Source organism: Rheinheimera aquimaris (genome assembly GCF_020531985.1).
Lineage (GTDB): Bacteria > Pseudomonadota > Gammaproteobacteria > Enterobacterales > Alteromonadaceae > Alishewanella > Alishewanella aquimaris.
On record NZ_JAJAVQ010000002.1, the window covers coordinates 346,029 to 461,371 of the forward strand.

Annotated in this window: 110 protein-coding genes and 1 tRNA gene (2 of these 111 cut by a window edge); 58 read left to right on the plus strand and 53 right to left on the minus strand. The window is 50.3% G+C overall.

Annotation, left to right across the window (positions count from 1 at the left end):
- Positions 1–55, plus strand: partial view of a GNAT family N-acetyltransferase gene (locus tag LHL18_RS06475; protein ID WP_226766277.1) — the 3' end only. It extends 401 nt beyond the left edge of the window; 55 of the gene's 456 nt are visible here — the last part of the coding sequence; its start codon lies beyond the left edge, outside the window; the stop codon is at positions 53–55.
- A 25-nt stretch (positions 56–80) separates the two neighbouring features.
- Here the strand turns inward: LHL18_RS06475 and LHL18_RS06480 are convergent, their stop codons facing one another.
- The 8 genes from LHL18_RS06480 to LHL18_RS06515 all read right to left on the minus strand — a co-directional run bounded on the left by LHL18_RS06480 (position 81) and on the right by LHL18_RS06515 (position 8,357).
- The gene (locus tag LHL18_RS06480; protein WP_226766278.1) at positions 81–2,420 is read right to left on the minus strand and encodes a TonB-dependent receptor domain-containing protein; all 2,340 of its coding nucleotides are present in this window, start codon (positions 2,418–2,420) and stop codon (positions 81–83) included.
- Between the two features lie 196 nt (positions 2,421–2,616).
- Positions 2,617–3,321 (minus strand): 2OG-Fe(II) oxygenase, encoded by a 705-nt coding sequence (locus tag LHL18_RS06485; protein WP_134053031.1) that lies wholly within the window; start codon positions 3,319–3,321, stop codon positions 2,617–2,619.
- Between the two features lie 92 nt (positions 3,322–3,413).
- Positions 3,414–4,802: a tetratricopeptide repeat protein gene (locus LHL18_RS06490; protein ID WP_226766279.1), complete on the minus strand. Its 1,389-nt coding sequence runs from the start codon at positions 4,800–4,802 to the stop codon at positions 3,414–3,416.
- 17 nt (positions 4,803–4,819) lie between these two features.
- Positions 4,820–5,452 carry an energy transducer TonB gene (locus tag LHL18_RS06495; protein WP_226766280.1) on the minus strand — a complete coding sequence of 211 codons (633 nt, stop codon included), beginning with the start codon at positions 5,450–5,452 and terminating at the stop codon, positions 4,820–4,822.
- Between the two features lies 1 nt (position 5,453).
- Complete coding sequence (locus LHL18_RS06500; protein ID WP_206109432.1) at positions 5,454–5,861, minus strand: ExbD/TolR family protein; 408 nt, start codon at positions 5,859–5,861, stop codon at positions 5,454–5,456.
- Positions 5,858–6,244 (minus strand): MotA/TolQ/ExbB proton channel family protein, encoded by a 387-nt coding sequence (locus tag LHL18_RS06505; protein ID WP_226766281.1) that lies wholly within the window; start codon positions 6,242–6,244, stop codon positions 5,858–5,860. The genes LHL18_RS06500 and LHL18_RS06505 overlap by 4 nt, the downstream gene beginning before the upstream one ends.
- A complete protein-coding gene (locus LHL18_RS06510; RefSeq protein WP_226766282.1) occupies positions 6,241–7,548 on the minus strand; it encodes a MotA/TolQ/ExbB proton channel family protein in 1,308 nt (435 codons plus the stop codon). The genes LHL18_RS06505 and LHL18_RS06510 overlap by 4 nt, the downstream gene beginning before the upstream one ends.
- Positions 7,545–8,357 (minus strand): DUF3450 family protein, encoded by an 813-nt coding sequence (locus tag LHL18_RS06515; RefSeq protein ID WP_226766283.1) that lies wholly within the window; start codon positions 8,355–8,357, stop codon positions 7,545–7,547. The genes LHL18_RS06510 and LHL18_RS06515 overlap by 4 nt, the downstream gene beginning before the upstream one ends.
- 208 nt (positions 8,358–8,565) lie before the next feature.
- Here LHL18_RS06515 and LHL18_RS06520 point away from each other — a divergent pair, with 208 nt between their 5' ends.
- The 5 genes from LHL18_RS06520 (at position 8,566) to LHL18_RS06540 (ending at position 14,906) form a co-directional block, all read left to right on the plus strand.
- A complete protein-coding gene (locus tag LHL18_RS06520; RefSeq protein WP_226766284.1) occupies positions 8,566–10,788 on the plus strand; it encodes a TonB-dependent receptor in 2,223 nt (740 codons plus the stop codon).
- A gap of 80 nt (positions 10,789–10,868) precedes the next feature.
- Positions 10,869–11,549 (plus strand): Fe2+-dependent dioxygenase, encoded by a 681-nt coding sequence (locus LHL18_RS06525; protein WP_226766285.1) that lies wholly within the window; start codon positions 10,869–10,871, stop codon positions 11,547–11,549.
- Between the two features lie 99 nt (positions 11,550–11,648).
- Positions 11,649–12,044 (plus strand): acyl-CoA thioesterase, encoded by a 396-nt coding sequence (locus LHL18_RS06530; protein WP_134053595.1) that lies wholly within the window; start codon positions 11,649–11,651, stop codon positions 12,042–12,044.
- Positions 12,045–12,171: 127 nt separating this feature from the next.
- Positions 12,172–13,896, plus strand: coding sequence for a gamma-glutamyltransferase (ggt, locus tag LHL18_RS06535; RefSeq protein ID WP_226766286.1), 1,725 nt, complete (start codon positions 12,172–12,174; stop codon positions 13,894–13,896).
- A gap of 2 nt (positions 13,897–13,898) precedes the next feature.
- Positions 13,899–14,906 carry a cupin-like domain-containing protein gene (locus LHL18_RS06540; RefSeq protein WP_226766287.1) on the plus strand — a complete coding sequence of 336 codons (1,008 nt, stop codon included), beginning with the start codon at positions 13,899–13,901 and terminating at the stop codon, positions 14,904–14,906.
- Positions 14,907–14,912: 6 nt separating this feature from the next.
- Here LHL18_RS06540 and LHL18_RS06545 read toward each other — a convergent pair whose 3' ends face one another.
- The 7 genes from LHL18_RS06545 to LHL18_RS06575 form a co-directional block, all read right to left on the minus strand.
- Positions 14,913–15,464, minus strand: coding sequence for an acyl-CoA thioesterase (locus LHL18_RS06545; RefSeq protein WP_226766288.1), 552 nt, complete (start codon positions 15,462–15,464; stop codon positions 14,913–14,915).
- A gap of 77 nt (positions 15,465–15,541) precedes the next feature.
- Entirely contained in the window at positions 15,542–15,895 is a 354-nt protein-coding gene (locus LHL18_RS06550; protein WP_134053009.1) for a DUF2288 domain-containing protein, read from the minus strand.
- 6 nt (positions 15,896–15,901) lie between these two features.
- Positions 15,902–17,251: a sigma 54-interacting transcriptional regulator gene (locus LHL18_RS06555; RefSeq protein WP_134053007.1), complete on the minus strand. Its 1,350-nt coding sequence runs from the start codon at positions 17,249–17,251 to the stop codon at positions 15,902–15,904.
- Positions 17,238–17,840: a hypothetical protein gene (locus LHL18_RS06560; RefSeq protein WP_134053005.1), complete on the minus strand. Its 603-nt coding sequence runs from the start codon at positions 17,838–17,840 to the stop codon at positions 17,238–17,240. Before LHL18_RS06560 ends, LHL18_RS06555 begins: the two co-directional genes overlap by 14 nt.
- On the minus strand, positions 17,837–19,282 hold the full coding sequence (locus LHL18_RS06565; protein ID WP_226766289.1) for a sensor histidine kinase: 1,446 nt from the start codon (positions 19,280–19,282) through the stop codon (positions 17,837–17,839). The genes LHL18_RS06560 and LHL18_RS06565 overlap by 4 nt, the downstream gene beginning before the upstream one ends.
- A 104-nt stretch (positions 19,283–19,386) precedes the next feature.
- Positions 19,387–19,596 carry a hypothetical protein gene (locus tag LHL18_RS06570; RefSeq protein WP_134053003.1) on the minus strand — a complete coding sequence of 70 codons (210 nt, stop codon included), beginning with the start codon at positions 19,594–19,596 and terminating at the stop codon, positions 19,387–19,389.
- Between the two features lie 335 nt (positions 19,597–19,931).
- Positions 19,932–21,158 carry an adenosine deaminase family protein gene (locus tag LHL18_RS06575; protein ID WP_226766290.1) on the minus strand — a complete coding sequence of 409 codons (1,227 nt, stop codon included), beginning with the start codon at positions 21,156–21,158 and terminating at the stop codon, positions 19,932–19,934.
- Positions 21,159–21,313: 155 nt separating this feature from the next.
- Here LHL18_RS06575 and LHL18_RS06580 point away from each other — a divergent pair, with 155 nt between their 5' ends.
- Positions 21,314–22,678, plus strand: coding sequence for a M24 family metallopeptidase (locus tag LHL18_RS06580; protein ID WP_226766291.1), 1,365 nt, complete (start codon positions 21,314–21,316; stop codon positions 22,676–22,678).
- A 19-nt stretch (positions 22,679–22,697) separates the two neighbouring features.
- On the opposite strand, the gene LHL18_RS06585 is transcribed toward LHL18_RS06580, so the two are convergent.
- Positions 22,698–23,609 carry a LysR family transcriptional regulator gene (locus LHL18_RS06585; RefSeq protein ID WP_226766292.1) on the minus strand — a complete coding sequence of 304 codons (912 nt, stop codon included), beginning with the start codon at positions 23,607–23,609 and terminating at the stop codon, positions 22,698–22,700.
- Between the two features lie 129 nt (positions 23,610–23,738).
- Here LHL18_RS06585 and LHL18_RS06590 point away from each other — a divergent pair, with 129 nt between their 5' ends.
- Together LHL18_RS06590 and LHL18_RS06595 are read left to right on the plus strand one after the other, a co-directional pair.
- Positions 23,739–24,584, plus strand: a complete 846-nt coding sequence (locus LHL18_RS06590) for a type 1 glutamine amidotransferase domain-containing protein (protein ID WP_226766293.1) — start codon at positions 23,739–23,741, stop codon at positions 24,582–24,584.
- Between the two features lie 29 nt (positions 24,585–24,613).
- Positions 24,614–25,768, plus strand: coding sequence for an iron-containing alcohol dehydrogenase (locus LHL18_RS06595; RefSeq protein WP_226766294.1), 1,155 nt, complete (start codon positions 24,614–24,616; stop codon positions 25,766–25,768).
- Positions 25,769–25,846: 78 nt separating this feature from the next.
- On the opposite strand, the gene LHL18_RS06600 is transcribed toward LHL18_RS06595, so the two are convergent.
- Positions 25,847–26,578: an SDR family oxidoreductase gene (locus tag LHL18_RS06600; RefSeq protein WP_226766295.1), complete on the minus strand. Its 732-nt coding sequence runs from the start codon at positions 26,576–26,578 to the stop codon at positions 25,847–25,849.
- A gap of 147 nt (positions 26,579–26,725) precedes the next feature.
- Between LHL18_RS06600 and LHL18_RS06605 the strand changes: the two genes are divergently transcribed.
- The gene (locus LHL18_RS06605) at positions 26,726–27,613 is read left to right on the plus strand and encodes an AraC family transcriptional regulator (protein ID WP_226766296.1); all 888 of its coding nucleotides are present in this window, start codon (positions 26,726–26,728) and stop codon (positions 27,611–27,613) included.
- 35 nt (positions 27,614–27,648) lie between these two features.
- On the opposite strand, the gene LHL18_RS06610 is transcribed toward LHL18_RS06605, so the two are convergent.
- Positions 27,649–27,735, minus strand: a tRNA-Leu gene (locus tag LHL18_RS06610).
- Positions 27,736–27,984: 249 nt separating this feature from the next.
- Here LHL18_RS06610 and LHL18_RS06615 point away from each other — a divergent pair.
- The 6 genes from LHL18_RS06615 (at position 27,985) to leuD (ending at position 35,756) form a co-directional block, all read left to right on the plus strand.
- Positions 27,985–29,919 (plus strand): methyl-accepting chemotaxis protein, encoded by a 1,935-nt coding sequence (locus LHL18_RS06615; protein ID WP_226766297.1) that lies wholly within the window; start codon positions 27,985–27,987, stop codon positions 29,917–29,919.
- Between the two features lie 3 nt (positions 29,920–29,922).
- A complete protein-coding gene (locus LHL18_RS06620; RefSeq protein ID WP_226766298.1) occupies positions 29,923–30,645 on the plus strand; it encodes an outer membrane protein OmpK in 723 nt (240 codons plus the stop codon).
- A gap of 425 nt (positions 30,646–31,070) precedes the next feature.
- Complete coding sequence (leuA, locus tag LHL18_RS06625; protein ID WP_226766299.1) at positions 31,071–32,654, plus strand: 2-isopropylmalate synthase; 1,584 nt, start codon at positions 31,071–31,073, stop codon at positions 32,652–32,654.
- Positions 32,651–33,727, plus strand: a complete 1,077-nt coding sequence (gene leuB, locus LHL18_RS06630; protein WP_226766300.1) for a 3-isopropylmalate dehydrogenase — start codon at positions 32,651–32,653, stop codon at positions 33,725–33,727. Before leuA ends, leuB begins: the two co-directional genes overlap by 4 nt.
- Positions 33,727–35,157, plus strand: coding sequence for a 3-isopropylmalate dehydratase large subunit (leuC, locus tag LHL18_RS06635; protein ID WP_226766301.1), 1,431 nt, complete (start codon positions 33,727–33,729; stop codon positions 35,155–35,157). Before leuB ends, leuC begins: the two co-directional genes overlap by 1 nt.
- Entirely contained in the window at positions 35,154–35,756 is a 603-nt protein-coding gene (gene leuD / locus LHL18_RS06640; protein WP_226766302.1) for a 3-isopropylmalate dehydratase small subunit, read from the plus strand. Before leuC ends, leuD begins: the two co-directional genes overlap by 4 nt.
- Before the next feature lie 128 nt (positions 35,757–35,884).
- On the opposite strand, the gene LHL18_RS06645 is transcribed toward leuD, so the two are convergent.
- Both LHL18_RS06645 and LHL18_RS19855 read right to left on the minus strand, forming a co-directional pair.
- Entirely contained in the window at positions 35,885–36,589 is a 705-nt protein-coding gene (locus tag LHL18_RS06645) for a hypothetical protein (RefSeq protein ID WP_226766303.1), read from the minus strand.
- Positions 36,590–36,686: 97 nt separating this feature from the next.
- Positions 36,687–36,860 (minus strand): phage integrase N-terminal SAM-like domain-containing protein, encoded by a 174-nt coding sequence (locus tag LHL18_RS19855; protein WP_226766304.1) that lies wholly within the window; start codon positions 36,858–36,860, stop codon positions 36,687–36,689.
- 313 nt (positions 36,861–37,173) lie between these two features.
- Between LHL18_RS19855 and LHL18_RS06655 the strand changes: the two genes are divergently transcribed.
- The 4 genes from LHL18_RS06655 (at position 37,174) to LHL18_RS06670 (ending at position 39,971) form a co-directional block, all read left to right on the plus strand.
- Positions 37,174–37,686: a hypothetical protein gene (locus LHL18_RS06655; protein WP_226766305.1), complete on the plus strand. Its 513-nt coding sequence runs from the start codon at positions 37,174–37,176 to the stop codon at positions 37,684–37,686.
- A 62-nt stretch (positions 37,687–37,748) separates the two neighbouring features.
- Positions 37,749–38,114 carry a cupin domain-containing protein gene (locus LHL18_RS06660; protein WP_226766306.1) on the plus strand — a complete coding sequence of 122 codons (366 nt, stop codon included), beginning with the start codon at positions 37,749–37,751 and terminating at the stop codon, positions 38,112–38,114.
- A gap of 36 nt (positions 38,115–38,150) precedes the next feature.
- Positions 38,151–38,354, plus strand: a complete 204-nt coding sequence (locus tag LHL18_RS06665; RefSeq protein ID WP_226766307.1) for a hypothetical protein — start codon at positions 38,151–38,153, stop codon at positions 38,352–38,354.
- Between the two features lie 234 nt (positions 38,355–38,588).
- Positions 38,589–39,971: an NAD-dependent succinate-semialdehyde dehydrogenase gene (locus LHL18_RS06670; protein WP_226766308.1), complete on the plus strand. Its 1,383-nt coding sequence runs from the start codon at positions 38,589–38,591 to the stop codon at positions 39,969–39,971.
- A 75-nt stretch (positions 39,972–40,046) separates the two neighbouring features.
- Here the strand turns inward: LHL18_RS06670 and LHL18_RS06675 are convergent, their stop codons facing one another.
- Positions 40,047–40,919, minus strand: a complete 873-nt coding sequence (locus tag LHL18_RS06675; protein WP_226766309.1) for an SDR family oxidoreductase — start codon at positions 40,917–40,919, stop codon at positions 40,047–40,049.
- Positions 40,920–41,022: 103 nt separating this feature from the next.
- On the opposite strand from LHL18_RS06675, the gene LHL18_RS06680 reads away from it, so the two are divergent.
- The 5 genes from LHL18_RS06680 to LHL18_RS06700 all read left to right on the plus strand — a co-directional run bounded on the left by LHL18_RS06680 (position 41,023) and on the right by LHL18_RS06700 (position 43,655).
- Positions 41,023–41,925, plus strand: coding sequence for a LysR family transcriptional regulator (locus LHL18_RS06680; protein ID WP_226766310.1), 903 nt, complete (start codon positions 41,023–41,025; stop codon positions 41,923–41,925).
- A 102-nt stretch (positions 41,926–42,027) separates the two neighbouring features.
- Complete coding sequence (locus tag LHL18_RS06685) at positions 42,028–42,360, plus strand: cupin domain-containing protein (protein WP_134052962.1); 333 nt, start codon at positions 42,028–42,030, stop codon at positions 42,358–42,360.
- Entirely contained in the window at positions 42,308–42,703 is a 396-nt protein-coding gene (locus LHL18_RS06690; RefSeq protein ID WP_226766311.1) for a hypothetical protein, read from the plus strand. Before LHL18_RS06685 ends, LHL18_RS06690 begins: the two co-directional genes overlap by 53 nt.
- A gap of 48 nt (positions 42,704–42,751) precedes the next feature.
- Positions 42,752–43,093: a gamma-glutamylcyclotransferase family protein gene (locus tag LHL18_RS06695; protein WP_226766312.1), complete on the plus strand. Its 342-nt coding sequence runs from the start codon at positions 42,752–42,754 to the stop codon at positions 43,091–43,093.
- Positions 43,071–43,655, plus strand: coding sequence for a uracil-DNA glycosylase family protein (locus tag LHL18_RS06700; protein ID WP_226766313.1), 585 nt, complete (start codon positions 43,071–43,073; stop codon positions 43,653–43,655). Before LHL18_RS06695 ends, LHL18_RS06700 begins: the two co-directional genes overlap by 23 nt.
- On the opposite strand, the gene LHL18_RS06705 is transcribed toward LHL18_RS06700, so the two are convergent.
- The 3 genes from LHL18_RS06705 to LHL18_RS06715 all read right to left on the minus strand — a co-directional run bounded on the left by LHL18_RS06705 (position 43,652) and on the right by LHL18_RS06715 (position 47,885).
- Positions 43,652–44,743, minus strand: coding sequence for a PepSY-associated TM helix domain-containing protein (locus LHL18_RS06705; RefSeq protein ID WP_226766314.1), 1,092 nt, complete (start codon positions 44,741–44,743; stop codon positions 43,652–43,654). The genes LHL18_RS06700 and LHL18_RS06705 overlap by 4 nt on opposite strands.
- Before the next feature lies 1 nt (position 44,744).
- Positions 44,745–46,814: a TonB-dependent receptor gene (locus tag LHL18_RS06710; protein WP_226766315.1), complete on the minus strand. Its 2,070-nt coding sequence runs from the start codon at positions 46,812–46,814 to the stop codon at positions 44,745–44,747.
- A gap of 120 nt (positions 46,815–46,934) precedes the next feature.
- The gene (locus tag LHL18_RS06715; protein ID WP_226766316.1) at positions 46,935–47,885 is read right to left on the minus strand and encodes a hypothetical protein; all 951 of its coding nucleotides are present in this window, start codon (positions 47,883–47,885) and stop codon (positions 46,935–46,937) included.
- Between the two features lie 159 nt (positions 47,886–48,044).
- On the opposite strand from LHL18_RS06715, the gene LHL18_RS06720 reads away from it, so the two are divergent.
- Genes LHL18_RS06720 through LHL18_RS06740 form a run of 5 tightly spaced genes read left to right on the plus strand, consistent with a single transcriptional unit; the run spans position 48,045 to position 54,056 of the window.
- Positions 48,045–48,677 (plus strand): trimeric intracellular cation channel family protein, encoded by a 633-nt coding sequence (locus tag LHL18_RS06720; RefSeq protein WP_226766317.1) that lies wholly within the window; start codon positions 48,045–48,047, stop codon positions 48,675–48,677.
- A gap of 43 nt (positions 48,678–48,720) precedes the next feature.
- The gene (locus LHL18_RS06725) at positions 48,721–49,347 is read left to right on the plus strand and encodes a YigZ family protein (protein ID WP_226766318.1); all 627 of its coding nucleotides are present in this window, start codon (positions 48,721–48,723) and stop codon (positions 49,345–49,347) included.
- 57 nt (positions 49,348–49,404) lie between these two features.
- A complete protein-coding gene (locus tag LHL18_RS06730) occupies positions 49,405–50,652 on the plus strand; it encodes a hypothetical protein (RefSeq protein WP_226766319.1) in 1,248 nt (415 codons plus the stop codon).
- A complete protein-coding gene (locus LHL18_RS06735) occupies positions 50,642–51,232 on the plus strand; it encodes a condensin complex protein MksE (RefSeq protein WP_226766320.1) in 591 nt (196 codons plus the stop codon). Before LHL18_RS06730 ends, LHL18_RS06735 begins: the two co-directional genes overlap by 11 nt.
- Positions 51,225–54,056, plus strand: coding sequence for an ATPase (locus LHL18_RS06740; RefSeq protein ID WP_226766321.1), 2,832 nt, complete (start codon positions 51,225–51,227; stop codon positions 54,054–54,056). Before LHL18_RS06735 ends, LHL18_RS06740 begins: the two co-directional genes overlap by 8 nt.
- Positions 54,057–54,084: 28 nt before the next feature.
- On the opposite strand, the gene LHL18_RS06745 is transcribed toward LHL18_RS06740, so the two are convergent.
- The 6 genes from LHL18_RS06745 to LHL18_RS06770 form a co-directional block, all read right to left on the minus strand.
- Positions 54,085–54,585 (minus strand): hypothetical protein, encoded by a 501-nt coding sequence (locus LHL18_RS06745; protein WP_226766322.1) that lies wholly within the window; start codon positions 54,583–54,585, stop codon positions 54,085–54,087.
- Between the two features lie 188 nt (positions 54,586–54,773).
- The gene (locus LHL18_RS06750) at positions 54,774–55,457 is read right to left on the minus strand and encodes a hypothetical protein (protein ID WP_226766323.1); all 684 of its coding nucleotides are present in this window, start codon (positions 55,455–55,457) and stop codon (positions 54,774–54,776) included.
- Positions 55,458–55,544: 87 nt separating this feature from the next.
- Positions 55,545–55,859: a nucleotidyltransferase family protein gene (locus LHL18_RS06755; RefSeq protein WP_226766324.1), complete on the minus strand. Its 315-nt coding sequence runs from the start codon at positions 55,857–55,859 to the stop codon at positions 55,545–55,547.
- Positions 55,852–56,262, minus strand: a complete 411-nt coding sequence (locus tag LHL18_RS06760; RefSeq protein ID WP_226766325.1) for a nucleotidyltransferase substrate binding protein — start codon at positions 56,260–56,262, stop codon at positions 55,852–55,854. Before LHL18_RS06760 ends, LHL18_RS06755 begins: the two co-directional genes overlap by 8 nt.
- A gap of 33 nt (positions 56,263–56,295) precedes the next feature.
- On the minus strand, positions 56,296–56,988 hold the full coding sequence (locus tag LHL18_RS06765; protein ID WP_226766326.1) for a hypothetical protein: 693 nt from the start codon (positions 56,986–56,988) through the stop codon (positions 56,296–56,298).
- A 73-nt stretch (positions 56,989–57,061) separates the two neighbouring features.
- A complete protein-coding gene (locus tag LHL18_RS06770; RefSeq protein ID WP_226766327.1) occupies positions 57,062–57,613 on the minus strand; it encodes a histidine phosphatase family protein in 552 nt (183 codons plus the stop codon).
- Positions 57,614–57,739: 126 nt separating this feature from the next.
- On the opposite strand from LHL18_RS06770, the gene LHL18_RS06775 reads away from it, so the two are divergent.
- Positions 57,740–58,450, plus strand: a complete 711-nt coding sequence (locus LHL18_RS06775; protein WP_226766328.1) for a polysaccharide deacetylase family protein — start codon at positions 57,740–57,742, stop codon at positions 58,448–58,450.
- Here LHL18_RS06775 and LHL18_RS06780 read toward each other — a convergent pair.
- Positions 58,416–59,633: an acyltransferase family protein gene (locus tag LHL18_RS06780; protein WP_226766329.1), complete on the minus strand. Its 1,218-nt coding sequence runs from the start codon at positions 59,631–59,633 to the stop codon at positions 58,416–58,418. The genes LHL18_RS06775 and LHL18_RS06780 overlap by 35 nt on opposite strands.
- A gap of 105 nt (positions 59,634–59,738) precedes the next feature.
- Between LHL18_RS06780 and LHL18_RS06785 the strand changes: the two genes are divergently transcribed.
- Together LHL18_RS06785 and LHL18_RS06790 are read left to right on the plus strand one after the other, a co-directional pair.
- Positions 59,739–60,629 (plus strand): LytR/AlgR family response regulator transcription factor, encoded by an 891-nt coding sequence (locus tag LHL18_RS06785; RefSeq protein ID WP_226766330.1) that lies wholly within the window; start codon positions 59,739–59,741, stop codon positions 60,627–60,629.
- 90 nt (positions 60,630–60,719) lie between these two features.
- Complete coding sequence (locus LHL18_RS06790; RefSeq protein WP_226766331.1) at positions 60,720–61,322, plus strand: hypothetical protein; 603 nt, start codon at positions 60,720–60,722, stop codon at positions 61,320–61,322.
- Positions 61,323–61,369: 47 nt separating this feature from the next.
- Here LHL18_RS06790 and LHL18_RS06795 read toward each other — a convergent pair whose 3' ends face one another.
- Entirely contained in the window at positions 61,370–62,038 is a 669-nt protein-coding gene (locus LHL18_RS06795; RefSeq protein ID WP_226766332.1) for a DUF4097 family beta strand repeat-containing protein, read from the minus strand.
- 390 nt (positions 62,039–62,428) lie between these two features.
- Here LHL18_RS06795 and LHL18_RS06800 point away from each other — a divergent pair, with 390 nt between their 5' ends.
- Entirely contained in the window at positions 62,429–62,854 is a 426-nt protein-coding gene (locus LHL18_RS06800) for a CBS domain-containing protein (protein ID WP_226766333.1), read from the plus strand.
- A gap of 27 nt (positions 62,855–62,881) precedes the next feature.
- On the plus strand, positions 62,882–63,211 hold the full coding sequence (locus LHL18_RS06805; protein ID WP_226766334.1) for a four-helix bundle copper-binding protein: 330 nt from the start codon (positions 62,882–62,884) through the stop codon (positions 63,209–63,211).
- Between the two features lie 44 nt (positions 63,212–63,255).
- Here the strand turns inward: LHL18_RS06805 and LHL18_RS06810 are convergent, their stop codons facing one another.
- The gene (locus tag LHL18_RS06810; protein WP_226766335.1) at positions 63,256–64,056 is read right to left on the minus strand and encodes a hypothetical protein; all 801 of its coding nucleotides are present in this window, start codon (positions 64,054–64,056) and stop codon (positions 63,256–63,258) included.
- A gap of 164 nt (positions 64,057–64,220) precedes the next feature.
- On the opposite strand from LHL18_RS06810, the gene LHL18_RS06815 reads away from it, so the two are divergent.
- Positions 64,221–65,288 (plus strand): hypothetical protein, encoded by a 1,068-nt coding sequence (locus LHL18_RS06815; RefSeq protein ID WP_226766336.1) that lies wholly within the window; start codon positions 64,221–64,223, stop codon positions 65,286–65,288.
- Here the strand turns inward: LHL18_RS06815 and LHL18_RS06820 are convergent.
- Together LHL18_RS06820 and LHL18_RS06825 are read right to left on the minus strand one after the other, a co-directional pair.
- Positions 65,251–65,646, minus strand: a complete 396-nt coding sequence (locus LHL18_RS06820; RefSeq protein WP_226766337.1) for an MAPEG family protein — start codon at positions 65,644–65,646, stop codon at positions 65,251–65,253. The two genes, LHL18_RS06815 and LHL18_RS06820, sit on opposite strands and share 38 nt — an antisense overlap.
- 78 nt (positions 65,647–65,724) lie before the next feature.
- Positions 65,725–67,620 carry an extracellular catalytic domain type 1 short-chain-length polyhydroxyalkanoate depolymerase gene (locus LHL18_RS06825; RefSeq protein ID WP_226766338.1) on the minus strand — a complete coding sequence of 632 codons (1,896 nt, stop codon included), beginning with the start codon at positions 67,618–67,620 and terminating at the stop codon, positions 65,725–65,727.
- A 257-nt stretch (positions 67,621–67,877) separates the two neighbouring features.
- Here LHL18_RS06825 and LHL18_RS06830 point away from each other — a divergent pair, with 257 nt between their 5' ends.
- Positions 67,878–69,506: an amidohydrolase family protein gene (locus tag LHL18_RS06830; RefSeq protein ID WP_134052910.1), complete on the plus strand. Its 1,629-nt coding sequence runs from the start codon at positions 67,878–67,880 to the stop codon at positions 69,504–69,506.
- Between the two features lie 28 nt (positions 69,507–69,534).
- Here LHL18_RS06830 and LHL18_RS06835 read toward each other — a convergent pair whose 3' ends face one another.
- Complete coding sequence (locus LHL18_RS06835) at positions 69,535–70,269, minus strand: dienelactone hydrolase family protein (protein ID WP_226766339.1); 735 nt, start codon at positions 70,267–70,269, stop codon at positions 69,535–69,537.
- A gap of 126 nt (positions 70,270–70,395) precedes the next feature.
- Between LHL18_RS06835 and LHL18_RS06840 the strand changes: the two genes are divergently transcribed.
- The 10 genes from LHL18_RS06840 (at position 70,396) to LHL18_RS06885 (ending at position 78,550) form a co-directional block, all read left to right on the plus strand.
- Positions 70,396–71,190 (plus strand): polysaccharide deacetylase family protein, encoded by a 795-nt coding sequence (locus tag LHL18_RS06840; protein ID WP_226766340.1) that lies wholly within the window; start codon positions 70,396–70,398, stop codon positions 71,188–71,190.
- Between the two features lie 144 nt (positions 71,191–71,334).
- A complete protein-coding gene (locus tag LHL18_RS06845; RefSeq protein ID WP_226766341.1) occupies positions 71,335–71,499 on the plus strand; it encodes a hypothetical protein in 165 nt (54 codons plus the stop codon).
- A 62-nt stretch (positions 71,500–71,561) separates the two neighbouring features.
- Positions 71,562–72,569 (plus strand): MvdC/MvdD family ATP grasp protein, encoded by a 1,008-nt coding sequence (locus tag LHL18_RS06850; RefSeq protein WP_226766342.1) that lies wholly within the window; start codon positions 71,562–71,564, stop codon positions 72,567–72,569.
- On the plus strand, positions 72,557–73,441 hold the full coding sequence (locus LHL18_RS06855; RefSeq protein ID WP_226766343.1) for an SDH family Clp fold serine proteinase: 885 nt from the start codon (positions 72,557–72,559) through the stop codon (positions 73,439–73,441). Before LHL18_RS06850 ends, LHL18_RS06855 begins: the two co-directional genes overlap by 13 nt.
- Positions 73,438–73,971, plus strand: coding sequence for a MauE/DoxX family redox-associated membrane protein (locus tag LHL18_RS06860; protein WP_226766344.1), 534 nt, complete (start codon positions 73,438–73,440; stop codon positions 73,969–73,971). Before LHL18_RS06855 ends, LHL18_RS06860 begins: the two co-directional genes overlap by 4 nt.
- A gap of 11 nt (positions 73,972–73,982) precedes the next feature.
- The gene (locus LHL18_RS06865) at positions 73,983–74,540 is read left to right on the plus strand and encodes a hypothetical protein (protein ID WP_319004166.1); all 558 of its coding nucleotides are present in this window, start codon (positions 73,983–73,985) and stop codon (positions 74,538–74,540) included.
- Positions 74,533–76,323, plus strand: coding sequence for an ABC transporter ATP-binding protein (locus LHL18_RS06870; RefSeq protein ID WP_226766345.1), 1,791 nt, complete (start codon positions 74,533–74,535; stop codon positions 76,321–76,323). The genes LHL18_RS06865 and LHL18_RS06870 overlap by 8 nt, the downstream gene beginning before the upstream one ends.
- A gap of 175 nt (positions 76,324–76,498) precedes the next feature.
- Complete coding sequence (locus LHL18_RS06875; protein ID WP_226766346.1) at positions 76,499–77,410, plus strand: sigma-70 family RNA polymerase sigma factor; 912 nt, start codon at positions 76,499–76,501, stop codon at positions 77,408–77,410.
- Positions 77,407–77,775, plus strand: a complete 369-nt coding sequence (locus LHL18_RS06880) for a hypothetical protein (protein WP_226766347.1) — start codon at positions 77,407–77,409, stop codon at positions 77,773–77,775. Before LHL18_RS06875 ends, LHL18_RS06880 begins: the two co-directional genes overlap by 4 nt.
- Positions 77,776–78,052: 277 nt before the next feature.
- Positions 78,053–78,550 (plus strand): pyridoxamine 5'-phosphate oxidase family protein, encoded by a 498-nt coding sequence (locus tag LHL18_RS06885; RefSeq protein ID WP_226766348.1) that lies wholly within the window; start codon positions 78,053–78,055, stop codon positions 78,548–78,550.
- Positions 78,551–78,566: 16 nt separating this feature from the next.
- On the opposite strand, the gene LHL18_RS19660 is transcribed toward LHL18_RS06885, so the two are convergent.
- The gene (locus tag LHL18_RS19660) at positions 78,567–78,689 is read right to left on the minus strand and encodes a hypothetical protein (RefSeq protein ID WP_264190100.1); all 123 of its coding nucleotides are present in this window, start codon (positions 78,687–78,689) and stop codon (positions 78,567–78,569) included.
- A gap of 83 nt (positions 78,690–78,772) precedes the next feature.
- Between LHL18_RS19660 and LHL18_RS06890 the strand changes: the two genes are divergently transcribed.
- The gene (locus tag LHL18_RS06890) at positions 78,773–83,740 is read left to right on the plus strand and encodes a hypothetical protein (RefSeq protein WP_226766349.1); all 4,968 of its coding nucleotides are present in this window, start codon (positions 78,773–78,775) and stop codon (positions 83,738–83,740) included.
- 43 nt (positions 83,741–83,783) lie between these two features.
- On the opposite strand, the gene LHL18_RS06895 is transcribed toward LHL18_RS06890, so the two are convergent.
- Positions 83,784–84,524 carry an endonuclease gene (locus LHL18_RS06895; RefSeq protein WP_226766350.1) on the minus strand — a complete coding sequence of 247 codons (741 nt, stop codon included), beginning with the start codon at positions 84,522–84,524 and terminating at the stop codon, positions 83,784–83,786.
- 178 nt (positions 84,525–84,702) lie between these two features.
- Positions 84,703–85,203, minus strand: coding sequence for an Mpo1 family 2-hydroxy fatty acid dioxygenase (locus tag LHL18_RS06900; protein WP_226766351.1), 501 nt, complete (start codon positions 85,201–85,203; stop codon positions 84,703–84,705).
- Positions 85,204–85,469: 266 nt separating this feature from the next.
- Here LHL18_RS06900 and LHL18_RS06905 point away from each other — a divergent pair, with 266 nt between their 5' ends.
- On the plus strand, positions 85,470–86,891 hold the full coding sequence (locus LHL18_RS06905) for an alpha-amylase family protein (protein ID WP_226766352.1): 1,422 nt from the start codon (positions 85,470–85,472) through the stop codon (positions 86,889–86,891).
- 6 nt (positions 86,892–86,897) lie between these two features.
- On the opposite strand, the gene LHL18_RS06910 is transcribed toward LHL18_RS06905, so the two are convergent.
- Positions 86,898–90,101, minus strand: a complete 3,204-nt coding sequence (locus LHL18_RS06910) for a DEAD/DEAH box helicase (protein WP_226766353.1) — start codon at positions 90,099–90,101, stop codon at positions 86,898–86,900.
- A gap of 91 nt (positions 90,102–90,192) precedes the next feature.
- A complete protein-coding gene (locus tag LHL18_RS06915; protein WP_226766354.1) occupies positions 90,193–90,945 on the minus strand; it encodes a DUF4097 family beta strand repeat-containing protein in 753 nt (250 codons plus the stop codon).
- A gap of 343 nt (positions 90,946–91,288) precedes the next feature.
- Between LHL18_RS06915 and LHL18_RS06920 the strand changes: the two genes are divergently transcribed.
- On the plus strand, positions 91,289–91,843 hold the full coding sequence (locus LHL18_RS06920; protein ID WP_226766355.1) for an SRPBCC family protein: 555 nt from the start codon (positions 91,289–91,291) through the stop codon (positions 91,841–91,843).
- A gap of 9 nt (positions 91,844–91,852) precedes the next feature.
- On the opposite strand, the gene LHL18_RS06925 is transcribed toward LHL18_RS06920, so the two are convergent.
- The 3 genes from LHL18_RS06925 to LHL18_RS06935 are packed head-to-tail and all read right to left on the minus strand — an operon-like array spanning position 91,853 to position 96,677.
- The gene (locus LHL18_RS06925) at positions 91,853–93,514 is read right to left on the minus strand and encodes a FimV/HubP family polar landmark protein (protein ID WP_226766356.1); all 1,662 of its coding nucleotides are present in this window, start codon (positions 93,512–93,514) and stop codon (positions 91,853–91,855) included.
- 18 nt (positions 93,515–93,532) lie between these two features.
- Complete coding sequence (locus tag LHL18_RS06930; protein WP_226766357.1) at positions 93,533–94,324, minus strand: outer membrane lipoprotein-sorting protein; 792 nt, start codon at positions 94,322–94,324, stop codon at positions 93,533–93,535.
- Complete coding sequence (locus tag LHL18_RS06935) at positions 94,317–96,677, minus strand: efflux RND transporter permease subunit (protein WP_226766358.1); 2,361 nt, start codon at positions 96,675–96,677, stop codon at positions 94,317–94,319. Before LHL18_RS06935 ends, LHL18_RS06930 begins: the two co-directional genes overlap by 8 nt.
- 123 nt (positions 96,678–96,800) lie before the next feature.
- On the opposite strand from LHL18_RS06935, the gene LHL18_RS06940 reads away from it, so the two are divergent.
- Complete coding sequence (locus LHL18_RS06940; protein ID WP_226766359.1) at positions 96,801–98,303, plus strand: YifB family Mg chelatase-like AAA ATPase; 1,503 nt, start codon at positions 96,801–96,803, stop codon at positions 98,301–98,303.
- 106 nt (positions 98,304–98,409) lie between these two features.
- A complete protein-coding gene (locus LHL18_RS06945) occupies positions 98,410–98,604 on the plus strand; it encodes a hypothetical protein (protein ID WP_134052878.1) in 195 nt (64 codons plus the stop codon).
- A gap of 27 nt (positions 98,605–98,631) precedes the next feature.
- Here LHL18_RS06945 and feoB read toward each other — a convergent pair whose 3' ends face one another.
- The 3 genes from feoB to pyrC all read right to left on the minus strand — a co-directional run bounded on the left by feoB (position 98,632) and on the right by pyrC (position 101,921).
- Entirely contained in the window at positions 98,632–100,455 is a 1,824-nt protein-coding gene (gene feoB / locus LHL18_RS06950; protein ID WP_226766360.1) for a ferrous iron transporter B, read from the minus strand.
- Between the two features lie 53 nt (positions 100,456–100,508).
- The gene (locus tag LHL18_RS06955; protein ID WP_134052873.1) at positions 100,509–100,742 is read right to left on the minus strand and encodes a FeoA family protein; all 234 of its coding nucleotides are present in this window, start codon (positions 100,740–100,742) and stop codon (positions 100,509–100,511) included.
- Positions 100,743–100,889: 147 nt separating this feature from the next.
- Positions 100,890–101,921, minus strand: coding sequence for a dihydroorotase (gene pyrC / locus LHL18_RS06960; RefSeq protein WP_226766361.1), 1,032 nt, complete (start codon positions 101,919–101,921; stop codon positions 100,890–100,892).
- 159 nt (positions 101,922–102,080) lie between these two features.
- Here pyrC and LHL18_RS06965 point away from each other — a divergent pair, with 159 nt between their 5' ends.
- Both LHL18_RS06965 and LHL18_RS06970 read left to right on the plus strand, forming a co-directional pair.
- Complete coding sequence (locus tag LHL18_RS06965; protein WP_226766362.1) at positions 102,081–103,925, plus strand: SLC13 family permease; 1,845 nt, start codon at positions 102,081–102,083, stop codon at positions 103,923–103,925.
- A gap of 91 nt (positions 103,926–104,016) precedes the next feature.
- Positions 104,017–104,169 (plus strand): hypothetical protein, encoded by a 153-nt coding sequence (locus tag LHL18_RS06970; RefSeq protein ID WP_166670394.1) that lies wholly within the window; start codon positions 104,017–104,019, stop codon positions 104,167–104,169.
- Here LHL18_RS06970 and LHL18_RS06975 read toward each other — a convergent pair.
- A complete protein-coding gene (locus LHL18_RS06975; RefSeq protein ID WP_226766363.1) occupies positions 104,166–105,359 on the minus strand; it encodes a multidrug effflux MFS transporter in 1,194 nt (397 codons plus the stop codon). The genes LHL18_RS06970 and LHL18_RS06975 overlap by 4 nt on opposite strands.
- 172 nt (positions 105,360–105,531) lie before the next feature.
- Between LHL18_RS06975 and LHL18_RS06980 the strand changes: the two genes are divergently transcribed.
- Entirely contained in the window at positions 105,532–106,272 is a 741-nt protein-coding gene (locus tag LHL18_RS06980; protein ID WP_226766364.1) for a substrate-binding periplasmic protein, read from the plus strand.
- A gap of 56 nt (positions 106,273–106,328) precedes the next feature.
- On the plus strand, positions 106,329–107,003 hold the full coding sequence (locus LHL18_RS06985; protein ID WP_134052863.1) for a DUF3334 family protein: 675 nt from the start codon (positions 106,329–106,331) through the stop codon (positions 107,001–107,003).
- 12 nt (positions 107,004–107,015) lie between these two features.
- Here LHL18_RS06985 and LHL18_RS06990 read toward each other — a convergent pair whose 3' ends face one another.
- From LHL18_RS06990 to LHL18_RS07005, 4 genes are read right to left on the minus strand one after another with little or no spacing between them, the layout of a single operon-like run.
- A complete protein-coding gene (locus tag LHL18_RS06990) occupies positions 107,016–108,233 on the minus strand; it encodes an ATP-binding protein (RefSeq protein ID WP_226766365.1) in 1,218 nt (405 codons plus the stop codon).
- Positions 108,234–108,241: 8 nt separating this feature from the next.
- The gene (locus tag LHL18_RS06995; protein ID WP_134052859.1) at positions 108,242–108,934 is read right to left on the minus strand and encodes a response regulator transcription factor; all 693 of its coding nucleotides are present in this window, start codon (positions 108,932–108,934) and stop codon (positions 108,242–108,244) included.
- Positions 108,934–109,314, minus strand: coding sequence for a DUF3019 domain-containing protein (locus tag LHL18_RS07000; protein ID WP_134052857.1), 381 nt, complete (start codon positions 109,312–109,314; stop codon positions 108,934–108,936). The genes LHL18_RS06995 and LHL18_RS07000 overlap by 1 nt, the downstream gene beginning before the upstream one ends.
- Positions 109,314–110,174, minus strand: coding sequence for a MipA/OmpV family protein (locus LHL18_RS07005; RefSeq protein WP_226766366.1), 861 nt, complete (start codon positions 110,172–110,174; stop codon positions 109,314–109,316). Before LHL18_RS07005 ends, LHL18_RS07000 begins: the two co-directional genes overlap by 1 nt.
- 253 nt (positions 110,175–110,427) lie before the next feature.
- Here LHL18_RS07005 and LHL18_RS07010 point away from each other — a divergent pair, with 253 nt between their 5' ends.
- Positions 110,428–111,462 (plus strand): LacI family DNA-binding transcriptional regulator, encoded by a 1,035-nt coding sequence (locus tag LHL18_RS07010; protein WP_226766367.1) that lies wholly within the window; start codon positions 110,428–110,430, stop codon positions 111,460–111,462.
- Between the two features lie 121 nt (positions 111,463–111,583).
- On the plus strand, positions 111,584–113,887 hold the full coding sequence (locus tag LHL18_RS07015) for a toxin-antitoxin system YwqK family antitoxin (protein ID WP_226766368.1): 2,304 nt from the start codon (positions 111,584–111,586) through the stop codon (positions 113,885–113,887).
- Here the strand turns inward: LHL18_RS07015 and dauA are convergent.
- Positions 113,884–115,343, minus strand: partial view of a C4-dicarboxylic acid transporter DauA gene (gene dauA, locus LHL18_RS07020; RefSeq protein WP_226766369.1) — the 3' portion only. 286 nt of this gene lie beyond the right edge of the window; the window shows 1,460 of its 1,746 coding nt (coding positions 287–1,746); its start codon lies off the right edge, out of view; the stop codon is at positions 113,884–113,886. The genes LHL18_RS07015 and dauA overlap by 4 nt on opposite strands.

Below are 115,343 nucleotides of genomic sequence, written 5' to 3' on the forward strand. Positions count from 1 at the left end.
GCCTTACCTGGAAGATGATATTCCGCATTTAAAAATGATAAAACCGGTTAACTAACCGGTTTTATCTGTTGTCTGAGCTGTCAGAACTTATAACTTAGTGACAACCACAGGCTGCGGGCTTTTTCTGTAGTGTTGTAGTCTGAGGTACAGTTATAGGTGTCTTCAGTATCTGCCAGCAGGCAGGTACGGCTGGATAAGTCTTCATCCAGCAGATTGTTTATCCGGGCACTGAAGCTTAACTGATCAGAATACTGATAACGGGCGCCCAGATGCAGCAGTTCGTAAGCTTTGTAGTATTGCTTGATTGTTTCCGGGCCGGTAGGGCCACTGATATTAGCAGTACCGCGAAAACGCTCACTGCGCACTTCAGCAATCAGTTGCAGGCTTAATTGCTGCAGCAGCTGCCAGTTCAGCGTGGCATTAAACATATTCTTCGGCGTACTTACCAGCGGCAAACCGGCATCACGGCCGCTTTTTACTTCACTGTCGGTATAGGTGTAGTTGGCGCTGAGGCTGATATTGTCGGTGAAGGCATACTTACCGGCCAGCTCTACGCCACGGGTTTCTGATTTATCAACATTGGCGGCCTGGGTAAAACTGTTATAGCCTAGCTCAGCCCAGCCGGGGCCGATATCAACACAAGGTGTGCCGGCTGTGGTTGTTTCACAGTTTGGCAGGTTGTCCTGATTGATAATTTTGTCTTTAAAATCATTGTAGAACAGCGTGATATTGCCACTAAAGGCGTCACCGCTGTAATAGGCGGCAACTTCATAGTTTACGCTGGTTTCTGGTTGTAAATCCGGCGTACCGACAAAGGGGCTGACGCCCTGGCCACCAAAACCGGTAATACCCGGAAACAGCTGGTTTGGTTTAGGTGCTTTATAACCGGTGCTAACACCGCCTTTAATGGTCCACTGTTCTGTTGGGCGGTAGTTCAGGTAGAAGCGCGGGCTGAACTCGCCACCAAAAATATTGTGATCATCAAAACGGGCGCCGGCCGTGGCGGTAAACTGCGGATGGAACTCCCAGCTGTCTTCGGCAAATACTGCCCACTGGCGGTGAGTCTGGCTGGTGCCATCGCGAAAGCCGTCACCGTACATACCGAATACACCATCTTCCATGTCAGCGTTTAAATACTGACCACCAATGACAAAGTAATGATCCTGATACTGCGATTCCAGCTTGGTATCCAGGATCAGGTTGTCGATTTTCAGCGTGCGGGTTGGGCGCGGTAAAAACTGTGCCTGCAACTGCGCTGATAACGCATCGGTCAGTTGCGGTTTGTTGCTGGCCTGATCGATTACTGCCTGGTCCCAGATCTGCTGCAGCTCGCTACGTTCTTGCACTGTTAGTGGCAACGAGCGGCCAAAGTTTTCGCTGCGACTTGTTGTGATACTGCTGGTTAGCGTACCAATTTCAAAACGACCAACATGTGCCAGTACGAATTGTTCACGCTCAACACGCTGATACGGGGTATAACCGACACGGGGTTGAATAACACCGGCGCCACTGGCACGCCACAGGCTGACCGGGCTGTCCAGTGTACCGGTTTGGCCTTCAGTATTATCGTAACGCTGTTTGGCAATATCGTATTCCAGGCTGACAAACTGCTGCTCACTGATGGCGTAATTTAATGTAGCACCCAGATTCCAGTTTTTTGCGGCGACAATTTTTTTATCACCAAAGCTGCCTTCATCTACCCAGGTAGACCCATCTGGCAAAGGCAGATTTTCGCTGTAAGTCGGTTCGCTTTCATCGCGGTCATAAATGCTGCCACGCACCGCGTAGGTAAGTCCACGCGCACCGGTTGGCCCGGTCAGATAAAAGTCGGCTTTTTTATCATCGCCGTACTGGCTGTCCTGCTGCAGATTGCTGCTCAGCGTAATGCTGCCATGCGTGGTGTCGAGTTCTTTACGGGTAATAATATTAATGACACCGCCAATTGCATCAGCCCCATACAGCGTCGACATTGGCCCGCGCACCACTTCAATCCGCTCAATCGCTTCCAGTGGTGGCATATACATAAACTGGCTGTTGCCAAAGTTATTCGGCCCGATATCGCCGATATCACTCTGCCGGCGACCATCAATTAACACCAGAGTGTAGTCTGATGGCAGGCCGCGCATGGTAATGCTGATATTACCGTTCTTATCCTGGCCACTGCCGACGTCTATACCTTCGATATCGCGCAGTGCATCTGCCAGGCTGGTAAAGGGCTTGCTTTGCAAATCTTTCCGCGTTACCACCGAAACACTGGCTGGCGCATCGACCAGTTTTTGTTCAAAGCCGGATGCCGTTACAACAATGACTTCCATATCGTAATCAGCAGCTGTGGTGGCAGCGGCCATTTCAGCATGGGCTGATGGCAGTGCAAACACAGCGGCAACGGCGCAGGCCAAAGCGGTGGGACGAAAAGACATGATTAACTCCTGTAGGAACAACTAAAGCGGTTGGGCAACTGCTATCTGTTAAGTTAGGTAAATTTAATAGCGAATGATAATTATTCTTGTTAATAAGATCAATTGAAAAATGGGTAAAGCCTGACTTAAATCAACGGCGGTTCAGATAATTAGTGGAAGTTTCAGAGTGAGGCTGTGCTGACACAGCGCTAGAACATTAGCGCTGAGGCGGGCCGTAGATTTGCTCGGCGGTGTTAAACAGGATCCAGCTGGTTAAAATGTATTTGTCGTTTGATACCGGAATACAGCCGCGGTGGGTATGGGTAAAGTAGGCCGGTGCTATCACCATCCTGCCGGTTTTGGGCGTAATGCTTTTGTTCTGATAATAAAACTCGGTCTGGCCACCTTCTGCAACGTCATTTAAATAGAACATAAACAGCAGCGCCCGGTGTAATGGCTCTGTGCTGCCCTGCTGCGGATAAACTTCACTGTGCCAATAGCCATAATTACCCACGCCAGCCTGGTATTTCTGCGCCTGTATATTACCCAGGCGAAACAACACCCGCATAAAATCCATGGTTTTGGCTTTGCCAAGTTGCTCATAATTGTCGTTGGTAATGGCAACCGGCTGGCCGGTTTGCGGGTGCGCAATCGTCAGGCCAACCGGGCCTATCAGTGCAAAATGGTATTTCTTAAAGTACTCGCAGGCATAGTGAGTGGTCGCCTGCCAGATCTGCTGCAGCAACGGCTGATACTCGGCATGCTGAAACAGGTATAAATCGGTACTGATTTTCTTACTCGGGTCGACACCACCACCGGTGCGTCCTGGCACAGTATGTGGGCTGGCATCAAAGGTGTTGATCAGCTGCTGGCAGAATTCTGCGCTCAATGCATTGTCGTAAATTTCAATAAAATCGGTCATAGGGTTCAAGCTACTTTTCGGCGTGCTAAATGTTGTAATCAGGTTAACACCATACTGTATTGCGCAGCAGCAGAAAAGGGCAAAACCCGCCGTTAAGCCCCACCGGAACGTTGCTGCCTGACCAGTTGCTGCAGACTGCGGATATTGTCAGCTATGTCTTGCCGCTGCGGTGCAACCTGCAACACCTGCTGTAGCAACCGCAGTGCACTCTGATACTGTTGGCGGTTAATTTCCAGCTGAGCCTGGGCCTGCAGCGCCGGGATCTGAACCTCTTTAATCGTTGCTGCCCGGCTGTAACTGATGCTGGCCAGTTCGATATTGCCGCGGTTTTCATACCACTGCGCCAATGTCAGTAAGGCTTCGCCTGACAGCGGGTCCAGCGCCACGGCTTGCTGCAGTTCGGTCAACGCCTGTTTTGGCTGGTTGTCCGCACTGGCCAATTGTGCCCTGACCAGTGCCAGTTGTGCCTGTTGCTTTACCGGCAATTGTTGTGTCGGCAAGGCACCTTGCTTCAGCAGGCTTCTAAGTGCTGGCCATTGTTGCTGATAGGCCAGATAACTTGCCGCCTGAAGCAGCGGGGTATGCCAGTGCTGACTGTCCGGTTTTGCCTTAACAGCTTGTTGCAGCAGGCTGGCACCGCGTTCGGCACTGCCACTGTTAAAGTGCAGCTGCGCTGCCAGCAGCAGGTTATCTGCAGCGTGTTCGCCAAGACGCAGTGCAACTTCGATACTGCTAAGTGCCTGCGTGCTGTTACCCTGACTCAACGCCAGCTGGCTGCGCTGCAGCCACAGGGCTTTATTGTCCGGTTGCTGCTGCAACAGTTGCTCCAGCATTGCTTGTGCCTGCGACCAGGCCTGGCTTTGGATCAATGCATATAGCAAACCCTGCTGCCACTGACTGTTGTCGGGTTCGAGCAACAGTGCTTGCTGATAACCGGCGACTGCACTGGCTGGTTGCGCGGTTTTCAGGTTGATATAAGCCAGCTGCCCATAGACCTGAGCGTCGGCGACGCCAAGATTAATGGCGGCGACTAAATGAGGCCTGGCTAGTGCATATTGCTGTTGCTGCATCCTGACCAAGCTCAGTGCTTGATGTGCCAGCGCCAGATCAGGCTGTTTGCCAAGTGCAGCCTGCAATGCTTTGGCGGCTTCATCATAGCGGTTCAGTGACAACAACACCTGACCACGCAGCACCTGCAATGCGGTGCTGTCGTCGGCAAGCGGGCGCTGACGGAACAGCTCGGCAATCGCCTGATAGTTTTTCTGCTGCAGTAATGGCTGTAGCTGCCGGGCAAAACTTTGTTCGTTTGGCAAAATGGCTGCGGTGCGCTGCGCAATAGCGTTGTTATTCAGCATCACCTGCCATACCGGGTCATCCAGCGTCACCTGCAAAGTGCCAGCCGGGTTGTTACTGGCGGATGCCGCTGCACTTAGCAGCGATAGCGCTGCACTCACCAAAGCTGTTTTTAAAAAAGAAGTCATCACTGTACCATTTTGCATCAGGGTTTAAACTCGACTGGCCAGATAAAGCGTGCACTGACGGCTTCTGTGCCTTTGGTTGGCACACTGAAGCGGCTGCTGCGCACTATCCGTTCTATTTCTGGCCGCAGTTCCGGGTATGGGTTTTCTATAACATTCAGCAGCGTCAGCCGGCCTTGTTCATCAATCAGTATATCCAGTTTCACCAGGGCCTTTTTTATTCCCTGGCGGCTCAGACTACGCGGAAACACCGCATTCAGCGGTGTCTGCAGCACCGGCAGGGTATCGAGCTGATCCAGGCTGAAAGCACTGATTTCTATCTGTAATGGTTGCCATTGCACTTGTTGCAGTTGAGGCTGCGGCGCACTGAGTTCCAGTTTGGGTTTAACCAGCTGAATATCGGGTGCGGCGATCTGCACTGCACTGCTATTGCTTACCTGCAAGTCCAGCGTCGGTGTCGTGTTAACCGGTTGCGGCGGACTGGGCGGTGGTGGCGGTGGCGGAGTGAGCAGCGCGGCTAAATCCAGTGGTCGCAACAGCAGTTTTTGCTCTGACGGGGGCTGAAACTGCCGCGCATACCACATCAATAGCAATGCGCTGCTGAGCAACGTGACACTTAAGCCAAACGCCAGTAAGCGGATACGGGCCTGCATGTTACTGTGCTACCGTCGCCAGGCTTACCTGTGGTGCACCGGCCAGTTTGGCGCCGTCCAGCACCTTCACCAGCAAGTCGGCCGGCACATTTTTATCAACCTGCAGCACTACAGGGCGGGCACGCTCACGTAGCAGTTGCTCCAATGTTGGCCTTACCCCTTCGACACCGATATTGCTGCCATCGTAATAAACACCGCCGTTATCGGTAATGGCTACCAGTATAACAAGTTGCTGCAACTGGCTGGCAGATACTGCTTGCGGCTTGTCTACTTCAACCCCGGTTTCGCGCACAAAAACAGTCGTGACAATAAAAAATATCAGCAGAATAAACACCACATCTAACAGTGGCGACATATCGATGCCCTGATGCTGTTGTTCCAGCCGCTGGCCTAAACGCTGCTGCATCATGCCACCTGTGTGTGCTGGTGGGTGACACGGGCGCGCGCCAGTTTGGCATTCACCAGAGACTGCAACAGCCAGGCCGGAATAGCACAACTTAAACCCAGCTGGGTAGTGAATAACGCGTCGCCAATACCTGAGCTGAGTTCTGCTGCGCCGCTGTCACCAGAGGCCAGGCCAGCGAATACGCTGAGCAGACCGACAATAGTGCCAAGCAAGCCGCACAGCGGCATACTGGCGATTAATACCGTGTTAAATTGTTGCCATTGGCCACACTGCTGCCAATTGCCGCTGCGCAGCAGTAACCATTCCTGCAGCAGCAATTGGTAACTGCCAAGAGCAGCAGCCAATATCAGCCAGCACACCAGATTATCGGTTAACATGCTTATCATGCAGCCTGCTCCTGTGTTGTGGCAGTATGACGTCCTGGCTGCTGCGAAATATGCAGTGCCAGCGCTTCAAGCTGATGGTAATAATTGCGCGCTTTACGTGATAACAGCGCATGCAGCACCAGCGCCGGAATAGCGACGACCAACCCCAGCTCTGTGGTGATCAGTGCCTGAGCTATACCGCCGGAAACAACCTGCGGATCGCCGGAGCCAAATAAGGTCATCATGTTAAAGGTTTCAATCATGCCGCTTACGGTACCGAGTAACCCCAGCAGCGGTGCTACTGCAGCGGTTACTGCAATAGCACCCAGGCGGGCGTCCAGTGTCAGCCGGCTATGTTGCAACACGGCAAATAACGCATCGTCACGTTGCTGACCAAGCGGATATTGTTTAGCACAGTCGCCCAGTTGTCTGGCAAAACCTGTACTGTGTTGTAGCTGTGCTGAAGGCAGCGCAGCAACCTGTACTGCAGGCAGACGCCACAGTTGCCAGGCTTTGTGCAGGGCAATGATCAATGCCACCAGTGCAAAAGCCAGTATTGGCAATGCCCAGATGCCACCTTTACTAACATGACTCAGTGCAGATTCATGCTGATTTGAACGCAGCAGGGCTTTATTCAGGCTGGGATCAAATAACACCTTGGCGCGCTGTTGCTGCTGCAGCTGTTGTAAGGCAGAGGCGTCGTTGAATGGCAATGCCACACTCAGGTTGCCGGCTTTGTCGCTGCTGTGTTGCAATAAACCGCCCTGTTGCTGTTCATCCTGCCAATACCAACTGACCGGCCCTACCTGCAGTACCCTGGCGTTTACCAGCTCACCGCTGGGTAAAATGATGTCGTGGTTGTGCCAGGCCGGGTAAAGGCTTTGCTGTAATGCACCGGCAAAATTACTGGCTGCCTGCAACTGGCTGATAAGAGAGGCATCGACAGTGACTAACTGTTGTTGCCGGATAAAGCTGGCCAGCTGATTCTGCTGGTACTGTTGCTGATCCTGCCAGCTTTTCAGCCGCTCGGTTAATTGGTTAAGGCCCAGTGTACTTTCATCTTCAGCACGGCGCGCAACAGCGGTTTTATCACGCAGTTGCTGTACCTGCTGTTGCAATGTTTGGTACTGGCTTACCAGCTGTTGTTGCTGACGGCTGATTTGTTGCTCGGTATTACTCAGGTTTTGCTGTGCTTGTTTGATATCTGCCAGCACTGAGCTGCTAATATCTGCCGCGGCGGCAGGATGACTGAGAGCAACAAAGGATAACAGCGCTGCGCACAGAGATTGTCTGATGATTTGTGCTAAAACGTTGCTGCTGTTCATGGCGTGGTTTCCTTGCGGGCTGACGGCGCAGCCTCTGCAGATAACTGCATTGGCAGGCTAATCAGCTCTGCCTGAGCGCGTTTTTCCAGTATTGCAATGGCTTGTAACACTTCGCTACCGTCAACGCTGCTGTCAAATTGCCAGCTCCAGCCAGTACTGCCGGGGTAACCCAGGCCGCTATAGCTGCCATCAGCACTGCTAAACCAGGCCTGGCTTGCGCCCAGATACAGTTGTTTTACCCGCACCGGCTTACCGTCAGCCGTTTCCAGTGTCATTTCATCCAGGCTCAGGCGCTGTTGAAACTCGGCCAGTTTGGTCAGTAAAAACAAGCTGCGTTGCAACTGAACTGAGGCATCAGCATTGTCTGGCAGGCTAGCCAGTTCCTGTTGCCAGATGTGCTGCAGTGGTGGCGGCAGTTGCGGTTGCATCACACGTACCTGTTGCAGTAAGGCGCTGATCTGGCGCCCGCCCTGTTGTTGTTGTAGCTCCAGCTGTTGCTGCTGGGCCAGCAGTGCTGCCCGCTTTTCGTCTACTGCATCATGCTGTTTGCTATTACGTTCCAGTACCTGTTGCAGCTGCTTTTGTTCGGCCTGTAACAAGCTGATGCCTTGCTGCAGGCTTTGCTTACGCAGCTGCCAGTCTTGTTGTAGCTGATGCTGCTGCTGCTCCAGCGCCAGCCACTGTTGCACCAGTGCATCAAGCTGAGTAACCGCAGTAGTTTGCGCCAGTACCTGGCTGGGTGTGAAAAAAAGTAATGCTAAACATAGAGTTAACATTGAAGTCGATGAGAGTTTGTTCAATCTGTTCATGAATTGCCGCTGTCTGGCTGTCATTTACAACGTTAGCTGGTAACGCATTATGTCAAAATGGTAGATCAAACACAACTGATAATCTTTCTCATTTACATTTTTTTAAGCGGGTGCTAGCATGCCGCCGGCTGACTGAAAACCCGGCGTGCAGCAAGCTACCTAAAGCGTGCTGATACAGCGCCGGCCCGATAAAAATTTGGAGCAGGAAATGACACAAGTTGCCGGAGCCGCGCTTAGCGGTACCCATTTTAATAAAGCCCCGCTGGCCGCTGCCGTGGCGCTGGCATGCACAGTATTAAGTACTCAGGCCGCTGCGATGCAGACCGAACAGGTGCAGGAGCTTGCTGTGGCACAGGCCAAAGCCACCACAGAGGACGACGTTAAAGTTGAGCAGTCGTCTAACATTAAATTTACCCGGCCACTGCTGGATACCGCCAAAACCATTACGGTTATTCCGCAGGCAGTCATGAAAGACCGCTCAGTTGATAGTCTGCGCGATGCACTGCGTAATGTATCAGGTATCTCGCTGGCTGCCGGTGAAGGTGGCGCGCCAAGCGGTGACAGCATGTCAATTCGCGGTTTTAGCGCAACAACCGATATTTTTGTTGATGGCATCCGTGATATCGCCGGTTACAGCCGTGATACCTACAATCTGGAGAGTATTGAAGTCGCCAAAGGCCCGGGCTCGGCGGTATCTGGCCGGGGAGCTACCGGCGGCAGCATTAATCTGCAATCAAAAACCGCCCGGCTTGACCAGTTCTCTGATGTCAGCCTGCGTCTGGGTAGCGAGTCGGATTACCGTGCCACGCTCGACAGCAATATCACACTGGGTGACACCACGGCACTGCGACTGAACCTGCTGACTGATGACGTCGATGTGGCGGGCCGTAACGAAGTTAACAACAGCAAAGATGCGGCGGCGCTGTCGCTGGCAACCGGAATAGGTTCTGCACAACGTTTTAGCCTGAATGCCGAGTACCAGAATCAGGACAATATGCCTGATTACGGCCTGCCATGGGTGTCTGATCCGGCTGCAGTGCCGCAGCTGGCTGATTATGTAAACGAAGCGCCACCGGTAAGTTTTGATAATTTTTACGGCAACGTTTTTCGCGATTATGAAGAGATTAAAGCACAGTCGCTGACTGGCCGCTTTGAGCAGGATCTCAGTGCAACCACCATGCTGCGCGTGCAGGCCCGTGTTGGCTCCGTTGAGCGTGAAGGTGTGGTGACCGCACCGCGCTTTATCGATCAGAAAACCAGTACAAATGTACGGCAGAGCGATGAAAAAACCCGTGACACGAAAAACTCACTGGCCGCTGTGCAGCTTGACCTGGTGGCTGAGTACCAAACCGGCAGCATCAAGCATAACCTGGTAACGGGTGTTGAATGGGCACAGGAAACGTTCAAGCGCTGGAATATGGTGGATCTGGTGGATGACAATCTGGACAGCACGCCATCACTGGTCGATTTGTATAACCCGGATCCACGGGTACCGTTTACCGGCCGTTATGGCCGTGATGGCAACAGCATTGAGGCGGAAGGCGATAATATTGCACTCTATGTGTTTGATACTCTGACACTGAACCCGCAATGGGAGCTGACACTGGGTGCACGTTGGGACAGCTTTGAGACCGATTATCAGTACAGCTACACCGATCCAACGCTGGTAGTAGATACCAAAGACACTATGCTGAGCTGGAATGCCGGGCTGGTGTATAAACCTGCCACTAATGGCAGCATTTACTTTGCCGTGGGTAATTCATTTAACCCATCAGCTGAAGGTCTTACCGTATCGACCAATAGCAACAGCAATCTGATTGATTTAGAGCCGGAAGAAACGCTAAGTTACGAGCTTGGTACCAAATGGGACTTACTGGATGGCCGCTTGCTGACCAGCGCTGCCCTGTTCCGTACCGAGAAAAAGCATGCCCGCACTGATGACCCCGACTTTACCGATGGCCAGAGCAGCTTTGATACGCTGAACGGCCAGCAAAGAGTGCAGGGTATCGAATTGAGTGCGGTTGGCTACTTACAGCCTAACTGGACATTGATTGCCGCCTACACCTATCAGGACAGCGAAATTACCCACGCTGAAGGCGATGATGCCAGCCAGATTGGTATGCCGCTGTCAGGTACGCCGGAGCACTCAGCCAGTGTCTGGAGCCGCTACGACTACAACGATAAACTGGCTTTCGGTGCCGGAGCACAGTATGTTGGTGAACGTTTTAATAACTCGTCTGCTAATCGTAAAACGGCACCGGGTTACACCACTTACGATGTCATGCTGTCTTATCAGGCCACCGACAAACTGGGTTTACAGTTAAACGGTGTTAACCTGTCGGACAAGCGCTACATTGAGCAACTCGGCGGTGGTCACTTTATTCCTGGTGAAGGGCGCCATGTCAGTATTACTGCCAGCTACAGTTTCTAAGCGGTAATAGTTAAACTAAAGCCCCGCCAGCTTGATGCCAGCGGGGCTTTGCTGTCTCTGAGCAGATAACAGGAGCGGGTATGCTGTTAAAAATTCCACAGTTGTTAACAAAAGCGCAGGTTGCCAGCTGCAAGCAGGTGTTGCTGGATGCAGACTGGGCCGATGGCAATATCACCGCAGGTTATCAATCGGCACAAGCCAAGCATAACCTGCAGTTGCCGGAAAATAGCCCTGCTGCACGCCAGTTGGGTGATCTGGTATTACAGGCATTGGCACAGAACAAATTATTTATGTCTGCGGCACTGCCGCTAAAAATTTTCCCACCACTATTTAATTGTTATCAGGGCGGGCAGTCTTTCGGTGTGCATGTAGACAATGCTATCCGCCAAGTACCGGGAACACCGGTGAAAGTGCGTACCGACTTATCTATGACACTGTTTTTCTCGGAACCGGAAGAATACGAGGGTGGCGAGTTGGTGATTGAAGACACCTATGGCGCACACAGTGTGAAACTGGCCGCCGGTGATATGGTGCTATATCCGTCGACCAGCCTGCATAAAGTCACGCCGGTAACCCGAGGGCGGCGGCTGGCATCGTTTTTCTGGCTGCAAAGCATGGTGGCCAGCGATGAAAAGCGTAGCCTGCTGTTTGATATGGACATGGCCATTCAGTCGCTGCGGCAACAGCTGGCGGATAGCCGGGAAATAGTGCAGCTGACAGGGGTGTATCACAACCTGCTCCGGCAATGGGCGCAAACCTGACCGCTACTGTTGTTTCAGTACTTGTACTTGTGTCAATAGCAGTGCTGACGCATTATGTTGCGCTTAACAATTACCGGCTTTAGCGTTACAGGGGATGCTATGTTCAGTGAAATTATTCAGCCGCGCTTTTCCGACACCGATGCCTTGGGTCATATCAACAATACAGTGTTTGCGGTCTGGTTCGAAGGTGCCCGCCAGGGCGTGTTTAAGATTTTTACGCCAAATCTGAACTTACAGCAGTGGCCCTTGATTATCGCCAGTATCAAACTGGATTATCATGCCCAGACTCACTTTGGTGCGGAAGTTGAAATACGCACTTACATCAGCCGTATCGGCGGCAGCTCATTCGATGTGTATCAGGAAGCCTGGCAGCAAGGTGTTAAAACCGTATCCGGCACTGCGGTAATGGTACAGTTTGACTACAACAGCAATAAAGCCACTGCTATTACCGCTGAGCAGAAACAGCAATTGATGCAGCACACACTACCGGCCTAACCATTATCACCCGCCGAATATTGTCCGGCGATAATTATCGCAGTCAGCCTTGGTCTGGTCGTAAAGCACTGGTATGGTAAAGCACGGCTGGTTATCGTCGAAGCAGAATAATAATCCGGAGTGTGTTATGAAAAGCGTGTTTATTGGCCTTACTGTGGGCATCAGTCTGGTGCTGGCAGGCACGGCACAGGGGTACGACCGTATTACCGGAGCACCTTTTGCCAGCCGGTCAGAAGTCATAGCACCATCAGCCATGGCCGCTACCAGTCAGCCGCTGGCCACCCAAATTGCACTGGATGTGATGAAACAGGGTGGTAATGCTATCGACGCCGCTATTGCTGCCAACGCTGCTCTGGGTTTGATGGAACCGACCGGCAATGGTATCGGTGGTGACTTATACGCCATCGTCTGGGACGCCAAAAGCCAGAAACTGCACGGCTTAAATGCGTCCGGTCGCTCACCACTGAGTTTAAGTTATGAAATGCTGGCGCACGAGCTGAAAAAGCTGAATCGCACCAGCTTGCCGCCGCACGGCATGTTGCCTATCAGTGTGCCAGGCGCCGTCGATGGCTGGTTTGAGTTGCATAAAAAATTTGGTAGCCTGCCGATGCAACAAATTTTGCAGCCTGCTATCGACTATGCCGAGAAAGGCTTTCCGGTCAGCGAATTAATTGCTTACTACTGGGATCGCAGTGTGCCAGTGCTGAGCAAACAGCCGGGCGATTTTAGCGGTACCTTTACTATTAATGGCAAAGCACCGGCGAAAGGCCAGATGTTTAAAAACCCGGCACTGGCTAACACCCTGAAAAAAGTTGCAAAAGACGGCCGTGATGCGTTTTACAAAGGTGATATCGCAGTAGAAATTGACCGCTTTATGCGTGCCAATGGCGGCTATCTGCGCTATGCAGACTTTGTAAACCACCGTTCTGACTGGGTAGAACCTGTCGGTGTCGATTACAAAGGCTATACACTATGGGAGTTGCCACCCAATGGCCAGGGCATCGCCGCGCTGCAAATGTTGCAGATCCTGAAAAACTTCGATTTAAAAGCCGCCGGCTTTAATACGCCGCAGAGCCTGCACCTGCTGATTGAAGCGAAGAAACTGGCATTTGAAGACCGGGCCAAGTTTTATGCTGATCAGGACTTTAATAAAGCGCCGATTAAGGGGCTGATTTCTGAAGAATATGGCCGCGAGCGCGCCAAATTAATTGGTGACAAAGCCGCCAAGCGGGTTGATGCCGGTAACCCGGCGCTGTACCAGGGCGATACCATCTATATGACCACCGCCGACAAAGACGGCAATATGGTGTCATTAATTCAGAGTAACTACCGTGGAATGGGCTCAGGTGTGGTGGTGCCGGGGTTGGGTTTTGTGTTTCAGGACCGCGGCGAGCTGTTCTCGATGGATAAAAAACACGTTAACGCTTATCAGCCGGGAAAACGGCCATTTCAGACCATTATTCCGGCCTTTGTTACCAAAGATAATAAACCCCTGATCAGCTTCGGTGTGATGGGCGGTGCCATGCAGCCACAAGGCCATGTGCAAATTCTGGTCAATATGGCCGATTATGGTATGAACCTGCAGGAAGCCGGTGATGCAGCGCGCTGGCAGCACCTTGGCAGCACAGAGCCTACCGATGGCAGCGACATGTATCTGGAAAACGGTGGCTATGTCGAAATGGAAACCGGTGTGCCGTACGAGACAGTGCGTGAGCTGATGAAAAAAGGCCATGATGTGCGCTACGGCTTAGGCGGCTATGGCGGTTATCAGGCTATTATGCGTGACCACGAAAACGGCGTTTGGGTGGGCGCGTCTGAATCACGTAAAGACGGCCAGGCTGCGGGTTACTAATTTTGACATTAGATTTGACGCAGCTTCCTGCTCCGGAAGAAATAACGGGCGTTAGCGCGGATAACTTCAAGGCCAGGGTAACCGATATTTATCGGCCAGCTGTCTTGCGCGGTTTTGCCCGTCACTGGCCGTTAGTGCAGGCTGCGGCGCAATCAGAAATAGCCGCTGCGCGTTTTTTGCAGCAACATAGCAAAGATCTGCCACAGGTACTGCTTAAATTGCCGGCAAAGGTAAAAGGCCGGCTGTTTTATAACGAAACCGTAACCGGCATGAATTTCGGTGGCAGCCAGATGCGGATGAATGCGGCGATTGAACAGATGCTGCAAAACGACGCTGCCGGTGATCGCTACTGCGTGCAGTGTGTGCCGGTACAGCAGAATTTTGATACGTTACAGCTGGATAACCCGCTGCTGCCAGCAGATACCAAGGCTTTTATCTGGCTAGGTAACAACGTTACGGTGCCGGCTCATTTTGATGAGGCCAGTAATATTGCCGTGGTTGTGGCTGGTAAGCGCCGTTTCACTTTGTTTCCACCAGAACAAGTCGCTAACCTGTATATCGGGCCTTTGGATTTAACACCTGCTGGCCAGCCGGTAAGTATGGTTAACATGCTGCAGCCAGATCTGGTTGCTCACCCGAATTATCCTCAAGCTTATGCTGCTGCATTGTCGGTTGAGCTGGAGCCGGGTGATGCTATCTATATTCCTACACCCTGGTGGCATCATGTACAGTCGTTATCGCATTTCAATGTATTGGTTAACTACTGGTGGAGTGACACTTACGTTGGCGCGGCATTGCCATTTCCAATGCTACTGCATGCGCTGCTCAGCTTTAAGCATATGTCAGAGGGGCAGCAACATGCTTGGCAACAGTTGCTGAAGCACTACCTGTTTGCTGAAAATGGCGACCCGGCGGCACATCTGCCCGCTCAGGCCAAAGGCATACTTGGAGATATGAAACCACAGCTGGCGCAGGGCATACACCAGTGGCTGGCGAATCAACTTAAATAGCGATACTCAGCTTAATTGTACCTGCACCTGGTGATGAGTGGTGATTTGCTCTATTGCCTGTTGCATATCACCATCAAAGTCAGCACACAGCTCGGCGTAACTGTGACGCAGCTTCAGGCGCTGGGTAGTTTTAACAAAGCGCAGTACTTCTTCTTTGCTGGTTAAAATAAGCCGGGGTACCCGCACGTTGTTACCCTGCTCATCTTTAGCAATCATCGTGAAATAGGACGAGTTACAGTGCTTGATCTTACCGGTTTGAATATTCTGCGCTTCTACTCTGATGCCGACCACCATAGAGCTGTTGCCAACAAATATTACCGACGCTTTTAATGTAACCAGCTCGCCGACTTCAATCGGGTTTAAAAAGTCTACCCTGTCTACCGAGGCGGTGACGCAGTATTTACCGCTGAATTTAGAGCCGCTGGCGAAGGCTATCTGATCCATCAGTGACAGCAGATAGCCACCATGAATTTTTCCGCTGAAATTAGAGTGGGATGGTAGCATTAGCTGCGACAGGGTGACGCGTGAACTGCTGCCTTTTTTAAATTCTTCGCTCATAACGGCTTCTATTTACTGACAAGGGTGTAGCCAAGTGTAGCAAAGCAATAGCGAACCACTGCTCTGCTGTGTCTGGCCTAATTCAGGCCGTGAGTCGGTTTGTGCTGCACCAGTACCCAGGGCGAAATAACCACGGCCCACAACTCGGCTTTCTCGTCAAACCACAGCTGTGCCTGCTGTTCGCTTGTGCGGCCAACAGTACCTGCCGCCAGCCAGTCGGCAACGCGGGTTTTGTCATCGCGGCTAAAGGCAAACGCTACGTCAACCAAATCCAACGCCGCTGATACAGTAATGACGGCACCGGCCGCGTAAAATTTTTGCAGCTCCAGCCAGTTGATACGGGCTGTCTCACTGATAATTTTGGCTTTGATTAGCTCAGGGTTATGTTCATCATCGATCAGATGCGCATCTGGTGGTGTGATTGCAGTCATAACAGTTTACTCGGTTTCATCGCCTTGCTCGGCTACCTGGGCGGCGCTGAGTTCGTGCTTTTTCAGTAATTTATAAAAGTCAGTGCGGTTGCGGCCGGCCAGTTCAGCGGCGCGGGTAACATTGCCTTCAGTCATTTGTAATACGCGGATCAGGTACTGACGCTCAAACTGATCGCGCGCTTCTGTCAGTGGTGGCCAGTAGCTGCTGTCTTGCGATAATGCCTGCTCCACCTGAGCTGCGCCTATTACCGGGCTATGGGTTAACGCCACGCATTGCTCCACCACGTTGACCAGCTGGCGCACATTGCCGGGCCATTTGGCGGTGGCCAGTAGCTGCATGGCATCATCTGAAAAACGCGTTACATCAACCTGATGCCGTTCTACACTTTGCTGCAGCACATGGCGTGCCAGCAAAGGGATATCTTCGGGTCGCTGCTCAAGGCTTGGCAATTGCAGGTTAACCACATTCAGCCGGTAGTATAAATCTTCACGGAAGCTGCCGTCCTGCATAGCTTGCTGCAGGTCGCGGTGTGTTGCCGATAGCACCCTGACGTTAATGGGTACCGTTTTGGCGCTGCCAACCGGGCGTATCTGCCGCTCCTGCAGTGCTCGCAGCAGTTTAACCTGCAGCGCAACCGGCATGTCGCCAATCTCATCCAAAAACAAAGTGCCGCCATCGGCTTCCCGGAACAGGCCGCCATGCTCGGTGACTGCGCCGGTAAAGGCGCCTTTGGTATGGCCAAACAGCTCAGATTCCAGCAGATGTTCCGGCAAGGCGCCGCAGTTTATCGCCACAAAGGCTTTTGATGCACGTGGGCTGGCTTTGTGTATCGCTTTAGCCAGCAGTTCTTTACCTGTACCACTGGCGCCGGTGATCAACACGCTGACATCGCGCTGCGCTACACGGTAACTTTGCTCCAGGACATCTTCCATCAGGCGCGAGCGGGTAATAATATCTTCGCGCCATTCAGCCTGTTCCGGCACTGATTGATGCACAGCATTTTGTAAAATATCGCGCAGCTCACTGGTATTCAATGGTTTGGTCAGAAAGCCGAACACGCCGCGCTGGGTAGCAGCAACGGCTTCCGGGATCGAGCCGTGAGCTGTCATCAGCACCACCGGCAAACCCGGGTAGCGTTTGGCAATTTCATCAAACAGGCTCATACCGTCAAGGCCTGGCATCCGCAAATCGCTCAGCACGACGTCAATACTGTTTTTGGCCAGTAAAGGCAAAGCTGCCTCGGCGCTGTCCGCACTGATTACCTGATAGCCTTCGCCTTCCAAACGCAGGGTTAACAGCCGCAGCAGGCTTGGGTCATCGTCAACAAGCAATAAACGGGGCTTAGCGCTGGCCATTATTATCCTCTTGCACCTTAGGTTGATTCAGCTGGGCCTCTATCTGGGTCAGCGCATCTATTTTCTTTTGCAATTCGCGGTTGGTTTTTTGCAGCCGTTCTATGTTGTCATGTTGCTGCGCGTTTAAACGCGTCAGTGCGCTGACTGCGGATTCGGCTTCCAGCAACTTCTGGTTAAACGTCAAATCCCAGCTCAGCAAAGCCGCCAACTGCGGTGGCAGGCTGGCCAGCTGATCGGCCAGTTGCATCTGGATCCGCAGCCGCGTCAGGTATGGGGTGTCGGGATGCAGTTGCAAAATAGTACGCTTGAGCATCCAGACATCGTTCTGTGTGGTATCGCTGTTAAGCAGTTCGCGCTCTTCATTTACCCGGTTTAGCATAGCGGCGCGGTAGTTGACCCAGGCTTGTAACGCATCGGCATCGTCGCTGATCTTTAGTGCGGGCGCAGCCGGTTCCGGTTGTTCGGCGAAATCGACTAACGGCTCTGTCTGTGGCAACGGCTCTGGCACTGGCGCTATAGGCTCAGGTGCCGGCGTCATCTGGCAGCCAGCCAGAGTCAGGCTAAAAAGGATGATTAATCCGCTTTTCATGCTGGTTTGTCCTCTAACAGCGGTAGCCGCACCCTAATACAGACGTCGGCATAAATAACATCAACAATGTCGGCATGGCCGCCCAGCAGGCGCGCGCAGTCGGCAACGATAGATAACCCCAGGCCGGAGCCTTGTACTGCATCAAACCTTGGTGTAGTGCCACGCTGAAAGGGTTCAAATAACTTCTCGCGCAGTGCAGTAGGAATAGGATTACCATTGTTTGCGACATCCAGAAACAACTGATGTTCCTGCTGGTACAATTTTACCCATACCGGGCTGTTCTGGCTGCCATAGGCCTGAGCATTGTTAATCAGGTTATCCAGTATACGCCGGAATAGCGTAGCGTCGGTATAAATCGCGCTGAGCTGACAACTCAGGTCGATACTCTGACCGCGTTGTTGTAACGACAGCGCATGGTCGTTAAAGCAATCGGTCAGCAGTTGTTGCGGCGAATGCCAGTCTGGTTCGGGCTTAGCCTGTTGCAGCAAGCGGTTGTAATCCAGCAGCTGTTCAGTTAATACGCTGAGCCGGTCGGCGCTGCCATTTAGCAAGCCTACTACCTCCAGCTGCTGAGGGTTTAACGGGCCTACCAGCTGTTCACTGAGTAATGAACACCCTTCACGAATGCTGGACAGCGGCGTCTTTAACTCGTGCGATGCGTGGCGCAGTAAAATCAGCCTGAGTGCTTCCAGCTGTTGCAGGCGCGAACTTAACCAGCGCAGCTGTTCACCCAGTTCAGTCAGTTCACGCGGGCCAGTCATTTTTTCTTCCGGAAACTGATGCTGCTGCCCGATAGCGCGGATCATTCTGTCCAGCTTACGCACCGGTGCCGTAATGCGGCCAGAAGCCCACAGCACCAACAGCAGGGTCAGCAACACCAGCGCGACCGTTTGCCAGGCCAGTTGTTGTTGGCTCTCAACCACAAAATGCTGCTGTTGTTGCAGGTTTTTTTCCAGTAGCAACCAGATTTGCTGCGTCAGTTGTTGTTGCTGTAAACGAAACTGCTGCATTACCGGCTCCAGTTCGCTGCTGCTAAGCGCAGTGAAATTGTCCAGAATGATTTGCAGCTGATACTGCTGTTGCTGGCATAACTGCGGCTGGCCGACATTGTCACACACCTGTTGTAGCAGGGCCTGATAATTATCCAGATGGGTTTGGGCTACCCGTGCTAACGCTTCGGTTTTTACTACGGCATGCTGGCGTACTGCCCGTTCTATATCGACCACCAGGTTCTGCATGTTCTCGGCGCGGCGCACACTGGCAATCGAAGATTCAGCTTCTGCGACAGCGTTTTGGCTTACGCCATTAAGTGCCCTGTGGCTTTGCCACATCAATACCGCCACCGGGATCAGGGCGAGAAAAAAGCTCAATAACACCAGTTGCCGCAAAGAAGCAGTTTGCAAAGAAAAGCGCATAGTCGTTTGTCGTAATCGCAGGGCCATTAAGCATACCCTATTTTAACGGCAAAAAAAAAAGGCCAGTGGGGTTCTGGCCTTACAAAAATTCAGCGAAACCGCTGAACTCATGGGATAGTGGCGCAGGCGGCTTAAGCCGCCTCGGCCAGGTAAGATGGCTGGTAAGCCGTTGCAGCAGGTAATGCCGGTGCTGCAACAGGTTGTGTTGGGGTAGCGGCCATTTGAGCCTGTTCCCAAGCCAACACGCTGTCGTTGTTCAGATTTACACGGCGCAGCATGCTGATCACTACAGCTACATTAGCCAGTAAGAACAACATTGTACCCATCAGAAATAAGTCCATAACAACCTCCGTTAAATGCAGCCTTACATCAGTGTGCTGCGTTCAGTCAGTTCGAAGGAGAATGTGGCAAAGGCACTTGGAAACCTGCACTTGCGACATTCTCCTGTAACGTCGCTTGCCAGAACTAATACAAGGGTCGTGCCAGGTTTGGAATTTATTTTTATACTGTTTTAAATCAATAGTTTATCGTTGGTGTGCTGGCGGTGGGGGCATGGTGTGTAGATTAACTGTCGCAGTTCGGCGACAGTTAATCTGGGTGGAATTAGATATTGTTATTTATCAACAGTTTACAGTGTATGCTTTTGGCGACACATTGTGTAAGTTGTTGAATTTAATTATATAAACTCATATTTTTTGGCTACGCGATCAAAATATTCCAGACACTGCTTGGCATACTCGCGTTTTTCAACATAAGTGCCGGGAAAAAAGCTCTTCTTGAAGCCATATGCCACCATATCTTTTAACCGTTTCAGCGGAATATCAAAGTTATCCAGGGCCAGCTGATACTCTTTGCTGACAGTGGTGTTCGATACTAAGCGGTTATCGGTGCAAATTACGGTGGCAATGCGGCTTTCCAGCATGTCTTTAAATTTGTGCTGCTTAATATCGGTGATCGCCGGATTGGTTTGCAGGTTGCTGGTTAAGCAGACTTCAATCGCAATGCGTTTATCGGCAATATAGGATGCCAGATTACGAATATAAGCCGCTTTGTCGTGAATGTCGTTGTCGCTAATCATTTCCGGAATAAACATGGAGTAGCCATGGCCGATGCGGTCGGCATAACATTCGGTAATGGCCTCAAATACGCTCTCTGCACCATAAGCTTCACCGGCATGTAAAGTTTTCAGTAAAAAATGCTGGTGGGCGTATTCGTATACCTCTTTAAACTTGCTGGCCGGATAGCCGCTTTCCTGACCTGCCAGATCCAGGCCGACAATCGGCATACCTTCGTCATCGCGCAGCCGCACACTGGCCCGCACCAGCTCCATCGCTGCCAGTTTAATCACATCCATCGGTGCAAAATCACGCATCAGCTGAAACAGGTTGGTGTAATAAGGCGAGAAGCCTTTGTCGCCAAACATGCGCATGGCGCAGTTAATAATGCCATAGGCAAAAGGCGGCTTAGCGCCGCTAAGCACAGGTTCTGAGCGGTTGTACTCCTGCATTGCGCGTTTTAAACCATTATTAACGGCATGCATGACGCGGTCGAAATCGATGCCATTGGGTAAGTCGATAAGCAGTTGCGGGGCAAAACGCACTTCGATGTAGTTTACGCCTTCCAGTTGGTTATCAATGGCCAGCTCATAGGCAGCTCGCTCCAGGTTCTCCATATCACGCAGTACGGCACAGGTGTACTGAAAGCAGTGTAAATATTCGCCCAGATTGTGGTATTTATCTTTAAATACCAGCTGTTTAAGCCCTTCTACGGTATCGGCAGGCAGTTTAGTACCGGTACGTTTGGCCATTTCAATCAGGCTTTCGAGCCGCAAGCTGCCATCCAGATGCAAGTGGAGGTCGGATTTAGGCATCTCTTTGATAAATTCAGCAGAATAACGCGGCATAACAACTCCTTGGCAGTTCACTGCCGTTAAGTGTATCGCAAATTCAGTGCTATTCGTGGCTTTACTGTCATATTCACCCTCTGTTTGCTTGCTTAAGCGGTTTAACTGGCTTAAAACAAAGCAATAATCAGAACAACAATGCTAAAGGAACTGCAATGAAATCCTTCCCCACCTTGCTGGCTATAGCCTGTGCATTTTTGACCAGCAACCTGCTAGCCAAAACCGATACTTTTGCTCAGGGGCGTCAGCTTCTTTCTGCCAGCGAGTTTCAGGTGCTGAGCCCCCGCCAGCGGGTCGCGCCGGAAAATCAAATGTTAACTGAGCGGCTCGAGCAGTTGCTGCCGCAGTTGATGGCAGAAGCGGGCTTGGATATGTGGCTGGTGGTTAACCGTGAGTACGCCGAAGATCCGGTGTACTTTACGCTGGTACCTCAGCCGACGTTTGCCGCCAGGCGCACCACTATGTTGCTGTTTAGCCGCAAAGCCGATGGCAGCCTGGAGAAGTTATCGGTCAACCGTTATCCGCTTGGGGCGCCCTATGAGTCTGCCTGGTCTGGTGGCGATTTAGCGGCGCAGTGGCAGGCACTGGCAGCAGAAATTGTAAAGCGCTCGCCTAAGCAAATTGGTATTAACGTATCTGAGCACTGGCCGGTAGCGGATGGCTTAACTTCAGGTTTGCATCAGCAGCTGCTTAAGGTATTGCCAGCTGAGTATCAGCCGCGGCTGGTCAGCGCCGAGAAATTAGTGATCCGCTGGTTCGAGCAGCGCACTGCCAGTGAGTTGCAGCTATATCCGCAGGTGGTGGGGCTGGCCAGAGGCGTAATCGCCGAAGCGTTCAGTAATAAGGTGATCACGCCCGGGGTAACAACCACTGACGATGTGGTTTGGTATATCCGCGAGCGCTTTGAGCAGCTGGATTTGCCGGTATGGTTTACGCCCTCGGTCAGTTTACAGCGTGCAGGCACAAGTTGTCAGGCCGACAGCCCGTTTTGCGGCAGCAGTGGCATTATTCAGCGTGGCGATGCGCTGCATACCGACGTCGGAATTTGTTATCTGAAACTCTGTACTGATACCCAGGAAATGGCCTATGTATTGAAAAATGGTGAGTCTGATGTGCCTGCAGGGTTAAAACAAGCACTGGCCACCGGCAACCGCTGGCAGGATCTGTTAACCAACGAATTCCGGGCTGGCCGCACTGGCAACGAGGTGCTGGCTGCGACCCATAAAGCTGCGGCGAAAGCGAAGATTAACCACAGCACCTACACCCATGCGTTGGGTTTTGTCGGTCATGCACCGGGGCCAACCATAGGCATGTGGGATAATCAGGGCCCGACAGCGGTGCAGGGTGACTGGCCGGTATATGCCAACACCGCTTATGCCATTGAAGGCAATATTAAGCAGGTGGTGCCAGAGTGGCAAAACCAGCTGATACAGATAAAGCTGGAGCAAAGCGCTTACTTTGATGGCAAACAGGTGATCTATCTGGCGGGCCGGCAAACACAGTGGCATCTGATTCGTTAGTAAAGCGCTGTGGTGAGGCTCAGCCAGCCGTATCGGCGGCATATTTATTGATATTGGCAAAGGCCATCAGAATATCTTTGGCGTAGCTGACACGGGGGTGTTTCAGTGCCCCTTTACGCCAGACCAGGTAAATCACGTTTTCCGGGCCGGCTGCGCCTAAACGTACCAGTTCGCCGCTTTTAATACCATCGCGGCACAGGTAATCCGGCAATACGCTGTAGCCAACACCGGCTTTAACAATACCGGCAATCGCCCTGATGTCGGGGCAGATGGCCGCGATCGGTGACTGGCAGCTTTGATTAAACACGGCATTAAAATATTGCCGGATAAGCGGTAGCGTGCTGTCGTAGCTGACGACCGGATACAGCGCCAGTTGCTCGGCGCTAACAGGCAACTGCTGCAGCTGTGTACCGGTAAAGCGGTTTGCCACCAGCATCAGCCGTTCACTATCAATAATCTGATAGTCAAATGCTTCAGGATCGGGTGTTGAGGCAGTAATAGCCAGCTCTGCAGTGCCTTCGGTCAGCAGCTGATAAATCCGCTCTTTGTTGCCAATATGCACCACCAGATTCACTTCGCCGGCCTGCAGCAAGTTGGCAAACTGTGCCCCGGCAATATGGCTGATGTACTCTGCCGGCCCGGCGATGTTTAATGTGCCGTATACAGCTTTACTGCGGTTACGCACTGATGCCAGCTTTTGTTCTACCGCATCCAGATGTGTTGACACCTGCAGTGCTAAATCGTGCGCAGCCGCTGTGGGCTCAACACCACGTGCCTTGCGCTCAAACAGCTCCACCCCTATCAGCGATTCAATACTTTGAATATGGGCCGTAGCAGCGGGTTGGGATAGCCCCAAATTGGCAGCAGCTTTGGTGATAGTGCGGCAGCGGTAAACTTCGACAAAAGTGCGGAGCTGAACAAAGTATGACATTACAATAAGCCATCAGAAATATGATGGCTGATCATAAAAGCGCTGAATTCTCATCGCAAGCGAAACCGCCTAAGCTTGTGTCATCTGATGCTGCAACGGGCAGCTTAACAACAGACAAGTGAGGATAGGATGTTTAAGCAAACACTTTTAGCGGTGGCAGTATTAAGCAGCCTGGGTCAGGTTGCTCAGGCCGAAACCAGTAAAGGTCAGATCCTGGTACTGTTATCCAGCGAAAGCCAGATGCAGCTGCAGGACGGCAAAACGCTAAGTACCGGTTACTACCTGAATGAATTTGGCGTGCCGGCGGATGCGTTTTTGCAGGCAGGTTATGAACTGGTACTGGCCACACCCAAAGGTAATGCGCCTGCAGTGGATGAGAAATCTGTCACAGCGCAGTATTTCGGTGGCAGTGAAGCAGAAATGCAACGTATTCAGCAGGTGATAGCGGAGCTTCCTGGTATCGACGACACTTTGTCATTGCAGGAGGTGATCGACGGTGGCCTGGCACAATATGAAGCGGTATTTATCCCCGGTGGCCATGCGCCGCTGATTGATTTAGCCAATAACCCGCAGGTTGGTACTATACTGACGCATTTTAATGCACAGGCTAAACCCACGGCGGCGATTTGCCATGGCCCGATAGCGCTGCTGTCTGCCCAGCAGAATCCGCAGCAATACCAGCAGGCACTGGTACAGCAAAAAACACCTGTGGCCAGCAAGTGGATTTACCAAGGCTACAAAATGACCATTTTCTCAGATGTAGAAGAAACGGTATTTGAGACATCGTTAAAGGGTGACAAGTTGCAGTATTACCCTGGCAAAGCCATGCAACAGGCCGGTGGCAATATGCAATACAGTGAAGCCTGGACACCGAATGTGGTGGTAGATCGTGAACTGATTACCGGGCAAAACCCGTTCTCCGATAAAGCCCTGGCTGCTGCGATGTTAGATAAACTGGCAACTGCCACCGAATAATGCTGTGAACCGATACGATAGGAGTTGTTATGCTGAACTTTACCTTTAAAAACCAAACCGAAATTCTGTTTGGTAAAGGCCAGATTAAAGAGGCCAAAAGCCGTTTACCGCAAGACGCCCAGGTATTACTGTTGTACGGCGGCGGTTCGATTAAACGTAACGGCGTGTACGATGATGTGCTGACGCTGTTAAATGGCATCCAGTACGAAGAGTTTTCCGGCGTAGAACCTAACCCAACACTGGAAACCCTGATGCAGGCAGTAGAGCTGGTGCGCAGTAAACAGCTGAATTTTATTCTGGCTGTGGGTGGTGGTAGCGTGATTGATGGTGCCAAGTTTATTGCTGCAGCGGCAAACTTTGATGGCGAACCGTGGGATATTCTGGCTAAAGGCGCTGCTTTTACTTCGGCGCTGCCAATAGGTGCAGTACTGACGTTGCCGGCTACCGGTTCTGAAAGCAATGGCAACTCTGTGGTGACCAACAAAGCAACCGCGCAAAAACGCGCCTTTGGTTCCGACCTGGTGCAACCGGTATTTGCGGTACTGGACCCGGTATACACTTACTCGCTGCCAGTAAAGCAGGTCGGCAACGGCGTAGTGGATGCATTTGTGCATGTGATTGAGCAGTACCTGACCTATCCGGTAAACGCACCACTGCAAGACCGCTTTGCTGAAGGTATTTTGCAAACCCTGATTAGCGAAGGGCCAAAAGCGCTTGCTACGCCGCAAGACTATGATGTACGCGCCAATGTGATGTGGGCCGCTACCATGGCACTTAACGGGTTAATTGGCAAAGGCGTACCGCAGGACTGGGCCACCCATATGATTGGCCACGAGCTGACAGCACTGTTTGGTCTGGATCATGCGCAGACACTGGCAATAGTGTTACCAGCGCTGATGTATGCGCAGCGTGAGCAAAAACGACAGAAGCTGCTACAGTTTGGCCAGCGTGTTTTTGCCATAAACAGTGGCAACGCCGACGATGTGATCGATAAAACCATTAAAGCCACGCAGGACTTTTTCGAGCATATGGGTGTGAAAACCCGGCTGTCAGATTACAACTTGGGCGCAGCCGATATCGATAAACTTATCGCTAACCTGGAGCGTAATGGTATGACGGCGTTAGGTGAACACGGTGATATCGATTTAGCTAAAGCAAGGCAGATACTGGAGCTGGCGCTGTAAAACTACTACAGCAACTCGTGACGAAAACCCCGGTGCGCATGACGCGGCCGGGGTTTTAATCTGGCTTAAACGGCGCTCTTAATAGGCCGATTGTGTAGGCTGGATAATCATTTCATCGACATTTACATCGTCCGGTTGTGCTATCGCGTAGGCAATGGCATTTGCTATCGCGTCAGGCTTCAGCGCTACCTGACGAAAATCTTCCAGCCAGGCCTTGGTTGCGCTGTCGGTAGTGGTATGCGCCAACTCGCTTTCTACTACGCCCGGCGAAATAGTGGTAACCCTTACCTTCTTTGTCTCCATACGCAGGCCATTAGAAATTGCACGCACTGCGAACTTGGTACCGCAGTACACTGCAGCGGTCGGAAATACAGTGTGTGCAACTATAGAGGCAGTATTGATTATATGGCCGCCACGTTGCTCCATCACGCTGAGCACAGATTCAATGCCGTTCAGAACACCTTTAATGTTGACGTCTATCATCCGGTCCCACTCATCGGCTTTCAGCGCCGCCATCGGTGACAGCGGCATCAAGCCGGCGTTGTTCACCAAAACATCCACCGGGCCGAACTCTTCGCTGGCAGCCGCTACTACCGCCTTAAAGTTTTCGCGTGATGTGACATCAAGCGTATAGGCTTTCGCTTTACCACCAGATTGCTTAATTCTCTGGGTTAATGTTTCAAGCCGGTCGGTGCGTCGTGCCGCCACCAGTACAGTGTGCCCGGCTTTAGCCAGCACTTCGGCAGTGGTCTCGCCAATACCGCTGCTGGCGCCGGTGATCAGAACAACTTTAGATTTAGTCATGGTCATAACAAAACTCCTTCGTAGATACAGGAAATACTGCTGCTTTAATACGGGCTAACCCGATGCCTGTTATGTTAAAAGGATGAAGGACTGTTATGGATACCCAAAGATACGCTATGATTGCCTGATTATCCAACTTGAGTGGTAAGCCAGATGAATGAAGGTTTATTGAAACAGCAATTGTTGCAGCTGGTGCAGCAGGTGGCTGTTAATGAAGGCTTAAACATCACCGCCATCCCCAACGTATTTTGCTATAAGGTTAGCCGCACCCAGATCACGATGCCGGCAGTGTATGAGCCTTGTCTGTGTATTATTGTGCAGGGCCGCAAAAACGTATTGCTTGGCGCCGATATGCTAAGTTACGGCGAACTGGAGTTTCTGGTGGCCTCGGTCGACTTACCTATTCTTGGTACCGTGGTAGAGGCATCAGAGCCGCAGCCGTATTATGTTATCCAGATTAATATTGATGTCAGGCTACTGTCAGAATTACTGCTGCAGATGGAACATTTGGCCGTGGCAAACCGTAAAGCTGAAAGTGGTTTGTTTATCGGCCAGGTTGACCCACAAATGGGCGATAGCCTGATGCGTTTATTAACATTAATGCAAGTGCCAGACGATATTCCGGTACTGGGCGAAAGCCTGGTCCGCGAGATGCACTATCGTATGCTGCGTAGCAACTACGGCAAAGAAATCGCACAGATCTCATTAAAAGGCACGCCAACTCAGCGCATCTCGGTTGCTATTCAGAAATTACGCCGTGACTACGATCAAACCGTTACCATAGAGGAACTGGCGGCGATGGCCGGAATGAGCGTGTCGTCTTTTCATGCCCATTTTAAAGCGGTAACCAATATGAGCCCGTTGCAGTTTCAGAAGTCAGTGCGGTTGGTCGAAGCGCGTAGTTTGATGATTGCGCAGCATCTGGATGCGGCCAGCACAGCATATGAGGTTGGCTACGAAAGCCCGTCGCAATTCAGCCGCGAATATGCGCGCATGTTTGGCAGCCCGCCAGCACGTGATATTGCCAGAATCAGGTTATAGCCAGGCATTACGGAAAATAAATCAGACAGGTAAAATGGTGCCCGGGGCCGGACTTGAACCGGCACGGGGTTTCCCCCGAGGGATTTTAAATCCCTTGTGTCTACCGATTTCACCACCCGGGCAGAGTCGTTGGCGCGAACGCGCTTGGTAAGACGGCGCGCATCTTAAGTAACCCTGCAACTTTATGCAAGCTATTTTCTGCTTTCGGTAGCACTGTTAACCAAAATCACACCATTTTTGTTACTTATATTTCAAAGCTTTATTGAACTGCGCTGCTATGCTTATTTTTGCACACCGTATTTAAGTGTTTACTGAATAACGTCGCTTTACTGTTCCGGCTTGTATCTCAGCACGCATATCACGGAGACAATATGCAAAGATTTAAACTGCGCACTGTATTTATCGCTTTTGTCGCACTGGCGCTGGCACTGCTAACGCTGGTCGCCACGCTGATTAATATTAATCAGTTTTCCGGTTTGTATTATGGCCAGACAGAAAGCGAATATCTGCCCAATACTGTAGGCCGTATCAGTGAGCAGGTGCGGTCTGAGCTGATGTACCCTATTACCTTGTCAGAAAATCTGGCAGCGAACAGCTTGCTGCACGATTGGATGCGAGCCGGCGAAACGGCAGCGCCTAATCATGAACAGGTGCTGGCATATTTTAAAAAACAGCAGCAGAACGCCGGTGCCTCAACCTTATTCTGGGTGTCGGATTTCAGTAAAACCTACTACACCGAAGCAGGGGTATTTAAAACCATTTCGGCAGCTGAACCACGCGACAGCTGGTTTTTTACCTTTCTTAACAGCAATGCAAAGCGCGAGCTGGCGATAGATGCAGATGAGCGCAGCGGTAAGCTGACGCTGTTTGTTAATGCGGCGGTGACTGTTGATGGCAAGCGCGCTGGCGTTGCCGGGCTGGGTTATGATGTGTCGGCTATTGCCAGCCTGGTGTCGGGCTATAAGCTGGGGCAGAATGGCTTTCTGTTTCTGGTTGATGCCAATGGCATGATAGTGGTGCACCGCGATTTGTCACTGGCGCGGAAAAACATTCAGCAACTACCGCAGTACCAGGCCGTGGCGCAACAAATTACGCAGCACAACACCGGTTTTAGCCTGCAACAGGTGCAATTATATGACGAGCAGGTTTATGTCGGCGTGCAGGATATCCGTGATACCGGGCTGAAACTGGTGGCAGTGTTACCCTCAGCTGAAATCAGCAGCGCCATTAACAGCGTGATCTCGTTCTCGGTCATTGCCAGTATCGTATTGGCTGCCGTGTTTATTGCGCTGACAGTGCTGTTTGCCAATTCACTGAGTAACTCTATCCGCCAGGTTGGCGAAAATTTGCTGCAAATGTCGGGCGATGGCGGTGACTTAACCAAGCGGCTTGATGACAGCTATGACAATGAGCTGGGGCATCTGGCAAAAGGCTTTAATGCCATTATTGGTAAAATCCGTGAACTGGTAGCCGAAATTCAGCAAACCGAAACCGCGATGAAAACCGGTATCGAGCAGTTAGCGCAACTGGCAAACGACACCTTTCACTCGACTGAATTGCAACGCGCGCAAACCGACCAGGTTGCTACAGCAATAACCGAAATGGGCCAGACGATCTCGGAGGTATCCGGCATAGCCCACCATACCGCGCAAGACACCGAAGCCGCGGTGCAGGACACGCATAAAACCAACGACAATATGGCCCTGACGTCACGTACCATGCAGCAGCTCAATAGTGTAATGGGCGATATTGAAAAAACCATTGTCGATTTTGCTCAGCAGGCGTCGCAAATTAACTCGGTAGTGGAAGTGATTAACGCGATTTCTGAACAAACCAACCTACTGGCGCTGAATGCTGCTATTGAGGCGGCCCGTGCCGGTGAGCAGGGCCGGGGGTTCGCGGTTGTCGCCGATGAAGTGCGTAATCTGGCCAAACGCACGCAGGAGTCCACACTGGAAATACGTGATCAGATAGCCCAGTTGCAACAAACGGCGCAGCAATCTACTGCGGCGATTCGCGAAGGTACAGTAAGCAGCCAACAGGTGGCAGAGAACACCGAGCACTCTGTTGCCGCCCTTATCAATATTAAGCAGAAGTTTGAAGCGATAAGCAGTGGTAACCATCAGGTTGCTGCGGCAACAGAAGAGCAGGGCACAGTGGTCGAGCATATTAATGAGTCGGCGCATTTAATTTCCGACAGTGCCGCCAGCATTCACCACAATGCCGAACAGCAGCTTAAAGCGATCAGTTTATTGCAGCAGCGCGCCGAGCAACTACGGGCACTGGTTACCCAGTTTAAGGTGTAAAAGATGAAAGCATTGATTTTAGCTGGCCTGTGCGCCGGATGCAGCCTGCCACTGCAGGCCGAAGTGCTGTGGCAGGATGTCAGCGTCACGTATTTAAATGGTAGCAACTACCGGGTAGACGGGCCGGATAAACAGGTGCTGACATTTGAGCATGCGGCAGGTACCAGCTGGGGAGATAGCTTTTTCTTCTTCGATCACCTGCGCGCTGATAATGGCGGGCGCAGCAATTATGCCGAGTGGTCGCCAAGGCTTAGCCTGGGTAAGCTAAGTAATACTGAACTGAAATATGGCATCGTTAAAGATGTGCTGTTTACCAGCACGATAGAGATGTCATCGCTGCAAACCAATTTTCTCTATGGTGTGGCGACCGACTTAAGCGTGCCGGGGTTTAATTACTTTAACCTTAACTTCTACCGGCGTAATAACGACGGCGTTGCCGACAACTGGCAGCTGACCACCACCTGGGCCATCCCGTTCAGCCTGGGCGAACTGCAGTTTTTGTATGATGGCTTTCTGGACTGGAGCAGTGCCACTGCAGATCAAAGTGCCAGTATGAATATGACCTCGCAGTTAAAATGGGCGCTGCATCCGCTGCTGAATATGAAAAGCAAACTCTATGTCGGCGTAGAGTATGTGTACTGGCGCAACAAATATGGCATAGCCGACAGCCCAGCGTTTCGCACCGATGAGTCAAACGTAAACTTATTGGTAAAAGCGCATTTCTAACTATTTGGAACACGTAAGCCGGTTTACCCTAAGCCCACCGTTGAAGCCCTGGATGGGCGGAAACGAGCCTACAGGGATGTATTTACGGCGTGTGGGTGTGGGTAAACCGGCTGAAGCATTTGTGAAGTCAGCAAAAGTTTTTTGCCATTTAGCCATCTATACTGTTGCAGATAAAAAATAACCATGCTATTACTATTGGCGTTTTGCTAACCAAGTAACCAAACCGAGCAATCAATGAATTTTAACCGTCGCGTTTCTACAATTAGCCTCCTCGTGCTCCTCACCGGCGCGCGGGGTGCTGCTTATTGGTAAAAACGTAACGAACCGATAACGCTAAAACCCCGTGCCACTGGCCGGGGTTTTTTGCATTTTACGCCCCGCCAAAAGTTGCCACCTAAACCGAACAACGGAACAGGAAACACAAAATGAGCGGTGATAATAAAATCTGGATCTTCGACACCACCTTACGCGACGGCGAGCAGGCACTGCGTGCTAGCTTAAGCCAGAAACAAAAAATTCAGCTGGCGCATGCGATAGCGCGGCTGAATGTCGATGTGATGGAAGTCGGCTTTCCGGTATCCAGCCCCGGCGATTTTGACTCAGTGCAGCGTATCGCGCGTGAGGTAAAAGGCCCTATTATCTGCGGCCTGGCCCGCGCTGTCAGCGCCGATATCGAAGCCTGTGGCGAAGCGTTAAAAGACGCAGAGCGCCGCCGTATTCATACCTTTATTGCCACTTCACCGCTGCACTTACAATACAAACTGCGTAAAACGCTGGCGCAGGCCAGTGAGCAGGCCGTTGCCGCCATTAAACTGGCCAGCCGCTATACCGACGACATCGAGTTTTCCTGTGAAGATGCCGGCCGCACACCAATTGATGATTTATGCTGGATTGTCGAGCGCGCCATTGCCGCCGGTGCCACCACCATTAATATTCCGGACACTGTCGGTTATACCATTCCGAACGAGTTTGCGGCCATTATCAGCACCTTACGCAACAAGGTGCCGAATATCGATAAAGCCCGCTTAAGCGTGCACTGCCATAACGATTTGGGGTTAGCGGTCGCCAATAGCATCAGCGCGATACAGGCCGGTGCCCGGCAAATTGAATGTACCGTCAACGGTATAGGTGAGCGTGCCGGTAACTGCTCGCTGGAAGAGGTGGCGATGATTATCAACACCCGCAAAGATGTATTAGCGCCGCTATATAGCGATATCAAAACCACCGAGATCTACCGTAGCTCTCACTTGGTTAGCCAAATCTGCAATATGCCGATCCAACCGAACAAAGCCATTGTCGGTGAAAACGCCTTTGCGCATAGCTCCGGCATTCATCAGGACGGAGTATTAAAAGCGCAAAACACTTACGAAATTATGGCGCCGGAGCAAGTCGGCATCCGGCAGAATGAACTGAACTTGACCTCGCGCTCGGGCCGGCATGTTATTCAGCACCGCTTAGCCGAGCTGGGTTACACCAACGGTGACTATGACTTAGAAGCGGTATACAAAAGCTTCGTTGCGCTGGCTGACCAAAAAGGCCGCGTGTTTGATTATGACTTAGAAGCTCTGGTGTTTTTTGAAAACATGCAGGAGCAAAACGATTATTACGCACTGGAGTTTTTAAGCTCATCTACCCATACCGGCCATGTAGCAAGTGCCACTGTTGGCCTGCGCTGCGGCGATAAGGTCTTTACCGAAGCCGCTACCGGCAATGGTCCGGTTGAAGCGGCATTCAGTGCCATTGCCCGCATCAGCAAGCTGGATATCAAGATGGTCGATTTTAACTTACAGGCCAAAGGTAGCGGCGAAGATGCGCTGGGCCAGGTCGATATTATTGCCGAGCATGAAGGCCGCCGTTTCCATGGTGCCGGTTTGGCCACCGACATAGTGCGCAGCTCAGTACTGGCCTATGTGCATGTGCTGAATATGATCCAACGCGCGCAAACCATTGACGCCCATAAACACGCACGGCAAACCACAACAAAAATAGCAGCAGGTGAACAGCAATGATAAAGCAGTATAAGGTAGCAGTACTGGCCGGCGATGGTATCGGCCCGGAAGTGATGGCCGAGGCGGAAAAAGTGCTGCAGGTTGTGGCCGATAAGTTCGGTTTTGGCCTGACATTAACTCCGGCTTTAGTTGGCGGTGCGGCGTTGGATGCCACCGGCGAGCCGTTGCCCGCCAGCACCTTAGAGCTGTGTAAAAAAAGCGATGCTATTTTATTCGGCTCGGTCGGTGGGCCCAAATGGACCGGCTTGCCACCGGATAAACAGCCCGAACGCGGCTCGTTACTGCCGCTTAGAAAAACCTTCGATTTATTCTGCAACCTGCGCCCGGGTCAGATCTACCCGGCCTTTGCCGATTTATCGCCGCTACATCCGCGTGTCAGCAGCCTGGGTATGGACGTATTGTGTGTGCGCGAGCTGACCGGCGGTATTTATTTTGGTGAAAAAGGCCGTAACGACAACGACGCTTTTGATACTCAGCGCTACAGCGTGCCAGAGGTGACCCGTATTGCCAGGGTGGCGTTTGAAGCAGCGCAAAAGCGCGGCAAGAAAGTCACCTCTATCGATAAAGCCAATGTGTTGCAAACCAGTATCTTGTGGCGGCAGACGGTTGAGCAGGTAGCAAAAGACTACCCTGATGTGGCGCTGGAGCATATGTATATAGATAACGCCGCGATGCAGCTGATCCGCAGTCCGCAGCAGTTTGATGTGCTGCTGTGTGACAACCTGTTTGGCGATATTTTATCGGACGAAATCGCTGCCATTGCCGGTAGCTTGGGTCTGCTGCCGTCAGCCAGTTTAAATGGCAGCGGTTTTGGCCTGTATGAGCCAGCCGGTGGCAGTGCACCGGATATCGCAGGTCAGGGCATTGCCAACCCGATAGCACAAATTTTAAGTGCAGCGCTGATGCTGCGCTACAGCTTTGGCGAAGAACAGGCCGCCTGCGCCATTGAGCGGGCAGTACAGCACTGCTTAGAGCAGCACATTGTTACACGCGACATTAACCCCAAATCGACTTACGGCACGGCAGCGGTTGGCGCTGCTATTGTTGCCACTTTGCGGCAGGAGACTCATTAATGAGCCAGGCTACTTCACAAACCTTATTTCAGAAAATTTATGCCAGCCATGTGGTGGGTAAATTAAACCCCAGCACCGATCTGTTGTATGTCGACCGGCATTTAATTCACGAAGTAACCTCGCCGCAGGCATTCTCTGGTTTAAAACTGGCCAACCGCAAGGTACGCCGGCCAGATTTAACCTTCGCGACGATGGATCACAACGTGTCTACCCAGCGCCGCAGCCTGGACGCTGCCGGCGAGACATCGCGCAAGCAGTTAGAAGCGTTAGCGGCAAACTGTGCCGAAAACCGCATTCCACTGCTGGATTTAACCCACCCGGATCAGGGCATAGTGCACGTTATCGGCCCGGAGCAGGGCTTAACCCAGCCGGGTATGATTATCGTGTGTGGTGACTCGCATACCTCTACCCACGGCGCCTTTGGTGCGCTGGCCTTTGGTATCGGTACTTCAGAGGTGGAGCATGTACTGGCCACACAAACGCTGCCGCAGCAGCAGGCGAAAACGTTAAAAGTTGAGATCAATGGCGAGCTGAGTGCTCATGTCACGCCAAAAGACGTGATTTTGGCCGTAATTGGCAAGTTAGGTACCGCCGGTGGTAATGGCTATGTGGCCGAATTTTGTGGTAGTGCCATTCGTGCGATGAGCATGGAAGGGCGCATGACACTGTGCAACATGAGCATTGAAATGGGCGCCAAAGCCGGCCTGATTGCACCAGACCAAATCACCTTTGATTACATCAAAGGTAAAGCGCATGCGCCGGCGGCAGAGCATTGGGATGCTGCAGTGCAGTACTGGCAAAGCCTTTACTCAGATGCTGATGCGGTGTTTGACAAGGTGGTAGAAATTGATGCTGCCAGCATTACGCCGCAAATTACCTGGGGTACCAACCCGGAGCAGGTTATTGCAGTAGATCAGGCGGTGCCGGCACCAGACAGTTTCAGTGATGCAACTAAGCGCGACGCCGCCGAGCGGGCGCTGGCTTATATGGGGCTGCAGCCGGGGCAAAAGCTGACCGACTGTAAAGTTGATGTGGTGTTTATAGGCAGCTGCACCAACAGCCGGATTGAAGACTTACGCGCCGCAGCAAGTGTTGTGCAGGGCAAAAAAGTCGCAGCAGGTGTGCGCGCCCTGGTGGTGCCGGGCTCGGGCGTGGTAAAACGCCAGGCCGAAGCCGAAGGTTTAGCCGGTATTTTTAAAGACGCCGGTTTTGAGTGGCGTGAGCCAGGCTGCAGTATGTGCCTGGGCATGAACGACGACAGAGTAGACGCCGGCCAGCGCTGTGCTTCTACCAGTAACCGTAATTTTGAAGGCCGCCAAGGCCGAGGTGCACGCACCCACCTGGTTAGCCCGGCCATGGCCGCTGCTGCCGCTATCGCCGGTAAGTTTGTTAACATTGCCGCAGTGAATGAAAAAGGAGACCGGGCATGAGCCAGATTTTTGCACAGGGCTTAGTCTGCCCGCTGGATAAAAACAACGTTGATACTGATCAGATCATCCCGAAGCAATTTTTAACCAGCGTCAGCCGGGATGGTTTTGCGCAGGCGATGTTTTACGACTGGCGTTATTTAGCTGACGGTACGCCTAACCCCGACTTTGTTGTAAACAAACCGGAGTATCAGAGCGCAAGCATTTTATTAACCCGCGCCAACTTTGGCTGCGGCTCCAGCCGCGAGCACGCGCCCTGGGCTATTAAGCAATACGGTTTTAATGTCATTATCGCAGAAAGCTTCGCCGATATTTTCTTTAACAACAGCGTCAATAACGGCATGTTGTTAATTCAGCTAAGTAAAACCAATATCGAGCTGCTGTTTAACCGCTGCGCGCAAGGCCCGCAGCAGTGGCAAATCGACTTACAAAGCCAGGAAATACTGTTCGGTAACAACGCCGCTATGGGCTTTAATATCGACGCTGATATTAAACAACGCCTGTTATCGGGCTTGGATTTTATCGGCTCAAGCGAGCTGCTAAACCCGCAAATTGCCGATTACGAGCGAAGCCGCAAAGCCAGTCAGCCTTGGTTGGGCTAAACCGCATATCAGCTTAACTTTAACAGGCTGACCGCTAATAAAAACACCTCAGCATTTCACTGCGCTGAGGTGTTTTTATATTACTCGATATACATATTGGTAGGACTTATCATTTTTAACGCACAAAACTAAACTGGCACAGGGTCGTCTCCACCACCACTACATACCGGCACATTGACAGTAAGGCGATAAGTTGAGCCGCTGTCGATTTTTATTGAGATTGTTTTAACGCCAAAGCTGCTGAAATTGACTGAAATCCAAGAGTTAACCGGACCAGAATATAGAACAGAATTTGAATTTCCAGTTACATCTTTGACGACCACCGACGAGCCATTAGATATTCCGCCGACATGAAGATGTCCAGTTCTTATACCTATGTCACCCTGAAAGCCACAGTTTGCATATTCATATGAAGCAAACGTTGGGAAGGGTTGAATCGGATGGTATTCCACGCGTGTACCTACAACTTTATTCTCTATAAAAGTTGGAGCTAAATCTGCGACGCCAGTACATTGATAATTGTAATTAGGAACATTCATTGGAAATCCATTTTGGCTATATTCTGCCAAATCCTGAACAATTAGCACTGGGCGTGGAGTAATACTGTCGGAAACTATTCTTGTTAAGTGTTTCTCTGCAGTGTAGTAGCCGTAATAGCCGGGGTTATTTATATCATAGCCATATCTAAACTGATCGTATTTACAAGTATACGAGCCCCCAAAATGTTGGACTGCTTCTGTAACATTTACAATTTTCTTCTCCCAATCATCATAAATAGAATTCGCATAACTAAAAGTAGAAAAAAAGGCTGATGCAATTAACAATATTCTCATTTTTGTCCCCATTTTTTGATTTAGTCACCGTTTTCTAACCTTTGGTTTATTATTTGTCAATTATTTTTTATGTCATTGGCAGCATTACACTGATTAGCTAGCCAGCTTGAAGGCTTTTTATATCAGCAGCATGCAGACCGTTAGGCTGCTTTCTACTGTTAAATTGAACAAAGTGATATATCCAATGCAAATGAGTTTGCTCCGTATGCAGGCTGTAACCACGTAAACGAATATTCTCCCGATCGGTCCCTAAGATGCAGCTTTTTGACATGGTTGAAGCTCGAGATGTGTGTTTATATACAGTACTGTTTGGGTTTTTAGACAGTCAAGGTCAGACATCCTATTAACATTGTGCATAAGCTAATTGCGACTTTTGTTTACATGCTATAAGTTAGGTACTTACGTACGTTGGATATAAGGGATATAGCGCACAGCTTTGGAATTATAACGCATGCTCGTTTTTCCGGAATCGGAAATTTCAGCGCTGAAAATTGTTGTTACTACAAAAAGGAATGCTAGATGTTGTTTCCTTTTTGGGAAATTAGAAAACGAGTATGCACAATAATTAAATGTTAAAGGTTAGGATGGATACGTCTGAACACTGCAAAGAAGTCTACGCATACTTTGGCCTCGCAATGTATCGAGCGCAATGTGTTGAGCAATCGATAATTCAGTTACTTATTTTCTATGATTTTTTTAAGAAGAACGTGCCTAAGTTTGAAAGTCGTGAGAAATGGGAAGCAGATTTCGACCGATTTGATGACGCATTGTCGAAGAAAACTATGGGCCGGCTACTGGGTGCAATGAGAGAAATTGGTATGCTCGATAGCGATATTGAAAATACACTCTCACTAGCGTTGCAAAAAAGAAACTGGTTAGCTCATGCCTATTTCGTTGATCGTGCTTTAGACTTTGTAAACGAAGCAGGCAGAAACAAGATGATAAATGAACTTGAAGACGTTATTGAGTTATTTAATTCAGTTGAAGACATTTTGAATCCGATTTCTAAATCTGCTGCAGTTAAGTACGGTTTAACTGACGAGGCTTTAGAAAAGCTGAAAAATGAAATGTATGAGTCTGTGAAAGGTGACCTTTAGCACTGGCCAGCATCGTCCTTCTGGCTGGGCGTACGCTATACATGAATGTACGGATTAAAAAAATGAAGTTTAACCCTATAAATTTTAAAGATAAGTTTTCTAAATTTTCTGATTACTGGTCTCCTCGTGTTATCGCAGAAATGAACGACTATCAATTTAAGCTGGTAAAAGTCGAGGGCGAATTTGTTTGGCATGATCACCCGGATACCGATGAAGTGTTTATTGTTATTGAAGGCACGCTAAATATTGAATTTCGGCACGGTGTTGTTAGCCTGAATTCCGGTGAAATGTTTGTGATACCCAAAGGGGTAGAGCACAAGCCTGTTGCCGCCAGTGAATGCAAAATTATGCTTGTAGAGCCTAAAGGTGTTGTCAATACAGGTGACTCGGGTGGTGAGCTTACAGCAGAAAATGACGTTTGGGTGTAATCTACTGCTAAACAGTATCCTCGCAGGTAGTTAGTCATGAAGTTATTCAGCGCCAAAGTGGCGTTAGTCGCTTTCGTATTAGTGTTAACGTCTTGCGCCAGTATCAAAGAGGCTGGCCGCACCGTTGGCCACACCACCAGAGACGTGACCAAAGCAGTGGGACACGCCTCGCGCGATGCAGCCAAAGAAATAGGGCACGCCACCAGGGACGTGGTTAAAGATATTAAAGACGGCGGTTAATGCCCTGCAGTGGCGGCCATATAGCAGCCAAGCCATACCAGCGGCCTTGTAAAACAGGGGCCGCTGAGTGCAAATCTTTCATACAGCTTTGCTGAAATGCTGACCGCGGCAAAGTGATGCTGCATTAAAAACCAGTATAATCATCTTGTTAGAATTATATCTGCCATAACGCCAGACTTGGCGCCGCCTTTGCACCCTTTTAGTTTCATTTGCATAAACGGAGGGGGCAGCACCATGGCTGACACTGTTACTACTATTAACCCTTACACCGAACATCCGATTAAAGAGTATCGCCTACTGGATGAAAAAGCCGCTCAGCAGGCGGTGGACAACGCCGATAAATGCTTCCAGAGCTGGAAGCTTGTCAGTATTAAAGAGCGGGCAGCGTTAGCGCTGAACCTGGCTAAGGTGCTGGAAAGCCAGCAACAGCAGCTGGCGCAGTTAATGACTGATGAAATGGGCAAGGTTAAAGCGCAGGGGCTACAGGAAGTGCAGCTTTGCGCCGAAATTTGTCGTTACACCGCTAAGCAAGCGGCAGAGGTATTGGCGGACGAGCAGCGCGACACTGAAAACGGCCGTGCCATCATTAGCTACCAACCAATAGGCGTGATTCTGGGCATACAGCCGTGGAATTTTCCGTTGTATCAGGTGATCCGCTACAGCATTGTTAACCTGGTGGCCGGCAATACCACAGTGTTAAAACATGCGTCCAACGTGTTTGGCATGGCAGAAAAAATTGCCGCAATGTTTCTTGAAGCCGGTTTTCCGACGCATTGTTATCAGTCCTTGCTGATTGATGGCGATACCGCTACCGGCTTAATCAGTCACCCTAAGGTGCGCGGCGTTAGCTTTACCGGCAGTGACGAAGTCGGTAAGTCGGTTGCCGCAGCGGCCGCGAAGCTGGCGAAGAAAACTGTACTGGAACTGGGTAGCAACGATGCCTACTTAATCCTGGACGACGCCGATATTGAATTAGCGGTGAAAACTTGTGTTGAAGGCCGTATGGTGAATAACGGCGAAACCTGTGTGGCGGCAAAACGCTTTATTGTGACAGAGAAAAACTACGCCGATTTTAAACATGCTTTTGCCACGGCGATGGCGCATTTAAAAATGGGTGACCCTAATGCTGAAGATACTGATATTGGTCCGCTGGCAAGAGCTGACTTGCGCGATAAACTGCATCAGCAAGTGACAGAATCAATAGAGGCTGGCGCGACTGTGGTATGTGGTTGTGAAATTCCTGATCAGAGAGGTTTTTTCTATCCACCGTCGATTCTGGAAAATGTCAGCCCGCAGATGCCGGCCTATGATGATGAACTGTTCGGCCCGGTGGCCTCCCTGATCCGGGCAAAAGACGATGCTCAGGCAATGCAGATAGCCAATGACTCACGCTATGGTTTGGGTGGCGGTATCTTTTCTGCCAATGTTGAGCATGCCATTGCACTGGCAAAGCAGCATTTTGATACCGGTATGGTAAACATAAATGGCTATGGGCTGGCACAGCCTAACCTGCCGTTTGGTGGTGTAAAAGACAGTGGCTACGGCCGCGAACATGGCGGCTTTGGCCTACGCGAGTTTGTTAATGTGAAGCTGATTATGGTGGCGAATAAAGACTAATCGGCACCAGCAAAACGGCAGGGTGTTGCTTAACTGACATGCAACATCCTGCGGTGTGGTCGAAGTGCTTTGTCCTCAGAGTGTTTGTGCACGCAAAGTACGTGCAAATTCGCGATAGCTGTGCAGTGGGCGGCCCAGGATTTGGGTTAGCCGCGTCACATCACCGGTTTTAGCGATCATGCCGTGGCTGACATAGCGTTCAGCCATCAGGCGCATCTCGTAAGCTGTCCATTTGGGCATAAATGACGCCATATTCTGTTCAAAACCACTGGGATCATCACCACCATAGGTAACGGTATGGCCCAGTGTTTCTGACCAGATTGCCGCAATTTCTTCACCTGTCAGGTTGTCGGGCCCGACTAAATTAATGGTTTCAACCGGCAATTTATCTGGCGCGTTATCGCGACGCAGTAACTCAATAGCGGCGACTTCAGCGATATCCCGCACGTCCACCATTGCAATACCTTTGCTGCCAACCGGCATCGGGTAAATGTGGTGGTTTAAGATCACGTCTTTAATCATCAGCTCATTGTCGATAAAGTACGCCGGGCGCAGGATAGTGGCGCTAAAGCCCATCTGCTCCAGCATACGTTCTGCACCATATTTGACGGCAAAGTGCGGCACATTAACCGCCTGATCGGCATCAAATACCGACAGATAAACTACCCGTTCGACACCCGCTTCGCGGGCAATATTCAGCGTGATAAGCGCTTGGGTAAATTCGTCGCCGGTTACTGCGTTTAGCAAAAATAAGCTGCGTACCCCTTTGAATGCCTGCCGCAGCGAGTCGATATCCAACAGGTCGCCTTGCGCTATCTCTACTGCGTTATCAAAGTTAACTTTTGCCGGGGTTCGTGTCAGAACGCGTACTTTAGCATCGCGTTTAACCAGTTGTGTTACAAGGTGTTGGCCAACCCGGCCGGTCGCGCCAGTTACAAGAATAGTCATAGTTCACTCCGATTCAGTTAGGTTATTGTCTGCTGACGATTCACATTCTAGGTGTTTCATATTCGCGCCGATAGGTGCTAAAGTTGGACTTACTGTCTTACATATGGAACACTTTGTGGACTTAGCCGCTATTGCCGATTTCAACCTGGTTGCCAAGCATGGTGGCTTTGGCCGTGCCGCCCGGCAGAGTGGGCGGCCTAAGGCCACGCTGTCCCGACGGATAGCTGAACTGGAGAACAGCCTGCAGCTGCGGCTGTTCGAACGCGGTGCGCGCAGGCTGGTATTGACCGAAGAGGGAGAGGCACTTTATCAGCGCACCGCGACATTGTTGACGGAATTGGATGAAACCGTGCTGGCTATTTCGTCCGGCGTCGCCCGGCCTCGGGGCCGCTTACGTATCAGCGCGCCTTTGTTGTTCTGCCAGCTGGCGATGGGCAGACTGGCGGCAGAGTTCGCTATTAAATATCCGGATGTACAACTGGACGTGATATCAGACGATCAGCCGGTCGATATGGTCGACCAGGGCTATGATCTGGTGATCAGAGTTAACCCTGCACCGGATGAGAACCTGTACGGTCGGCCGATTTTACACGACCGTCTGGTGGTGGTGGCCCACCCTGATCTGCAGCGGCCTTCCGGCGATGTACTCGTGCCTGTGGTGGTGCGCGGGTTTGAAAAACCGACCACTGTCTGGCAGTTAACGTCCGAAAACGTAACGTTCAGTATTGCTGTGACACCCGTTCTTGCGCTTTCTTCAATGATAATGCTGCGCGATGCGGTGCGCGCTGGCGCCGGTGCTGGCTTGTTGCCCGTCTCTTTAGTTAACCAGGATATTCAATCCGGAAAACTGGTCTGTTGGGGTGAAGCAGACGCTGCTCCAATCGAGTTATGGGCACTTTATCCATCCCGCCGTTTACTCAATGCCCGGGTTTCAGCTTTTCTTGAACATTTAAAAGCCGCTTTTCCAACCGGCGAGCCAGAGGAACTTGCGGCCTATATCCAGTGACAGGCATGCCGGAAACTGCCGAGCAATCGGCAACACCTGATTGCATTTACTACCCGCTTTGCAGCAGAATCTGGCTGAACCCGTCAGCTCAGTGGAGGACAGATGCCAGGCAGTTACCCGGATAAAATTAAGGCCTTGCCGTTGTACGATGGCCGTTTCGATGCATACCGCTTAGCGGCGGATAACAGTGATGTGTTGTTTGCTTCCTATCCTGCAGGTACACAGATCCCGGCTCATACCCATGATACGGATAACTATGGTGTGATTACCAAAGGTGAGTTGATCCTGACGATAAATGGTGAAACGCAACGTATTGGCGTTGGCCAGTGGTACAGTGTGCCCGCGCAGGTAGAGCATGCAGCGCGGTTTGAGGTAGAAACAGATGAAATTGAGTTCTGGTTCAGGCGAAGTGATGATGACACAGTACCGCGTTAAGTTTGATTTTGTCGTGTATTTTACCAATGGCGGCAGTTTATCGGCACAGGATTTCCGGCTGGATATTGCGCAAAGTGATATCAGTGATGATGCCCTGGCAGCTTATCTGATCCAGGATATGCGGCTGCTGATGGCTGGCAGGGTAGATATCAGTAATAAGCACATTCTGCAGGAGCCGCATAAACGTTCTGCTATCGACAGTGACAGTTTGCCACAAGCGACTGTTGAACTGGGGCAGCAGCAACTGTCGGCGGCAGAGCTGGTTACGCTGGCCCGGCATAACCCGGTGCGTATTGTTGCAGCAGATGGTGAAAGTTACACTCTGGCCAGGTTGGTGCGCTAACCGGGTCAGCCCCTTAAGCCTTACCGGACAAGATATCGCGGAGACGCTATGCCCAAACTGTTTTCTTATGGCACCTTGCAGCAAAAAAACGTGCAGCTGGCTAACTTTGGCCGTGAGCTAAGCGGCAGTAAAGATACGCTGCAGGGTTATGTGGTGGGTGAAGTGGAAATTACCGATGAGCGCGTACTGCGTGAAAGCGGTAAGGCATTTCATCCTATTCTGCGCTACACCGGTAACCTTGCCGATGAAGTGGCCGGCACGGTGTTTGAGCTGACCGATGCTGAACTGACGCAGGCTGACGATTACGAAGTCGATGCCTATCAGCGGGTCAGTGCCCGCCTGAAATCAGGTACCGAGTGCTGGATTTATGCCGCCGCACAACCTCGCTGATACGGTACGTGACTGCAGCTTATGCGCAGCGCATTTGCCGCAGCCTCCCAGGCCGATTTTGCAGTGGCACCCCGCTGCACGGATTTTAATTGCTGGCCAGGCACCGGGCCAAAAAGCACATGATGCAGCAAAGCCTTTTGCTGATGCCAGCGGTGATCGCTTGCGGCAATGGCTGGGGTTAACTACAGAACAATTTTATAACCCTAAGCTGATAGCAATACTGCCGATGGGCTTTTGTTTTCCCGGCCGTGGTAAAAGTGGTGACCTGCCACCACGGCCAGAGTGCGCGCCAAGCTGGCGGCCAGCATTGCTGCACGGGCTTAAGCATTTAAAGCTAACGCTGGTGATTGGGCAGTATGCCAAGGACTGGCATCTGCCAGATGCTCAAGATTCGTTAACTGACACCGTTGCGGGCTGGCAGCAGTACTGGCCGGATATTATCCCGCTGCCACACCCCAGCCCACGCAACAATATCTGGTTAACACGTAACCCCTGGTTTGCCCGGCAACTGCTGCCCGCACTGCAACAGCGGGTGCAGCAAGTGCTGGCTGGCGCTGATTAGCTGTTGCTTTCTGGTTTAAGTGACGAAGCGGCGGCTGAAGTTCGGGTGCCGGGGCGGGTAACCCAGGTGTACAACAGGCCGGTTAGCAGTAATAACAGCGGTAGCAAGCCGCTTATTGCCAGCGCCCAGAAGTAAATTTTGCCGCCGATTGCGGCAGTGTGCAGCGGATACAGGCTGTTGGCGATAGCGCCGGTAGTACCAAAAGCGCTGGCGGGCGTGGCATAAATAACCTTATTGCTAAGTGCATCTATCTGCACCACGCTGCGGCCATTTTGATGCCATTCGCCTGCCATACGAGCGCGAAAACTAATAGGTTGATCGGCAGCGGTACGCAGGCTGCTTAGCCTTAGCTGGGCATCTGACCATTGTGCCTGCGCCTGCCTGAGTGCGGCAGTCCAGTCAGTTGTCGCCAGTGGTTGATAACCTGCTGTTTTGAGTGGTGGCGCCGGCTGTGGTGCAGTAGAAAATACACTCAGGGTGCTACGAAATTCTGCGTTAAAAACCATCAGGCTGCCGGTTACTGTTGTCAGTAGCAGCAAGGGCGCAAAGCTTAACGCCAGCAGGCTGTGCCATTGGCGCAGTGTGCGGGCATTCAGAGCCGGTTTCGGCAGTGCCAGTAGCCGGCGGCTAAAACGCTTGGGCCACCACTGCACTATGCCCGCCAATAGCAGCACCAGACAAATCAGGCCGATTACACCTAGCACTGTATGCCCGGTTTTGCCGCCCAATAAATGCAGGTGAAAATCGTACAGCCAGTCTATCCAGTCTCCTCGCGGCACGCGTGTCAGCAGTAAGGTGTGGCTGGCATTGTAGTAGTGGCGTTGATTGCTGTGGCTGACGGCTTCCAGCCAGTGCGCATCCTGATCCGGATACTTTACATAACGGAAGTCGGGTTGCTGCTGCAGCTGATTGAGCAAGGGCCCCCATTGACTGATGTCTGACGGCAGCGCCAGGTTTTGCAGCTGCGGGTACTGCCAGCGCAGCAAATCGTTTTTAAACAGCAGCACAGCACCGCTTAAGCTTATTAGCAGCAACCAGATGCCAATCAGCCAGCCCAGATAGCGGTGCAGCGTGCGTGCGGTTGGCATATCAGAACGCGTGCGACCAGCTCAGGTTTAATGTACGGCCGATACCGGCAAAGTAGCGTGCTGCTGCAGGTGTACTTTGTGCATAGTAGGTAAAGTACTGTTTATCAGCCAGGTTTTCGATACCCAGCGTCCAGCGGCCATAGGCTGTGTCATAGCTGCTGCTGAAATCCAGCGTGGTGTAGCCGTCAAACTGTTCACCGGTATTCAGCGTATGGCTAAACAGGATATTAGCCTGCAACCGGCTGCTAAGTTGTGGCAACCACAGCTGCTGCCAATACAGGTTTAACCGCTCCGGCGCGATATTCACGCCGCCTAAATCGGTTTCGACTTTGCCATCGTCGTCATTATCAAACTGACCATTGGTGCGGGCATAGCTAAAACCTATCTGGCTATCAGTGTTGAAGTAATACTGGCCTTCGGCTTCAATACCGTCTATTTCGGTTTTCTCGCGTCTTACACTGTAAATGCCATCGGCATCGGCTTGTAAACGCATACCCAGATCTGAATCTGAGCGGTAAGCGCTGGCGCGCAGTTGCCAGTTGTCAAAGCTGAATTCAATGCCCAGCTCCAGATTGTCTGACAGTACCGGCTGTAGCGTTAAAAAACTGTCTACCGATAAGCCAGGCGTGCTGATATCGCGCAATACCCGGCCTACATCCGGCATGCTGAAACCTTCGCTGTAGCTGCCGTATAAGCGCACGTTCGGGTGGAATTGCCATACCACACCGGCGTTGGTCAGCAGTTCATTAAAATCCGGTTCACCACCGGCAACAAAGGTGCTGTCGTAGGCGGCCAGCGTGGTAAAGTCGTCGACTTTCAGCTTGCCATATTCATAGCGGCCACCAAGGCTAAAGGTAAAGTTCTGCAGTGCGCTGTAACGCAGCTGGGCAAAAGGGGCCAGGTTGGTAAACTCGGCTTCCGGTACCCAGTTACGACCACTCAGCGCCAATTCCTGGTAGGTTTCGTCCTGCAGCCAGTCGGCACCGGTACTTAAATCCAGCCCGGTCAATGCCAGATTAGGTTTAAACCAGGTTAAGCGGCTGCCGTATTTGGTCGATTTATTCTGCGACTGATCATAAAAGTTGGCGCCCAGTGCCGGGTCCTGAAAGGCAGCAAAACGCCCACCGCCGTATAGTGCGGCGAAGTCCTGCAGAAACAGCTGCCAGCTTAAGCTGCCGCCAAATACTGCTGTATTGCTGTAATCGAGTGTTGCAGTGGTCACTTTGTTTTGCGGTGCCATGCCCTCTGTTTCACCACGCTCAGATTTGGCTGGAATACCTGTTGTGACATCACCGGCAACTTGAATATAGTCACCGTTACCGCGTAATTTGTAGTGGTTTACCATCAGCTGCAGGCTTTCATGCTCACTCAGTTGCTGGCGCGCTTTGACAAACACATCAATGCTGCGCGAGTCCATCGTATCGCCCTGGGTACCATCGACGCCGATTAAATCGCCATTACCATCACGGTACATGCCGGTATCACTGGCCGACACACCGGCCACCACGGCAAAGCCTTGCTGCTGGTAGCTATGCAGATAACTGGCTTTGTAGCTTTGGCTGTCGCTACCGCCGGTAGTTGGCGTAGTAAAACCAGCACTGATTTGATGGCGGTTATCGCCGGCAGATTTGGTAATGATATTAATAATACCGCCGCTGGCGCCCATACCCTGAATGGCATTAGCACCACGGATCACTTCAATCCGCTCTATCATTGCCGGGTCAATGGTTTTGCCATCGCGCGAGCCGTTACGCAGCGGGTTAGATTGTGGCACGCCATCAATCATATACAGAGGTTCACGGCCGCGCAGTGTTTCACCGGCTGAAGTCAGCTTTTGCCGGCTGGGTGAAAAGCCCGGTAACAGGTTGCCGAGAATAGCCGAGATATCCTGCGTAAACGCCAGCTGGCTGGCAATTTGTTCCTGGCTGATAACGGTAATCGTGGCCGGCACCGTGCTGACCGGCGCATTACTGCGGCTGGTACTCACGGTAATATGCTCAATATCCTGCTGAGCAGCAACAAACGAAGAGGAAACAAGTAAAGCGACAGGTAGCGCAGATAACGGCTTCATAGAGTACCAGATAGCATAAATGTAAATGGTTCGCATTTATACTTGTACTGTTAACAAATGTCAAGGTAAGCCGCTGGCCCGGACAAAACAAAACCCGCCGTAGCGGGTTTGGTCTGCAGTTTAGTTGGCCTTAAGTTGCAAATTAGCAAATTCAATAATGGCTTCGGGCGAGCCCAGTTCTGGCATCAGTTCGCCGCTTTGTACTTTGGCAAATTGCAGTGGTTCAGCAAAATTGAAGCTTAGCTGCAGCTTTTCCGGCTGGTTTACAAACTGTGCCAGTGCATCTTTCATATTTTGTGGCAGCGGCTCCAGCATCGAAATATTCAGCAGCGCCATACCTTTAATGGTTTCTAAATCCGGCGTTTGCCCTTGCTCTGCCGTCATGGCGATAGCGCGCTCGATAAAACCGTTATTTTCAATACTGACAGCACCATTACTCAGCGCGCCGGTCAGCAGTTTTTCGACGATTTGCTCGGCATACGCTTCAGAGCCAACCAGTTGCTGTTGCTGATCTGGTGCCAGGGCGCTGATCTCTTTGGCGTATTGCCAGAACTGCTGCATTTGCGCCAGGGTGAAGTTGTAACTGAGGCTGAATTCGTCATTAATGCGGGTTTGCTGGTTAAATAACAGCTGACCGTCATTTTGGTACTGATAGCTGTAGTCGCCATGTAACGCCAGGCTTTGTACAAAAGCACTGGTTTGTGGCGGCAGCATTTGCAGTATTGCCGGCGCGGCTTTTGCGCCAACCAGATGCACGCTGCCTGAATCTGCCAGTTCACGCGGTTTCACGCCTTTGGCAGTGATCTGTTCTACGGTAGCAACAGTGCCGAGCTCCGCCATGCTGACTTCCAGCCCGGCTATGCTGTAACTTGACGTCAGCACATTGGCTGATACGTCTTTGTATGTCAGTGAAATAAGCGGCATATCGCCGTTGGCGGCTAACTGACGATAGCTCTGGTTCGCCTGTTCAACCTGCTGCTTCACCACATCTTCTGCATACTTATTGGCAAAATACACACCGCCACCTGCTGCAGCTGCAAGCACGACCAGCGCAATCACTGACTTCTTCATACTAATCCTTTACTGATTTATGTTAATAAAACGCTGAAATGTTAACACAGTGCTGTTGGTGCGAACAGGCTTATAGTGCCGTATTTTTAGCAGCTTATAGCTGTTTACGCTGGGTAGAAAGCCTGCTAAGTTGCAGCCAGATGAGAGCGGGGTGACGGTATGGAACAGTATTTTCACTGGATAGATTTACTCGGCATAGCAGTGTTTGCTATCTCTGGCACACTGGCCGCCTGGCGTAACCAGATGGATGGCTTTGGCGTAATTGTACTTGCCAGCGTTACGGCTATTGGTGGCGGCACCCTGCGCGACCTTATCCTGGATGCTCCGGTGATCTGGATTAACAACAACAGCTATTTTTACGCCATTTTTATCGCTGCAATAGGCACCATACTGGCAGTGCGTAACCGGCTGACTATCCCGCATAATACGCTGCAGCTGTTTGATGCATTGGGGCTGGCATTCTTTGTTATTATGGGCACACAAAAGGCGCTGGATAACGGTACTTCCGCGATGGTGGCAATAATGCTCGGTACCATGAGCGGGGTCTGTGGTGGTATGATCCGCGACGTGCTGTGCCGCGAAGTGCCGATGGTGTTTCGCGGCGAGTTATATGCGGTTACCTGTATTTTTGGCGGTGTGGTTTACACTGTGCTGATTTCTGTCGGCGTCAATACCGCAGTGGCTATGACAGTGGGCATGCTGGCACTGCTGTTGCTGCGTTTAGCGGCGATGAAATGGCAGATCACTATACCGGTGTTTGCTAAACACCATGCCGAACTCAACGAACCCTGATAAGCGCTGCTGATCAGCATCTACTGGATATGTTGCAACGCCAATGAGCCGATATACTGTTCTTGCCGCTGATACTGAACATTTGCTCACCGAGAAAAACAGCGATTTTCTTACTTTTTTGCACCCGGTAAACAACCGGGAACAGGCCATGCAGTGGGTTGAGCAGTATCGGGCGCGTTACCCCGATGCTAACCATGTCTGCTGGGCCTATATCATCGGTAATACCCGCCAGCCCCAGACACAGGCCTTTAGTGACGACGGCGAGCCGGGTGGAACGGCCGGCAAACCTATGCTGCATGTACTAACCGAGCGCGAGTTGGGCAACTGCCTAGCAGTGGTGGTGCGCTATTTCGGCGGCGTAAAGCTCGGTGCCGGTGGGCTGGTGCGGGCGTATTCTAATGCGGTATCACAGGCGGCGGCGACAGCCGGGTTATGCGAAGTCAGTCCGAGTATTGCGCTTAGTATCAGTGTCAGCTTTGCCTTTGAAGCACGCTTACGGCAGTTATTACAGCAGTGCAAGGCGACACTGGATGAGGTCAGCTACAGTGATAAGGTGACGGTTAGTATCACTTTGCCGCAGGATGCTGAGCAGGCGCTGTGCGATCAGCTTATTAATGAAACAGCCGGTGCAGCGGACATTCGTCAGGCCGGGTCACACTCTGGTGTTTAGCGCTGATCCGTGGATAATAGCCTTTTTATTGCATCAAGCAGGAACGCTTAGCAACGCATGATATCTCCGCGTAAAATCTTAAAATGCCTGGATGAACACTGGCAGGTTATTGAGGCCTTGATTGGCCGCAGTAACATGGGCAGCTTCAGCTTTCAGGATGTACAGGCGCTGATTAAACGCTTTAACCCCGGTTATTCCAGCGAGCAAGTCTTTAAAGAAGCGCAGCGCTTGCTGCAGGCTGAAGTGTTTATTCCGCTGGCCAAGTCCAGCCAGCTGGAGCTGAACCGTGCCGTGCTGGAATTTGCCGAGTATTTGCTGCAGGAACATAACCTGGGTATGGCCGAGGATATTCAAAGCCGTATCCATGAGCTAAACCGGCTGGCGCGTAAGCTGGAGCTGGCGGCAAAAGGCCGTGATGCCAGCGAATTAAAGCGCTTTATCTGGCAGATGGATGAGCGCATCCGCGAAGTGGTAAAACACTTTGCGAAAAACGAAACCGCCATTTTAAATCTGGTCGACAAAGCCAAAGCCGACGAGCGTAATTTATCCTTAGCACGGCGTTACAGCGCGGTAATGGAAGCCTTTGACGACTATATTGAGCCGATGCTGCAGCTAATTGATATCAACGGCCCGTTTCAGGCCACCATCGCTGGCCTTGAAGCGCTGCTGAGCGAACAAATCAGTGCGCTGGAAATCAGTGGTGGCCTAAGCCACGAGAAAGAATTATTACTGCAGCTGCGTACCCGCTTGCTGGATATGAACCAGATTGGCCGTGAAAGCTTAAGCCGCAGTGCCGATGCCTTAATGCCGCTACGCGAAGAGCTGCGTAAAAACACCTTGTTATCACGTAACGCCAGTGCCGTGCTGGGCTTAATGCGCAAGAAAGGCATTGATCTCACGCTAAGCCAGCTGCCGGTGGTAATCGCCTCGGATTCGCAGCGCTTCTCGCTCGGCAGTGCGAATCAGCTTACCAGCTATATGGCGGAGCTGGCTGATTATCAGCAAGCCGAATACCAGTTACCGACACAACAAGACGAGCGCGTGGCGCCGAATTTACAATTGCCGGATTACGACAGTGTGCTTAACAAAGCGCGAAGTAGCGGCACTATTAGCAATCTGGCGCGTTGGCTGGATGAAAGCTACCCGAATTTAGCGCTGGATGAGCTGCTGTATCTGTATCAGGCGTTAAGCCGTGAAGACGGTTTAGCGCTTAACCACAACAATCAGTCAGTTGAACTGACGTTACAACAGCATAAGTTAACCCTTTACCCGTTTTCGCAGGAGGCCAAGGCCGATGCATCTTGATTTACAAGAGCTGACCCAGCTGGCTGAGATCTATAAAAAGCTCAGCGGCGGTTACCATATCAGCGAGCAGGACTTAGCCCTGTGGCAAGAGCTGGACGCGCAGGAGCTAAGCTACAGCGCGTTATTCTCGGGCCTGGGCCATACACTAAAACGCGATAGCCGCGGCTTTTTCTATTTTGATGTCGATGATGCCAGTGCCAATATGGGTAAAATTTCCCGCTTATTTGCGCTGACTATCTATGCGCTGGTGGAATATTTCGCCGATCAGGGCCGTGACCCGCTACAAGCGCTGTTTGATAGCGAGCTGGACCATGAGGTGTTCGCCGCCATCGTGCAAAAGCAATATCACCTGTTTGAACAACTGGATATCTTCAGTGCCACCGATGTAAAACGTGAAGTGGCCAACCGCATGCTGCGTTTGGGCTTAGCCCGTGCCAGTGGTGACAATATCAAGTTGCTTGCGCCGGTACACCGTTATTTAGACGCCTTGCTGCAATTGGATGACGGCGCACCGCAAGGCTCCAGCGATACGGTGTTATTGGTTGATACCCCGGATACTGAGGAGATGAGCGATGTCTGAGCAGCTGTATGGCCTGACGAAGCTGGCGCTGTTAAACACCGCCGGTTATGCCAAATGCGTGATCCCGCTGGATCATGCCGCCTCGATATGTGCGCCGAACAACACCGGTAAAAGCTCGGTGATTAATGCACTGCAGTTCCCATTGATTAACGATTTACGCTTAACCGAGTGGGACGGCCACGACCTGGATGAAACGCGTAAGTTCTACTTTGGCTCGGATCAAAGCTATATCCTGCTGGAAGCGAATCTGCCCGATGGCAAAGTCGTGATCGGTGTAGCGGGGCTGGGTAAAATTGCCGGCTACAAATACCAGTATTTTTGTTATCAGGGCGCACTGGATTTAGACCACTTTATCGCCGGCAACAGCATAGTGAAATACAACAAGCTCGATCATGTATTGCGCGAAAAAGGCCTGGACCCGATTGAGCTGAAACCGTCCGAGCTAAACGCCATGCTGACCGGCGGCGCCACGCCTTATGACAGCCGGATTAATTTGCGCATGATCCCGCTAAATAACGTGTCAGATGCACCGGTGTATAAAGATATTTTCCGTCGTATTCTCAATCTGCACAAGCTGACGGCGCAGGATGTAAAACGCTTGCTGCTGCCGGTATTCGCCCGCCACTTAGGTGACCCGAAAGTCGATTTTTATGCCGTTTGGCATGGCGCCTTTGAAAAGGTTAACCGCGACCGGCGCGAGCTAAAAGCACTGCAAAGCCAGCAAGAAGGCGTGACCGCACTGGAGCACATGCTGGATGCGCGCTCAGTTTATAAAGGCAAACTGGCCGCCTTTGCGCCAAAGCTTGATATCGCCTTAAACGACTACCAGCAGCACTTTGACGATCAAACCAGCGAGCTTAGCGTACAGCTGGAAGATTTACTCAGCGAAAAGCAGCAGTTGGAAGAGCGTCAGCGCTTATTCGTCGGCCAGATTAAAGATTTAGGCAACCGCCAGCTCGAGCTTAGCCAATGGTTTAACCAATATGATGCGCTGCATAGCCGCTTTGAACTCGCCAGCAGCGAGCAGCTGGCGACTAACCTAGGCAATATCCGTAGTGACTACGAGCGCTTAAGCCACAGTTTACAAGGCGCAAGTTCGGTGAATCTGGCAACCTTACAGCACCAGCTAAGCCAAACACAGAAGCAGCATAAAAGCGCCAAGCTGCAGCTGAAAAACCTCGAGTACAATTTGTATTCACGGCTGCGTGAAGATTTAAGCCTGCCAGAAGTACAGCAGATCACTAAGCTGCTAAACCCGGATTTATTGTCTCTGTCTACCGCTAAAGGTGGTGAGGTCGAGATCACCGACGACAGTGTCTTTAGCAACCTGCTGGAGCAACTGGCCGATTGTATTAAAGGCGGCAAAGCGCATTTGCCGGGCGCCGTTATCGATTTAGCACCGCTGCACAGTGCGCCGGATATGACCAGTGCCGAAGATAAGCTGCAAATTAAGCAGCAAATCGACGCCTTAGAGCAAAGCTTGCATACGCTGACGCAGCAAATTGAAGTGGCGGCCGACTTAGCCGGTAAAACCCGCGAAAAAGAGCGGCTGTATCAGGATATGCTGCAGGCCGAGCAGGACGTAAAAGATTTCAGCCGCTACCAGCAAATGCAGCAGCTGCTGGATGATCAGCAACAATTACAGGCGGCGCTGGAAGAGGAAGAAGCCAGTGTGCAAAGCCAGTTGGATGAGGTGCAGCATAAGCTGGCCAGCCAGTCTGACCGGCGTAATTTGCTGAACAATAAGCTGGAGCAGTTAAAGCGACAAAAAGAGCGCATTGATCAGGAAAAACGCGAGCGCCGTGACCACGAGCTGGAGCTGTACAGCGGCCGTGTTACACCTTATATGATTGATATCATGCTGGATTTCGATAATTTAGCCGACAGTATCCGCAGTTTTAACAAAGACTGTCAGGAACTGCGCCTGACCGAGATGAATATCGCCAACACTTATCAGTTTATCTACAACGCCGGTATTACCAAGTTTGAGACCGAAAGCGATACTGAGCTGAAGTACCAGAAACTGATTGAGGCCTTCCATCATCTGGATAAAGAGCGCGATGCGATAGAGCGCCGTGCCCGGGTGGCATTAACCGAAGTGGCTTCGACGTTAAAAGGCCTGCGTAACGACTTAAACCGGCTGCACCGCGAGCTGAATAGCTTTAACCGCGGTATCTGGCGCCAGCAAATCTCTAACTTAAAAGACTTTAAGATAGAGATAGTCGATCGCAAGTTACTCGTGGGCCATATCGATACCATTTTAAGCACCTCAGAAGCCTACGAGCAGGGCGATACCTTCGACTTGCTGGCTGGCAATACCATGGCCGAGCGCGATATTAACGCTGCCCGCGATTACCTGGTGCAGGCTGCCAGCGAGAAAGGCGGCCTAACGCTGTCGGATTTATTCGACATCCGCTTTAAAGTGGTCAACCGCGCCGGTGGAGAAGAATACTTCGACAAGATAGATTCGGCCGGCTCTAACGGTACCCGTATTACCATTAAGCTGCTGTGCGGTATGTTGTTTATCCGCCAGTTACTGGCCGAACGTGAGCGCGGTAAATACCGTATCCCGATTTATATCGACGAAGCGGCCGATATCGACCCGCATAACCAGCAGGCGATTATCGAAACCGCACTCAGTTTTGGCTTCGTGCCCATTTTTGCCTCGGTGAAACCGCAAACCAGCTGCCGCTACATCGTGCCTATCCGCACCGTCGCCGGCGGCGCACAAAACTGGGTCGATGAAAAAGACTGGATAATCTGCCAGCCGGTGCAGCCGGAATTGCAGCCGGAAGAGGTAGAAACTGAAGTAGAACCAGCTTAATTAAAAAACGCCGCGAAAGCGGCGTTTTTTATGGCACTAAGAGCCACTGCAAAGCAGGCATAACAGCACCAAAACAGAAAGACAAACCAAAACAGGTTTTAGTTACTCCAGTGAAATTAATTAAGTCTGATGTAGGCAATAACTTCTTTTCAATAGTGATATTTAGGGCTTTATTATCTTTAAGCCAGTTATCCAGTGGTGTTTGATTGCCGGTATGTTTCAAATTGATGAAAAACTGACGACAGCTTGTATTAATAAACAAACTAATGGCTATTGGCGTTGAGCGGCGGAATATCGGGATTTTTCTCATATCCCATATGTTTGCTTTTATGCATTCTATATCCGCAGTGTCGATTTTCAGTGACTGGCGTGGTTTGAACTGAACGTTACTTTCCAAAGTCCATGGCGGGAAAAGTAAAAAATCTTCATCCAGAATGATGGGTCTGCTTAATCTTTTAATTAGTAAGACAGCCGCGATAACATCGATAAATGCATAAAGGATCAAAGATGCCAAGCTAGCAAGCATCATAAGAGCGCTTTGCGGAATGGCTGGAGCTAGAAAATACGTTGCTGTTTCGAAAAACGTAATAAGCCCTGCCGTGTGCAGCAAAATTATAAATACGGCCGTCTTTGGGCCTCAGGCATAAGCAAACGTTGGATATACCTTCATTGCTTTTTTAGACACAGCATCCGATTGAGTTGAGTTGGGATTCATCGTTACCACAATATCAGTAGCAGCAAGCTGCCAAACATTAAAATAAACATCAGGATGATCAAAATCGTATAGGTAGAGCCCCAGCGGCCTTGAGCAACAGTGTGAAGCAGTCGCGCATCACCAAAATTTGCCTTGTTTTCAAACACCATGTCGCAGGGCAATGACTTTAAGGCTTGTAGTAGTTTGTTTTTATCAGTTATTACGCCTTCAAACATGAGTTTTTTAGCATCAAGGTAAATATGTTGATGATAAAACTGCAGGCAAATCGTGTTTATAGCATCAAACTCACTATGTTTTGACTTTAGTGTATAGCTGTAAATGACAATCCTAAGTAGGTCTTTAACATCAATTATGCTGTCTTGTGCTAGTTGATTATCTTCACTGTGTATAAGCCATTTGGGAATAAATAGCTGTGATGCCGTGATCTTCAATGGCTTTACCGTGCCTGGCATCAGATAACGAGATAGCAAATAATCCATAGCCACAACAACGCAGTACGCAAGTCCGGGGCTAAATACAAGCAACATATACTTAACTTGAGGCACCCTGCCGTAATCAAAAAACAGCGGTAAAAAGCTAATCAGCAAGAACAGGCTGATTAACTGTAGCTGCGATCTTCTACTGCAATGTCGGATATATGAAGGATAAAAAATGTATTCGTTGAGTCTGTATGATGTCAAAGCCATCCATGCCCTGGAAGTAGTAAGAAAACGACGCGCAGAAGATACATTGTATTTACAAGTTTTTCCAGCTACTGCAAATCACTTTGTAGCCTAGCGGGCAGTTAAGATCAGCTTTTGTTCTGCAATAACCTGCCGAAACCGCTGTGAGGTTGTCGCCCAGTCAACTAAATCCACTTTCCAGGGCAGGTCTGATTCGCTAAAGGCTTCAGCTACTTCGGCCAGCAGCGCTAACGGCAGAGGTGTATCACTGATAATGGCTAAATCTAAATCCGAATAGGGTTTGGCATTGCCTTTTACCCGTGAGCCAAAGGCCCAAACTTCGTTATTTGGCAGGTAGCGCTGCAAAATGGCGTTAACTTGCTGCCATTCATTGTCACTAAGTTGTAAGCCTGCAGGTTTAGCCACGGGCCAGACGCTCGGTTAATTGTGTGGCCAGAAACTGCGCTTCAGTAATAAAAGCAGGTATGCCTGCGACAACCTGCAAGGCGATATCTTCATCATAGGTATGACTGGTTTTGCTACGCATATCGCGATACCCGCGCCAGGCTGGCCAGTCGCCTTGTAGCAGGCCTTGCTCATTGGCGGTGCGGATCAAGTCAGCAAAGGGCATCACATCAAACTGATCCGGCGAAGCGGAGCTTTGTTCAAGATAACGTTTCAGCATTTTGTGGCTGATTTCATAAGTAAATTCAAAGCGCTGCACCAGCCCATCGCGGATTTGAATGTCGCTGATATCCTGCTGATAACGTGCCCAGCCTTCTTGCAGGCGGGCAAGGGCGTTGAGTAACGGGCTAATATCTAAAGACATATCATTCCAGCTTCGCATCGATAGTAATGCTGTTTAGCTTACCCCAGCATGGTTGCCCTTGCCAGCACTGCAGCGCAACAGGCTGATACCCAGCCAGATAAACCAGATAAGCTGCGTTAGGCCGAAAGCATCTTTTAGATACGGCACGGTGTGCAGAACGGTGAGAATACCTAGGCCACCTACGACCAACCCTAATAGATGCAGCACTATACTAAAGCGCTGTTGCTGTAAACCGCTAATGCTGAGCAGTAACACCCACAGCCCGCCAACTAATTCAATGCCTCCGCCTAAGGCTTCGGTTAGCAAATTGCGGGTGTTATACAGTGCCAATGCTTGCTGCGGATCGCTCTCCATTAAGCGAAATACCATTTGCAGGCCAATTAGCGCCACCATGCCAGATGCCAGCATCAGCACCAGCCAGACATTACCAAAACGCTCGGCCAGCCGGAAAAGTGCAGACGGCCTGTTGGCAAAAACCTGTTGCAGAGTCTGCAGCAGTATCGCCAGCAGTACACCAAACAGCAGATAGCCAATACCATAGCCGCTGGCGACCAGCAGATGGTGCTGCTGCAAATACTGAATTTTTCCAGCAGTATCCAGCCCTTGCGGCATCGACAACATGCCAAAGAAAATAACTGCCATGGCCACATAGCAAAGTGCCATGCCAATAGCTGCAATGCCCCCTGAGCGTAAAAGTGTGGTGTTGTTTGATATTAGGTTTGTCATCAGCTGCATCTGCGGTATTAAAAATTGGCTATAGCATAGCGTGTAGCCTATGTACTGGGTATGTCGACTTGTATCAGGGTGTGTTTATCCGCGCCAGCACAGTAGCAGGTTGTGTCAAAGGCAAGGCGATGATGGCGGCTTCGCCTGAGCGCGGGAAGATACCAGTTAAGGCGGTGAAGTTAACCTGATGGGTTACCAGTACCGTTGGTTGTGCTGTCTGAGTGATCGAGAACTGCTGCAACAGTGCTTGAGTTTGTTTATCACCATCGCCGCGGCCAGCGAAAAAAGAGTTTAGCACCGGCAATGGCTTGGGTGGTGTTAAACCCATCAGTTGGGCGGTGTCGAGACAGCGGCACCACTGGCTGCTATAAAGCGTGATATCGCCGCTGTGCTGCTGGCGTAACAGCGCACCCCAGCGTTGGGCCTGTTGTTGCCCTTCGCTGCTAAGGTTGCGCTGGGTATTGCAATCCTGCAGCACAAAACCCGCCGGATCGCCGGTGCCCGGCGCCAGGGTATGGCGCATCAGCAATAGCGCTTTGCTCTCACGCCATGCCTGCCAGGCGGAATTGTCAGCATAGCCGGCAACTGGCAGTAACAACATTAATACAAGATATAAAGCTCTCATCTTATCAACGTCTGTTTGCAGGTTATATTTGCTACGTACTAAAGCCAGGATCAGTTTAGTGCGCTGCTCAGCATTAATTCATATAGCGCTGATAGCATGTTGACTGGTTATCATGGAGGATGAAAAATGCGGAAAATTCTGGTCATCGCTGCGGCATTTGTTGCTGCTGTGTATGGTTTATGGCAACTCTCATCTGCCCGCAGTTTTCAGCTGTTTGGTGAGCTGATACAGCGGGTTGAAACGGATGACAAGGTAGTTGCGTTAACCATTGACGATGGCCCGTCAAAGCGCTACACCAATGAGATAGTGGCGTTACTGGCACAGCAGCAAGTTAAGGCAACGTTTTTTATTACCGGTAAAGAAGCAGAACAAAACCCTGACGAGGTGCGGTTAATTTATCAGGCTGGGCATCAGTTGGGTAACCATAGTTACAGCCATCCTCGTATGCTGTTTATGTCGCCCTCGGCCGTGGTCAGCGAGATTGAACGCACCGATGCGGCTATCCGTGCTGCCGGTTATCAGGGCGAGATTTTGTTTAGGCCGCCCTATGGTAAAAAGCTGCTTGTATTGCCCTGGTATCTGGCACAGCAGCAGCGTAAAACCATCATGTGGGATCTGGAACCCGAAACTGACCCGACGCTGGCTGCTGATGCGCAGGCGATGGCGAATTACGTCATTGAACACACCCGCCCCGGCAGCATAGTGCTAATGCATTTGATGTATCAAAGCCGGCAAAGCTCACGTGAAGCTTTGCCGCTTGTCATCAAAGGCTTAAAACAACGGGGCTACCGCTTTGTTATCGTCAGCGAATTACTTGCGATGCCGTTGCAGACTTAAATGCTGGCAGTGCTACTTTCAAACCAAACAACCAGCGACTAAGCCAAAAGCGCTTCACTACTTCATAGCCAGCCCAACAACCCAAACAGGTTAGCAGCACCAACAATACGGCTTCAACGCCAACCGGCAGCGCCAGCGGTTTTAGCCAGACTGCGAACACTACTATCAGTGTCTGATGCAACATATACCAGGGCAGAATGGCATTGTTGGCGTAGTGTAGTAGTTTTCCGTCTTTATCTGCGGGGTTGGTGCGCTGGTTTAGGTAGCGTCCGGCATAGCCTATCAGTGCCAGGACCCATCCCCAGTGATTTAGCGCCAGTACAGCACCGACCAGCAAACGGCCGCTAACTGACTCGCCAAAGCTGGTCGGCAGGCTGTCAAAAGCACCATTGCGGTCGGCAATGATCAGGCTGTAACACACCAGCGCTGCCAACAAAAACCAGCGGCGACATAGGATAACCTTCTGCCACCAGTTGCCTTGCAAGGCAAACAAATAACCGGCAATAAAGACGCTGAAGTATTTAGCATGGTTATACCAGTCATTTATCAGAGCATGGCTTGAAGGATAAGCCTGCCGCAGTGTAAACCAGGCAGAGATCAGGCTGGCCATCACCAACAGCAAAGCCATGCTGCCCGGCAGGGGTTGCAGGTATTTCGCCAGTGTATTAAGTAACGGCGCGATAATCAGCACTAATACGCTGTAGCACCACAGGTAAGGCAAAAACCACAGGTGGTTCCAGGTTAACAGGCCAATAGGGCTGTGATGATCACGTAATAACTCCGTATTCGGGTTGATGTACTGCCACCAGAAACTGAAATAACCCGGTTCGATCAGCTGTTGTGATAAGGCTTCATAATAAACCTGCGGCACCACAACGATAAACATGCCGCATAGCAGCGGGATTAACAATCGGGAGCTGCGCAGGGCAATCAGCGTGAGTTTGGCGGTGTGCTGTTGTGCCAATGCCAGCGCCATAGCGCTGATAAAAAACAACAGCGACATGCGCCAGGGGTTGGTTAAGATCATCAGGTTTTGCAGTGTTTCGCTGGTGATGTCACTTTTTACATGCCAGCCCCAATCGGCGACATAATACATACCGATGTGATATAGGATCAGCAAGCCAAAGGCCAGTGCGCGCAGCCAGTCCAGATCGTAACGGCGTTGAGAGAAATGTGATGCCATAACAAAGCTCCGTGGTAATAGTTGCCTCATTGTGCGCTGTTGCACTAGCATGCAACACAGACAAATGGCGCTGCGGTGGGCTTTAGGGATAACAGGTGGCTGAGTGTGACAAGCGGTAAAGCAAAAAGTATGTTCGAGCGTTTTGACCAAAGGCCAAAGCTGTATAGTTATCTGTTGCTGGTGCTGTATTTCTTTATCAATGCGGCTATAAATGCCAGTTCGGTATGGATGGAACACAGCCGTGATCCGGCAAATAGTTTATCGGTATGGGAGCCGATAGTGTGGGAATACAGCAGTGCCATCAGCACCTTGCTGCTTTGCCCGTTGTTGTTTTACTGGTTTAGACGTTACCCGCTGCAAATAACTAACGTAAAACGTCAGCTGCTGGCTCACCTGCTGGGTAGCTTGCTGTTCTCTTTATTGCATGTTGGATTGATGGTGGCGTTGCGAGAGCTAATTTATCACTGGCACGGCAGTAACTATAACTTCGGCCCGCTGCTACGCGAGTTTTTCTATGAATACCGTAAAGATGTATGGGGTTATATCTGGTTTTTGCTCAGTTATCAGCTGCTGATGTTTGGTTACAGCCGATTAAAAGGTGAAGCACATCAGCTGGATATGGCTGAAGACAGTGTGGAACAGACTACAGAGCAAAAAAGCCAGAAAGCGCCGGAGCATTTTCTGGTTAAAAAGCTGGATAAAGAGTTTTTGATCCGCACCGATGAGATTGAATGGCTCGAAGCCAGTGGTAACTACGTCAACCTGCACAGTAAAGGCCGGATTTATCCGCTACGGGCTACGCTTGGCAATACGCTAGAGCTGTTAAGCAGCAAAGGTTTTAGCCGGGTGCACCGTAGCTTAGCCGTAAACCATAGCGCTATCGAAAGTATTAGTTACGATAGCAGTGGTGATGGTGATATTTACCTCAAATGTGGCAAGCAGTTGTCGTTGTCACGCCGATACAAAGAAGCCTTTAGGTCAGAGCTTAATCATTGATGCCGGTGGCTGGTTATATTTTTAAAATGCATTACAGTATGCTTGCAAGTGAATTACGATAAAACATACAAAAATGTAACGGGGTGCATAATGAAACTATTGCCTATATTGCTGCTGTTGACCACGGCGGCGTTAGCTGACACTGAGCCTGTAGATCCGTTGCTGGCGGAGCTGGAAGCGCTGACAGAACGTATTGGCGAGCGTGAGCCAACTGCCGCCGAACAGCGGCAAATGGACGACATTATTGAGCGGATGCAGCAGCGCGGTGTGGCAGAGATGCAGCAACTGGTTGATGGCATGATAGATGCCAGTCAGGGCACAGGCGGCAGTATCAGTTTGCCGGTGTATCCACAGGCGCAATTGCTTATACACATTCCGGCTAGCGGCTCAATGACGTTAGGCGATGAGCAATATGCTACCTTGCCCGGGGTGTCTTTTGTGACGGCGGACACACCTCAGCAGGTGTTGGCGTTTTACCGCCAGCAACTACCCGGTTATAAATTACACAGACCATCATTACTTGTTGATACTGACGTAGCACTGATGCAGCAACTGCCTGCTGGTTTTGACTATGCACGGCATACTGGCAGAGCAATGAGTATTCCACATGTTTATATTCAGCCTGCGTCTGATAATGAAAGGCGCAAGCTGGCAGGCGCTAAAACCTTGTTCTTTGTTTACTATCCGCAGTAAAAAAGCATAAACCGGTGCGGCGTTATACCGCACCGCAATACCCTGACTTAGCGGCCATCGTTAATGTCGTACACCACTTTATCTTGCATTGCCGGATTATCCAGCTTCAGCTCTACTTCCTGTTGCAGCAAAATGCGGCCTTCTACTACCACATCTGCACCAATATGCAGACTAGGTTTGCTATCATTACGCCAGCCAAAGAAAGATTTCTTCTTACCGCGCGGTTTATAAATAACATCGCCTTTTACCACAGTGTTGCCGGTCAGCGTGATATCGCCGTTTACCGTGCTGATATCCTGCTCCACTTCACCGCTATCCAGAGTAATGTCGCCATTTACCGTATCAATATTGCCACCGATCTGCGCTTTGCTGCCAAGACGAATTTTACCGTTCACCGTCTCCAGATTTGTCGCTACCTGTAAGCCGCTACCGGTTTCAATACTACCGTTTACTGTTGAACCACTGTTGATGCTGACGTTATCGCGTATGTCGACGCTACCGTTGACTACTGATACATCGTTGGCACTGCTGTTACTGGCCATCTGTACGCTGCCATTGACCAGTGAAATGTCGCCATAATGCTGATTACTGCCCACTACTGCTGAGCCCAGCACTTTATCGATAGTGGTTGGGTTACCGTCAGCAAAAGCCGGGCTGACAATACAGCCAGCAGAAATAGCCAGAGTAACAGCAGCAACTAAGGTAGAAAGTTTCATATTGGTGTCCTTTTTATTGTTAGGTTGCCTTAAGCTTTGCAAAGGCTTTGCCAATTGTAACTTTATGAAAAGAATGAACTTATAGTTTTCTGCTGCTTTTGTACTGTTAAGTTTTGGCTATTTTGTAGCGAAATTGACTAACGTTGGGTGCCCTCTCAACTCAGGCTGCCAGTTAGTTAGGATGCCGGGTAATATTTACCTGTCACGGTAAATATTACTGCAGGCAGTGCCGATCTCCATTCGCTGTTACGCGCTGCAAGGGCAAATATCTGTGCTGCAGCGCCGTTTTTGCCTGCGTCAGACTGGCATGATGTTCGCTTTGATATCACTGCACCGCTTGTGGCTATCTGCAGCAAGCACATACCGCCCTTACAACAAAAGGAGTCCAGTATGAATATCAAAGACATTATGACAACCAATCCTGTGCTGATTAAACCATCAACCACTATTAAAGAGGCCGCTGCCTGCATGGCCAGGGAGGGAATAGGCTTTTTACTGGCCGGCGAAGATGACGAGCTAAAAGGTACACTTACAGACCGCGACATAGTGTTGCGGGCAGTCTCAGCCGGTAAAGATATTGAAAGCACTACAGTTGAAGACATCCTGACCGATGATTTGCTTTACTGCAAAGAAGGACAGGATATAGAAGAAGTGGCCCGTAATATGGGTGAGAAACAGGTACGGCGTCTGCCCGTGGTAAATGCACAGAAAAAACTGGTTGGCGTGGTTAGCCTGGGTGATCTGGCAAAGTACTTGAAGCCGGAAACAGCAGGCAAAGTGTTGAACGATATATCAATGAAATTCAGCGGTCATTAGATTTAATAATTTGAGGGAGACATTACTATGTCACATCAAAAATACCGGGTTTGCATTGACGCTTGTCAGAAATGTGCCAATGCCTGCGACCATTGTTCTACCGCTTGTTTGCAGGAAGATAATGTGGCGATGATGGAGCGTTGTATCAGGCTGGATATCGATTGCGCAGCCTTGTGCCGGTTTGCCGCCGCAGCAATGGCCCGCAGCAGTGAGCATGTCAGTGATATTTGCCAGCTATGCGCAGAGTTATGCGAAGCTTGCGCCGCCGAGTGTGCTACGCATGAGCATGACCATTGCGTGGAGTGTGCAGATGCCTGCCGCAGCTGTGCACAGGCCTGTCAGGCTATGGTAGCTTAAGCATCCCGCCAGTAGTTAAGCCCGGCATTGGCCGGGCTGTTTAATTAACTTACACCGTAAAGCCTGAAGGCAATGTACTTGCTCATCGCGATATGCAGCGTAAATTTGCCTTGTGGCGATTTACCTGCGTGCCCGAGCAAGATAAAGTCCGCGCCGCTTAACGCATCCAAATCTGTCAGCTTAAACCGGCGTATTAAGCTGTAACGCAAATCAGCATCGATAAATACACTTGGCTCTTTACGGTAGTCGCCGGTGTTTAACCACAGCTCATCGTCCACTGGGTTTTCAAACTCGCGCTCATTGACATTGTTTATCTGGCCCCAGAAAATATACAGTGCCTGTAAATGTTTATCGCTGATGTCGTTGATATGTACCAGATAATCGGCCAGCTTGCCGGCTATCAGCTCCCGCCCGGCAGCTGTCAGCAGCTGAATTTTCTGCCCTTGGTTGGCAAAATCGCGGTTACGGCACAGATGGCTTAATAACTGGCGCAAAGCGGTACTAACATCATAACCGTCGACGCCGCCAAGCTGCGGCGCTTTTATGCTTTGCCACAAACCCGCAGGCGCATAGCGGGCAGAGGGCTCGCGTACCTTGTCTGTTTTGTTGCTGTCAGTCGTATCATCTTCTGTATTCAGTCGCAGTGTTGCGGCTTCACAACCTTGCTGGTGATGTGCAGCAAAACAGGCCGCACGGTTGATGTTTTCGCTACTGACTTCCTTGATAAACCAGGCTTTTTCTCCGCAAAGCGGACAAAGCAATAAGCCGCGATATTGCTCAGCCGCTGTTTGATATTCGGCTGTACTGATTAAGCGGTTGTCACTAAGGTATCTGGTCTGTTGCACTGAGATTCCTGCGCTTTGCTGTGCATGCTGTACCTAAGCTAAACATTATTACCTTACAGAGCAATAGCTAACGGTTGCGTTGATCTATGCTGTACAGGTGCAGCGAAAATATGTTAACTGTTAGCGCTGTGTAACAAACTTGGTTTTGCATAAAAGGATCAAGCATGCAATTGGCAAAAGCGGTTGGGTATTTGCTAAAAACGCTGGTGATACTGCTTGGCGCTGTAGCTACATGTTACTTGTTGTTGCTGGCCATTAACTGGCAGGATGAACAACCTTCGGCTGCGGCGCTGGTGTTACAGCAGCACCTGCAGGCGCCGCCGCAGCTGAGCCAGGATAACAACGGCTACCGGTACTTTTCTGACCACAGCGCAGATAACGAGCTAAGCGTATCCGCGCTACTGGCCAATCTGACCCGGCAATGCGGCGGCCAAGACTGCCACAGCGCGTTGGTTGAATTGCAGCCACAGCTGGCTACTGTAATTGCTGAGCACCAGCCGATGGCCGATTTTTACCGGCGCTTACAACAGTTTGAGTACTGGTATGAACCGGTGCCTGCCACCATGGATGTCATACCGTCTTACCAGCCACTGTTACAGGCACAGCAGTTGTGGTTGTTAAAGGCCTGGCAGGCAGCCCTGCAGCAAGATACTGCAGCAGTGCAGTCGCTGCTACAACAAGACTTGCAGTTCTGGCGCCGCACTCTGGCTAGCAACCAGTTATTGCTTGGCAAAATGGTCAGTGTCAGTGCAATCAAAAAACATTTTGCTGTGGCCAGTATCATACTGCAGCAGCTGCCTGTAGCTGTGCGCGGCACCGCCATGCCTGCTCTCTGGTCACAGCCTTTTGACAATATAGAACTCAGTCTAGAGCAAGCGCTTGCTGGCGAATGGGCTTTTGGCAATATGGTCATTAATACTGTGCTGCAGCCAGAGGCGGTGAAAACTGAGCAAAGCCTGACGGATGCAACAGTATTACTGTTACTGCAGCCACTATTGTTGCCGCAGGCCAGCAGTAACGACCGGGCCAGTTTGTTACTGGCACAAATAACCGCTGAAACGATGCCAGCAAGGCCCTGGTACAGTGGTCTGTATAACCCTTTAGGTAAACTGGTGAACAGCGTTGCGGTGACGGATTATGCCGTTTACCAGCAGCGGCTGCAGGAATTGGAGCCGCTGCGACAACAAGCTGTACTTACCACAGCAGCAAGCGTGAACAGTACAGCACAATAATAGCGATGGCGGATAGCAGCATAACGCTGAATGTCAGTATCATGCCAAATACCCGAAAGCCCAGCGGCTCTTTCATCTGGCGTACACCCCAGGCATGGCTTAAGCGGCCTATGATTAAGGCGACACCCAGAATATGAATATACAGCGGCGCCAAACCACTGTACTCAGCCAGAAACATCAGCAGTAAAGCAAAAGGAGCGTACTCGGCAAAATTGCCATGCACCCGTATGGCCCGCTCCAGTGCCATTTCGCCATTGCTGCCGATCCCAACCTGGTATTTGCGACGTTTACCGACCACTTTAAAACTCATCACGATATAAAACAGCGCAAGCAGTGCAGCATATAAAGCAGTTGTCATTGCAGGGTTCCTTAATTAAAAAGCCCGTTAGTAGTTACGGGCTTTAGCATAACGTTGTTTTAACGATTTTACAGCATCTTACTGTGGGCAATTACCTACTTGCCAGTAATCGCTGTTGCTTGAGTGTAAAGTGTTGATACCCCAGGTAGAGCCCGCTAATGCCGTATTGCTGCCGCTGGCAAAGTAATCCGGTGCATAAGGGTTTCCTGTGCTATAAGCCCGGCCAGCCAGTTTATGGCTATAGTTGTTGGTGCTAAATTGCACACAGTCTGCTGGTTGTGGTTCGCTGTCACCACCGCCGTTGTTGCTGCAACTTTGTGTCGGGCCAAAACAGCTGCCGTCATCATCCTGCCAGCGGCATTGATTGCCGCTTACGTGCTGTTCGCGCAAAATAAAGCTGGCTGTGCTGTATTCCAGATAACAATTGGCATAATTGGTATAGTCCAGCCGGCCAGCGCTGATATGTTGATCCAGTGTAGCGTTTTGCCCGGCATCAATATCAAAGCTCACCTGCTCAGTTGTATACAGGCCTTCATTATCAGAGGCTGTAATCAACACTGTGTTGACACCTCCGGGCAGATTGCAGCCACGGGCACTAAACTGGTCGCCCGTTATAGTGGCATCGACCCTGCCGTTGGAAAAGTCGGCACTGACACCGGCCAGATCCCGGTTCAGATCAAATACCCGGCCGGTGGCGGTAGCGCACTGGCCGTCTGTTGTTACATTAAGATTGGTGAGTTCAGGTGCGCTGGCTGGTGGTGGTGGGCCAAGTAAGACCGATGTCTGGTACGGCGCACTGCTCAGGCCGACATTGTCGGTCGCGATAACTGTCAGCTGGTACCAGTCGTCAGGCAGCGCAGGGCTGCTAAGGTTAAAGTTGCCGTTGGCATCTGGCACTGCAGCGACATCTTGCGTCTGATTCAGGCTATCGGTAAAGCTGGCACTGACAGTAATGCTGTCGCCATCTGCATCGCTAACGTTGCCACTGACATTAATAGTGCTGTTGTTCTGGTTGACAATGATATTAGTCAGCTCAGGTGCGCTATTACGGTTTACTCTCTGGTTATTGTCACGAAAATACTGTCCAAGATAGCTGGCATAGTTAATACCACTGCCACTGATATAGGCCCCGCTGGCGCCCTGACCACCAGACCAGGCGTGATTAACATTATTAAGCCACAGCATGGATACCCGGCCATCCTGCCACAGGCTTTCATCGGCAGTGCGCCCGGCACCTTCGCTAATCAGGTTTTCGCCACTAAGCCGCGCGACGTTGTATAAGTCGGCCATGCCGGTGGCATTTTGCTCGTTGTAACACAGATTCACCGTGGTATCGCTACGGCCCTGGGCAATAGAGGCTATCTGACTACTAAAATGGCTGGCGTAACTGCCGGCATATTGGGCACAGCGACTGGCAACATCAGCGCTCTCGCAAGGGCCTAAAGCGCCGTTGGAACTGGTGCCAATACTGGGGCCTGCACTGACGCCCATGCCGGCAAAAATGTCCGGCGCCAGGCAGGCCGTAGTATTGGCGAAGGCTGCGCCGGAAGATAAACCGGCGATATACACCTGATTCGGGTCAATTTGATAACTGCTGTTAGCCGTTAAGGTGGTGGCAAGTGATATCAGATTTTTGTAGTCGCCAGCGCTACGCGCTTTAGTACCCTGCCAGTAAGACCAGCAGCCGAAGCCGGCTTTATTCATAGCGTCCGGCACCGCGATCACCAAGCCATATTGTTCTGCTGCCTGCGCCAGATTGGCTGTCAGGTAAGCATCAACAGCCTGGGTGCAGCCGTGTAAGACCAGCAGCAGGCCCCGGCCCTGGCCGATGGCTGAGACCGAATCTGGGGTGTAAATATGTACCTTATTAAAGCCGCCTGTGGCGACATTCTGTTGCCAACTGCCAGCCAGTGCGCTAAAGCAGCTTGAAGCAAGAGCCAGAGCGGCTGCAGCATAGTAAGCATGTTTTTTCACGTCGTCTTATCCTTATCATTGTTATTGTATGACCCGGAGGCGACGCAGCTTTACACCTTGTTACCAGCAACCCCTAAGCTACAACCCCCGACGCTCCTTACTATAGGAGTGATAACCTTAAAGCGGTTTAGTACTTTAGTGCTGTGGCTGGCATGCAGCGCATACGGCCGAATGCAGCATTTCCCCGTTAAGATGACTGCGTTCTGACCAAGCGACGTTATATAGTGGAGACAATAACAACAATAAGAGGTGACATAATGCGCAGAATTACACCGCTGTTTATGATGGCTGCGATACTCAGTTTACCAGCTGCTGCGGCGAGCATTGCTCTGACCGGAGTAAATCTGATAGACGTTGAGGGGCTGACGGTAAAGTCCAATCAGACAGTTTTGCTACAGGATGACAGAATTGCAGCCATTCAACCCGACAGTAAAGCTATTCCCAAACACTATACAAAGGTCGATCTGACCGGCAAGTACGTGCTGCCAGGCTTGATTGATGCGCACGTGCATCATGCCACCGAGCCGGAAGGCTATAACAATGCCGTTATCACACATCAACGCCTACAAAAACTGCTGCGTGGCGGTGTCACCTCTGTGCGCGATATGGCCGGTGATGTGCGTGTGTTGGCGGGACTTAAACGCAGTGCTGAGCTGGATTTAATTCAGGCACCGGATATTTATTATTCAGTCATTCTGGGCGGCAACAGCTTTTTCAGCGATCCAAGAACCGCAGCGGCAGCAAAAGGCAAAACGCCTGGAGAGACCGACTGGATGCGAGCTGTTGATGAAAACACTGATGTAGATGCATTAATGCAGCGAACCCTTGGCAGTGGGGCTTCGGGGATAAAAATCTATGCCGATGTCCCTGCTGCCACAGTAAAAAAGCTTGCGGCAGCGGCCAAACGGGCTGGCTTAAAAGTATGGTCTCATGCCTATATCGGGCCGGATAAACCTTCCGCAGTGGTTGATGCTGGTGTTGAAGTGATATCACATGTGCCGGATCTATCCGCTGAAGTGATTGGCGATTATAAAGCCTGGCGGCGTAAAAATGCTGAAATAGATGGTGCCGTTAAAACTGCTTCATTCGACGCCGCACGCTACACGGAACTGCTCAAAAGTATCAAGCAGCACAATACTATTCTTGATGTGACACTGACAGTGTTTGAACAACACCGCAACCAGGGACCAAACCGTGAAGTGATGTTTCAGCATGGTGTCTTTCTAACCAAGTTAGCGCGCGAGTTCGGTATCACCTTGGCTGCAGGCACTGATGCGTTTGATGATACAGTGGCATTGCCGATGTTGCATCACGAGTTACGTTTACTGACAGAGCTGGGCGGTCTGACGCCGGCGCAGGCGCTGCAAGCCGCCACTCTTAATAGTGCCAAAGCAATAGGCATTGACAAGGATGTAGGTACGGTTGTCGCAGGTAAAAAAGCGAATTTACTGGTATTAAACACTAACCCGCTGGACGATATTCGCCGCAGCAGCGATATTGCGCATGTGATTAAAAATGGCCGCTTCGTTTACCGTGGCGATGACGAGCGCTTACCATTCTCAGCCGCCCGTGAGGCTGGCGGTATGCTGTGGTTATCGGGGCAGATTGGTAATTTCCCCGGTACTATGACGCTGGCGGGTAATGACATCACAAGCCAGATGACTCAAGCGATGGACAACATTATGGCAGTGCTGCAGCAGCATCATTTAACGACAAAAGATATTACCAAGTGCACCCTGATGCTGGCTGATATTAAAGACTGGGCCAAAGCCAGCGAAATCTACAAAGGCTATTTCACGGCACCATTGCCAGCACGCAGCGCTTTTGCTGCCAGCGGGCTGGCGCTGAACGCTAAGGTAGAAATAGAGTGCGTCGCCAGCCTGTAATAACAAGCTGGCATGGTCAGCTTGAAACTTACATGCGCTGAAACAGTTCCCGGGCTTGCTGGTACACCCAGAGTGCCAGTGCCGGGTCATAGCGTTCACCTTCATCACGCATAAACGCATGCTGGGCGTTAACTTCGTGCCAGCTAAAGTTACAACCGGCCTGCGTTAGTACCTGATATATTTTTGCCCGGCCTTCTGCAGGGATATGAGGGTCTTGCTTCCCCCAAATCATCAGCAGTTCTGCCTGTATCTCACTGGCGCAGTCCAGCGTCTGTTTCGCACTACCGATCAGTAGCGTGTTGCTGTGCAGATCGGTGGCGTACAGGCAACATGCGGCATTTACCGCCGGGTTTAATGCCGCCCGAAATGCCAGATGGCCACCAATACAGACGCCCATAGCACCGGTTTTGCCGTTAAAGTCACTACGTTTTTGCAGGTAGCTGAGCATGGCCGCATTGTCGCTATCGTAGCTACTTAAAGGTTTAGCCCATTTATCAGCATTACCTTTGTCTTTGCCTGCATCATCGTAAGCCAGCACGGTGCCTGCGGCATTTAATTCATGGAATACTTCCGGCACCAGCACCAGAAAGCCCTGGCCGGCCATCATTGCGGCCGTGCGGGCAATAGGCGCGGTGATCTGAAAAATTTCTGAGTAGAACAGTATGGCCGGGTAACGCTTGTTACTGTTGTGCGGGCGGAATAACTGGCAGCGCATGCTGCCGGTAGCGGTATCCAGGGTCAGCCATTCAGAGGTAATTTGCATGATCTATCCGGTTCTAGCAGTCTTGATGGCTATGGTAGAGCATTGCAACCGGCTTGTCTGCGTGTTGCTGACATTTACTGTAGCGCTTCACTGGTTTAGGGTAGTAACAGCTAACCGGAGAACCCTATGTCGAGAAGGATTATTTATGCACTGCTGTGCAGTGTTATCGCCAGTTCGGTCAATACCGTTCAGGCCGGATTCGCCTGGCCAAATGGCGCAAAGGCGGCCGTTAGCCTGGCGTACGATGATACTTTAGCGTCGCAGCTCGATACCGCTTTGCCTGCGTTGAATGCGCATGGGCTTAAAGCCAGTTTTTACCTGCAGTTGGCCAGCCCTTTGTTAACAATACGTTTGAGCGACTGGCGCGCTGCCGCCAGACAGGGGCATGAACTGGGTAACCATACGCTGTTCCATCAATGCTCTGCCAGCAAACCGGGCCGTGATTGGGTAGCGGCTGAAAATGATTTGGATAAACTCAGTGCGCAGCAGCTGGTTCAGCAAATTCGCTTGGGTAACAGCATGCTGTTCGCTATTGACGGTGAAACCGAGCGTACTTTTACCGCTCCGTGTGGTGATGCGCTGGCAGGCGGCCAGCCTTACCTGCCACTGCTGGTTAATGATTTTGTTGGCATAAAAGCGAAGATTGGTGGCATCGTCGCCGATATGGCGCAGTTTGATGTGTATTCTGTGCCGGTTATCGCCCCGGTGGGCAGTAGTGGTGCAGAGCTGATAGATCTGGTTAAACAGGCGGCACAGCGCGGTACCATGGTCAATTTTACTTTTCATGGCATAGGTGGCGATCATCTCAGTGTATCTGACCAGGCCCATGAGGAATTGCTGGCCTATCTGGCGGCGAATCGCGATATTTACTGGACAGACACTTTTATCAATATTGTGCGCTATGTGAAAGCCAGTCAGTAAATAAAGTTAACTATAGATAAATTGTTTGAAATTTTAATTGTTGATAATTTGTTTTTTGTGTTGACCGGGTTAATTTATGGCGGTAGTTTTGTTTTTCTCTCGTTGTTTTTGGAGAGAGTGTTAACAATATAACAAGGTGAACATATGAAAAAGCAAAACGAAAAAAAGCTATTTGCATTTAAGTTAGCCGAAAAAAATCAAGCCGCTAAAACTGATACGCAATGGAAAGCCCGGGATGGGGTGGCTGTTGCTGGCTGCACTGGTCCTGTCAGAAACTTCCGTTACAGTGACAGCGGCATGTATTGCTAAGTCTTGTTGATGTTTAAGCCTTGCATTGCAAGGCTTTATATTAGCGTTTGCAGAGAGTAGTGATGACAAAGCGCGTCTTAATTGTCAGCAACAGTTTCGACCTTCATGCGGATTTAGTTACCCCTTATCTAAATGATTACCACGCTGAGCCGTTCAGAATTGATCTTGATTGTTTTCCGCGAGACTATCAGATTGTGCAGTTATTCTGGCATGGAAAATTAATCAGCAACATTACTCATCTACCGTCCGGACAATGTTTAAATTTAGATGAAGTTGGCGCAATCTGGCTAAGAAAGCCGGCAGATTATGCATTTATCAGCAACGATCTGGCACCACAGGAACTGGCATACGCCAAGCTGGAAACTGAACACGCCTTATTTGGCTTATTGTATCCGCTGGATTGTTATTGGATGAGCCATCCTATTCAATTACGTGGGGCTATGTGGAAAGCCGAGCAATTACATCGGGCAACAAAGTTTGGTTTTAATGTGCCGCGCTCGCTTGTTACAAACTGTGCACAGCAAGTACGGGTATTTAAACAGCAAGTACCCGGCGAGATTATTTTCAAGCCATTGTCGTCTTCGTCACTGGCGGCTGACGCAGTAGCCGAATCTGAGCGTATAGCAGAAGGTATTCCGACTACTATTATTGACGATGCCATGATGAATAATCTGGAAGCTGTCAATGAATTGCCCTGTCATTTTCAGGAATATGTTGATAAACAATATGAGCTTAGAGTGACGGTAATCGCAGGAGAAACTTTTGCCGCTAAAATACATTCTCAGGACGATGTCAGAACCGCAGTAGATTCAAGAGACATCTCCGCTAACATTATTTATGAAGCAACACAGTTGCCTGCAGACATTGCGCAGCGGTGTCGGGAATTTGTCAGCAGTTACGGTTTAAATTTCAGTGCGCTGGATCTTATCGTTACGCCACAGGACGAATATGTATTTCTTGAGAATAACCCCAATGGTCAGTTTTTGTATGTTGAGCAGTTAATTCCTGAGTTCCAACTGGTCAAAGCTGTGGCCGCCACACTGGCAGCGGAGGCGCAATGCCGCAGTTAATCGCGCAGCCCATGCAATCCCTGCTTACTGAGTTAGAGCTTTATCGCAATAGCCGCGTTTTAGTGCTGTCAGCATCCCAACTCGATATGGGCTTGCTGCCAAAACTGTATGAGCAATTGCTTGCTATAGGCCAAACAAAACGGCTGGATGTCGTGTTGCAATGTCACGGTGGTGAGGTTAACGCGGCGCGACGTATTGCGTTGTTATTGCGTCAGTTTACCGCTCATCTAACTGTGATAGTGCCTTATTATTGCCAGTCGGCAGCTACGTTACTGATCTTGGCGGCAGATGAAATAGTGGCCGGGCCAATGGCCGTGTTTTCACCATTGGATCCGCATCTGGCAGGCAATACTGATGCTGAAGGCGGTACATCAGCTCTGTCCTGCCAGGATATAAAACAGTTCAATCAGATGGCGCGGGACTGGTTTGATATCAATATTGATGAAAACAAAGTGGAGCTGTTGTCGATGTTATGTGGCAGCATTTTTCCACCAACACTCACCGCATTTTATCGTACAACACTGGAATTAAAGCAGATAGCAGCGGAGTTGTTGCAGCACCAGTTGCCAATGGTGGATCCGGCTACGCGCTTAGCCATTATTGAAAAATTAATGTTTGGTTACCACTCGCATAGCTATGCCATGACACGGGATGAATTGAAACAACTGGGGCTGCAACTGGCAACGGTGCCTGATATCGACACTTTGGTTTGGCAAATGTCAGTCAACATACAGCAGCAAGTAGGCGGTGCTTTACGCCAGTCAGCAGATCAGCCTTGGCAGGACGTGCTGCTGGTCAGCCGTGACCTGCGTCACAGCAGGTTACAAAATGAAAACGGTATGGCGCAGTGGACACAGGGCAATTCAGAATGATTAGCTATGCGCCATTTCTGGCTGAGTTACTGCGTTTCTATCTGGGTTTTATCCTGTTGGCGGCTGCCTGGGGGAAAAGTCGTACTTATACGTATTTTCTGTCGCAACTGACAGAGTCTTTTCTTATTCCTCCAGCGGTAAGTCGTGCTATTGCCCCCTGTATTTTGCTGCTGGAATGGGTTCTGGCGTTAGGTATATTGTTGCTCAATAGTCGCTGGGCAATAGCTGTGGCCGCGGTGTTGTTCACGTTATTTAGCTTGGTATTGTTACAGCGCTATGTTAGCGCCGGTGCGGTTAAATGCAGTTGCTTTGGCGAAACGGATCGCCCGGTAACGGATTACGATCTGATGCGTAACGGCTGGTTAATAGCTGTTTTTCTGGGCTGTTTCTGGTTAAATGACACGGCCTTTCGTATCGCTACACCACTGCAGTTGTTAGCTGCTGGCCTGGCAGTGTTGGTGGCCCTGATAACGGTAAACTTCAGCGATATTATGCTGCAACTGTTTGATACCGCAGAGGCTGGGCGCTGATGGACGCCGCAGTGATGTACATTGTTCTGGGCATCATGTTGTTCAGTCTGACATTAAATCTGATGCTAACACTGAATATCATGCGGGTCTTGCAGCGTTTACCCATGGCCGAAGCACTGCCGTTAACGCCGCCGCTGCAGGCTGTGATACCGACAATGTCGGCGACTTTATTACATACCAAACAGCGCATAAGTTTTAATGCCGGCGAACAGCCTGCAGTGCTGGTGTTTTTATCCAGTCATTGTCCTAAGTGTGAAGAAAAGAAATCCGAGGTGGAAGCGCTGTTGCCGCTGGCCGCCGCTGCCGAACTGCATGTCTGGCTCGTAAGCAGCGAAAGTTCATGGCGTGTTAAACGGTTTTTATCCAGTGCTGCTTTGCAGCAACGTGCGGTATTTACCCGGCCAAAGCATTACAAAGCGCTAAACCCCAGACAAGTGTCGCCGTTCTATTTATTTATTGACCATGAAGCCCGCCTGCAAGCGGGCGGCACCTTAGGCGATGAGAACTGGCAAAGTTTTCGCGAACAGATGCTGGCCATTCAAGTGGCAACCGGAGAGCAGGGTGAGTAAACCTGAATCCGCTAACAGAAGCCGGCATTACAAACGTTTTATGCTGCTGCAAGGTTATGGCGCGCGTTTAATGCTTGGGTTAGTGATAATGCTGCTGACCGTTGTCATTCAGCTCAGTTACCCTAAAGCACTGGCTTACTTTATTGACAATATTAAACTGCAGCAAGACAGCAGTTGGTACAGTACTTTTGCCATTGTCATGCTACTGCTACTTTCTGTACAGGCAGTGGCCACCGCAATGCGTTACTACTGTTTCGAGTCAACGGGATACATGATTGTCAGTAAGGTCAGGCAGCAGGTATATAATGCCATGCTCAGTCAGCCGATAGGATTTTATGACAAGCACAATGTTGGTGAGCTGACTAACCGCTTATCAGCAGATGTTGAGATACTACACGACACTCTTACGATGGGATTAGCGATCTCATTAAGGGCTGCGCTGACCTTTGTAGGCGGTGTCGTTATGTTGTTGTTAATTTCACCTGCACTTAGCCTGATGTTAGTGTTTTTTGTCCCCTTAAGTTTGTACCTCGGGCGCTGGGTGGGCCGGCGGATAACGCAACGGGCCAATGCCATGCAGCAGCAACAGGCATTATGCGGCAAGGTTGCCCACGAGCATTTCTCCAATATTCGTTTAGTGCATGCTTTTAATCAGCAAAAAACGGCAAGAAGTGCTTACGCCTCTGCGACCGACAGTGCACTGAATGTGTCCGTCGCTTGCGCAAAATTTTTTGCATACTTTCATGGTTTAACGTCTTTCCTGACTTATCTGACTTTATTGGTAACGCTGTGGTTTGGGGCAACCTTGATCAGTAGTGGCAGCCTGTCGATAGGGGAGCTCACCAGTTTTATCCTATACGCCGGCATGGTAACCAGCGCTGCTTCTGCTATCGGTGATTTCTGGACTGAGTGGATGCGGACTATTGGCGCAACAGACAGAGTATTTGACATTATTACAACTGCAACACCTGAAGAGCCAGCCCAGCAAACACCTCTGGTGTTAGCCGGTAATGTCAGTTTCGACAATGTGTCTTTTGCTTATCCAGAGCGTTCAACGCAGCGGGCGTTACAGCACATCAGTTTTACCGTCAACGCCGGTGAAAAGGTGGCGTTAGTAGGTTCTTCAGGTGCGGGTAAATCCACTATCGCTAACATGATATTAGGGTTTTATATGCCGTGCGAAGGCTGTATTACGTTTGATAACATCACTATGCAGCCGTCAAACGTAAAGTGTGTTAGGGACAACATTGCCATTGTGGAGCAGGAGCCGTCGTTATTTTCCGGTAGTATCTACGATAATATAGCTTTTGCCGTCGCTGGACGTGAGGTGAGCGCCAGCGAGATTGTTAAGGCCGCCGAACTGGCAAACGCCGACGAATTTATTCAGCGTTTTCCCGACGGTTATCATACGGTGGTCGGTGACAGGGGAGTGCAGTTGTCAGGCGGGCAGAAACAACGTATCGCCATTGCCAGGGCCTTATTACGCAACCCCAGAATTTTGATTCTGGATGAAGCCACAAGTGCGCTGGACAGCGCCAGCGAGGCTAAAGTGCAGCAAGCATTAAGCACCCTGATGACCGGGCGTACTACATTTATTATTGCCCATCGTTATTCCACTATCGTTGAAGCTGATCGTATTCTGGTGTTGTCAGATGGCCATATAGTGCAGCATGGCTCACATACAGAGTTGATGCTGCAGCAGCAAGGTTTGTATTTCCGCTTGATGGTTAATCAACTAGCGCAAAATGCGACTGCCGGGCAGCGGATCGCCAACGCAGTGTAAGTGTTATTTCCTCCCGCCTTAAATAGATAGCTAGGTAATGTCATTATAATTCAATGTATTAGTTTTATTTTTTTGCTGGTGCAGTAAATGTTGTCACGTTTTTACATTGCGCTACGTCATAGCAATAGATAAGTAAAAAAATGACACTGAGTAAACCGACAGGATATGACTTTGCATGACAGAACAACATTATTTAACACAGCAGTTTGAAGCATCAAGGCAGCATTTACATAAGGTCGCATACCGTATGCTCGGCTCGGGCAGCGAAGCTGAAGATGCGGTACAGGAAGCCTGGTTCAGGCTTAATCGGGTAGAAGCGGCCAGTATTGAAAACCTTACCGCTTGGCTGACTACTGTGGTAGCGCGGGTGTGTCTTGATATGTTACGCGCGCGAAAATCTAATCATGAAGCTATTGATGATAATGTTGCAGAAATTGCCACTGACGCAGCAGACAACATTGAAGCCGAGTTGCTGCAATTGGATTTAATCGGGCCCGCGCTGCTGTTACTGCTGGATATGCTGACGCCGGCTGAACGGGTTGCCTTTGTACTACATGATGTATTTGAGCTGTCATTTGCTGAGATTGCCGCCATTCTGGAACTGCCGGAAGCGTCGGCCAGGCAACATGCTAGCCGGGCCCGTCGTCGTATTCGCGGAGCAACCACTGCAGAGCAAGACGCTGAGCGGCAGCAAAGCGTCGTTGCTGCGTTCTTGCTGGCTGCGCGTGAAGGTAACTTTGATGCGCTGCTCCGGCTACTGCATCCTGACGTAGTGCTACGCGCTGATGCTACTGCGATTAAAATCAGTACCGCCAATAAAGCCAAAGGCGCACCAGAGTTTGCGCCTGAAATTAGGGGCGCTGACAAGGTGGCGGCAACCTTTAAAGGTCGGGCGGCTGGTGCTCAGTTGGCGATGATAAATGGCCTTGCGGGCGGTACCTGGGGCGTCAACGGTAAGGCGATGGTGGCATTTTGCTTTACCGTTGCAGACGGCAAAATTGCCACCGTGAATATAGTGATGGACAGAGCTGCGCTGGATAGTTTTGACATCCAGTTGATTAATACCAATAACGGAGTAACAGCATGAATATCCTGCTATGGCTGATGCAAATCTTGCTTGCACTGCACACTGCCGCCGGCGCAGTGTGGAAATTCTCACATTCTGCCCAGCATACTATGCCTTCTTTAGCCGCGATCTCGAATAGCCTGTGGCTGACAATGAGCGGTATAGAGCTGCTGTGCAGCCTATGCCTGATATTACCGGTGTTTTACAAACCGTTGGCGATATTGATTCCTGTTGCTGCGGTGTGTATCGCCTTAGAGATGCTAATGCTCTCAGCCGTGCACCTTAATGCTGTTGGCAGCAGTTATAGCCCGCTTATCTACTGGCTGGTGGTAGCAGCTGTCTGCGCTTTTATCGCTTATGGCAGGGCTGTAATACAACCGTTATAACACACACAATGGCTTAAACCGGGTTGCTAATTGGCAAATGCTACGCATGTATCTTTACTCTTGTTAGTACTGATTGCAAAGTGCCCTCAGGCCGCCCGTTTAATTTTAAAATCACATCCAGTCCAGACGTGCTGCTGTTTGTAAATCAAGCATTTTAAATTTGTTGAAAATTAAGCTGAACTTGTACTTAGGCCTCGGTCTCTATGCTTTATAAGCAGCATTTTTACTTGTTATGGTTTTGACAAACTAATGTGATCTCAGGCAACGAGGAGGAACTATGTCCAGTCCGGAGCATAAGCAAAAAATTTGGCAGCTGATCAAGAAAATCAACACCGGTATGTTAACCACGCATCACGGCGGCGAACTGCGTGCCCGCCCTATGGTACTGGTGCAGGACGAATACGACGGCACACTTTGGTTTTACACTGACCTTGAGTCAGAAAAGGTACTCGAACTGGAGCAAGATCATGACATTTGCTTGAGTTTTGCAGACCCTGACAGCCAGACTTATGTCTCACTGACCGGCACAGGCAGGGCCACTCGGGATAAAAAGCTGATTGATAAATACTGGAACAGTTTTGTCGCCGCCTGGTTTCCGCAAGGCAAAGAGTCTCCTAATGTCGGTATGCTTGAGATTAAAATTAAGCGCGGTGAGCATTGGGACAGCAGCAGTAGCAAGATGGTAAACAGCATTAAAACCATGAAGGCCAGGCTTACCGGCGAGCAACCGGAGCTTGGCGAGCATGAGAAATTTGGTACCGCAGGGAAGAACTAATAGTGCTGTGTTTTGGCTACTGTGTCAGCCAGGCTGCTGGCTGACAACTATACTCTGTTTCACCAATGCTCAGCCGGCTGCCGGAGAAATGCTGCCAGTGTCGGCGATTGGTTAAGGTATAGAGAACCTCTTTGTTCATTTATTGTTCATTTTTGTGGCAAAAAATGAAGTTCACACTATCCTTTATTGGTTAAAAATTAACCAATGTGAGAGGGGTGTGAAATGGACTCGCACCGTAAACGCTATACTGGTGTATTAGTCGTTACCCTCAGTTTAATAGTCGCAACAGCGCTAACCGCGCTGTTCTACTATTACAAAATCGAAAAGAACGAAACCTACCAAAACCAACTCCATTTTCGTGAGCTTCAGCGCTATGGCACTTTGTTAACGCAAAGTGTTGATTCGCTGACTGTGGGTGTTAAGTCTACTTTGACTGATTTTGAACTTTTAAGAGCAAAAGCATTGTGGCTAAAAGTGGAGAAAAAAGAGCAACAGCAGATAGAAGAAATAAAAAATTTAAGCGAAGACGTTACTACAAAATATAAAGAATTAGTTTCAAAGAGAGGTGACTTGGCTTCTGCTAAGAAAGAGTTCTCTCAGCTAACTGAGAAAATAAAACAGATTCATAAGAGCAAGGCTCTGCTTAAACCACCTCCGCCTGTGGCAAGTGAGTTTTCTACGGGGACAAATAAACTACTTGAAGACAAAATTGATGCTACTAAGAATGAAATGCAGTCTTCGTTGAAAAACGTGGTTAGCGGTCCTCAATTATTTAATAACAAGAAAGCGGAGCAAGGGAGAAGCTCTGAGATTACAAGCATGCCGTCGCTTGAAAGCGAAAGGGATCTAGACATAGAAAAGCTTATCAACGAATTAGTTGAAATTTTTAAGTTTGATCCAGAAGACGAATTGTTTAAAAACTGGCGAACCCAAAAAGCGAAGAGTGAAGAGCTTCATAAAGATGTTGAACGAATGGATGTTGAGTTTTACTCACTTAGACGCCAATGGAATGTATTGTATTTTTCGGTTAATGATTCCGTTCTAGAGAAGGCTACTAACTCGGGTGGTACATCCGCAGCGACATTGCCGACACCTGCAAAAATTACTTTACCAAATCAATGTTTTATTAACTATTTATCTTCCGACAACAATAATGACGATAAGAATATTACATTATGTATTTCTGACTACCTCAAAGTTGCCGCATCACTGCAGAAGATAAAATTTTCCAATATTAATTTAATTCGACCTGACGGCGACTGTGGTAAAAACTGCAATAGTAGAATTGACCAGCATGATGGCAAAACCAGCTTGTTTGTTGTTGAAAAACGAGCCGAGATGGCAGATAAGCCCTACGGCATGATAGTGCCGCTGGAAGATTTTTTAACCGCATCGCCATTAGTGCCACTCGTAATGCTAACTGATAGCAGTGGGGAAAGGTTATTTAGGGCTGAGAATCTGGCACTGGGTGCCCGGCATCAGGGCTTAAGGTTCGAAAACTTATCCGAGGTGATTAAAAGCGCTGCGGGAACCGGCGGAAGTGGCGCTAGTCAGTCGGTTCAAACCCAACATGTGCAGCTTAATACCGGTTTAATTGAAGCTGCAAAGACTGCCGACACCGACAGTATTCGCGGTACACCGCTTAACTTATTTCACTCGCGCTACTTTGATACTGAGCTGGCAGGCGAGTCATATCGAATTTTTATGACGCCATGGCGCCACCCGCAAATTAATAACGGCGCGGTGTATTACTTATTTGCTGTACAAGCGCGGGATGTACTGACGCTTAATAAAATGGCCGTTTCTGGCAGCACTGTACTGCTATTAATGCTGATGGTAGTGGTGCTGGTAGCCTTTTTGCCGCTGATAAAAATCAGATTGGTTGGCTATAGCCAGACATTTAGCCGGACTGACACTCATACTCTAGTGCTGGGCTTAGTTATGCTGATAACCGCACTTAGCTTAGCACTGTTTCATTTTTTGCATTACAACGGAATCAAGCATCAACTGGATATTATAGCAAAAGCTGTCAATCGGGATATGCAGACTGGGTTCTCTTCAGAATTATCGGCATGGAAAGGTTTAGCTGAAAAAATGGATAATACAGCTGAGCAGTTTGTTGGTGACAGACTTTTCTCTGACCATCCAAAATTTAAACAACTTGGTGCCGTACAAGAAGCAGATAAGTCTAAACAAAGATATTCTACTCATAGCGGGAGGTATTGGCCCGAGGGCGTAGCGAGATTAAAGTATCGTTCGGCTAATGAACAGCTTCGGTTACGATTAATACAAAAGCTTCAGTTAACGCTCCCAAGTCAAAAAGTATCATCTAAAGAGAGTGAGGAAGATGGAAAACCGGATGCGAGTAATTATGCGGAACCAACTCTGTTAGACTCAGCCACTACTTTATGGAAGGATTTACAGCAACAACAACAGTCACAGTTACAAGCAGACCCTGAGCAACTTTCTGCTCCGGAGCGTCCTTTTTTTACAGGCTTGGCATTCTGGAGCTCCATGCGTCAATTTAGTCCTTCGCGCGAATTTATTCCATTAACTGGCCGACACTATGTCAACAACGCTTTTAGCTGCAAACAGTTGGATGGCGTGCCCTTCGCTCCAGATTGCAGAAACAATATGTATATTGAGCAGGTGCTGAATAAACGGGATTTGCGCTTAAATACCTGGATTGGTATACCATTGTTCGAAAGTCCCACGGCGCCAAATGATCAACGTGAAATAATGATCGTTGGTGGCCAACTACTAACCTTTACCCAGCCAGTATTGCCGCGCCATTTTCAGTTTTTGGTATTTGATAATTATACTGGTGAAGTGCTGATGCACAGCGACAGTCGATACAGCAAGATAGATAATATCTTTGTTGATACTGATAATAATGGGCGGCTGAAAGCTCTGGCTTATCAACGGCAAAAGCAAGCACAGCCACTTGATGTTATTTATAAAGGTCATGATTACCGTTTTGCAGTCAGTCGTCTGCATGAAAATGTGCCATGGACCTTAGTAGTTATGTATGACAAAGCGCCATTTCGCTTGTTAAATATGTCGGCGGCTTTTTTTGCATTTTGCCTGACTGTGTTAGTGGTGTGTGCTGTGTATTTACTCATAAGGGTAACGCCACATGGTACTCAGTTTATTGCCGCTATAATTTGGCCAAGCCAAAAGAGGGCTGCTTTCGCAAAACGCTATGCCTACCTTTATATAATCGGCTGGTTGTCGGTTGCATTGATAACCATATCTTTTTTTAGTGTTGCTGCGGGGTATTACTCGGCCAACTACCTTACAAACAAATACAATTATTTGAACAGGCTTTATGTTGCTTCCAGGATTTCAGAGCAAGAAGCTACACTGCGAAATTTAAGCGACACCATTTATGATGGTATCAAAGATGACCTACACCTGAAGGTTCCTTGTTTTGGCTTTGAAATTAGGGCAGGTATCTGGAGCGCTGAATGTGATTCGGGTTCTATATCTAAGCTGCGCAATTCGGCGCTGAAAAACTTAAGTGTCGATAACTCGTTTATAAACTTTGTATGGCAAAATTATAGCTTGGACATGACGTTGCTCAATGAGGTTTGGGCTTTGGCGGCATTATCATGGGATGCAGTCGAATCTAAGTCGAATGGAAAAACAACACAAGCGCATAACGTTGTTTCATCAGAATTTGACACCTTTGACTCGCCAGGTGCAGTTATTAAAAGCGGCCTCAGCAGCACCTTGTTGTTGATTTTGAGCTTGGCTTGTTTGGTTGTGTTGCTGTTACTTTATTTGCTGCTGCGTTATTGGGTATGGCGCCGATTAATGGGGCTTGATCAGCCACCGAACTTCCGTATCAATCCAAATACACAGCCACTATCTTCTAACAATGGATATGAACTCTATCATGCCATCGCCCGCATTATGTCCGGTTATAAGGCGTTAGATAATGAGTGTTTCTATGTGCAGTTAATAAGACCTGCAGCGGCAATGCAGGCTGTTCTTAGTGGCAAAGTTAACGAGAAAGATAAGCCGCTGCTTCAGGCTGCAGGTTTAGCAGGTTTAACCCTGCATTCAGTGCAAGAAATGCGGGAATGGGAGGCTGTCAAAGCTGCCAAAGAAAGTAGCAGTGATAAGCGCACTTTAGCACTGTCAGGCTTTGAGACTTTGGCTTTAGAAAAAGGCAAGCGACTTAAAGCCTTGGCTCTTTTGCAGCGCCTTAAGCAGCAGGGTGAAATAAATCTGATATTGGTGGTTGAAATAGCACCGCTGTACCGGCTAACGCACCCTGAAGCTTATCCAGTGCCACTAAAAGCTGAAGACAAACCTGATGAAGCTGAAATTTTGGCATGGTCTGAACTACTACGTGATTTTGTGAAAGTATATGACTGGGTGCCATGTGCAAGAGAGTTTAGACCAAAAGCCAGCGCATTAAATGTATTGCTTTACGAAGCTAATGCATGGCCTGAGCTTAAAAGGGTTGCTGTTGAATTTTTTGCGTACCACTTTGCGGTAAAGCAACAAAACGTCTACCTTCAACGCGACGAAAAAGGGTATTTCAGCCTGATTTCTAAACAAGGCGATGAAGATGAAGCAGTTCAGCAAGGTCACTTTAAATCCTGTATGGAGTTGTTGGATGCACTGACAAAAATCGACGTCGATAGCTCACTGATGAACTCTTTCGATAATAAAAACAGAGTCAATATTATCTCTGTGATTAATTCTATCAATCTTAATTGGAGCGCTAATCAAGTCATTGACTTTTTTGGCACGGCTGCTGGGGCACACTACCGTTATCGCTGGGAGCTATGCACGACTCAGGAGCGGTTGTTGATGATTAATATTGCTAATGAGCATTTACCCAACCCACGCAATTATATTCCGTTGGATCATCTGGTGCGGCGCGGCTTTATTTTCTGCGATAAAGGCTGGCACCTGGCTAATCATAGTTTCCAAAAATTTGTTCGTACTGCCGAAGACAGAGAGGTAGTCAGAAGCTGGATTGGCGAGGCATCGGAAAGTATTTGGAAATATACCCGCTTCCCGTTACTGGTTGTGCTGTTTTTGCTGTTGGCAGGGCTTGCTTACACTGCAACAGAAGCATTCCAGACGCTATTTGCTATTTTTAGCGCTGTACTGGCGGCGATGCCATTGGTGTTGCGTGTATTTTCCTTTGCGCGAGGAGGTTCGCTAGAGTAATAACGGCGGTTCAGGTGAACATTGAGCAACGCATTTTTAATGTTTATTGAGAAACAACCAGGCCATACCCTGTTGTTTTATAGCCTAACTGCCATTCTCGCTTGCCGCTGACGAAAGGGTTATCGTGGCCCATATGCTGGCTGATGCGCGTGTTCAAGTCGCGTTCCTGCGCGGTTACCGGGTCTTGTTTGTGCCAGGCGATAAACAGCTGTTGCTGAGCGCGCGACAGGTTAAGGTTATATTTATCGGCCATATAAAAATAAATGCGGGCGATATCACCGCGTACAGCGGCAGCAGGTTCAAACACTTGTTGTTTAAAATCAACCTTAACCGGACAGGCACCATGTTGGGCAGAGGCTGATGGCAAAACACCGAAGCGGTAATTACTGCGGTCGCCATTTACCTCACCTATGGCTGGTACCAGATTGTATAAATCGGCTTCCATAGCGCGAAAGGTGCTATCGGTTTTTACGCAATTTTTGCGGCCACCGTTTTGCCAGCACTGACGCTGATGGCCAAAATGATGCGCCGGCATCACGTGCTCCCATTCAATCCGGTTAGCACGCGGGCCGTTTTTACGCACCTGATAGCCACAGCCAGCTAAATCGGGTATGCCTTTCTTGCCTTGCCAGCGAATAGCGCAATCGCAATAAAAGCTCGTCGCTTCGGGCGCATGAATACGTTGGGCTAAGCGTTTGGCCTGATCAAAGTTTGTGGGGGCGGCTAAGGTAAAGACAGAACATAACAGCAGCAAATAGCTGCTAAATAACGCGACAAATTTCATTCACTACTACTTATTTCAGTGACATCACTATGGTGCTACTAAGCAGAACTCACCTTATTCACATCAACACGCCGTAAACCCTTCCCTGGGGGCTCGTTTCCGCCCATCCGGGGCTCCAACGGTTGACTTAGAATAAGCTGAGTTCTGCTAACATATTTCGTCGTCAGCAGTAGCTGACTTAATGCGTTTTCCCGGCAACCTGCTCGATATCATGCTGCAGCGGTTTGCGCAGGCCAAGTTTAAACCCGAGTTCTGCCACGATAAACAAGGGCCCAACCAGCAAGCCGATCAGGTCATCAACAAAAGCCGGTTTTTTGCCTTCATAGTAATGGCCGACAAACTGCAGTACCCAACCCACCACGAACAGGCCAACTGAGCTTGCCAGCCAGATACCAAATGGCAGGCTGGCCAACTGTGCAGCCAGCAGAAAACTGATGCCGCTGAAGATAAACATAATCAGCGCAAAACGCAGGTCCAGCCGCAGATAAAACGCCATACCACCAATAAATAGCAGCAGCGCAGGCGTAATAGCAACGCCCGCCAGGCTAAACAGCGGCCAGTACAATAAAGCAAATACGGCCACCATAATAAGTGGAATGCCGGCGTAATGGGTCAGTATATTGCGCTCATCACGGTGGTATAGCGCGTAATGGCTTAAATGCTCGGTCAGGTTTTTCATCGTTGCTTTACCTGCTGTCGAAGGAGTTAAGGAAGTCATCACTAAGCCTAAATCCACTGTGGCACAGGGTCAATGAGATACTTTGTTCCTGTTGTAGCTAAAGTGTAAATTTGGCGTATATAAGCAATAAATAAACGCCGGTAAGGCGTAGGCTGAGCAGGTGTTAACGGAGCTTGTAGTCAATAACACCGTGTTGCTAAGTAATGGTAGCAACACGTCGGTTCATGGATGGCTTGCATAAACTAATGAAAATAAGGGATAGACCAATGCAAGTAATCAGTTCTGTATTAAAACGTCAGTTGTGGCTGCTGTATGCCGCCGCGGCGCTGTTATTTGGCAATAACGCCAGTGCTGACGCCATTTTGCACGCGTTCGACTGGCACTATGACGAGGTCGCTGCCAAAGCTACTGAGATAAAAAACCTCGGTTATAAAGCGGTGTTGGTAGCACCACCACTGAAATCTAATGCCGCTAACTGCGCCTGGTGGCAACGGTATCAGCCGCAGGATCTGCGCGTAATAGATCACTGCAAAGGTAATAAGCAGGCTTTTGTAAATATGATCAATGCGTTAAATGATACTGACCCGGCGCGGAAAGTGGATGTATACGCCGATATTGTATTAAACCATATGGCTAATGAGCGTAATGGAGCAACCGACTTTCCCGGTCAGGCCGCAGTAAACAGTTATGGTAGCAACAGCATTTACTGGAATAACCAGCGTTTATTCGGCAATTTAACCCAGGGCCTGTTTGGCAGCGCCGACTTTAACCCGGCAAACTGTATCAGCAATTACAATGACGTTTGGCAGGTACAGAATTACCGCTTATGTGGCGGTAGTGGTGATAGCGGTTTGCCGGATTTAAACCCGAACAGCTGGGTGGTGCAGCAGCAGCGCAGTTACCTGACGGCATTGAAAAACCTGGGTGTCAAAGGTTTCAGGGTCGATGCGGCCAAGCATATGACGATTTGGCATATCAATGAAATTTTCACCAGCGACATTAAAAACGGCATGTACCTGTTTGGTGAAATTATTACCAGCGGCGGCGCCGGTAACAACGAGTACGACAGTTTTTTAGCGCCGTACCTGCAATATACCGATCATAAAGCCTATGATTTCCCGTTATTTAACGCTATCCGCACTGCGTTTGGCTTTGGTGGCAGTTTAAGCCAGTTAGTTAGCCCGGCATCTTACGGCCAGGCGCTGCAGAATAGCCGGGCCGTCACCTTCACCATTACCCACGACATTCCGACAAATGATGGTTTTCGTTACCTGATCATGGACCCAACCGATGAGTATCTGGCCTATGCCTATGTTATGGGGCGCGACGGTGGTAAGCCGCTGGTTTTCAGCGACAGCACTGGCACTGACAGTAATCGCTGGGTTAATGCCTATAAAGCTGACCATATCAGCAAAATGCTGAATTTTCATAACCGTATGCAGGGGCAAGGCATGGAAATGCTGGCCTGGAATGACTGTGCAATATTATTCCGCCGTGGTCAGGAAGGTATAGTGGGTATTAATAAATGCAGCAGTACCCAGAGCTTTAATGTGAGTACCCACAATCGTTTTTACTGGTACCGCAATTACCGCGATGTCTTAAGCGGCAATAATCTGGTGTATATCAGCGGCGGCAGTTTTAACTTCAGCCTGCCGGCGCGGCAGGCCAGAATGTGGTATGCCGACTAAAAGACGTTAGTCGCTGCTGAACAGCGCCAGTAAATCTTCAGCCTGGCCTTGCCACGGTTGGCCCTTGCCACCGGCAAACAGCTGGTCGGCAAGCTGGCGCTTGTGTTGCTGCAACAGTTGCACTTTTTGCTCTACCGTATTACTAGCGATCAGCTTATACACAAACACGGCTTTTTGCTGGCCGATACGGTGAGCGCGGTCGGTTGCCTGCGCCTCCGCTGCCGGGTTCCACCACGGGTCGTAGTGGATAACAGTATCCGCGGCGGTCAGGTTTAACCCGGTGCCACCGGCTTTTAAGCTGATTAAAAACACCCGGGTATCGCCGTGCTGAAAGGCATCTATTTGCTGCTGACGGTGTTTGGTCTGGCCGGTTAGCTTGCTGTAGCTGATACCTAATGCAGTCAGCTCATCCTCAATTAGCGTAAGCATACTGGCGAACTGGCTGAAAATCAGTATGTTACGGCCTTCTTCCAGCATTTCCGGCAGGGTGTCACGCAGCCATTGCAGTTTGGCATTCGTTTGTACTGAGCGGGCGTGCTCTACCGGCACCAGCCTGGCGTCACAACAGGCTTGACGCAGTTTTAGCAGGGCATCAAGAAACTGAATTTGGCTGGCCGCGACGCCTTTTTGCACGAACAATTCCCGTACTTTGGTTTCCATCACCAGCCGGATGCTTTCGTACAGGTTGCGCTGGTCACTTTCCAGTTCCAGCAACTGCACAATTTCGGTTTTTTCCGGCAGCTCACTGGCAACCTGGGCTTTAGTGCGGCGTAGCATAAAGGGCGCGATTCGTGCTTTTAACGCATGAGCGCGTTCAGTATCACCATGTTTTTCAATTGGTTTGCGGTATACCTGATTAAAGTGCGCATCGTTACCCAAAAGCCCGGGCAAGACAAAATCAAAGATAGATTTGAGCTCACCTAAATGGTTTTCCAGTGGGGTGCCGGATAGCGCCAGTTTAAAACCGGCTTTAAGTAAACGCACCGCTTTAGCGGCCTGGCTGCCGGCATTTTTTATATGCTGGGCTTCGTCCAGGATCACGGCAGAAAGCGGCTGTTGCTGATAATACTTATGGTCGCGCACCACCAACGGGTAGCTGGTGACTATCACATCATAATCGGCAAGTTCATTAAATAATGGCTGGCGTTTATTGCCATGCACCTGCAGCACCCGTAGTTGCGGTGTAAAGCGTGCCGCTTCGGCCAGCCAGTTACCCAGTAAGCTGGTCGGGCAGACAATCAGCGCCGGCTGGGTCAGTTCGCCACGCTGCTTTATACTCAGCAGCAGGCTTAACGTTTGTAAGGTTTTACCCAAACCCATATCATCTGCCAGTATACCGCCGAGGCCAAATTCGCGTAAGAAGTTCAGCCAGCTTAAGCCCTGTAACTGATAATCACGCAGCGACGCCTGTAAGCCGTGCGGCGTTTCACAAGGCGGTATGCCGTTAAAGTTATGCAGTAAACTGCTTAAACGCTGTGCGCGCTGCGCATTTAAAAACTGAATATCTTTTGCGCTCTCGGGGGGCAACAAGGCGGCTTTATAGGCTGGTAAATCAAGGCTGAATTGCGGCTTGTTCGGGTTTAACAGTTCGATAATGGTATCAATAAACGGCTGGATCAATGCTACCGGCAAGGCCAGCTTGCCCTGTGGCAATGATAACCAGATAGGCTTATTGGCATCAGGCAGGCCGTGCTGGCGTAACCACTGACTGATAAGTGGTAGCAAGGGGACCTGAGTGCCATCGATGTCGACCTGAATCGCTAATGCAAAGCCGCCCACGGCATTATCCTGCACCGCGAGATAAGGATCGCCGGTTAAAATGTCCAGGTTAAAGTTTTCATCACGGGCAATATGCCAGCCCTGTTGTTCCAGCTGTGGCAAGGCATCCAGTAACGGTTGCCACAGCAGCGGGTTGTCCGGTCCGTCACCGACACCAAAAGCGCTGTGCTCTGTATATGGCGCCGGCAAGGCAGGCAGTTGTTGGAGTTCAAGCTCGACTAACTGCTCCAGCGCCGAAATTTCTGTATTGCGCTCCCGTTTCACAAAAACCGTCACACCGTCCTGTTCCAGTTCAGTTTGTGCCTGATTTAAATCCAGTGGCAGCAGATAACCGGCATACTGAAACTGCAGCACTGCGGTGGGTTCACTGCGGCTTTTCAGCTTGTGTGGCAGCATTTTTAGTTGCAGCACCGGACGAGGGCGGCTTTTTACCTGCTTTAAACCTTCAGCAGAAGGTACTGGCAGGCTGGTCTGGTTGAACAGTTGCTGCAGGCGGCTGATGCTGGGTAATAAGGCCTGCTGCGGTATTGGTGGCATTTTATTCAGTAATTTCAGCTGCTCACTGCTAAGCCGGGTGTCCAGCGCGCCAATCTGGTAGTAGCTGGTATCCAGGTAACAGGGTGGGTCTGTGTACACCAGTTCAAAATCACGATCAGCATCGTCAAGCTGCCAGCTTAACTGCTGCCCGGCAGCAGTATTTTGCCAGACAAACTGTAACGGCCGTTTTGGCCCTTCTGTCACCGGGTAGCGCGCTTCAGAAAAGAAACAGCGGCCACTGCCAAGCAGTTGCTGCAATAGCTGATAGCCCCAATCGCCTTCCAGCAGCGGTAAGTCCCGTAGGCTTTGCGCGCGGAAATAACTGAGTAAACGGTAATCATGCTGCTCGATCCAGTGCGGTATTGTCGGTGCGACTAAATCATACTTACCAATGGCAACGCCTTTGGTATAACCGCCTTTTTTACTCTCCCGCACCCGCCGCGGGCTTAGCTGTAACCCGGCCTGGCCATAAGACAGTAGATACAACACCACATCTTTGTCATCCTCTGGCGGGGCTAAAGATTGCTCTACCTGCTCAAACCACTGATTCAGTTGTCGTACCGGTTGTTGTTCCAGTTTTAGTTTGTCTTGCTGGTAATCACGTTGTAGCCGCAGCAGCACTGCCAGTACATGCTTGCAGTTGGCACCCACCGGGCAGGTGCAGCGGTTTTGCAGCTGCCAGCCGTCGCTGGTGTTTTTAAGGGTAATAAACTGCCGGTATGGCGTGAAAGCTGCGCCCCAAACCTGAGCGCTGATGTCAGAAAGATCGCTTTTGTACTCCAGCTTCACCACTTTACCGGCTTGCAGGTATGCCTGAGCACGGTGAAACGTCACCGCGTCAAACCATTGTTCCAGTTGCTGTTGGCTAAGAGGAAAAGCTGTGTCGGTTGTCATAACGCCTGAATGCTAAGCACAAAGGCGTAATGCTACCGCAGTTTTGCCTTAAGCCAAATGCGGCAGCATAAAATAAAACAAATTTATGTGCTTAATCGTTAATTTTCACCGGGCCGTTAATGGCATTGATTTTTAACCCGCCCGAACCACTGTTCACAACGGTCAGGCCTGCAGCACCGTCAACCAGTATATCGCCAGAGCCATCATCTACCGTTACCGTGCCGCCAATATTGTTAACGGTCAGATCGCCTGAGCCATCATCAATGCTGACATCACCGGCTACGTCACTGATATGCAGATCGCCAGAGCCATCTTCTACCTGCAGTTTGCCACTGAGCTGGCGGATGCTGAGATTACCGGAGCCATCTTCTATCACAGCGTTGGCGCCGCCCTGGATTTGTAAATCACCGGAACCATCGTCAACATACAGATCGCCTTTCAGGCCTCGGATATCTGTATCGCCTGAGCCATCATCCAGTTTCAGGCTAAAACGTGCCGGCACTTTTACTGTCAGATCGATATAAGGGCTGTTGCCAGAATAGAACGACTTGTCGAAACCGGCTTCAAGCTTGGCATTACTGCCACTGTCAACCAGTGACAGGCGAACGTCTTCAGCGTCGTAGTAGTAAATATTGGCCACGACTTCAACGTCGCTGCGGCCTTCTTCACCAATAATATCGAGTTTGCCGGCCCCGGTATCGGCTACCAGTTGCTTAAGGTCGGCGGCACCCAATGCCAGAGTGCGCTCTTCGTGTTGCAGATCACCGGCGTGGCCGTTGCCAACGTAAATAACACACCCACTCAGTAGGGTGGCGGCGGCAATTGTCAGAACAGATGTTTTCATTTCGCTTCCTTGTAAAGTATGTAGAAATAGTGGTGAGATTGTTTAATCTGCTGTCTGGATAGTAAAACTAAAGCAAAATCAGTGCCTGAATTTAACTGATTGTTATATATAGATTTAACGGTTTTAGTGTTGCCGCTCTGTTAGCCTTTCACGCTAACATCTGGTGAATTAGGCTATTTCGCCGTCGCAGGGCTGGCTATTTCGTAGCAAGCTGGAGTGTTAACAAAAAGCCAGCTATGTTTAAGCGGAAATTTGCACCGCTTAGCAGCGTTGCCGCATGGCGGTAAGCAAGGTTGTGCCGGTAACGCAGTCAGCGCAGCTATAACAATAAGGATAATGCATAATGATAAAGAAAATATTGCTGGTGCTTGGCATTCTGCTGGCAATACCGCTGGTTACAGCGTTGTTTGTGAAGCAGGATTACGAAGTAGAAACCCAGGTAATGATCCAACAGCCGGCTCAGGTGGTGTTTGACTATATCCGTTTCCTCGGCAATCAGGATAATTTCAGTGTCTGGGCCGCGATGGATCCGAATATGCAGAAATCTTACCGCGGTGTCGATGGCACTGTTGGTTTTGTCTCGGCCTGGCAAAGTGATAACCCGGATGTCGGCAGCGGTGAACAGGAAATTAAAGCGATTAAAGAAGCAGAGCGGATAGATTTTGAGCTGCGTTTTTATCAGCCGTTTGAAGCGGTTTCACCTGCGTATATGACAACCGACGCCATAGCGCCGGACCAAACCCGGGTTAGTTGGGGCTTTGCAGGCCATATGCCTTATCCGATGAACCTGATGTTGCTGGTGATGGATGTTGAGGCCATCATAGCCGCAGATTTACAACAGGGGTTGGATAACCTGAAGCTGATCCTCGAAGCGCCGCCGGCGCAGGGTGACAGATAATCAGCGGCCTTAGAAATAATAGTCCAGACTCAGCTGCAGGTAGTCATCGCGGCGGATGTAATACAATGGTTCCCAGTTTGTGTCGCTCTGGAAAAACCAGGCGTCGAGCCGCAGCCGCAGGTTGTTAGATAGCCGCATCGAAGCCTCGATTTTGCCGCTGCGGCTGTCGCTGTTGTCCAGGTCCTGCACCAGACCCAGCAGGATCTCACTGCCAGCTGCATCGTTGGCAACAAAGCGGGTACCTATAAACATATCGTTCTGCCCGGGCAGGGGTGCCTGTTCATCCCGGCTATCGTATTGATATTCAGCAATCCAGCCCAAATCCCAGTTACTGTCAAACAGGCCAACCTGGGTATATTCAAAGCCAGCCGTAGCCGCAACAAAATCTTGCTGCCGGGTTTTACGGTAAATACTTTCCAGTTTCCAGATCCAACTGCCGCTAATCAGCTGCGCTTCCAGGCCCAGCTGCTGCATTTGCAGATAAAGCGGCTGCAATTCATTGTTTTGGCCTGGCACAAGGATTGGCTCGCGGCTATTACCTTCAAAATAACTTAACGCCAGATCCAGTGCGTCAAACTGCCTGCTCCAGCGCAGGGCGAAATCGAGGTTGTTTTCTTGTTCAGCTGATTCATACAGCGGCTGATCGGTGTCGACCAGCAAAGGTGGCCGCAAACGGCCTTCGGCACCGGCCAGAGTGCGCTCGCGGAAATACGGCAGCAGGTACATCGACAGGGTGCCGCCAGCACCATACAGGTTCCAGTTCAGCATCGGCTGGCCGAGCTTGGTTTCACCGTCGATATGGGCGACTAAATCGGTCTGGTTAATAACATCGACCAGGTGTTGAGACTCGGTCACCCCCCAGAATACGATATCAACCCCCGCTTTGACATCAAAGCCATCACCGGCGTATTGCCAGTAAGCCTGGCGTAAATCGACCAAATTACGCTCGCTGTCGCGCTGGTCAAAGCGCAGATAAGGCTCAAACGCTAACTGATGATTGCGGTCATCGCTCTGCCATACCCATTCTGCACTGAAGGCGACGCTACTGTGAGACTTTGCCTGGCCTTGTTCGCCTTGCTGCGGATAATAACGTTGCTGCAGTGTCAGGGTGTAATCGCGGCTGAGCTGTTGCAGCCAGCTTTCATCGGCTGTTTCCGGCATTGTCGCTTTACTTGTTGCCGGTTTGCCGGGCGGCGCTGTGTGTAATGGTGTTGTTGGCGTTGCCGCTGCCGCAACCGGTGTCGCAGGGCCAGACTGATGTACAGCGGCACCAGTTTTTACCGTGGCCATACTGGTAGGGATAGTGTTTTGCTTTGCTACTGGCGCCGGCTCTTTCGCCAGACGACCGGGCTTGGCAGCAATAGCCTGATAGTACCACTGTCTGGCTCTGGCGACCGGGGTGGCCAGCATCTCGCTGCGCTGCGGTACATTCAGCTGCGCTCCGGCACGCAGCATATTAATATTCTGGCCGCTAAAGGCATCAGGGTTGGCCTGCCACAGCGCATAGACCACCTGTACCATAGCGACACCCTCGTCAGGTCTGGCCTGGGTGGCCAGTTTCCACAAGGTATCCGTGCTTTGTACCGGGCCCAGTACAACACTTTCTGCTTGCGCCGGGACGGCGGTTACCAGTGTTGCTATCAGGGCAACGCCGGGTATTAATCTGTGCATTACTGGTTTATCCTGCTGCTAACGCACCCGTTGCAGCGCATTGGTATCAAAGTCTGCCGCGGTGCGGCCGGTGTTAAACTCAATTTTATGGATCAGCAAATCCGTACTTTTACCGGTTTGATGATTTACCATGCTCAGTTTATGTGGCCGCCAGTATTTGTCCAGATATTGGCGATAATCCTGTAAGGTCAGTGTTTTAAGCAGGGTATTTTTACGGTCGTAATACTCAACTTTTACCGGCTGATAATGTTGCTGACTGAGCCAGGCAATGCTTTTACTGTAACCCGAGAACTCATCTGCAGGTATTTGCTCCAGTACAAAACAGTTACTGTCACCGCATGGCTCGTCCTGCAGATAATTGAAGCGGTATTTTTCGATTTCAAATGAGCTTAAATCTTCATAAGCAAACTCACTGCCCATAAAGGGGCCGGACTTATTGCGCGACGCTATCCGTTTTACCCGCTTGACGGCAGGCAGGTACAGCCACTGATCATCTTCAGCCGTTGGATGCGAATGGTTTAGAAAGGCTGTGCCACGTACATCCCGCGGCTCGTCAAATATGGTCAGGCCTTTGTCACCATCACCCTGTACTTCCAGTGCAGCAGTACGCATTTCGCGGCGGCTTTCATCACCGGCCGCATTACGCAGCACCATAGTGGTTTGGCTTTCGCTGTCACCCCAACCGATGTCGCGGCTTTTACGCTCTTTGGCTATTTGCAGGCCTTTGGCTTCATCGGCCGCCAAACTAAACGGTTGCCAGGCCAGGCCCAAACTGATGAGTAGCAGTGGTGTGAGTAAATAATTACGCATGACGTTTGCTGTCCTTGGTGTCAAATTTCAGTAAGAAGGCTGGCAGAAACAGGAAATCAATCACCAGCGCAGTCAGAATAATAATAGCCGTTAACAGGCCCATGTCAGAATTCAGCCGAAAGCTGGATAGCATTAGTACGCTAAACCCTATTACCAGCACAGCAGTGGTGATCCACAGCGCCCGGCCGACACTGTTAAACGCATAACGTACAGCGGCTTCTGCATCCCGCCCTTCCTGCCGTGCATGCTGATACTTGGCCAGAAAATGCACGGTGTCATCGACAATAATACCCAGACTCAGGCTGGCGACCACTGACAGGCCAAGATTTATCTCGCCACTGTACCAGCCCCAGATCCCAAAGCCGATAGCCGCCGGAGCAATATTAGGCAACAGGCTGATAAGCCCCATGCGCCAGGAGCGCAGGCTGAAAATCAGCAGCAATGAAATCAGCACCAGTGCCAGCGGCAGCGTTTTTAGCATCGACGCCATATTGCGCTCGCCGATATAACCAAACATCAGCGCTGTGCTGGCTGCGCTGGCCTGGTATTGCGGATAATGGTTGGCAAGATAGGCCAGTGCACTTTGCTCAAACTGGGTAATTTCTTTACTGCCCATATTCTTCAACGAGGCGGTAATACGGGTGGCGCTTTTATCCAGATTAAGCTGATTATTCAAATCCAGCCCATACGGCAGCGACATTTCGTACATCAACAGATATTGCGCGGCTTCGTCTTGCTGAGCAGGCAGTTTGTAATACGCCGGGTCGTCGCCATGCATATTCTGGTTCAGCCGTTTAAAGGTGTCGCTGACGGTATTGACATGGATAACATCTGGCTGCTGCTTCAGCCAGTTGCTGAACTGTTCGACGGCGGCAATAAATTCTGGTTGGTTTACGCCACTGCTTTCACCGCTGTGCAGGGCAAAATCGACAGAGGCAGAAGCGCTTAAATGCTGATCCAGAAAATCCATCGACTGACGAAACTGGGTTTCAGGGGCAAAATATTTTACCGCTTCATCGTTAATTTTATTCAGTGGAATAAGAGCAGAGAATCCCAGCATTAATATCAGCATTGCTGGCAGTAACAGATTATGCCGGCGGATAATGAAACCGGCCAGCGCATCCATCAGGCTATCTTTTTGCTGCTGTTGCTTACCGGCTTTAAGCGGTAATAACTGCAGTAGCGCCGGCAACACCACCAGGCTGAACAGGCACGCCAGCATGACGCCGACGGCACTCATATTGCCAAGGTCTGCCAGTATAGGCACTTCGGAAAAATTTAACGTTAAAAAGCCAATTGCGGTGGTTGAGCTGGTAATAAAGACCGGTACCAGATTGCGCTGCATACTGTATTGAATGGCGGCAGATTTTTGTTCACCCTGTGACAATGCAAACTGCATCGAGGCAATAATGTGCACACAATCCGCCACCGCCAGTGTCATCAGTATGGTTGGCACGTTTACGGTCGCGGTACTTAAAAATATGCCGGCCCAACCGGCCAGACCCAGTGTGCTGGTAATAGTGATAGCAATGATCACAATAGTTGCTGCTGCGCCCGAAACCGAGCGCAACAGCAGTGCCAGCATTAGCACTATGGCTAAAAACATAAAAGGGATCAGCGTTCTGGCATCGTGCTCGGCTTCATACGCCAGCGCATGGTTCATCGCTATCACACCCGCCAGATGAAACTCCGTCTGCGGGTACTGCTGCTTAAACTGCAATGTTAATTGCCGGGCATACTCATAAGCATCAAACACTTCTTTATTCTTGTCCTGCTCAGGTAGCTGCACGGTAATATTAATCGCTGCGACCCGGCCGTCGGTAGATATCAGCCGGTTGACCAAGGCTGGTTCGCTCAGGGCAATGCGTTCAATTTTGGCGATTTTGTCTGTGTTTAGTTGCGAGACATCCAGTAGCAGGTCTTCAACCAGCAGATCGTCAGCATCCGCTTCGGTGTGCTGGAAGTTGGTAACTGAGTCTACCCGGATAGAATACGGCGTTTGCCAGGCTGCATCAGTCAGTTGCTTTAGCAGTGTCAGCATATCGGCGCTAAACACCGTACCTTCTGCGGGGGCGACACCAATTAGAATATTATCGGTTTTGTTAAACTCATCCTGCATCTGCTCGAATGCCTGCAACTGCGGATTCTCGGCAGAAAAGAAGATGCGAAAATCACCACGAAAAGCCAGCTTACTGATACCGGCACTCATCAGGATCACCAGCAAGGCCGTACTGAGCAGAACCTGCCATGGATGCGCCAAAACCCAGCTTAACCAACGTTGCCTCATATGCTGCTCCAAAACCTGTTTCGTCAATCCGGCCAACAGCTTGGGCTGATAACTGTATGCATCCATGCTGTGGTATCCAGTGTAGTCTCTATCGGGCTGTAAGCTAAACAGATTATTTAGCCTTGTTTATTATTAACATTATGCTAAACATTATTTATCTTTTATTTCTATTATCGCCAGGGAGACAGGATGTCATTGGCCGTTGTGTTCAGCCGCGCCCGTCATGGTTTAGATGCGCCGCTGGTTACCGTTGAAGTACATATCAGTAATGGCCTGCCTGCTTTTCAACTGGTGGGGCTGCCGGAAACCTCTGTCAAAGAATCGCGTGACCGCGTGCGCAGCGCCATGGTAAACAGCGGTTTTGCTTTTCCGGACCGTAAAATCACTGTTAATTTAGCCCCGGCAGATCTGCCCAAAGAAGGTGGCCGCTTCGACTTGCCGATTGCGCTGGGCATTATTGTTGCTTCGGGCCAGCTGGCAGAGAAAAGTTTGCTCGGCTGTGAGTTTTGTGGCGAGCTGGCGTTATCAGGGGAGATCCGGCCGATAGTGGGTGAGATCCCGGTTGCTATTGCCTGCCGCGATGCCGGCCGTGAAGTAGTGCTGCCGATGTTAAATGCGCAGCAGGCGCAGCAAGTGCCTAAAGTGGTTGTACATGGCGCTGAGCATTTACTGCAGGTGCACAGCTTTTTACTGGCACAGCAGGCATTACCGGCTATTCCGGCGTTGCCGGCCAAGGTGGTAACTTCGCAGCCGGATTTAGCAGATGTGAAAGGTCAGGCTCATGCCAAGCGGGTGCTGGAGATAGCGGCAGCGGGTGAGCATAATTTGCTGATGCTGGGGCCGGCAGGCACTGGTAAATCGATGCTGGCGCAGCGTCTGCCGGGAATTATGCCACCTTTGACAGAACAGGAAGCGTTAGCCACCGCAGCTATATATTCGATTGCCGGTTTGCAGCGTAACTTAACCGACTGGCAGCAAAGACCGTTCCGCAGCCCGCATCATACCAGTTCAGCCGTGGCATTGGTCGGCGGTGGTTCGGTGCCTCGTCCCGGGGAAATATCGCTGTCCCACCATGGCATTTTGTTCTTAGATGAACTGCCGGAATTTCCGCGCAAAGTGCTGGATGTACTGCGCGAACCACTGGAAACCGGTGTTGTGCATATCAGCCGTGCTGCGCGGCAGGCGGAATTTCCGGCACAGTTTCAGCTGGTGGCAGCATTAAACCCAAGCCCAACCGGTCACCATCAGGATGGCCGCGCCACGCCGGAGCAAGTCATGCGCTACTTGAACCGCTTATCCGGCCCTTTTATTGATCGTATTGAATTACAGATTGAAGTGCCGCTGTTACCTAAGGGGATGTTAAGTCAGCACACCCAGGAAGAAAGCAGTGCCAGTGTGCGCGAACGGGTGCTGGCTGCTCGGCAGTTACAACTGGCGCGACAGGGCAAAGCTAATGCCAGGCTAAGTGGCAGTGAAATAGCAGATTTTTGCCCATTACAACAGGCCGATGCCCGCTTTCTTGAAGATACTATTCATCGCTTTAAATTATCGGCCCGCACTTATCATAAGATAATTAAAGTGGCGCGTAGTATTGCAGATCTGCAACAACAAAATCAGATAAACCGGGCACATTTAATGGAAGCACTAAGTTATCGGGCATTGGAGCGGTTGATAAGTTATCTGAAAAATTGAATGCTGCGATTTTATCTTAGGTTTTTTCATATTGTTTACAAAGTAACATAAATAGGTAAAATGAGGTTGTTTATTCTCTGTGTACATTTTATCTAAGGAAAGAAAGATGTGGGTTAGTGAAAACGGGCAGTTATGCAATACCGAAACTAAACGGCGTTTATCACCACAGCAGTATGGTCAGCCAATTTATTTTGAGAACCTGGGTGAGCTGTATTTTTCAGCTACAGATATAGTGCTCAGTATGTCGGCATCAGAGTTTGATCAGTTCAGCCTTGAATATGAAAAAGCCCTACAGGATTAACCAGCAGGGCTTTTGTGTTTTTCCACATCAACCAATCAGGTTGTAGGTAATCGCAGCTAGCAGGTAAGCCAGCAAGCCATAAGCAACGACTACACCTATTACCAGCTTGTTATTGCCTGTTTCCGCTTTTAATGTTGCTACTGTTGCCACACATTGCAGGGCGACCACATAGAACAACAGAATACCCAGACCTGCGCCTAACGCCAAGCCATCCTGCTGAATGTTTTCGGCCAGACCGGCGACGTTTTCGTCAGCATTACTGACACCAAACAAGGTACCGAGCGCACCAACAAACACTTCACGCGCCAGGAAGGACAGTAAAATGGCTACGCCATAGCGCCAGTCCAGACCCAGCGGTTCAAAGATTGGCTCGATAAAGTGACCTATAGTGCCAAGATAAGAATGTGCCAGGTCGTCACCGCCCGCCGGGAAGTAACTCAATACCCAGATCACAACCGATACCATAAAAATCACCGGGCCAGCACGGTAAATAAAGTGCTTACCGCTTTGCAGTACACGCTGCAGCAGAGGTTTCCAGTGTGGCAGGCGGTAGGTTGGCAGCTCCAGAATAAACGGCATATCCGTGGCAGTGGGTTCAATTTTATCTGAGCGCGACAACAGCAGACTAATCATTAACGCCGTCAGAATACCCATAAAGTACAGCGCAAAAAACGCTATACCCTGCAGGTTAACCAGACCACCAAGGTACTGAATATCCGGGATAAACACGGCAATTAACAGTGCATATACCGGCAGGCGGGCGGAGCAGGACATCAGCGGAATAGTCAGCATGGTGATCAGCCGTTTACGTGGCGATTCTATGGTGCGGGCGGCCATAATGGCCGGTATAGCGCAGGCATGCGCTGACAAATAGGGAATAAAACTACGACCGGATAAGCCAAAGTAACTCAGCGGGCGGTGACAGATAAGCGCAGCGCGTGCCAGATAGCCGCTGTCTTCCAACAGGCCGATAATCAGCGTCAACACCATGATCTGTGGCACGAACACCAAAAATGATCCCAGGCCGCCAAATACTGCATCGTTTATAAAATCGTGTATCACGCCCGGGCCTAGGGCTTCGGTGAGCACTTCGGCAATATAAGCGATGATACTTTCCACCGCATCCATCAACGGGGTGGCGAAAGTAAAAATACTTTGGAACAGAAAGAACATTACCAACAGAAACATCACACTGCCGCTGATGCTGTTTAGCATAAAGCTGTCGATACGGTTTTGATTTTTCAGCACTACGGTATCTTTGATGCCGTGTTCAGCCGCCAGTTGCCGGGCTTGCTTCAGATCGCTTGCTGCATCCGGACGCAAATCTGACAGCTCGGGAATAGCACTGGCTGCAGCCGCATCCTGTTGCAGTGCCGTTTTAAATTCAGCAATCCCTTCAAGAGTGCGGGCTGAAATAGCATAAACCGGGCTACCCAGCTGCTTGCTAAGAGCAGCTGTGTCGATGTGATGGCCGAAACGCCCCAGTTCATCAATCATATTCAGCGCAAAGATCAGCGCTTTGTTATGCTGCTTTGCCAGGCGCTGTACCTGCAGACCAAATACCAGGCTGCTTTCCAATCGCGTTGCATCGAGGTTGCAGACAATCAGTGCAGTGTTGTCATCCAGCAGCGCTTCATGCAGCTTTTCCACAGCGATCTGCTCGTCTTTCGACAGCGTATGTAATGAGTAAGCGCCAGGGAAGTCGACTACCTGGTAACCAGCAAACTGGCCGCTTTTCAGCTCTACTGTTACACCCGGAAAATTGGCAACCTTTTGTTTCAGGCCGGTAAGCTGGTTAAACAACAGGGTTTTACCAGAGTTTGGTTTGCCTACCAGAATAATACGTTTCATAACACAACCTGTTTTCACATTCAGCTAATACAACATCCTTTAACCGCCGGCATTCAGCTGCTGCGGATATGGATTTCTCTGGCTATAGCCTGCTCCAGCGAATATACACAGTCTGCCACGGTGACCACGACTGGGCCTGAAAAAGGCCCACGCTGCACGCAGGTTAACGCCCGGCCCGGCTCGAAACCCATCTCGAACAGACGCTGTTGGATCTGCTGCGGCAGTGTCTGGGTAATAGCTGCGATCTCAGCCGTTTGTCCACGCGGCATGTCCCATAATGTTTTCATAAGCTAAATACTAAATTGAGAATAGAAATAATTGTCATTTAACAAGGTGCAGTTATGCCACAAGCCAACGCGGGCAACAAGAGCTGGCGCAAAAAAAGCTGCCAAATCACTATTTGGCAGGTTCAACGGCAGCCTGAAGCAGCAGGGCTATACCAGTTTCCAGTTCAGGGTTTCACCGGCATAAAACGGCACTATAGGGTTACCGTTTGGCAAGGTTATTTCGGTAGGAACCTGCCACTGCTGTTTTACCAGTGTAACAGTGCCTTTATTGCGCGGCAGGCCGTAGAAGTCGGCGCCATAGTGGCTGGCAAAACCTTCGAGTTTATCCAGACAACCTAAATCGTCAAAGACCTGAGCATAAAGCTCTATTGCACTGTGGGCACTGTAACAGCCGGCACAGCCGCAGGCTGATTCTTTGCGGTGCTTTTCATGTGGTGCCGAGTCGGTACCAAGGAAAAATTTAGCTGAACCGGTAGCGACAGCGGCGCGCAGCGCTTCCTGATGTGTGCGGCGCTTTAATACCGGCAAGCAGTAGTTATGTGGCCTGACGCCGCCTACCAGCAGATCATTACGGTTTAGCAGTAAATGCTGTGGCGTGATGGTTGCTGCCACGTTAGCGGAACTTTGCGCAACAAAGCTGGCAGCATCAGCAGTGGTGATGTGCTCAAACACAACTTTTAGTGATGGTATGCGGGCTACAATAAGTTGCAGGTAGCGGTCGATAAACACTTTTTCACGGTCGAAGATATCAATTTCATGCTCTGTCACTTCGCCATGGATCAGCAGCAGCATGCCCTGTTCTGCCATAGTCTCAAATACCGGGTAAAGCGAGTCCAGCGCGCCAACACCGTGGCTTGAGTTTGTTGTGGCGCCAGCAGGGTACAGCTTGGCAGCCACAATACCTGCACGTTTTGCTTCAATAATATCAGCGGCACTGGTTTTATCTGTCAGATACAACGTCACCAGTGGCTCAAAACTGCTGCCAGCAGGGCGAGCCGCTAATATTCGTTCACGGTAAGCCTGTGCCATAGCGGCTGTTGTAACCGGGGGAACTAAATTAGGCATCACTATTGCTCTGGCGAACTGACGAGCCGTGGCCGGGACAGTTTCGCGCAGCATATCGCCATCGCGAAAATGCAGGTGCCAGTCGTCCGGAGTCTGAATAGTTAAGGTGGTCATAAAGTGGCTCCTGCTGGCTGAATAAAGTGAAAGTAAACAAACGGCGCTATTGTAGCAATTATCTGTCAGTGGGGAAATTGCTGCGCCGACGTATTGCAGTAAGTCAGCGTTCAGCCTAGTGTGAACACTATTGATTATTTGACCCGAGAATTTAACAATATGACGACTGAGCAGGCACTGCTGTTTACCATTTTGCTGATGACCATTGGCCTGTTTATATACGGGCGCTGGCGGCATGATGTTGTCGCGCTAGCCGCACTGATGGCTTGCGTGTTTGCAGGCCTGGTGCCAGCTGACGAAGCTTTTAATGGCTTTGGCCATCCGGCGGTTATTACTGTTGCCTGCGTGCTGGTACTAAGTTATGCCATGCAAAGCAGTGGTGCGGTTGATGCGATGGTAAGACGGGTATTACCGGCCAAAGCCGGTGTGATGACCACGATAACTCTGTTGACCGCGCTGGTTGCGGTGTTATCTGCGTTTATGAATAACGTCGGTGCAATGGCGTTACTGATGCCGGTGGCGATGCAGGCCGCGGTTAAATTGGCCGTTCCACCCGGGCAAATCCTGATGCCGGTAGCTTTTGGTTCTATTCTCGGCGGTATGACAACAATGATAGGTACGCCGCCCAATCTTATTGTTTCAGGCTTTCGTAATAGCAGTCAGGGCACTGGTTTTAGCATGTTTGATTTTAGCCCGGTAGGCTTGCTGGTAGCTCTGAGCGGTGTGGTATTTATTGTGTTGCTGGGGTGGCGTCTGGTACCGAAGCGCAAACAGCAGGGTATTGAAGGTTTTGACACGGCTAATTACCTGACTGAAGTTCGGGTAACGGCTCAGAGTAAAGTGGATGGCATGCGTTTGGCGGAGCTTGAACAGAAGCTGGAAGACGCCGATGCGCAGGTTATTGGTTTGGTGCGGAATAAGTTCAGGGTAACCGTGCCTGCCGGTTACCGGCGGCTGGTAGCCGACGATGTGCTGGTGATAGAGGCAGAACCGGAATCTTTAGGTGCATTGCTGGCGGAGCTTGGTTTGACTCTGGAAGAAACAGCCCGGGCCGATGCTGAAGCTGAAGCAAAATCAGAATCGCAGGACAACGCAGCAACTGAGCAGCAAGAAGACACTGACAGCGGTAATGGCACCATGAACTCCGATGATATGGTGCTGCTTGAGCTGGCAGTATTACCCAGCGCCCAGCTCATCGGTCGCTCAGCAGCTAACCTGAACCTGCGTAGCAATTTTGGTATTAACCTGCTGGCATTGTCGCGCAGCGGCAACCGCTCAATTAAACGCTTACGCCGCACCGAGATCGCTGCCGGTGACGTATTGCTGGTGCAGGGGGATGCGCAAGTGCTCAGCAGTTTTGCCAGTGAATTTGGCTGCGTGCCACTGGCAGAGCGCGCGATTAATGTACCGGACAATCGCCGAGCCTGGCTGACGGCCAGCATTATGTTTGCAGCAGTGGCGGCCGCCGCCCTGGGGGTGTTACCTGCCGCAGTATCTTTTGCTGCGGCGTTACTGGCCAGTATGTTGTTTAAAGCGGTGCCCATCCGCAAGGTATATCAGGTCATTGACTGGCCGGTTATTGTGCTGCTAGCAGCGTTGCTGCCGGTGGCGGAGGCGATGTTGAGCACCGGTGCGGCAGAACTGCTGGCCCGGTGGTTGCTGCAGTATGCATCGGCAGGTAGCACTATAGTAGCGCTGGCTATTTTACTGGTGCTGACAATGACGTTGTCTGATTTTATGAATAATGCTGCTACGGCGGCTGTTATGTGCCCGATAGCGATCAGCGTTGCGGCCCAGCTTGATGCCAGCCCGGATACATTTCTGATGGCGGTTGCGATTGGTGCTTCCTGCGCATTCCTGACGCCTATTGGCCATCAGAACAATACGTTGATTCTGGGGCCGGGAGGCTTCAGGTTCGGAGACTACTGGCGTATGGGCTTACCGCTGGAAATAATTGTTGTCGCAGTGTCAGTTCCGGCCTTGTTGTACTTCTGGCCGCTTTAGTCTGCAGTAGCATTTTGCTACACTCAACCCTGCACCTGACACTGCAGGGTTGCAATGCCAGTTATTGCCACATTTAACGCTGGGAAACCTTATGAACGACTTAGATTTCGACCTGGACCACCTTGATTTTGCTGCGGCAGAACATAATGTAGAACGTCAGCAGCAAGCTGAACTTGAGCGTGCTGACGACCCACAATATGGCGACGATGATGATGAGTGTAGTGGCGGAGCCTGTAAGATTTAATCTGCCGCAGCTGTCACGGCCGGTGCTGTGGTCTTATGCCACAGCTGACTGACAGCGATGCACAGTACACCAGACAACATCAACAGCGCAAAAGGTAGTGGCGTGCCGTTGTAGAATAACGCCAGTAATGGGCCTGATAGTGAGCCAATGCCAAAACGCAAGGTGCCGATAACCGCCGTTGCTGTGCCGCTATTGTCAGGAAACTTTATCAGAATCATTGCATCGGCATTGGTCGCAATTAAACCCAGACTGGCCATTAAAGGTGCTATTGATAGTACCGTATAGACCAAATCAAAATTCCAGAAATTAAACAGTGCCAATGCACTGGCGCTGACAACGGCTACTGCAAGGCCTGCGCGCAGCATGCGCTGTGGTCCAAGCCTTACTACTAACCTGCTGTTGATAAAGTTAGCCAGCATCAGCATTGCAACATTTACGCCGAACAATACACTGAATTGCTGCTCGTTGACGCCAAAAAACTTAATATAAACAAAAGGCACGGCAGTCAAAAAGCAGAAAAACGAAAACGATGCGAACATCGAAGTGGCAATGTCCGGCCGTGCTGAGGCGTTGGAGAATACCACCTTATAGCCTGATAAAAAGGATGGTTTAGCTGTGTGCGCGGTGACAGTTTTTGTTTCAGGCAGATATCGCCAGCTCAGCAACAGGATCAGCAGGGCATAACTGGCTAGGGCAACAAAAATCATCTGCCAGTTGGCCAGCCACAAAATGCCACTGCCGATTGCCGGGGCCAGCAACGGGGCCAGCATCATAATCATTGAAACATAAGACATGCCTTTGGCGGTGTGTTCCTGATAGATATGCCGCACTATACCAGGCACCACAACAGTTGCAGCCGCGCCACACAGCGCCTGTACCGCACGCCAGGCCAGAAACCATTCAATAGAACTAACCAGACTCAGAGCAATACTGGCCAGAACAAAACCTGTCAGACCAAATATAGCCAGCGGCCGGCGGCCCAGACTGTCTGCCAATGGGCCGCATATCAGCATGCTGACACCAAAAAAAGCCAGGAAGATGCTTAACGACTGCTGCACCATACCTATAGTGGTATCCAGTTGCTGCGCCATCAGTGGCATGGCAGGAAGATACATATCAATCGCCAAAGGTGTGGTAGCAACAATGGAGGCCAGTAACAGAATGACCCAGCCAGCAGGTTTATGTGACATTGATTCAGGCTCTTAACTTCGCAGCGTTTTATGATACGCGTTTTTCCCGGCTGCAGCTAACGTGATAGTGTAAAAATGGGTTAACAAATATGTCTGCCGGTTGGCCTGGTTTGCATTTAGCCTGGCAAAGCTTTTTAATAGCCGTATATAAGCAAATACTGTTGTGTTGGCCATGAAACGATTTTACGGGGTTATTTGTCTGTTTGCCGGCCTGCTGGCGTTTCAGCAACAGGCCGCAGAGCCCATTCGTATGGGGCTACACTTGTCTGCTCCCTGGTCATTTTATAACGATGCCGGTGAGTTGGATGGCATCGAGTATCAGCTGGTATCGCGCATCTTCAGCCGGGCGGGTTTCAAGGTCGAGTACGAACTGCATAGCTACAGCCGGTTGCTCAAGCAGTTCAGTGACAAAAAGCTTGATTGTGCCTCACCGGTGGCTGTACCGGTAGAGGGGGCAAGTTATACAGAACCTTACCTGCCGTTTGAGGATGTGGTAATCAGTCTGGCTTCTTCAGGCATCGAGATCCAAAGCCTGCAGCAACTGGCCGGTAAGCGCATTGTCGCTTATCAGCAGGCGCAGCAGGTGCTGGGGGCTGAGTTCAGTGCTGCGGTGGCAGATGCCAATTACCTGGAGCTGGCCGACCGGAGTTTACAGCTGGAGTTGCTGTTTAGTAACAGAGTGGATCTGGTCATAGGTGAGCGTCGTGTGCTGCACTATCTGGCCGCTAAAACTGCACCCCACTTGGCTTTAAAGACGCATCATTTGTTTACCGGGCAAAAATACCCGGCCGCGTGTTGGGATCCGGTACTGAAGGATGTGTTTAACCACGGGCTGGAATTACTGCAACAAAGTGGTGAACTGTCCGCTATCCTGCAGCAATATAATGACCTGACCGCTATCGGGACAGAATAGCCATTGCAATGTTATTACGCGTATACTGTGCGCATCGATGATGCGGGAAACTGATAATGAAAAAAACCAAAGTTATAACCACAGATGAAATACTGCTGACATTGTGCCAGTCAGTAACCAAGGTACTAACCGGCGCTGGCAACAGTAACGTTGCGTATTCACCTATGGTGCAAAAAATTCAGAAAACCTGCCTGCGGCCAGATCTGGGCTGCTTTGTGCTGTTTGACGGCGGTTTCTCAGGCCTGGTTATTATTAATTTCACTGCGCAGGCCGCAATGGAGATTTATAAAAAGTACCTGATGAGCATGGGCATGCCTGAAGAGGAGTTGGCGCAGTTTCATACCTCTGACGAAGTAGGCAACGTGATGGGCGAGTTGATGAACCAGATAGTTGGCGATTTTACCAATACGGTGCGCTACGACCTGCATACGTCAATCAACCAAAGCCAGCCGAAAATGATGGCGATTAACAAACAGGTACAAATTCTGGTTAACACCCAGCTGGATCAGCCGCAGGCACGCCGGGTAACCTTTAGCACACCGGAACATAATATTTTCTATCTTGAACTGGCGATGGATAAAACCGAATTCATTCAGCTGCATGAGTTTGATAAAACCGAGCAGGAACATCCGGATGATATTCTGGCGAATGCACAGCAATATACACCGGAAAATACTGTCAGTGCAGATGTCGACGTAGATGACGACTTTCTGAAAAATCTGGGGCTATAACTGCAAAAGGCCTCAGCCGCGCTGTGGCAGTATCAGCACAAAACGTGCGCCGCCGAGGGGCGAGGTGGCCACTTCGATTCTACCCTGATGCCACTGCACTACACGCTGCACTATGGCCAAACCCAGACCAAAACCGCCAGCCTGTTTATTACGGCTGGCTTCAGCCCGGAAAAATGGTTTCAGAATATCCAGCCTCAGCGCTTGCGGTATACCTGGGCCGTCGTCCTCGACTTCAATCTGCCAGTGGTTTTTATGTTGGCTCAATGTCAGTCTGATTTGGCTCACCGCATATTTTTTTGCATTAACCAACAGGTTCTGCAGCGCGCGTTCCAGATAATGGCCATCGCCATATAGCATGGCCTTGTCAGGCAATTGCAGTGATATAGCGGCACCAGGCAGCGGTGTCAGTTTTTCCTGTACGTTGGCAATCAGCTCGGTTAAATCCAGATGCTGTTTCTGTAACGGCGATTGTCCGGTCTCCAGCCTGGCATAATCAAGAATTTCATCGACCAGTTGCTGCAGCTCTTTTACATCTTGCTGCATCAGCTGGCGTTCTTCCTGCGGCAGTTGCTGCGCCATTTCCAGTGCAAAGTTCAGTCGCGCTATAGGGGTACGAAGTTCGTGTGACACGGCATGGGTCATTTCCCGTTGCAATGCCAGCAATTCACGGATCTGCAGGCTCATTTGCTGAAAGCTGTGAGCAATAGGGGCGATAAAGGAGCGGGCGGGTAACTGCAAAGGGGTTTCAGCGTCAGCAGAGAATTTTTGCAAACGCCGTTGCAACAGCCGGATATCACGGGCAACCGGCCATAGCCACAATGCAACCGCGACTGCCAACAGCACAAAAAATAATAGTGTGAACCAGATGGCGCCATCTTCCTGTACCAGTTGCAACGGGCCCAGGCGCCATAGCTGGCCGCCCTGCTGATAATAGAAATATACCCGCTCGGCTTCAAACAGTGTCAGCACCTGCCCTTGTTGTAGCTTGGCGGCTTCATCCGGCAACCAACTTATGCTATCACTTGGCAGTGCTGAAATGGTTAGCGGAATATGCAGTGGCCACTGGTTTTGGGGCTGCTGCAGCTGCTGTTGCAGCAGGGCGGTGTAGCTATCGAGCCATGGTGGCTCTGCTGAGGGTTGCCACTGTTGCCAAAGCTGCTCCACCGCCCAACCGGTGCCTAGTAGCACCAGAAAAATAAACAGATAAAAGTGCCAGAACAGGCGATGCATTGGCAGCCTTACTGCCAGGCGTCGGCAACAAACAGATACCCCTTACCCCACACCGTTTTTATACGAAACGGCGTTTCAGCATTGTCTCCCAGTTTGCGCCTGAGGTGCGAAATACGCACATCGACGGTGCGATCCAAGCCATCGTATTCGCGGCCGATAATTTGTTGATGAATGGCTTCGCGTTTTACCGTCTGGCCTGCGTGCTTGGCCAGCATCCACAACAGATCAAACTCATAACTGGTTAGCTCCACACGCTCGTTGTCATACCAGGCTTCGCGTGAGCGCTGTTTTAACAGCAAACGGTTAAACTGCAACTCCTGTTGCTCAGCTTTGCTGATAATCTGAGTCCGGCGCAGTAAAGCGTTGATCCGCGCTACCAGCACTCTGGGTTCTACCGGCTTAACAACGTAGTCATCTGCGCCCAGTTCCAGCCCGAGTACCTGATCAATATCGCTTTGTTTGGCGGTCAGCATCAACACCGGCCCTTTAAACCAGGGGCGGATCTGGCGGCAGACACCAAAACCGTCCAGGCCTGGCAGCATTAAATCCAATACGATAAGGTCGGGTTGAAATTGGCGGCAATGCTCCGCTACCGCATCGCCCTGGCTTTGCAACTGCACGGTGAAGCCATGCTGAGTCAGGAATGTTTGTACCAGCGATGCCAGGCGGATATCGTCTTCAACCAATAGTATTTTTGCCATCAGAATATGCTCCATGGGCTGCTTAAACGGCGTTGGGCAGGTTTGCGGCTTAGTACCTGTAGCTCGGTTCTCAGCAGGATACGGTTGTCACTGTCTCTGAGTGACAGCTCGGTATTTTGCCAACTAACAATATGCTGCCAGTGTCCCTGCTCTGCCTGTTGCCAGCATTGCAGCTTTTCTTCCGCCATGTACAGGCAGGTACTTAGTGCCGTCTGACTGTACCAGTGTAGTTGCAACCGGGTCTGACAACTTTGGTTTTGCTGCTCGGTTACACAAATTTGTGGGCTGACATCCCAACACAAACTGCTGCTGCAGTTTGCGGGTAAGGGATTGGGTGCTGCAATACCGTTAAGTGCCAGTAACAACCAAAGTCCCTGCATCAAAATAACCGGTAACTTACGCCAAAAAACCAGGTCGTCACGTGGTCGGTACGCACCAGAGGGCTGTCTGTCATTGCATCATCCAGATGTAAGTAACGTAAAAATGCCAGCAACGCTACCCGTTCTGACAACGGGTATTGCCAGCCTAAGCGCAGTTCAGGCTGCCAGCTTGGCTTGCCTTTGTAGCGGTCAAGATAGAACGGCTCATTATTATCAATGCCATAGTAAGTATCAATCAGTTTGGCGCTTTTCCAGTGTAATCTGGCGCCCAGCTGCCAGTTGCCGGTGCTGGTTTGCCAACTGCGTCCGGCGCCAATAGTGGCATGCTGGCCCTGATAGGTATTGCTGACATCCTGCCAGGCAACACCCTGCAGGTGCCAGTTTTCACCAAACCAGTCCAGCTGCAGGCCAAGATCATACGCCGTCGGCCGTTTACTGATCTCGCGTACGGAAGCTTGCAGCGGGCCTGTGTCTTTTTCTGTTTCATCTACGATGCCTGAATTGGCAAAGCTGTGGCGAAACTGGAAAGCGTTGCCACCAAACCATTTCTGAAAAAAGCCTTTTTCCTGATTAAACTGGCCAACCAGACTAAGCTGCCATTGGTCATTTAAAGCCCAGCTGGTTCCCAGCTTACCATTATCGAAAAACCAGCGTTTGCTGTAGTAATAAATATCCGGCAATAACACCAGCGGTAATTCATCACCATCATGCAAGGGGTTACTGCGCTGACCGTAGCCCAGCGCAATATTCAGATACAGTTTCTGCTCTGTTACACAATTATCGTCCTGCGTGCAGGGCAAAGCTGTTTCGGCTTGCGCAGTTATGCTTAGCAGGCATAGCAGTAGTAACCAGTATCGCAAAGGGCACCTTAATTCAGACAGACTTCCAACGACGGCAGTTTACCAAGTAGTTGAGCCACAGATAAGCAGATATAACAATGTTTCACAATTTGCTCAGTTAACCACCAGGCCAGGTGGTTTGGTTAGCGGCAGAACAAAATTGAATCCACCTGCAATTCCCACTATGATAAGCGCATCAAACAGATAAGTACCGGTGTCATCCATACAGGTACCCGCGGTCGTGGTAACGCCACTGCTATAGCAGAGCATCCAGATGAAAGACAAAGCTACTTCATTCGATATTGCCTATATGGCCGGTGTGTCACAGTCGACGGTATCGCGGGCCTTACGTAACAGCCCTCAGGTTAACAAAGAAACCCGGGAAAAAGTGCAGGCAATAGCGCGGCAGCTGAACTATAAAGTTGATAAAAATGCCAGTAATCTGCGCCAGCAACGTAGCAGTACGCTGGCGCTGCTGTTGTTTGAAGATCCTACCACTGATGAGTCGTTGATTAACCCGTTTTTCCTGTCGATGCTGGGTAGTATTACCCGTGCCTGTGCTAAGCGTGGTCAGGATCTTCTGGTATCGTTTCAGCAGTTAAGCGATGACTGGCATGCCGACTATGAAGACAGCAATAAAGCCGACGGCATTATTCTGCTCGGTTACGGCGATTACAAAGACTACGAAGAAAAGTTAGCTAAGTTGCTGGCGCAGGAGACACATTTTGTCTGCTGGGGCGCAGAAGTGCTGGGGCATCCGGAATTTACGCTGCGCAGTAACAATCGCGAAGGTGGGCGTTTAGCCGGCGAGCACTTGCTGGCAACCGGGCATAAAAAGTTTGCCTTTATTGGTAATGCATCTGAAGGTAGCCCGGAGTTCAGTGCCCGTTATCGTGGTTTCATCGATGCACTGAATACCGCAGGTATAGGTGAAGGAGAGGTGCCGCATTTTGATGCTATTTCTACAGAAAGCGCTGGTGATAAGGCGACAGAACAATTACTGGCTGCCGGGCACCAGGTTGACGCTATTTTCTGTGCCAGTGATCTGATTGCTATTGGTGTGATGCGCTGCCTGAAGCGCCATCGTATCAACGTGCCGGAAGATATTGCCGTAATGGGTTTTGATGATATTCCGGTGGCCTCTTTTGCTACCCCTGCGCTGAGTACTATCCAGCAGGACACCACCAAGGCTGGCGAGCTGCTGGTAAATAACCTGCTGCAGCTGATTAATAACCAGCCGATTACCGTTAACCAGATAGAACCCAAGCTGATTATCCGTCAGTCTTGCGGTTTCCATCGCGGCGGCTAATACCTGTATCAGCCTGATAGATGGTATCTTTATTAACGCTTTAATAACCTTGATTACACCGACGCTGCCTTGTGCTAATATCCGGCGCTTTGTTGTTTGGCTTAATTAGGGACAAATGCCGGTGTATTATTTATCTCGCTTTATTTTACTGTGGTTTGCGTTGCTACTGGCTTTGCCTGTGCTGGCAAACCAAACGTTGGCCAACCGCATGTTGGATGTACGTAAGGTTGAAGGATTAGATGTTTATTACAATCTGAGTAATGGCATGCCACTGCAGGGTGAATACCGGCTGGTGCGAGATACGCAGGGTTACACTCTGGCAAGTTTTGATCAGGGGCTGGTGCAAGGCGGCTGGCAGGTGTTTGATCAGCGTAATCAACGTATTTTAACTGGACAGTATCAAGCGGGCAGACAGCACGGCGAGTGGCAGTACTTTAGCACTGATGGCATGGTTGAGCAGATAGAACATTATGATGGCGGTGTAGCCACAGGTTTATGGCAGCGTTTTAACAGCCAGCAGCAGGTAATTGAAACAACTCAATTTGAACGTGGTGAAAAAACCAAGGTTAGCCGTTTTTATGATAACGGCAAAACACGCAGCGTCGAAACCTATCAAAACAGCCTGCGGCATGGCGTGTGGCAAACGTTTCATCTAAATGGCCAGGTTGCCGAGCAATGGACATACGCCAACAACCAGCTAACCGGGCTATATCAAAGTAAGAATGAGCAAGGTGAGGTATTGCTGCAAGGCGAATACGATGCGCAGGGCCAGCAGCACGGACAATGGTTGCAGTTTTTTGCCGCCGATGTGGTAGAAGCGAAAGTGCAGTACCTAAATGGTAAGCGTCATGGCTTAACCGAGCAATTCAGTACCGATGGTACTTTGGTTCGGCAGTGCCATTATCAGCAGGGGGCGCAGCATGGCGAATGCCGTGAGTTTTATGCCAATGGCCAGCTAATGAGTGCCTTGCTGTTTAAAGACGGCAAGCAACACGGTGAACAGCAATGGTTCAGTGAACAAGGTCAATTGATACAGAAACAGCATTATATTGATGGCATGTTTGCCGGCGAGCAGTTGCAGTATTACCCCAATGGCGAGTTATCAAAGCGTGTTACCTACCACACGACAGAACGCAGAGCGAATGGCCAATTTCCACTGCATGGTGTCAGCGAAATCTATCAGGAAAATGGCCTGCTATTTGACCTGTCCAACTATGTGCTGGGTGAGCGTGACGGCGTACATAAGCGCTATATAGAAGACAAACTGGTAGAAGAGTCCTATTACAAAGCCGGTAAACGCCATGGCCTGAGTAAAACTTTTTATTCATCAGGCGAGCCGCGTGAGCACAATACCTATGTTGATGGCCAGCTAACCGGGCCTTTCAAAAGTTGGCATATCAACGGCATGCTGCGTGAAGAGGGTGAGCGCAAAGACGGCCAGCTAACCGGGCGCTACCAGCTGTTTTACGATACCGGCAAACCACAAAAGCTGGAACACTACGCCAGTGAGAAAAAGGCCTCAGACTATAAGTTTGCTCTGGAAGGTAAGTATCAGCAATGGGCCGGGAATGGCGATCTGACGCAGGAAGGTAACTATGCTGATAACAAACGGCACGGCAACTGGATAACTTACCAGCAAGGCGAGAAAAGCCGCGAGCAGGAGTTTATTACCGGTAAAGCCGAAGGCCGCTTTGTCGATTACTATCAGGGCCGCCGCCGCACTAGCGGTTATTACCTGAATAACCAAAAGACCGGCGAATGGATTGAATATTACTATCAGGCTGATGACCCAACCTATGGTTTTATTCCGGAAGGCACCATACGGTACAAAACCCATTGGCTGGAGAATAAACAGCATGGTAAAGCCGAATTCTACACGGCCAAAAACATTCTGTACAAAGTCGAAACCTGGGAAAAGGGCGAGAAAACCGGAGATTATAAAGAGTTTTACGTCAGTAACGGTGAAGCCAAAGTTGCGGGCCAACTAAAAAAAGGCCAATGGTTCGGCTTATGGCAAGCCTGGTACGAAGACGGCACTCTGGCGCAGGCGGTTCATTACGACGAAAGCCGTAAACATGGGCTGGCACAGGAATACTATGATAATGGCCAGCTGAAAAGTGAAATTGAGTACGAATACGACAAACCGCATGGCCGCTATCAACTATTTCATTTAAATGGCCGGCCGCAGCAAAAAGAAAACTATGTAAAAGGCTTAAAAGAAGGTGAGGCGGAATACTTTCATCAGAACGGTAAACCGCAACAGCAAGGCGCTTACCTGCGCGACCGTAAAGAAGGCGAGTGGCTGGAGTTTTGGCCAAATGGCCAGGTAAGAACCCAGGGCGGCTATATCAGTGACCGACCATCCGGCGACTGGCAGTACTTTGACCAGCATGGCAAGTTAATTAAAACCGAGCATAAAGGCTAACCGCTGGGCGTAGTATCCTGCTCACGCAGGTACAGTTTGTCCAGCGCTTCACGTAATGTCGGGTAAAACGTTAATCTGCCGGGGATCGGCTTGACTCCGGCTTTGGCCAGGGTTTTCAGCGGCTGGAACTGTAAATCGGCAATCACCAGCTCGGTGTTGTTGCGCTGACATTTGCTGATAAGTTTGTTCAGTGCCGCCAGGCCGCCGGTATCCAACAACGGCACGCCATCCATATACAGCACCAAACCCCGGCTTTGCTCGCTCAGGCGGGCAATATCAGCAAAAATCCGATCGGCAGCGGCGAAAAACAGTGGCCCACTTATTTTCAGTACCTGCCAGCCTTCAGGTAGATGCTGCTCCACTTGCTTACGGTTGTTGCTGATGTCGGTCACCTTGCTCATTTGGGCAATTTCTTTAACGAACAGCACCGCCGCCAACAAAATACCTGTGGTTATCGCAATCACCATATCAAACAGCACGGTCAGGCTAAAACAGGTAATAAACACCCAGATATCGCTACGTGGTGCGGTTTTCAACAAATGCAGCGCTTTGGGTGCTTCGCTCATATTCCAGGCTACCATCACCAACAAAGCAGCCAGTGCCGCCATCGGTAGATAAGACAATACCGGTGCCAGCAGCACTAAACCTAACAGCAGTACCACAGCATGCACCATTGCTGAGACTGGCGATTGCGCACCGGCCTTATAGTTTGCCGCCGAGCGGGCGAGTGCCGCAGTAGCGGTAATGCCGCCAAAGAAGGGGGTAATAATATTCCCAAGGCCCTGGCCGAACAGCTCGCTGTTGGCGCTGTGACGCCGGCCTGACATGCCATCGAGCACCACGGCGCATAATAACGATTCAATCGCACCCAGCATCGCCATAGCAAAAGCAGCACCCAGCAAGTCTTTTACCAGCTGCCAGCTAAAGCTTAGTAGTTCACCATCAGGCCCTGGGCGTAGCCAGGGCCAATCGAAATAGGGCAAATAAGGTGGAATGCCTCGGCCATCGCTGCCATCAGCAGCGCTATAGCTAAAACGTGATCCTATGGTGTCAAGCTCAACGCCAAACTGCAGTAACAGTAATGCCAGTAAGGTGCCGATAAACAAGGCGGGTAAATGAGCGGGCAGCGGTATTTTCAGCTTAGGCCACAGCAGCATCACGCTAAGTGTGACAAGTGCTACTGCCAGACTGGCTGGCGATAGCTGCGGTAAATGCTGTGCCAGTACGACGACTTTTTCGGCGTAGTGCTCTGGCAGGCCGGTAAGGTTTAAACCAAAAAAATCGTTGATTTGTAAGGTCGCAATCACCACCGCGATACCGGCAGTAAAACCCAGTGTTACCGGTTCGGGAATGTATTCTATCAGGCGGCCTAATCGGAATGCCGCCATCAATAGCAGCAACACACCTGACAATACCGTGGCCAGCAATAAGCCGCTTAAACCATATTTCATCGCCA

Coding starts and splice junctions, on each gene's coding strand:
- LHL18_RS06725 (WP_226766318.1), top strand. CDS start 48,721: ATGAGCCGATATACTGTTCTTGCCGCTGATACTGAACATTTGCTCACC.
- LHL18_RS06565 (WP_226766289.1), bottom strand. CDS start 19,282: ATGGCCCTGCGATTACGACAAACGACTATGCGCTTTTCTTTGCAAACT.
- LHL18_RS06890 (WP_226766349.1), top strand. CDS start 78,773: ATGGACTCGCACCGTAAACGCTATACTGGTGTATTAGTCGTTACCCTC.
- LHL18_RS06735 (WP_226766320.1), top strand. CDS start 50,642: ATGCATCTTGATTTACAAGAGCTGACCCAGCTGGCTGAGATCTATAAA.
- LHL18_RS06990 (WP_226766365.1), bottom strand. CDS start 108,233: ATGCATCGCCTGTTCTGGCACTTTTATCTGTTTATTTTTCTGGTGCTA.
- LHL18_RS06790 (WP_226766331.1), top strand. CDS start 60,720: ATGAAACTATTGCCTATATTGCTGCTGTTGACCACGGCGGCGTTAGCT.
- LHL18_RS06685 (WP_134052962.1), top strand. CDS start 42,028: ATGCCAGGCAGTTACCCGGATAAAATTAAGGCCTTGCCGTTGTACGAT.
- LHL18_RS06815 (WP_226766336.1), top strand. CDS start 64,221: ATGCAATTGGCAAAAGCGGTTGGGTATTTGCTAAAAACGCTGGTGATA.
- LHL18_RS06880 (WP_226766347.1), top strand. CDS start 77,407: ATGAATATCCTGCTATGGCTGATGCAAATCTTGCTTGCACTGCACACT.
- LHL18_RS06935 (WP_226766358.1), bottom strand. CDS start 96,677: ATGGATGCATACAGTTATCAGCCCAAGCTGTTGGCCGGATTGACGAAA.
- LHL18_RS06925 (WP_226766356.1), bottom strand. CDS start 93,514: ATGCACAGATTAATACCCGGCGTTGCCCTGATAGCAACACTGGTAACC.
- LHL18_RS06500 (WP_206109432.1), bottom strand. CDS start 5,861: ATGATGCAGCAGCGTTTAGGCCAGCGGCTGGAACAACAGCATCAGGGC.
- LHL18_RS06930 (WP_226766357.1), bottom strand. CDS start 94,324: ATGCGTAATTATTTACTCACACCACTGCTACTCATCAGTTTGGGCCTG.
- ggt (WP_226766286.1), top strand. CDS start 12,172: ATGAAAAGCGTGTTTATTGGCCTTACTGTGGGCATCAGTCTGGTGCTG.
- LHL18_RS06745 (WP_226766322.1), bottom strand. CDS start 54,585: ATGATGCTTGCTAGCTTGGCATCTTTGATCCTTTATGCATTTATCGAT.
- LHL18_RS06860 (WP_226766344.1), top strand. CDS start 73,438: ATGATTAGCTATGCGCCATTTCTGGCTGAGTTACTGCGTTTCTATCTG.
- LHL18_RS06740 (WP_226766321.1), top strand. CDS start 51,225: ATGTCTGAGCAGCTGTATGGCCTGACGAAGCTGGCGCTGTTAAACACC.
- LHL18_RS06665 (WP_226766307.1), top strand. CDS start 38,151: ATGAAGTTATTCAGCGCCAAAGTGGCGTTAGTCGCTTTCGTATTAGTG.
- LHL18_RS06555 (WP_134053007.1), bottom strand. CDS start 17,251: ATGGCCAGCGCTAAGCCCCGTTTATTGCTTGTTGACGATGACCCAAGC.
- LHL18_RS06775 (WP_226766328.1), top strand. CDS start 57,740: ATGCGGAAAATTCTGGTCATCGCTGCGGCATTTGTTGCTGCTGTGTAT.
- pyrC (WP_226766361.1), bottom strand. CDS start 101,921: ATGACCACCTTAACTATTCAGACTCCGGACGACTGGCACCTGCATTTT.
- LHL18_RS06875 (WP_226766346.1), top strand. CDS start 76,499: ATGACAGAACAACATTATTTAACACAGCAGTTTGAAGCATCAAGGCAG.
- LHL18_RS06805 (WP_226766334.1), top strand. CDS start 62,882: ATGTCACATCAAAAATACCGGGTTTGCATTGACGCTTGTCAGAAATGT.
- LHL18_RS06800 (WP_226766333.1), top strand. CDS start 62,429: ATGAATATCAAAGACATTATGACAACCAATCCTGTGCTGATTAAACCA.
- LHL18_RS06595 (WP_226766294.1), top strand. CDS start 24,614: ATGCTGAACTTTACCTTTAAAAACCAAACCGAAATTCTGTTTGGTAAA.
- LHL18_RS06655 (WP_226766305.1), top strand. CDS start 37,174: ATGGATACGTCTGAACACTGCAAAGAAGTCTACGCATACTTTGGCCTC.
- LHL18_RS06615 (WP_226766297.1), top strand. CDS start 27,985: ATGCAAAGATTTAAACTGCGCACTGTATTTATCGCTTTTGTCGCACTG.
- LHL18_RS06840 (WP_226766340.1), top strand. CDS start 70,396: ATGTCGAGAAGGATTATTTATGCACTGCTGTGCAGTGTTATCGCCAGT.
- LHL18_RS06900 (WP_226766351.1), bottom strand. CDS start 85,203: ATGAAAAACCTGACCGAGCATTTAAGCCATTACGCGCTATACCACCGT.
- LHL18_RS06940 (WP_226766359.1), top strand. CDS start 96,801: ATGTCATTGGCCGTTGTGTTCAGCCGCGCCCGTCATGGTTTAGATGCG.
- LHL18_RS06525 (WP_226766285.1), top strand. CDS start 10,869: ATGCTGTTAAAAATTCCACAGTTGTTAACAAAAGCGCAGGTTGCCAGC.
- LHL18_RS06660 (WP_226766306.1), top strand. CDS start 37,749: ATGAAGTTTAACCCTATAAATTTTAAAGATAAGTTTTCTAAATTTTCT.
- LHL18_RS06995 (WP_134052859.1), bottom strand. CDS start 108,934: ATGGCAAAAATACTATTGGTTGAAGACGATATCCGCCTGGCATCGCTG.
- LHL18_RS06645 (WP_226766303.1), bottom strand. CDS start 36,589: ATGAGAATATTGTTAATTGCATCAGCCTTTTTTTCTACTTTTAGTTAT.
- LHL18_RS06910 (WP_226766353.1), bottom strand. CDS start 90,101: ATGACAACCGACACAGCTTTTCCTCTTAGCCAACAGCAACTGGAACAA.
- LHL18_RS06985 (WP_134052863.1), top strand. CDS start 106,329: ATGAAAAAAACCAAAGTTATAACCACAGATGAAATACTGCTGACATTG.
- LHL18_RS06620 (WP_226766298.1), top strand. CDS start 29,923: ATGAAAGCATTGATTTTAGCTGGCCTGTGCGCCGGATGCAGCCTGCCA.
- LHL18_RS06885 (WP_226766348.1), top strand. CDS start 78,053: ATGTCCAGTCCGGAGCATAAGCAAAAAATTTGGCAGCTGATCAAGAAA.
- LHL18_RS06835 (WP_226766339.1), bottom strand. CDS start 70,269: ATGCAAATTACCTCTGAATGGCTGACCCTGGATACCGCTACCGGCAGC.
- LHL18_RS06820 (WP_226766337.1), bottom strand. CDS start 65,646: ATGACAACTGCTTTATATGCTGCACTGCTTGCGCTGTTTTATATCGTG.
- leuA (WP_226766299.1), top strand. CDS start 31,071: ATGAGCGGTGATAATAAAATCTGGATCTTCGACACCACCTTACGCGAC.
- LHL18_RS06750 (WP_226766323.1), bottom strand. CDS start 55,457: ATGGCTTTGACATCATACAGACTCAACGAATACATTTTTTATCCTTCA.
- LHL18_RS06515 (WP_226766283.1), bottom strand. CDS start 8,357: ATGAACAGATTGAACAAACTCTCATCGACTTCAATGTTAACTCTATGT.
- LHL18_RS06510 (WP_226766282.1), bottom strand. CDS start 7,548: ATGAACAGCAGCAACGTTTTAGCACAAATCATCAGACAATCTCTGTGC.
- LHL18_RS06495 (WP_226766280.1), bottom strand. CDS start 5,452: ATGCAGGCCCGTATCCGCTTACTGGCGTTTGGCTTAAGTGTCACGTTG.
- LHL18_RS06530 (WP_134053595.1), top strand. CDS start 11,649: ATGTTCAGTGAAATTATTCAGCCGCGCTTTTCCGACACCGATGCCTTG.
- LHL18_RS06780 (WP_226766329.1), bottom strand. CDS start 59,633: ATGGCATCACATTTCTCTCAACGCCGTTACGATCTGGACTGGCTGCGC.
- LHL18_RS06895 (WP_226766350.1), bottom strand. CDS start 84,524: ATGAAATTTGTCGCGTTATTTAGCAGCTATTTGCTGCTGTTATGTTCT.
- LHL18_RS06720 (WP_226766317.1), top strand. CDS start 48,045: ATGGAACAGTATTTTCACTGGATAGATTTACTCGGCATAGCAGTGTTT.
- LHL18_RS06570 (WP_134053003.1), bottom strand. CDS start 19,596: ATGGACTTATTTCTGATGGGTACAATGTTGTTCTTACTGGCTAATGTA.
- LHL18_RS06845 (WP_226766341.1), top strand. CDS start 71,335: ATGAAAAAGCAAAACGAAAAAAAGCTATTTGCATTTAAGTTAGCCGAA.
- LHL18_RS06715 (WP_226766316.1), bottom strand. CDS start 47,885: ATGAAGAAGTCAGTGATTGCGCTGGTCGTGCTTGCAGCTGCAGCAGGT.
- LHL18_RS06560 (WP_134053005.1), bottom strand. CDS start 17,840: ATGAAAAGCGGATTAATCATCCTTTTTAGCCTGACTCTGGCTGGCTGC.
- LHL18_RS06670 (WP_226766308.1), top strand. CDS start 38,589: ATGGCTGACACTGTTACTACTATTAACCCTTACACCGAACATCCGATT.
- feoB (WP_226766360.1), bottom strand. CDS start 100,455: ATGAAACGTATTATTCTGGTAGGCAAACCAAACTCTGGTAAAACCCTG.
- LHL18_RS06855 (WP_226766343.1), top strand. CDS start 72,557: ATGCCGCAGTTAATCGCGCAGCCCATGCAATCCCTGCTTACTGAGTTA.
- LHL18_RS06920 (WP_226766355.1), top strand. CDS start 91,289: ATGATAAAGAAAATATTGCTGGTGCTTGGCATTCTGCTGGCAATACCG.
- LHL18_RS06590 (WP_226766293.1), top strand. CDS start 23,739: ATGTTTAAGCAAACACTTTTAGCGGTGGCAGTATTAAGCAGCCTGGGT.
- LHL18_RS06710 (WP_226766315.1), bottom strand. CDS start 46,814: ATGAAGCCGTTATCTGCGCTACCTGTCGCTTTACTTGTTTCCTCTTCG.
- LHL18_RS06480 (WP_226766278.1), bottom strand. CDS start 2,420: ATGTCTTTTCGTCCCACCGCTTTGGCCTGCGCCGTTGCCGCTGTGTTT.
- LHL18_RS06730 (WP_226766319.1), top strand. CDS start 49,405: ATGATATCTCCGCGTAAAATCTTAAAATGCCTGGATGAACACTGGCAG.
- LHL18_RS06760 (WP_226766325.1), bottom strand. CDS start 56,262: ATGTCTTTAGATATTAGCCCGTTACTCAACGCCCTTGCCCGCCTGCAA.
- LHL18_RS07000 (WP_134052857.1), bottom strand. CDS start 109,314: ATGCAGGGACTTTGGTTGTTACTGGCACTTAACGGTATTGCAGCACCC.
- LHL18_RS06545 (WP_226766288.1), bottom strand. CDS start 15,464: ATGAGCGAAGAATTTAAAAAAGGCAGCAGTTCACGCGTCACCCTGTCG.
- LHL18_RS06600 (WP_226766295.1), bottom strand. CDS start 26,578: ATGACCATGACTAAATCTAAAGTTGTTCTGATCACCGGCGCCAGCAGC.
- LHL18_RS06975 (WP_226766363.1), bottom strand. CDS start 105,359: ATGTCACATAAACCTGCTGGCTGGGTCATTCTGTTACTGGCCTCCATT.
- LHL18_RS06690 (WP_226766311.1), top strand. CDS start 42,308: ATGAAATTGAGTTCTGGTTCAGGCGAAGTGATGATGACACAGTACCGC.
- LHL18_RS19855 (WP_226766304.1), bottom strand. CDS start 36,860: ATGTCAAAAAGCTGCATCTTAGGGACCGATCGGGAGAATATTCGTTTA.
- LHL18_RS06905 (WP_226766352.1), top strand. CDS start 85,470: ATGCAAGTAATCAGTTCTGTATTAAAACGTCAGTTGTGGCTGCTGTAT.
- LHL18_RS06575 (WP_226766290.1), bottom strand. CDS start 21,158: ATGCCGCGTTATTCTGCTGAATTTATCAAAGAGATGCCTAAATCCGAC.
- LHL18_RS06505 (WP_226766281.1), bottom strand. CDS start 6,244: ATGATAAGCATGTTAACCGATAATCTGGTGTGCTGGCTGATATTGGCT.
- LHL18_RS06705 (WP_226766314.1), bottom strand. CDS start 44,743: ATGCCAACCGCACGCACGCTGCACCGCTATCTGGGCTGGCTGATTGGC.
- leuD (WP_226766302.1), top strand. CDS start 35,154: ATGAGCCAGATTTTTGCACAGGGCTTAGTCTGCCCGCTGGATAAAAAC.
- LHL18_RS06485 (WP_134053031.1), bottom strand. CDS start 3,321: ATGACCGATTTTATTGAAATTTACGACAATGCATTGAGCGCAGAATTC.
- LHL18_RS06915 (WP_226766354.1), bottom strand. CDS start 90,945: ATGAAAACATCTGTTCTGACAATTGCCGCCGCCACCCTACTGAGTGGG.
- LHL18_RS06770 (WP_226766327.1), bottom strand. CDS start 57,613: ATGAGAGCTTTATATCTTGTATTAATGTTGTTACTGCCAGTTGCCGGC.
- LHL18_RS06970 (WP_166670394.1), top strand. CDS start 104,017: ATGAACGACTTAGATTTCGACCTGGACCACCTTGATTTTGCTGCGGCA.
- LHL18_RS06490 (WP_226766279.1), bottom strand. CDS start 4,802: ATGACTTCTTTTTTAAAAACAGCTTTGGTGAGTGCAGCGCTATCGCTG.
- LHL18_RS06850 (WP_226766342.1), top strand. CDS start 71,562: ATGACAAAGCGCGTCTTAATTGTCAGCAACAGTTTCGACCTTCATGCG.
- LHL18_RS06965 (WP_226766362.1), top strand. CDS start 102,081: ATGACGACTGAGCAGGCACTGCTGTTTACCATTTTGCTGATGACCATT.
- LHL18_RS06675 (WP_226766309.1), bottom strand. CDS start 40,919: ATGACTATTCTTGTAACTGGCGCGACCGGCCGGGTTGGCCAACACCTT.
- LHL18_RS06830 (WP_134052910.1), top strand. CDS start 67,878: ATGCGCAGAATTACACCGCTGTTTATGATGGCTGCGATACTCAGTTTA.
- LHL18_RS06680 (WP_226766310.1), top strand. CDS start 41,023: ATGGAACACTTTGTGGACTTAGCCGCTATTGCCGATTTCAACCTGGTT.
- LHL18_RS06695 (WP_226766312.1), top strand. CDS start 42,752: ATGCCCAAACTGTTTTCTTATGGCACCTTGCAGCAAAAAAACGTGCAG.
- leuC (WP_226766301.1), top strand. CDS start 33,727: ATGAGCCAGGCTACTTCACAAACCTTATTTCAGAAAATTTATGCCAGC.
- LHL18_RS19660 (WP_264190100.1), bottom strand. CDS start 78,689: ATGAACAAAGAGGTTCTCTATACCTTAACCAATCGCCGACACTGGCAG.
- LHL18_RS06955 (WP_134052873.1), bottom strand. CDS start 100,742: ATGAAAACATTATGGGACATGCCGCGTGGACAAACGGCTGAGATCGCA.
- LHL18_RS06980 (WP_226766364.1), top strand. CDS start 105,532: ATGAAACGATTTTACGGGGTTATTTGTCTGTTTGCCGGCCTGCTGGCG.
- LHL18_RS06795 (WP_226766332.1), bottom strand. CDS start 62,038: ATGAAACTTTCTACCTTAGTTGCTGCTGTTACTCTGGCTATTTCTGCT.
- leuB (WP_226766300.1), top strand. CDS start 32,651: ATGATAAAGCAGTATAAGGTAGCAGTACTGGCCGGCGATGGTATCGGC.
- LHL18_RS07010 (WP_226766367.1), top strand. CDS start 110,428: ATGAAAGACAAAGCTACTTCATTCGATATTGCCTATATGGCCGGTGTG.
- LHL18_RS06605 (WP_226766296.1), top strand. CDS start 26,726: ATGAATGAAGGTTTATTGAAACAGCAATTGTTGCAGCTGGTGCAGCAG.
- LHL18_RS06585 (WP_226766292.1), bottom strand. CDS start 23,609: ATGTCATACTTTGTTCAGCTCCGCACTTTTGTCGAAGTTTACCGCTGC.
- LHL18_RS06520 (WP_226766284.1), top strand. CDS start 8,566: ATGACACAAGTTGCCGGAGCCGCGCTTAGCGGTACCCATTTTAATAAA.
- LHL18_RS06580 (WP_226766291.1), top strand. CDS start 21,314: ATGAAATCCTTCCCCACCTTGCTGGCTATAGCCTGTGCATTTTTGACC.
- LHL18_RS06765 (WP_226766326.1), bottom strand. CDS start 56,988: ATGACAAACCTAATATCAAACAACACCACACTTTTACGCTCAGGGGGC.
- LHL18_RS06945 (WP_134052878.1), top strand. CDS start 98,410: ATGTGGGTTAGTGAAAACGGGCAGTTATGCAATACCGAAACTAAACGG.
- LHL18_RS06700 (WP_226766313.1), top strand. CDS start 43,071: ATGCCGCCGCACAACCTCGCTGATACGGTACGTGACTGCAGCTTATGC.
- LHL18_RS06550 (WP_134053009.1), bottom strand. CDS start 15,895: ATGACTGCAATCACACCACCAGATGCGCATCTGATCGATGATGAACAT.